A 105,450-nucleotide genomic window follows, 5' to 3' on the forward strand; every position below is an offset into this window, starting at 1 on the left:
CAAATCAATCAGATACAGGCGATGGTAACTCGGTTGATATACAAGTGGAACGAAACTTGTATACACAGAATGCTATGGAGTATCAGGCCAGCTTGCAATTTTTAAGCGGCAGATTCAAAGGTCTGAATAAAGCTCTCGGTAGTCAAGGATAAAATTTATGAGTTTATATAATGTTTTTGATATTGCTGGTTCGGGTATGAGCGCACAAAACGTTCGCTTAAATACTACAGCTAGTAATATTTCTAATGCTAATACCATTAGTTCATCTCAAGACAAAACGTACCGAGCGCGCCAACCTGTATTTGCGGCTGAGCTAACAAAAGCTTCAGCATCAGCAAGTAATCAACAGGGCTCCGCCGTTGGTGTTAAAGTTTTGGGCATTGTTGAAAGCGACGCACCATTACAAATTGAATATAACCCAAATCATCCAAGTGCGGATGAAAATGGCTATATCTATAAACCCAACGTTAATGTTGTAGAGGAGATGGCAAATATGATTTCTGCTTCTCGCTCTTACCAAACAAACGTGCAAGTTGCTGATGCAGCAAAGCAAATGCTAAGTAAAACACTGTTGCTAGGGCAGCGGTAACCGAGGGTAGGTTATGAATAACGATATTAGTACATCTTCATCCTATTTAGATTCTTTGCGCTGGCAAGAAAAGCAAGTAGCGACCAGCGATGGTGAAAGCGATGCGTTAACACAGGAAGATTTTTTCTCCTTATTAACACAGCAGCTATCGTTTCAAGATCCCAGTAACCCTGCGGATAACGACCAAATGATTGCGCAAATGACCAGCTTTACGATGGCGCAGGGTATTAGTGATTTGAATTCAAATTTTGATACCTTAGCGACTTCGATGACATCAAATTCAGCCCTGCAAGCTTCAACGCTTGTTGGTAAGCAGGCTTTATTAGAATCTAATACTTTAGATTTAAATGAATCAGGCGATGCGAAAGGCTCCATTGTTGCTGAAAATCCGGTTGATAGCTTAAAGTTGCGGATTACTGATGCATCAGGTCAGCTAGTGAGAACTATTGATATAGGATCCCAACCAGCAGGTGCAGTTCGTTTTACTTGGGACGGAAAAGATGAAACTGGGGAGCGCTTACCGGAAGGTGAGTACACTCTTGCTGCTGAGGGCAGCACTAACGGCGAATTTTCGAGTTTACCCATTGCTACATTTAAGAACATTGAAAGTGTAAATATCAATGGTTCAACTGGCATTATTGTTAACACCAAAGAAGGTGCGGTTAGATTAACCGACATTGCAGAAATCGCGTAACAAATTTTAATTATACTTCGCCTGTCAGCAGGCTAAATATTAACAGGTTAGAGGTGAATTATGAGCTTCAATATTGCATTAACCGGCCTAGCTGCCGCACAAAAAGATTTAGACGTAACTGCAAATAATATTGCAAACGTTAATACAACAGGTTTTAAAGAGTCACGCGCAGAGTTTGCTGATGTTTACGCATCATCAGTATTTAGCTCCGGTAAAACTAAAAATGGTGATGGTGTTCAAACTGCTATGGTTGCACAGCAGTTTCATCAAGGCTCACTGCAATTCACTAATAATTCGCTTGATTTAGCTATCACAGGTGAAGGTTACTTCGCGATGAGTGAAGACCTAGGTTCTCAAGACTTTTCTTATACTCGTGCAGGTGCATTCAAGTTAAATGAAGATAATTTTGTCGTAGATGCTAAAGGTAATTTTTTACAAGGCTTCCCTGTTGATGAAGCAACAGGTGCCACTACGTCCGTAAGTTTGAGTACTTCATCACCATTACAGATACCGGACTCGTCTGGTTCTCCTCGCGCAACAAGTAAAGTGTACTCATCATTTAATTTAGATTCACGAGAAACTCAGCCAACAGTTGGTACTTTCGATTCAAATACAAGTGCTTCTTATAATAGCTCTACATCAACTACAGTATATGACTCATTAGGTGAGCCACATGTTCTACAGCTGTTCTTTGTGAAGAAAGATCCAGTAGCCTCACCAAACGAATGGGACGTTTACTCAACTTTAGATGGGAAAAATTTTGGGACGGATGGAGTTGAAACAGTCGCAGGTTCACATTCTCCTATAGATTCTTTTGAGTTTACATCTGCAGGTTTACCTAATGTTACACCACCGGCTACAACTTTTGATGATATAGACTTATCGTCTGATGCGACTACAGGTTTGACTTCTCTTTTAACTAATGGTGCAAGTTTTCCTGATAAGGTGACAGTCAGTTGGCGTGATGAAGCGGGAACAAGTAATAAAGTACCTACTCAGTTTGCCGGTAACTTTGAAGTAAAAGCACTTGAGCAAGATGGCGCTACCGTTGGCCGTTTAGCTGGTATTGATATTGGTACAGATGGAAAAGTAGTTGCATCTTACAGTAATGGTGACTCAACATTTTTAGGTCAAGTTGCTATGGTACGATTTTCAAACTCACAAGGCTTACAGCAAGTTGGTGACACTGCGTGGAAAAAAAGTTTAACATCGGGTGATCCAATTGCAGGAGAGCCAGGGTCAGGTACTTTAGGTTCTATAAACTCATCAGCGCTTGAGCAATCAAATACAAACCTTACTAATGAACTTGTAGACTTAATTACTGCACAGCGTAATTACCAAGCAAACTCACGTGCGCTTGAAGTTAACTCAACTATTCAGCAAAGTATTTTGCAGATTCGATAAGCTAAACCCCATTAAATATATTAGGCTGCATTTTTGCAGCCTTTTTTATAAGTCCTCTTTGTAAGCCTTCCTAAATACCCCCCAATATTGCGTCAAATTTAATCTGGCATCTATTTTGCATTTGTAAGTTCAGAGATTTTTTATGTGAGTCGATACTATGGACAAAATGGTCTACATTGCGGCCTCTGGCGCTAAGCAAAGCCTACAGGGGCTTGCGCTTAAAGCCAATAATTTGGCGAATGCAAATACAACAGGTTTTAAAGCCGACTTTGCACAGGCGCGTTCTATGCAAGCGTTTGGCGAAGGTTTGCCTACACGTGTATTTGCAATGCAAGAGCGCCCAGGTTCTAACATGGTATCGGGTGGCATTGTTCAAACCGGGCGCGACTTAGATATCGCAATGAGCGATAACGCGTGGCTTGCCGTGCAAGATGCCTCAGGCAACGAAGCTTATACCAAAGTAGGTACGCTTAATATTACTGCGCAAGGCATGTTAGTAACGAGCGGTGGTCGTCAAGTAATTGGCGAAGGCGGCCCTGTTATTTTACCTGTCCCGGTCGAAAAAATAGGGTTTAGTCAAGATGGTGCTATTCAAGTTCGACCACAAGGCGCACCGGCTAACTTTTTAGAAGAAGTAGACACGCTTAGAGTGGTTGAAGCAAATAGCTCACAGCTCGAAAAAGGTAACGATGGTTTATTTAGGCCAAAAGCAAATGTAACAGTAGATACCTCTGCCAATGTAAAAGTTTTAAGTGGTTCGCTTGAAATGTCTAATGTGAACCCTGTTCACGAAATGGTCGACATGATAAGCCACCAGCGCCAATTTGAATTACAAGTGAAATTAATGAAAACAGCTGAAGAAATTGACGAGCGTCAAGATCAGCTGTTACGCATTGTTTAACTTTAAAGTGAGGACACGATTATGAATCCAGCATTGTGGATCAGTAAAACGGGGCTAGACGCCCAACAAACCGATATATCGGTTATTTCAAATAACTTAGCGAATGCGAGTACCGTAGGTTACAAAAAAAGTCGCGCTATATTTGAAGATTTACTTTATCAAAATATTAATCAGCCGGGCGGTCGTTCATCGCAAGATACCGAAATGCCATCGGGCCTAATGTTAGGTGCGGGTGCAAAAGTTGTAGCCAACCAAAAAGAGTTTACGCAAGGCAATATGCTAACCACCGAAAACTCACTAGATTGGATGATTTCTGGCGAAGGTTTTTTTGAAGTACTGCAACCAGATGGCAATATTGCTTACTCGCGCAACGGCCAGTTTACTACCGATGGCGATGGTCGAATTGTAACATCGGGCGCAGGTTACGTTATTCAGCCAGAAATGAATGTACCAGACGATGCGCAATCAATTACGGTTTCGCAAGACGGAGAGGTATCTGTACGTGTTGCAGGCCAAGCCGATAACGTAGTCATTGGTCAGCTGACTATTAGTGACTTTATTAATCCATCGGGCCTTGAGCCAATTGGTCAAAACCTTTATACCGAAACCGCTGTAAGTGGTGCGCCGGTACAAGGTAACCCGGGTGTTGAAGGATTAGGTAGCATTATTCAAGGTTCACTCGAAACATCAAACGTAAATGTAACTGAAGAGCTAGTAAATCTAATCGAAACTCAGCGTATTTACGAAATGAACTCAAAAGTAATTTCGGCCGTTGACGAAATGATGAGTTATATCAATCAGCAGCTTTAATAGAGTAGGGGGAATTATGCGTAATATTATTTTATTTGCAGCGGGCACATTATTTTTAAGTGGCTGTATGTCTACGCAAAATAGCGAAGTAGTACAGGACGATCCTTACTACGCACCTATGTACCCCGAGCCTATTTTAGAGCCGCTGGTAGCCACAGGTTCATTGTTTAATACTCATACATCAAACGACTTATATTCCGACAAAAAAGCGCTACGTACTGGCGATATAATTACGGTTAAATTGCAAGAGTCTACTCAAGCAACAAAAGCCGCTAAAACAGAAACAGACAAAGAAACCGACGCAAGCTTAGACCCAGTGATTGGCTTAGGTGGCCTACCTGTAAATATAGGTGGCGATAGTATTCAGTTTGGTATTGGTAGCGATTCGTCGTTTACGGGCGATTCAAAATCAAACCAGTCAAACAGCTTAGTGGGCGATATTTCGGTTAATGTAATGCGCGTTTTACCTAATGGCAACTTAGTTATACGCGGCGAAAAATGGCTAACGCTTAATACCGGCGAAGAGTTTATTCGTTTAGAAGGGCTAGTACGCCCTCAAGACGTAAGCGCCGATAATACGGTTGAATCAAACCGTATTGCTAATGCACGTATTCAATACTCAGGTAAAGGGCAAACGCAAGAAGCGCAAAGTCCTGGTTGGCTTACACGTTTCTTTAGCAGTTCGCTGTTTCCATTTTAGAGGGTTACAACATGAATAGCCTTAAAGCTTTATGTTTAGTTGTGTTATTAGGCTGGCAGTTTACTGCCAGTGCTGAGCGCATAAAAGATGTGTCTATGGTTGAGGGCGTGCGCTCTAACCAATTAGTGGGTTATGGCTTAGTGGTTGGTTTACCTGGCACTGGCGAGCAAAACTCATATACACAACAAAGTTTTAGAGGCATGTTGAACAGCTTTGGCATTACGCTACCTTCAACTCAAAGTCCTAAAATTAAAAATGTTGCCGCTGTTGCTGTGCATGCAGAATTACCCGCATTTAGAAAGCCTGGGCAAACAATAGATATTACGGTTTCGTCTATTGGTAGTGCAGGCAGTTTACGTGGCGGTACTTTACTACAAACTTTTTTAAAGGGTGTAGATGGCAATGTGTATGCAATAGCACAAGGTAGCTTAATTGTCGGTGGCTTAGGTGCACAAGGCCTTGATGGTAGTAAGGTTGTAATTAACACCCCTACAGTTGGTCGTATACCAAATGGCGCAACAGTTGAACGCACCGTAGAAAGCCCATTTATGCAAGGCGATTACATTACCTTCAACTTAAATCGCCCAGACTTTACAACGGCAAAACGCCTAGAAAAAACAATTAATGACCTAGTTGGCCCAAATAGCGCACAAGCAATTGATTCGGTCTCTATTCGTGTTATTGCACCACGCGATGCATCCCAGCGGGTATCGTACTTATCGACACTCGAAAACTTAGAATTTAAACCAGCTGACATGGCCGCTAAAATTATAGTTAACTCGCGCACCGGTACAATTGTTATTGGCAAAAACGTTAAGCTTCAGCCTGCGGCTATAACTCACGGTGGCTTAACCGTAACAATTGCAGAGCAACAAAACGTGTCGCAACCAAACCCGCTAGCAAACGGTGATACAGTTGTCACACAGCAAAGTATTATTGATGTAAACCAAGACGACTCGCGCGCCTTTGTATTTAATCCAGGTGTAAGCCTTGACGATTTAGTTCGCGCAATTAACGAAGTAGGCGCAGCGCCTGGTGACTTAATGGCTATTTTAGAAGCACTAAAAGAAGCCGGCGCAATTAACGGACAGTTAGTTGTTATATAAATAACCCAAGTCAATAAATAACGTATTACTTAAGCCCTATATTTTTGAAGCTAGGGCTTTTTATTTACAGCAACTTAAGTTTATTATTTTTATCTTCCTTGTTTTATCGGTAGTGGCTCAATTTTTGCATTTTTAACTGCATTATTCATTTTGTGTCAAAAAGCCGATGGAAACTAATCACCTCGATAAACAAAACTTTTTTGATTTAGGCAACTTAGATTCACTTCGTAAAGAAGCCTTAACGAGTGGCGATGCATCAACTGATGCCTCTAAAGCTGCGCTCAAAAAAGCGGCCGCACAATTTGAAGCCATTTTTACGCAAATGTTGCTCAAAGGAATGCGCAAAGCTAACGAAGCATTTGAAGACAAAGACAGTCCATTTAATTCAAGTGGCGTAAAGTTTTTTGAAGAAATGCACGATCAGCAACTTTCAACAGAGCTTTCATCAAATGGCTCGTTAGGCCTTGCCGATTTAATTGTTCAGCAGTTATCGCCTGAGTCTAAAAACTTTATGCCAGGCTCTGTGCTTAGAACAACCAACGATATTTTTAGCGATACGCAAGTCGGATCCGCTCTTCCTCATGAGCAAAAAAATAAGCAACCCGATCTTATCGTTAAGAGTACTAAAGCCGATATTGCTGAGCCTAAAGTCGATACTGCAGAATCTAAAACCGATAGCCCAACATTTAAAAATGCAGAAGAGTTTGTAAGTTCAGTGTGGGGACACGCTAAAACTGCAGCGCAAAAAATAGGTTTAAACCCAGCGGTAATGGTTGCTCAAGCGGCACTTGAAACCGGTTGGGGTAAACACATTATTAATAAAAGTGACGGTGGCAGCTCAAATAACTTATTTAATATTAAGTCAGATAAAAGCTGGGAAGGCGACAAAGCAAGCAAAGTAACGCTTGAGTTTGAGCAAGGCACACCCGTTAAAAAACAAGCCAGCTTTAGAGCCTACGATTCAATTAAAGATAGCGTGAACGACTTCGTTGATTTTTTAACGCAAAACCCACGCTACCAAGAAGCATTACAAAATACAGCAAAACCAAATGACTTTTTAGATTCATTACAAAAAGCAGGTTATGCAACCGATCCAAATTACGCCAGCAAAATAAAAAATGTGCTCAATAGCAGCCAGCTAAAAGACATTGCGGCAAACGTGATCCGCCAAGGAGTAGAGTAACATGTCGTTTAATTTATTAAACATTGCCAGTTCTGGGGTTAGAGCAAGCTCGGAGCTACTGCAAACGACAAGTAAAAATATCGCCAATGTTAATACAGAAGGCTACGTACGTGAGCGCACTGAGTTTACTACTATGGTTGATAACCAAGTGGGGCGAGGCGAAACATACCGATTACTAAACGAGTTTGCTCAGTCACAGCTAAATCGTGACACCTCTAATAAATCGTTTTTCGATCAGTTTATTACTGAGGCTAATCGAGTTGATACTATTTTTTCTGAAGAGTCGAACAACCTTTCGACTGGCATTAACTCTTTATTTAATAACGTGCAAGAAGCGCTTAATCAGCCGTCATCTACCGTTGCTCGCTCATTAGTAATGACCGACGCGCAAAGCTTAATTGATCAAATGGATAGGCTTTCGGGCATCGTGCTTGATCAAAAAAGTATAGTAAACGAGCAGCTCGAAATATTTTCAGATGAAGCAAACTCACTCATTCAAAGTATTAGCACGCTAAATCAAAATATTGCAGCAGTTAATGGCACTAATAACGCCGCAGATGCGAGCTCTACCTATAACGAACGTGATAAAGCGATACGCGACTTATCAGAGCTAATAGACATAGAAACGCTTGATGGTCCAAATGGCGAAAAGCTCGTTTTTATGGGCACAGGCGAAGCAGTTGTTATGCAAAATGGCGCATTTAACTTATTTTCGATGACGGGCGACCCCGATCCTAACTTTAAAGAATTCACGCTTGACGTTAATGGTGGCAAAGCAGTGCCGCTTGAAGTTGATGCAAGTAAACTCAAAGGCAAAATTGGCGGCTTACTTGCTTTTAGAGATGACATATTAGTCCCTGCGCAAAACCAAATTGGTCAAATGGGCTTAGCGATAGCTGACGCATTTAATGAGCAAAACAAATTGGGTATGGATGCAACAGGCCAGCTAGGGGGGAATATTTTTAATATACCTACCGTTGGCGCTTATGCTTATCAAGCGAATACTGGTGATGCTGGTATGACTGCAACGGTAGAGCCAGGTAAAGGCAGTGAACTTCCTGCCAGTGACTTTATTATTACTTATACCAGTGCGACATCGGTTTCTATTCAACCAGTAGATAATAAAGGCGAGCCGCTAGGTGATCCATCAGTTGCAGATATCCCAGCCGATGGGATCATAAATGCAGACGATATTCGAAATGCAGTCCCCTATCAAGCGGCAACGGCTACAACACCAGAAGTGCTTGCAACAGTAAAAGATTCCTTCGGACTACAATTGAATATAGGTATAGACCCAACCAAAAAAGGTAATACTGGCGATCAATTTCAAATTAAACTTAATTCTGACTCAGCTTCTAGCATCACGCTTGCAACAGGCCGCGGAGAAGACTTAGCACTCGCATCGCCTATTCGTACAGCAAATAGCTTAGATAATACTGGTACTGCTACTATTTCAGCGGGTACGGTCAATAGCGTCATTTCAGGTGGATTTACTCTAGAAACACCACTTACTACACCACCAATACCAGTAAATCCACCAGCACTTGCTAATGGTGATATTAAAATAGTTAAAGCTGCCGGTATTAATGATTATTTAATTAGCGATGGTAGCGGCACTAATGTAGCAGTCACTATAGCGCCCCCTGGTAATAATGTTTTATCTCAAGCAGGAACGCCGTATAGCGATTATGGTTTTGACTTTGATATAGAAGGTACTCCAGCAACAGGCGATACCTTTACACTTGAGCTTAATAAAGGCGGCTTTGACGATAACCGTAATGGTTTAAAATTAGCTGACTTACAAAATGGCGAATTAGTACGCTTAAACGTAGAAACAACAGTAACAGCCGACAACCATAAAACGTTCAACCAAGCTTATTCGGGGTTAGTGAGTGATATAGGTGTTGTAACTGGCCAAGCAATCACAAGTGGGGCTGCATTTGACGCTCTAGCACAGCAATCTGAGGCATGGTATGAATCACTATCTGGTGTAAACCTAGATGAAGAGGCTGCAAATTTACTGCGTTTTCAACAATCATACTCAGCATCAGCACAAGTTTTAGCTGCAGCTCAAGAAATTTTTGACACCTTATTAAATGCGGCGAGGTAATTATGCGTTTATCAAATAATTTAATGTACCAAAACAACATAAATAAAATACTCGACAACCAACAAGGTGTTGCAAATGCTCAAGAGCGAGTAACAACAGGTGAAAAGTATTTAACGACCTCAGAAGCGCCAGCTGCTATTTCGCAAGGAATGCTATATTCAAATAAAATACAAACAAACGAGCAATACACTAAAAATATTAACCAGCTAAGTGGACGCCTCGAAACAGAGGAAACTATATTGCAAAGTATAAATACCAATATTCAACAAGCGCAAGAACTCACTATTCAAGCTGGTAATGGTGCGTACACTAAAGACGATTTAAAATCGATTGCATCAGAACTTAGCGGCATTCAACAAACGCTAGCTAACTTAATGAATACCCGATCAGAAGACGGTAAATTTATATTTTCAGGATACCAAGACAGTACGCAGCCATATCAGTTTGATTCTGCAGCGGGTGAGTACACCTATAATGGCGACCAAGGCCAGCACCAAATAACTATAGCTGAAGGTGTATCGATTAAAGCGAGTGATAACGGTTTTGATACGTTTGAAAAAACTAACGCGCGATTAAATGTAGAATCTAACACGGCAAGTTTTTCAGGCTCTATTACAGCGGCAAGTGTATATGTTGACGGCCAAGCTGAGTTTGATAAATTTCATCAAGCAAATTACAACGCAGACCCAACAGCTTCAGCAACTGCAAATACATTTAGTGTATTAGTAAGCCCAGGTGCTACAGCAACAGATCCACAAACCTACGAAATATACCGAGACGGCGCAGCACTAATCCCTGCAGTAACAGGCGAAGTTACAGATGAGCCAATCGATTTTGCAGGTATGAAGATTGAATTTGAAGGTTCAGCACCTGGCCAGCTTGATTTTAGCCTTGAAAAGCCAGGCAAAGAAAATGTACTCAATACATTACAATCACTTATTACAGGTTTAAATGATGGCACACTTGAAGGTGATGATTTTCAAGAAGTGTTAGCCGATGGCTTGGTTCAATTACAAAATGCCAGTGAACAAGTAGTATTTACCCAAGCAAGTTTAGGTGGGCGTATGAACGCAGTTGATAGCGTTAGCGACTCTAACCTTGCGCAAGATATTCAAAACAAAAGTAACCTTTCTGATTTAGTAGAAGTAGACATGGCTGAAGCTATTAGCGAACTAACCAAACAAGAAACGGCACTGCAAGCATCGCAAGCAACTTTTGGCCGTTTAACTAACCTCTCGTTATTCGATTACTTATAAGCAAGTTATAAGCAGAAATACCTTGCCGCTTTACCTACTTTAAAGCGGCAAAAAATTGTCACTCCTTTCTAAATAACTTCACTCTTTATTTATAATTCAATAATTTATTTATTTTCATTTAAAAACAACAACTTAAAAATAAATCAAAGTTGGCACAGTAAATGCTTTTCTTATTGTAAGAAATTATCGAACAGTGGTTCCTGTTAAATCGTGTTGAACCACACTCTGTTTAAACCTAGGAGATGGTAAAATGGCATTAACAGTAAATACTAATGTGTCGTCACTAAACGCACAACGTAACCTAACAAGATCTGGCGAAGGCTTAGCTACTTCGATGGAGCGTTTATCATCAGGTATGCGTATCAATAGTGCGAAAGATGACGCAGCCGGCTTACAAATTTCAAACAGATTAACGTCGCAAATTAATGGCCTAGCCGTTGCTCAGCGTAATGCTAACGATGGTATTTCAATGGCGCAAACCGCAGAAGGCGCTATGCAAGAATCGACTAATATACTACAGCGTATGCGAGAGCTTGCCTTGCAGTCTGCTAATGGTTCAAATTCAAGTGAAGACCGTGATGCATTGCAAAAAGAAGTGTCAGCCTTACAAGAAGAATTAACTCGAATCTCCGACACTACATCGTTCGGTGGTCAGCAATTATTAGATGGGTCATACGGGACTAGAAGTTTCCAGGTCGGTGCAAATGCAAATGAAACTATTTCAATTAGCTTGAGTAATACAGCTGCAGAAAAAATAGGGATGTATCAAAGTACTGTTGGAATAGACACTCTTATTGGTGGCAATATTACCTTTACTACGGGCGATATTAATACAGATGTAGCTATTGAGCCTGGTGCAACCGCAGCTGAAAAAGCAGAGGCAATAAATGCACTCAGTAATGAGCATGGGATTACTGCATCATTGGTAGAAATAGAAGAGTATCCTACCACTCAAACTACAGCAATATTAGGACCTCCTAATGCAGATGGTGATATATCTTTTAGCTTAAACGGTAAACCGATTACAGCTGTGGGCGTAACTGTAAGTGATCAGTCGGCTCTTGAGACGGCTATAAATGCTCAAAGTAGTACAACAGGAATAACAGCAACCCATGATACTATCACAGGGGATCTTACGCTAAGCGGTACCGCTGGTGTGGATATTACTCTTACAGATTATGCTAACAGTGATGTAGCAACTGATAACACAGCTACTTTCACAAACTCCCAAGGTAATAACACTATACTGACAGAAGGTTTGATAGTGGATGTAACTTCTGAAGCGACTGTAGTGACTCCAGCAACTCAAACTAAAGCCATGCTTGGCCCTCCAAATTTAGGTGGTGATATATCTTTTAGTTTAAACGGTACACCAATTACAGCACTAGGCGTAACTACTAATGATCAGTCAGCTCTTGAGACAGCTATAAATGCTCAAAGTAGTACTACAGGAATCACAGCAACTCACGATAGTAGTACTGGTGAACTGACTTTAAGAGGTACCGCTGGTGTAGATATTACTCTTGCAAATTATGCTAACAGTGATGTAGCAACTGATAATTTCGCTACTTTTAAAGACTCTTCAGGAAATAACACTGAACTAAAAGAAGGTGTACTAGTTAATGCAGAGGCCGCAGCGGCTAATCCTGTGCTTATTACTTCATCAGAAGTATTGTTATCATCCTCTAAAACATTTTCTGTCTTAGATGCAAGCTCTGGAACAGCAGTATCGGCAGCTACTGAATTAAACAATGTAGGCGATATTGATCTGACTACAGAGCTGGGCTCACAAAGTGCAATATCTATAATTGATGGTGCACTTGCTCAAATTGATGAGCAGCGAGCTGGTTTAGGTGCGGTACAAAATCGTTTTGGTCATACAATTAATAACCTTGCTAATATTCAAGAAAACGTATCTGCGTCACGTAGTCGTATCCAAGATACAGACTTTGCGACCGAAACTGCACAAATGACTAAAAATCAAATATTACAACAAGCGGGCACCTCAATACTTTCGCAAGCAAACCAAATACCGCAAGCAGCCATTAGTTTATTAGGTGGTTAACTATTTAGTTTACTAGTCACTGTTTATGTAAACGCACTTCAACTTAAAGTGCGTTTTTTTTGTTTATTGAGATAATAAAAATTAATAAGTAACTACTTTTCATTTTAAAACAGTTAGTTATGCTTTATTGAACAAATAAACTAATTTATTTTTAAAATACTCCTAAAGATAATTTACCTCCTGCCGTTAACTTAATCAGTACGGAGCTGAGCATACATTTGTGACAGCTCTTGGTTAAATTAAAATAGCAACATTACGAAAGTAATCAGGAGTTTTATTATGATTTCAGTAAACACAAATGTATCTTCACTAAACGCGCAACGTAATCTATCGCAATCAGGTTCCGACTTAGCAACGTCAATGGAACGCCTATCATCAGGTATGCGTATCAATAGCGCAAAAGATGACGCGGCAGGTATGCAAATTTCAAACCGTTTAACATCGCAAATAACTGGTTTAGGTGTAGCTCAGCGTAATGCTAACGATGGTATTTCAATGGCGCAAACAGCTGAAGGTGCAATGCAAGAATCGACGAACATATTACAACGTATGCGTGAACTAGCTCTTCAATCAGCTAATGGATCTAATAGTTCTGATGATAGAGACTCTCTTCAAAAGGAAGTATCTGCATTACAAGAAGAGTTGACACGTATCTCAAAAACGACTTCTTTTGGTGGTCAACAACTGCTTGATGGCGATTTTGGTACGAGATCTTTTCAGGTAGGCTCAAATGCAAATGAAACAATAGATATTTCTTTGAGTGATATTGGAGCTGATGCTTTAGGGCAAAATGCACTCGGCGGGGATAAAACAGGTTCGGTGTTCGATAATACAGTAAAAGCAGGTACTTCATTTGCTGCAGGCGTTGTAACTACTGATATAACTTTATCTGGCTCAATAAAAACAGAAGATGTTAATATGACTGGGTTAGATGCTCTGGCTGCAGCGAAAAAAATTAATATTGCAGGTACAGGAATAAAAGCTGAAGCGAGTGTAACAGCAACACTATCTGCATTATCCTCTGCCGATGTTGGTACATTGACTGTAGGCGTTAAAGAATTTAATTTAGCTGATTATAAAGGTGATACGTCAGCATTAGCATCTGATCTTAGTAAATCAGGAATAAATGCATCATATGATAAAGATGCTGGAGAGATTACTATCACTGAAACCGGCGTTGCTGGTGTAAGGTTAGAGGGAGATACTGATAGTACAGCAAAGCTTGATGGCACACTCGGTGATGCAGGTGGTGCAGTTGTTAATTCGCAAATAATCTTAACCTCTAGTGATAATTTTAAAATATCAGGAGCTGCAGCAGCTGAGATTAGTAGTACAACTGATTCAAATATTGACTCTGTAAAAAATGTCAGCCTGAAAACGGCTGAAAGTTCACAGAGTGCAATTGCTGTAATTGACGCAGCTTTAGCAGATATTGATTCTCAACGAGCTGATTTAGGTGCGGTTCAAAACCGTTTTGGTCATACAATTAGTAACCTTGCTAACATTCAAGAAAACGTATCAGCATCTCGTAGCCGTATTCAAGATACCGACTTTGCAACAGAAACAGCACAAATGACTAAAAACCAAATATTGCAACAAGCGGGCACGTCTATTTTATCGCAAGCTAATCAGTTACCACAAGCAGCACTTAGCTTATTAGGTTAATAAGTTAAAGTAATAGCTTAATGGTTAGCTAGCTAGTACATAAAGTCAGTATTAGTTTTACAAAAAAGGAGGTGGCTTTAGCTACCTCCTTTTGTGGTTTAAGGGTATAAACTAAGCTATTGTTGATTTAATTAAGTTAGAAATAGGAATCTGTTATGAATACTATTAATTCCAATGCAGAAGTTACATTACCAACTCCGCTAGCGGGTGAAGATAAAGTGGTTGTTCAGGCGGCTAGTTCGCTAACGGAGCGTGCTATTGACGATGTAAAGCAAGCTGATACTCTAAATCAACAACGATTACAGCAAAATCAATACGAAAAAAATAATCAAGAAGTAACTGCTCAGCCACTAGAGCGTGAACAGTTAGAACAAATGGCGCAACAATTGCAGGACTTTATGGGCGAAATGAACCGAAGTTTGCAATTTAAAGTGGATGAAGATTCAGGTCGTGATGTAATTAAAGTACTCGATAAAGACAGTGGTGAAGTTATTAAGCAATACCCTTCTGAGGAAGTATTAAGTTTGGTTTCTAAATTGTCGGAGTCGGCAGGTATTTTGATTGATCAAACAGTTTAGTAAGTTATTCACATTGCTATTTTAAGTTAGTTTATTTTAAGTATTTAAGAGGTGAAGTATGGCTATTTCGTTTACTGGTTTAGGCTCAGGGTTAGCTGTATCAGACATTGTTGATGCACTAGTAAATGCTGAGCAAGCACCTGCTGAAGCTCGTTTAAATACTACTGAAGGCAAATTAACTACAGATATTTCAGCCGTTGGAGCACTCAAGTCGGCGCTCGAAAAAGTACAAACCTCAATGGAAGCATTGGGTGATAGTGATAATTATCAAAAGCGAACCGCATCAGGTAATGATGATTTTATATCAATTAGTTCAGATAAAGATGCGCAGCCTGGTAGTTATAATGTAAAAGTGGATGCCTTAGCACAAGCTCATAAGTTGTCATCCCCTGCGTTTGCAGCAGACGAGGCAATTGGCGCGGGTGTTATTACAATAGGCTCGGGCGACAATAGTTTCTCTACTGTTTTATCGGCTACAAATACCTTAGAAGATTTACGCGACCAAATTAATAACGGCCCTTTTACTGGCAGTGATAGTAATGATTCTGTTGTTGCAACTATAATAACCAGTGATACCGGTCAGCATTTAGTACTTACCAGTAAAGAAACCGGTGAAGACAACGCAATAACAATTACTGTACAAGACGATGACGGTACAAATACCGATACAGGTGGACTTTCTCGATTAGCTTACGATGTGTCTGACGCCGACCCACTAAACCATACTACAAACTTAACCGAAGTAAACGCGGCGCAAAATGCGCAAATAACAATTGATGGCACGTTAACTGTATCAAGCAATACTAATGAATTTACTAATGTGATTGATGGCGTGGATATTACCGCTAAAAAGTTGCATGCCACTGATGACGACTTAAGCGATATATCGGTTACCGAAAATAATAATAATATTAAAACAGGCTTAAATAGCTTTATTACAAGTTACAACGAACTCTTAGAGCTGAGCAATAATTTAGGTGCCTCCGGCGAAGGTGGTGCAGGCGTTATGGCTGGTGACTCGCTACTTCGTGGTGTTATGTCAAAGCTGCGTAGCGAAATAACAAATCCCGTTGATTTAGGTGATGGTAACTCATTATCGCTTTCGCAATTAGGTGTCGAAACAGACCGCTACGGTGTTTTAACCCTAAATACAGAAACACTAGATGAGCAAATAGACGCTAATGTAAATTTAGTGCAGCAGTTTTTTGTAGGTAATGACGATGATGGATTTGCACAATCGTTTGACGAAAAGCTGAGCTTTTACACCGACTCTGACGGTATTATCCAAAACCGCATAGACAGCAAAACAAACCAACTTGATGACATAGATGACCAGCGCTTGGACCTTGCCAGTAAAATGGAGTCACTATCATCTCGTTTATACGCTCAATATAACGCAATGGATTTATTAGTGGCAAGCCTGAATAACACCAGTACGTATGTTCAAGCTCAGCTGGAAAATATGCCTGGGGTTGTACGAGATAACTCTTAATATATAAATAGCATATAGTTTTAATAGCTAAACCAAAAAACATAAAAAAACCGTTATTTACAACGGTTTTTTTTATGTTTACTGCTTGAGGTGGATTTTAATTGGCTGCTTTATAAGCTTTAATTGCCTTGCCAGATTTTTTTTGTTTAATAATAGCTTTTGACGATTCGTTTTTAGCGCTATTTGCTTTTACTAAAATAGTATTTATACGAAGCTGAATTAATTCTAATTGCTCTGCGCTTGGGCCGTCGCTGCTTTCGCACCATTGCTTTAGTTTAGCATTTAAAGTGTCTAAAAAAGGCGGAGCTTCGTCTGCATTATTGTCATTTACTAACACTTCAATTTTACTAAGCAGTGCTTGTATTTGCTCTGCATGGCTTGTTAGTTGCTGCGAAGATGTTGGCGAGTTCATAATTTAAATTAAACCGCAGGGCTGCGTTGATCTAGCGGAATATTATTCCAACCTTCTTTAATTTCTTTAACAATACTTGATACTTCAGTAATTGCTTCAATATCGTTGTTTATGTTTGCTTGCGTTAAACGTCGTTGGCAGTAATCGTAAAGTGCCAATAAATTGTTAGAAATACTAGGGTCTTGCTCTACTTCTAAATTAAGTGCGTCTTGTAGGGCACCAAATAATAAAACACAGGCTGAAATGTTTTCACCTTTTTTAGCTATTTCTTTGCGCTCAATAAACCCTTTTGTTGCCGCTAAACGGCCGATAATATTACTGAATATAAGATTTATTTGTTCGTAAGGAGTCATTTCGGCAATACTACTAGCACGAACTTGACCGTATTTTTTTACTGAGATGTGAGCCATGGAAAATCCTAAAATTTAAAACAATAAAATTATGTGAAAGCTAATATAAAAAACTCTATATAAAACTGATATGAAAATTTAATAAAGCTTTTATACTTTTATAAGAACATAGCAATATTAATGCCAAGCATTTTAGCTTATCTATGTATCGGCATTTGTAACTTCAACTTAAATTTATAATTGAGTTTATTTACTAACAATAGCATTTTTATTCCTGAGTAAATTAATTTTTAGGGCTAAGTTATAGTTAAGTAATAGCTAGGTAATAGCTAAGCAATAACTAAGTTAAAACCATAACCCATACTTAATGATTAACTATTAAGTATGATTGACTTAACTAGTCCGTCTGTTTTTTGGCGTTTATGTCAAAAAACTGCCGCTATCGCTTGCATCCATTCTGAACTGGCTTACAATTTAACTAATTATACAAATTAGTGAAAGTACGGCTCGCTAAATATGATCTTGATTTTAGATAATAATAACAACCGCGCAATAGGATTAAATGCTTCACTTGGCTTTATTGGTGAAGCTGCTCAACTATTAAGCGAAGACTGCTTTGAACAAGAATGTAAAAAATATCAGCAGCAAGAATGCATGATTATTTTAGGAGCGTTGCAATCACTTGACCACGAAAGCTTAATTAAACGCTATCCAACTCTACCCTTTTTATTAATTGGCGAAACGCTAAAACCACTATTAAGTATCGCTAATGTAGTGGGGCTTATTTGCGAGCCATTTAATCACGAAGTGACAACTCAGTTACTCCACGATTGCCAGCAGTATCAGCGTATGCTGCCTAATGAGCATAAGCATACTAAACCACATAAAATTTTTGACGGACTTGTTGGTGAAACAGAGGCCGTAAAAGATGTTCGTTTTTTAATTGAACAAGTGGCAAAAACCGACGCTAATGTTTTAATTTTAGGCGAATCAGGCACAGGTAAAGAAGTGGTTGCCCGTAATGTTCACCTGCTTTCAAAGCGTATTAATGGACCGTTTGTACCTGTTAACTGTGGTGCTATTCCGGCAGAGCTGCTCGAAAGCGAACTATTTGGCCACGAAAAAGGCGCGTTTACGGGTGCTATATCGGCGCGTAAAGGGCGATTTGAACTAGCTCAAGGCGGTACACTATTTTTAGATGAAATAGGCGATATGCCACTGCAAATGCAAGTTAAGTTGCTGCGAGTATTGCAAGAACGCAGCTACGAGCGTGTTGGTGGTACAAAGGCTATTCAGGCTGATGTACGCGTTATTGCGGCCACGCATCGTAATCTTGAAACAATGATTGAAGAGGGCAGTTTTAGGGAAGATTTATATTATCGCTTAAATGTATTCCCTATCGAAAACCCATCGCTGAGTGAGCGAGCTGATGATATACCACTGCTTTTAAAAGAGTTAATGCGCCGTGTTAACGACCAGACTGGTTCTACCGCTAAGTTTACTGAGCGCGCAGTTGAGAGTTTAAAAGAACATGCTTGGCCTGGTAATATTCGTGAGCTTGCTAACTTAGTGGAACGTATGGTTATTATGTTTCCTGAGAAAGTGGTCGATATTCCCGATTTACCTAACAAATATCGTTACATTGAAGTTGAAGCCTACGAGCCTGAATACCCTGAAGAGTTAATGGAAAAAGACGCCTTTAACGACATATTTAGCACCGGTTTTAGTGATTACGAAAGTGAGCCTGACGCTGAGTTTAGCCAAACGGGTAGTGGGTTATTACCAGATGATGGTATTGAACTTAAAGACTATTTAGCCGAGCTCGAAATAAGCTTAATAACCCAAGCGTTAGAGCGCTATGATTACGTTGTAGCGCGTGCTGCAGAAATATTAGGTGTACGCAGAACAACACTCGTTGAGAAAATGAAAAAGTATAATCTTTCACGAGATTAGCAGTATGCAAATGGTGAAAGACTTTTCGCTATTTATTATTCATTTGTGAGCAATCACTTTACGGGCTTTGCCCATCACGCCTGCAAGCAGCGCGTTTACAAGATAAACGCAAACTTAAACTTTGGCGGTAGACGTAGAGCTTGCTCGCGTGAAAAGCGAAGCTTTTAATTATTTAAACACCCATCCCAAAAACTTCATTTTTGAACGCAAGCAAGCTTCGCGTCTTGTATCTCTCATTGATAAATGATTAGCTATCATTTATCACATCGAAGTCAGTGAGCTTGCCTTTGCGTCTAGTATTTAATACTGCTCCGTAGATAAAGCCCTGACTTTCTATTCTCAGAAACTGAATGGTATCCAAGCACACTTTTATTTAAGTAGATGCTGTATGTACAAGGGGAGTAAGTAGAGATGATGTTTATCGGCATTGATATTAGTAAAGAGAAGATTGATTTATCGTGGTTGAGAGACCAGCTTACAAATAAGATTAAAACAAAAGTATTTAAAAACAAGCGCCAAGACTTTTTAGCAATAGAAAAATGGCTTTTAAATACAACAAAAAGCGCTGCTAATGAGCTCGTTATCACACTCGAACCAACGGGTGTTTATCATGAGGCGCTGATGTATTTTTTACACGAGCAAGGCTTTAATATTATTCTAGCGAATCCCGGTAAAGCTAAAAAGTATGCAGACGCTTTAAACATAATTCATAAAACAGACAAGTCTGATGCAACGATGCTTGCCCATTACGGCTGTGCTAAGCACGCAGTCGTTAGTTATTGGCAACCTGATGCATTAGAGGTTAGAGAGCTTAAAGCTCTTATTCGTCGTTTAGATGCGCTTGAGAGTAACCGACAACGAGAAGCTAACCGATTAGAGGCAAGCGAATTCAGCAACGTTTCTGCGCGTGTTTGCCAATCAATAAAAGTGACTATCGCGTTTTTAGACGATGAAATTAAACAGCTTAAATCTGACATTGATAACCACATAGATAATGAACCTGATTTAAAAAGAAACAGGAAACTACTTGAGTCTATCCCTGGCATTGGACCCGTATTATCGAGAGAGCTGACGTATTTGTTTGCGGCTAAAAAATTTAATAAAGCCAAAGAAGCGGCGGCTTACTGTGGATTAATCCCAAGGCATAATGAATCGGGTAAATTAAAAGGGCGAACATCAATCAGTAAACTTGGGCCAGCCAGAATTCGATGCAAACTTTATATGGCGGCCATTGTTGCAGGGCAATGGAATAAAACAATAAAGAGACACAAGTTAACGTTAATAAATAATGGTAAAACACCGATGCAAGCTGTGTGTGCAAATATGCGAAAGCTCATTCATATATGTTTTGGTGTAATAAAAAACCAAGAAGCGTTTAAGCTCCAAGAAAGTTAAATACGACCTTGAAGCTTAAAATGAGAGATGGTATCTACAAGATAAACACAAACTTAAACCTCGGCGGTAGACGTAGGGCTTGCTCACGTGAAAAGCGCAGCTTTTAATCACTGCTTGTGACCAATCAATTTACGGGCTTTGCCCGTCACGCAAGCATGCTTCGCGTCTACAAGATAAACGCAAACTTAAACCTTGGCGGTAGACGCTGAGCTTGCTCGCGTGAAAAGCGTGAGCTTTTAATCACTGCTTGTGACCAATCACTTCATGGGCTTTGCCCATCACGCAAGCAAGCAGCGCGTCTACAAGATAAACACAAGCTTAAGCTTTGGCTGTAGGCGTAGAGCTTGCTCACGCGAAAAGCGCAGCTTTTAATCACTTACCTACCTATTTACCTGCTTACTCACCACTAAAAGCCTTAATAATTTCTTCTTTTCTAAAACAATCATTACTGTGATCATTAACCATTCCGCAGGCCTGCATATGGGCATAAACGGTGGTTGGTCCTAAAAACTTAAAACCCCGTTTTTTTAAATCTTTAGCAAATGCGGTTGATGCCTCTGTAATTGCAGGATAATCCTCAACGTTATTTAAATTACTTATCAGGGGCTTGTTACCCACAAACTGCCATTGGTAGTTACTAAAACTTCCAAATTCTTTTTGTATTTCTATAAAGCATTTAGCGTTGTTAACAGTTGCCGCAATTTTTAAGCGATTGCGCACAATACCCTCATCAAGCATTAATCTGTCAACGTCATCTTGTGTGAATTGTGCCACTTTATTTACATCAAAATTAGCAAATGCTTTTTTATAACCGCTGCGTTTTTTTAAAATTGTGTACCAGCTTAAGCCTGCTTGCGCGGATTCTAGAGTGATAAATTCAAACAGCTTTGTATCATCATAAAGAGGGACGCCCCATTCTTTATCATGGTAAATAACGTAGTCGGGTTTAGTGGTGTCGAGCCACGGGCAACGGCACTTTATTTGCTCACTCATTATTATTCCTTTTTGTGTGCGTCATTTTTATGTCGCTCAAATTATTGATGTAACTTAATGATAAGTATGTAAATAAATTTTGGTATAAATCGTGCATTTAGACATGTATCTACATCAATTCGAGATTTGATTATGGCCCTTGCTAGCGTGCTAAAACCACAGTTTTTTTCTGCAAATCAGTATAACCCATGTTTACTTCAAGAGGAGTACATTGGTGAATTAAGCGATCTGCGCAAGCAAGCAAGTTGGCTTTCGCATTTGGTTGATACCATGCCAGCAGGCGTGGTTGTACTTGATGGCAAAGGGTTGATTGCAAAAGCGAATCAAATAGCGATTGATATGCTTGGCGAGCCACTTGAAGGCGAACGCTGGTTTAACGTAATTCAGCGCTCTTTTAGGCCACATCAAGATGATGGTCATGAAGTGTCTTTAAAAGACGGGCGCTTAATAAAACTTGATATTACAGCTTTAGCACCAGAGCCTGGGCAACTTATTTTAATGACGGATTTAACCGAAACTCGCCGCTTACAAAAACGTGTTGCACATATGCAGCGTTTAAGCGCGCTGGGTAAAATGGTTGCGTCGTTAGCGCACCAAGTACGTACGCCGCTCTCAGCCGCTATGCTGTACGCTGCTAATTTAGGCTCAAAACGCTTACCTGAGGCATCACGCGATAACTTTCAAACAAAGTTAATGTCGCGCTTAAAAGATTTAGAAACTCAAGTAAACGACATGCTGTTATTTGCTAAAAGTGGCGATCAGCAAGTGGTTGAGCAAGTTTCAATGCAGCAGCTTTTAACAGAAGTTAAAGCGGGCGCTGATGCGATGGTCGCACTTAATGAAAGTGAGCTGGATGTAAGCTTACCAGAGCCAGATATACAAATAGTCGGTAATAAAACGGCATTGGCCAGTGCTATTCAAAATCTTGTGCACAATAGTATTCAAGTTATTGGCGGCGGTGCAAAAGTAAAAATTAGCGCACAAAGAGATTTAAAAGATTTAGATATGGTTCGCATTAGTGTGAGCGACAATGGGCCAGGTGTTGATTTAAGCCAAAGCGATAAAATTTTTGAACCATTTTTTACTACAAAAAGTCAGGGCACAGGTTTAGGGCTTGCTGTAGTGAGTTCGGTGGCTAGTGCGCACCAAGGCCGTGTTGATGTGACTAATAATACGCAGGGTGGTGCCTGCTTTAGCTTGTTACTGCCTATTAAGGCAACATCTAAATTAGAGGGGTCATTATGAGTAACACTATTTTAGTTGTCGAAGATGACGCTGGGCTTCGAGAGGCCTTAATAGATACCCTTGAAATGTCGGGTATTGCATGTGTTGCAGCCAGCAGTGCTGAGCAAGCAATGTTACTGCTTAAAAAAGATCAATTTTCGCTTGTAGTAAGCGACGTGCAAATGGGCGCAATGAGTGGGCTTGATTTACTACGCAGTATTAAATTAAACCACCCTGATTTACCTGTATTGATGATGACGGCGTATGCCACAATTGACGATGCGGTTGAGGCCATGCGCCTAGGTGCAATTGACTACATGGCAAAACCATTTGCACCTGAAGTGTTATTAAATATGGTGAGCCGTTATTTGCCTGAAAAAGCAAAAGAAACCGACGGCCCTATTGTTGCCGACCCAACCAGTATTCAATTATTAGAGCTTGCAAGTAAAGTAGCACGCTCTGATGCGAGTGTTATGGTACTTGGTCCAAGTGGTTCTGGTAAGGAAGTACTTGCTCGTTATATTCATGATAAGTCGAGCCGATGTAATGAGCCATTTGTGGCGATTAACTGTGCAGCCATACCTGAAAATATGCTCGAAGCCACGTTATTTGGTTATGAAAAAGGGGCTTTTACGGGCGCGATTCAAGCATGTCCGGGTAAGTTTGAGCAAGCACAAGGCGGCACCATTTTACTTGATGAAATTACTGAGATGGACTTAGGGCTACAAGCTAAGCTGTTACGCGTACTGCAAGAGCGTGAAGTAGAGCGTTTAGGGGGTCGTAAAACAATTCAGCTCGATGTACGTATTTTGGCAACCAGTAATCGTGATTTAAAAGAAGCGGTTGCTAAAAACCAGTTTAGAGAAGATTTATATTACAGGCTTAATGTTTTTCCACTAATGTGGCGACCATTGTGCCAACGCCCTGGCGATATTATTGTGTTGGCTAAGCATTTAATTGAGCGCCATATAATTAAAAGCAAAGAGCCCATGGCGTATTTAGATAAAGCTGCTGAGCAAAAGTTATTGGCTCACGCGTGGCCTGGTAATGTACGCGAGCTTGATAACGTTATACAGCGTGCACTTATACTGCGAAGTGGCGATACAATAAACGAGCATGCTATTTTTATCGAAAATTTAGCGCCTAGTAACTTTGTTATGGAGCCATCATTGGCACCGTCGCAAACAGTATCACCAATAGAATTAGCTCACGCAGATAAAGGTATTGAGAAAAGCACGTTAAGCTCTGCATATTACGATGAAAAATCACCTGTTGAGGTTGAACCTAAGCAAGGCTTACTAGCGGCAGATACCGGTAGTTATAAAGATGAGCTTAAAGACAAAGAGCATCGTATTATTTTAGAAACTCTTGCACGTTGCCAAGGTAAACGTAAAGACGTTGCCGAAACGTTGGGCATAAGCCCGCGAACTTTACGTTATAAACTAGCGCAAATGCGCGATTTAGGTATTTCACTCCCTGCATAACCTCCAACAAACCCTAAGTTTGCGCTGCGAACTTAGGGTTGTCAAAACTCTGACTCTCAAAATAACAAGTTAACTTACTGTATTTAAATGATTAATTATTTGGCATGCTTTGTGCTTTATTACTTGTAAGAGTTCACTGCGTGTCAGAGATAAATTATGAAAATTCAAAACAGTGCTGTATTTCAAGAAATGCAATCAATGGCTTTAGAAGCCGGCCGTAATAATCAAATTAATAAATTGCCGACTCAAGTTCAGCCTACTTCTACTTCCCAGTTTGGCGACATGTTAAGTGATGCGCTAAATACAGTGCACGGTTTGCAACAAGATGCGGGTCAAAAAGTAAAAGCGGTTGAAATGGGGGATCGAAGTGTATCGCTTGCTGAAGCGATGATTGCTTCTCAAAAATCGTCAGTTGCTTTTGAGGCTACAGTACAGGTTCGTAATAAACTTGTTGAAGCTTATAAAGAAATCATGAACATGCCTGTTTAATTAGGTAGTGGAGAATTATTGTGGCGCAATCTAACCAATCTACAGACCTAGCACTTGCTGGTGGCGGTATCGACCAAAGTGGTGGTGATGATCAACAAGAACAAAAATCAGGCTATTTAAGTGCTTTAAATGGCGTTGATGTATTGCGCCAAGTAACACTGGTTATAGCATTAGCTATTTGTTTAGCTATCGCGATTTTTATTATTATTTGGGCTCGTCAGCCAGATATGCGCCCATTGGGCAAAATGCAAACTGAAGAGCTGATTCAAACATTAGACTTTTTAGATGCGCAACAAATTGAATATCAACTAGATGGCAATGTTGTATCGGTTGACGAAAGTGAATACCAAAATATTAAATTGTTAATGACTCGCGAAGGGTTAGAGCAAGGTCCTGCGTCGGGTTCTGACATCATTATGCAAGATATGGGCTTTGGTGTAAGCCAACGCTTAGAGCGTGAACGCCTAAAACATGGCCGTGAACAACAATTAGCTCGCACCATTGAAGAGCTTAACAACATTACTCGCGCCAAAGTATTGTTAGCCATTCCTAAAGAAAACGTATTTGCCCGCAGAGAGAAAAAACCATCAGCGACTGTTGTATTAACACTTAAGCGTGGCCGCTCACTTGACCGTGAAGAAGTAGACTCTGTTGTTGATATGATTGCCTCGGCAGTACAGGGTTTAGAGCCTATGCGAGTTACGGTTACCGACCAAAACGGTCGACTATTAAATTCAGGTTCGCAGAGTTCATTAGCAGCACGTTCTCGTAAAGAATACGATTTAGAGCGTAAGCGCGAACAAGAGTACCTTGAAAAAATAGACAGTATTTTAATACCGGTTGTTGGGCTTGCAAACTACACGGCCCAAGTTGATTTGAGCATGGACTTTAGCTCAATTGAAGAAACTCAAAAACGCTATAATCCAGATCTACCAGCAGTAAGAAGTGAAACCACATTTGAAGAAAATAACATTGGTGGCCTAGCTGTTGGTATTCCTGGTGCGCTTACAAATCAGCCACCGCTAAATTCAAATATTCCTGAGGTTGCGGGGCAAGGTGGTGCAGGTAGTGCTACTTCTCCAACACGTAGCCACAAAGAAGCAACACGTAATTATGAACTCGATACAACCATTTCACATAAGCGCCAGCAAAGTGGTGTAATACGCAGAATAAGTGTATCGGTTGCTGTTGACTACGTCCCTAAAGTGGGAGAAAACGGCGAAACAACCATGACTCCACGTTCGGTAGAGGCATTGTCAAATATTCGTCGCTTACTACAAGGTGGTGTGGGTTTTGATATGCAACGTGGTGATGCACTTGAAGTCGTAACAGTGCCGTTTGTACGTGAAGAAACAAATTTAGCAATAGAAGTGCCACTGTGGGAACAAGACTGGTTTATGAAAATAGCCCGCCTTGTATTGGGAGCCTTAGTTATCATTGTATTGATAATGGCAGTAGTTAAACCAATGCTTAAACGCTTAATTTACCCAGACGATACACTAGAAGAATACGATGACGATGCATTAAGCTCGGGCGTAGATATTGGCGACAATACACTTGATATGCTAAATAAAGACTTTGATTCTGCTTCGGTTGGTTTCTCAAGTGATGGTACACTGCAATTACCGGATTTACATGGCGACGAAGATTTACTTAAAGCAATTCGTGCCCTTGTAGCTAACGAACCAGAACTATCATCACAAGTAGTGAAAGCGTGGTTAACAGAAGATGATTGATCAAGAACAAAAACAACTCCCACCAGCTTTTGATGTTGATAAGCTAGATGGAGTAGATAAAGCCGCTATATTACTTTTGAGTTTATCAGAAGAAGATGCCGCGCAAATCCTTAAACACTTAGAACCTAAACAGGTGCAAAAAGTGGGTATGGCGATGGCTGGATTACAGGATTTATCACAAGCTAAGATTAGCGCTGTACACAACTTGTTTATAGAACAAATTCAAAGCTTTAGTACTATTGGTTTTCAGTCGGAAGACTTTATTAAAAAAGCGCTTACCGCCGCTCTTGGTGAAGACAAGGCAGCCAGCCTTATTGACCAAATTGTGATGGGCTCAGGCGCTAAAGGTTTGGATTCATTAAAATGGATGGACTCAAAACAGGTAGCGAGCATTATTCGTAATGAGCACCCACAAATTCAAACCATTGTATTGTCGTATTTAGAGCCAGAGCAGTCGGCTGAGATTATTTCGCAATTCCCTGAAAAAGTGCGCTTAGATTTAACCATGCGTATTGCAAACCTTGAAGAAGTTCAGCCAGCTGCACTGCAAGAGCTAAACGAAATCATGGAAAAACAATTTGCCGGCCAAGCTGGCGCACAAGCTGCAAAAATGGGTGGTTTAAAAGCTGCCGCAGATATTTTAAACTACCTAGATACCAACGTAGAAGGGCAGTTAATGGACTCTATACGTGAGCACGACGAAGAGATGTCGCAGCAAATTCAAGACTTAATGTTTGTATTTGAAAACTTAATGGATGTTGAAGACCGTGGTATTCAAGCAATCCTACGAGAAGTACAACAAGACGTATTAATGAAAGCAATTAAGGGCACCGACGATGCCCTTAAAGATAAAATACTGGGCAATATGTCTAAGCGTGCAGCCGAAATGCTTGCTGATGATTTAGAAGCTATGGCACCTGTACGTATAAGCGAAGTAGAAGCGGCGCAAAAAGAGATTTTATCAACAGCGCGTCGTTTATCTGACTCAGGTGAAATTCAGCTGGGCGGCGGCGGTGGCGAGGAGTTCCTGTAAACCATGAGCAAACTCAAGGGACGCACACTTCGGGCTGATGAAGCAGATGAATTATTAAAAAACTGGGCTATTCCAGATGTAGCACCAGATGAGAGCAGTTTTGGTAATCGCTCTACAGCTTACGGCACACCGCTTAGTGAGCTTTATAAAAAAGAATTAGCCGAAGAAATGCCGGTTGATGAGCCGCAAGAACCAGAGCTTCCTGCACTTACCATGGTTGAGCTTGAACGCATTAGACAAGACGCATACGAAGAAGGCCTTAAGCAAGGTCATGAACAAGGCTACATAGACGGCTTTGAAAAAGGCGTTGGTGAAGGTAAAGAAGCTGGCTACAAAGAAGGATTAGAGCAAGGTAAAACACAAGGTCTTGATGATGTAAAACCATTAATTGAAGAGCAGCTAACGAGTTTAAAAGCTATTTTAGAAGGGTTAACTGCACCGCTAGATAAAGTGGACGAACAAGCCGAGAAGCAATTAGTACAACTTGCGAGCATGTTGGCGGAAGCTGTTATTTATCAAGAAGTAAAAACATCGCCTGATGTAATTTTACATACGTTAAAGCAAAGTATTGATTCACTTAATGCGGAACAAGAAAAAGTACGAATACATTTAAATCCCGAAGATTTAGAACTCATAAAAGAGAGCTACGGCGAACAAACCATTATTGATAATAACTGGCAATTAATGGCAGAACCGACACTTGAGCGCGGTGGCTGTGAAGTTAAAACAGCGCAATCGTCACTCGATATGACTCTTAAAACACGTGTCAAAGAAACGTTGGATAGTTTTTTGCATAATAGTGGTATCTAACTACTTTATTGGCGTGTTATGTCAACTCAACGTGCACCTTTAAGCGAACGCTTATCTCAGTATCAACAACATATTAAAACCCCAGCGCCTGCTGTGGCCGGTATTTTAACGCGTGTTGTTGGCCTTACGCTTGAGGCTAGAGGCTTACGTGCACCCGTTGGTAGCCAATGTAAAATAGAAACCATGAACGGCTTTGTAGATGCTGAAATAGTCGGCTTTAACGATCAAACTTTGTACTTAATGCCTAACGACCACATCTCTGGTGTATTACCTGGTGCGCGTGTTATTCCTCAAGTAAATAATTTAGGTTTACCTGTAGGGATGAGTTTATTAGGCCGCGTGGTGGATGGTTTAGGGCGACCGCTAGATGGCCTTGGTAAAATTAATGCTGAGCATCATTTAAAGTTTGCGCAAAATACTATAAACCCGCTTTCAAGAAGACCAATCACTAAGCCTATGGATGTAGGTGTGCGTGCTATTAACTCGGTTATCACAGTAGGGCAAGGCCAGCGTATGGGCTTGTTTGCAGGCTCTGGTGTGGGTAAATCAGTACTACTGGGTATGATGACCCGAGGTAGCGAAGCCGATGTCATTGTTGTTGGCTTAGTGGGGGAGCGTGGCCGCGAAGTAAAAGAATTTATTGAAGAAATACTCGGTGTAGAAGGGCGTAAACGTTCAGTTGTTGTCGCAGCGCCAGCTGATTCATCACCACTTATGCGTTTAAAAGGCTGTGAGAGCGCCGTAACTATTGCAGAGTATTTTAGAGATCAGGGTTTAAACGTATTATTGTTACTCGATTCGGTAACGCGTTACGCAATGGCGCAACGTGAAATTGCACTTGCTGTAGGCGAGCCGCCCGCTACAAAAGGTTACCCGCCTTCGGTATTTGCTAAATTACCTGCGCTGGTGGAGCGTGCTGGTAATGGCGGTGAAGGGCAAGGTTCTATTACCGCCTTTTTTACGGTGTTGAGTGAAGGCGATGATATGCAAGACCCTATTGCTGATGCAGCGCGAGCTATATTAGATGGCCACATTGTACTATCGCGTGATTTAGCTGACAGTGGACACTATCCCGCTATAGATATTGAAAAGTCGATTTCGCGTGTTATGCCTCAAGTTGTTTCTGAGCCGCATATGCAACAAGCCCGAGTGCTTAAACAAGTGTATTCAATGTATCAACAAAACAAAGACATGATTACCTTAGGCGCTTATCAAAAAGGGACCGATCAAATGCTCGACCAAGCTATAAACATGATGCCAAGAGTAAATGCATTTTTACAACAAGGTATGCGAGATGTCATTAGTTACGATGATGGTCTGCAAGGTCTTGCTCAGTTACTAGGACAAGCATAATGGCTAAAAACAAACTCGATTTATTGCTCAAAATTGAAAATGATAAAGAAGAAAATTTGCGCATGAGTTACTTACAAGCCAATCAAAACTTGCAAGCAAATCAACAAAAACTACAAGGTTTAAACAATTTTAGACTTGAATACTCTCAGCAGTTACACCTAAAAGGTAAGTCGGGTTTGTCCAGCGCCGGGTTTGGGCAGTACCATGCCTTTATAGCTAAAATTGAAGAAGCAATTCGTCAACAAGCAAGTACTGTAAATACCGCTAAACAAGTAGTTACTCAACGTAAAACGCTGTGGCTTAAGCAGCAAATTAAAGCTAAAGCAGTCGCTAAATTAATCGAAAATCAAAAACTCAAAGCAAATGCGTTAATGGCAAAAAATGAGCAAAAAATGTTAGATGAATTTTCTGCTAATCAGTTTTTTCAACGTCGTAAAGCTTTGTAATTCAGGCACGTTAATTGCTTTGTTACTTAGTGGAATTTAACTTTTGGCAGTATGCGGTGGCATATTGCCGTAATGGTATTAGGTGATTTATGGCGATGAATAACATTTCGTTTTTAGCTTCTTCTGAAAAAGACTCTTTGTTAGCTTTTAAAGACAATAGCTTAGCTAATAGCGAAGAAAATTTAGGCGAGGAGTTTTTAAGCCAACTAAACGAAGCGCATAACTCTATGGAGCCTTTGCTAAAAGGCAATAAAAATCCTAATGCCGAAAATTCGATTGCCATTCCTAAGCATAAACAAAAAGAAGAAAATGAAAATCTGAGTGCAAAGCGAGATGAAGACACAGCAGACGACGTTACTTTTGTATCTGTTGAGATGCTTGACCAGATTAATTCAGCACAAGCAATGAGCACTTCGATTAATAAGCCTTTTGAAGCAACTGAAAGTACAGAGTTAGATAATGCTGACTCTAAAACAGCGGACTTAAAGGGCTCAAAAATTGATAGCTCAAACTCACTACCTTTGAATTCGTTACCATTAAATGAAGGCAAGTATCATAAAAGTGGTGTTGCCGAAGCTATTGAACAGCCATTAAATAAAAAGCCTGATGACAGTATTGGCCCTATAGTTGATGATGCTGAATTAATTTCAATGGATATAAAAAATCAATTAGCTCAAGACAAACCCGTTGATAAAAACTCAAAAAATATAGTGTTGCCAACACCAGTGCCTACGCCAGTAACTCCTTCTTCAGCGACCTCTCTATTAGCTGAACCAGAAATGATACAAGTAAATTCACAGACATCTGAAAGTGAAAAAAGTGCTGCAATAGATACTTTAATGACTAAGGATACGAGCTTAATTAAAGCTAATAACGTTATTACTAGTTTAACGCCTGAGCAGCGCTCGCAACTTAATGCGCAAGTTAAAGTATTAGAAAATACTGATTCAACAAGTAACGCAACTAGTAGCACTTCAAATCTTAAGCAAATGCTTGCGCAATTTATTACTGATAATGAAAAAACGCAGAGCACGGTAACAAAACACTCTTTTAGCGCAGAAATCAATTCACTTAATACCACTGAAAAACAAAGCTTATTAACGCAATTAAACGCTTATATTAAAACAGAGCAGCCTAAGGGCGAGCAATTGGCAGTGCTTAAGCAAACAGTTAATGAATTAAAAGCTTCAATTGAAATAGGTTTGGCTGATACAGCAAAATCAGACTCAAAAATATTTGTAGCGCCAGTTACTCAGAGCGTTGTAAATGACTCGCAAAAAGTCAGCTCAAAAATATCGATAAGTGAAAATGCTGAACCAAGTAAGGTTGCTACAGCTTCTATAAAAGATGAAAACGCAGCAAAGTCATCTGAGCTGATGCAAAAAGATGGGCTGAAAAATATTACTGCAGAGCAAACACCGGCACGCGTAGCACAAGTATTTACGCAAATTACAGCCGCTCTAAATACTCAGCAACCGAGTTCATTAAGCCAATACGACTCATTGGGTTATGATCAGAGCTTACTTGATACCCAAATAATACAAACTCAACAATTACAAAGTACATCACAAGTAAAGCAGGTAAGTATTGACCCAGGTGTTATGCAGGCAATTAATATTGTTAAAAGTGATGCAGCTAAATTACTGCAAGATCGCGTTAGCTCAATGCTGAGCATTAATAATAAAGAAGCAGAAATTCGCCTTGATCCACCTGAAATGGGTAGCATGCAAATTCGTATTCGTAGCGATGCAGAACAAGCACACATAAACTTTGTAGTACAAAACCAACAAGCTAAAGAGGCACTTGAGCAATCAATGCCGCGTTTACGTGAAATGCTAGCGCAACAGGGGCTAGAGCTTGGTGAAAGCACTATTTCTTATGGGCAATCAGGTAGTGAAACCTCTGATCAAAGTGAGGGGGGAACTCAAGGTAATTTGGCTAATAATAAGTCGGTTAATGATGAAAATAACGAGCAAGCAAATAATACTGCACAAAGTTCTCGACAACAAACTTCATCATCAATAGATTACTATGCCTAAGTGCTGCTATTATAATAGTTAAAACAAGCAAGTACCTTTGCAATTAAAGGAATCATGATGGCTGAAGAAGCAAGTTTAGAAATTGAAGAAACCGGTAAAAGTAAAAAGAAACTAATAATAATTATAGTAGCGGTACTACTTATTATAGGTGGGGCTGCGGGTTACTTTTTTATGTCGGGTTCGGATACGCCAGTTGAAACCTTAGATGAAGAGACAGCAATGTCTACTGATGCTCCTTCTGCTGCAGCGGGTGATTCAGCAGAAATGGGCAGTGCTTTATATGTTGCTATGCCACGCCCATTTGTGTTTAACGTACCTGGCTCAAGCCGCGACAGAATTGTACAAATTAAAGTACAATTATTAGTACGTGGTGAAGTAAATGAAGAAACAGCCAAAAAACATATTCCACTGATAGAAGGGACGCTACTAAGCGTGTTTTCTACTACAACAGCTGATGAATTAAGTACAAGTAGTGGTAAAGAAACACTTCGTTTTTCTGCACTTGAAAAGGTACAAAAAGCCTTAATGGATGTTGAAGGCAGTAAAGTAATTGAGCGGGTATTGTTTACCGGCTTTGTAATGCAATAAGGGGCTAGCGTGAGCGATTTATTATCCCAAGAGGAAATTGATGCGCTATTGCATGGTGTTGATGACGTTGAAGAGGAAGATATACACGAAGGTGAAGATGGCGGAGGGAGTACGCTTCAGTACGATTTTTCTTCGCAAGATCGGATCGTACGTGGTCGTATGCCGACGCTGGAAATTGTTAATGAACGCTTTGCTCGCCATATGCGAATTAGCCTATTTAACATGATGCGCCGCACCGCAGAGGTGTCTATTAACGGCGTACAAATGATTAAATTTGGCGAGTATATTCATACTCTATTTGTTCCTACCAGTTTAAATATGGTGCGTTTTAGACCTTTAAAAGGCACTGGCCTGATTACCATGGAAGCACGGCTTGTGTTTATTTTGGTAGATAACTTTTTTGGTGGTGACGGGCGTTATCATGCAAAAATAGAAGGCCGAGAATTTACTCCTACAGAACGTCGAATTGTACAAATGCTCCTTAAAATAATCTTTGAAGATTACAAAGAAGCATGGGCACCGGTTATGGATGTATCGTTTGAATATCTCGATTCTGAAGTAAACCCAGCAATGGCTAACATTGTAAGCCCAACCGAGGTTGTGGTTATTAGCTCTTTTCATATTGAGCTTGATGGTGGCGGTGGCGATTTTCATATCGCTTTACCTTACTCAATGCTTGAGCCGATTCGAGAACTGTTAGATGCGGGTGTTCAATCTGATACTGAAGATACGGATTTACGTTGGAGCAAAGCACTTCGTGATGAAATAATGGATGTAGAGGTTGAAATATCAACTCAGTTACTTGAAGTTGATTTAACCTTAAAACAAATTATGGAACTCAAAGCCGGTGATATTATTCCGGTTGAAATGCCTGAGCATATAACCGTGTTTGTTGAAGAACTCCCTACATTTAGAGCTAAAATGGGTCGCTCTCGCGATAATGTTGCGCTGCAAATTAGTGAAAAAATTAAACGACCTGATTCAGTTAAATCTGAGCTGCATGTATTTACCAAAGGCGGCAAGAAAATTGACTCAGATGCAGAATTAGCAGAACTAGAAGATGATTTACACCTCTCTGACGGTGTAGACTTAGACTGGTAATTGATTAAAAGGTTAAAAGTATGAGCGATGATCAAGATACAATGGACGAATGGGCAGCAGCATTAGCAGAAGCCGAAGGTCCGGATGAAAGTGGCGAAGCACACGTTGCAGAGCTTGATGAGTTAAGCGATTCAAAACATGAAATGAGTGGCGATGAAAAGCGAAAACTCGACACTATTTTAGATATTCCCGTTACTATTTCAATGGAAGTAGGGCGCTCTAAAATTAATATTCGTAACTTATTGCAACTTAACCAAGGCTCAGTAGTTGAGCTTGATCGTGTTGCAGGTGAGCCACTTGATGTATTAGTTAACGGCACATTGATTGCGCATGGCGAAGTAGTTGTAGTAAACGATAAGTTTGGTATTCGCTTAACTGACGTAATAAGCCAAGTAGAGCGGATCAAAAAATTACGATGAGCTTATTAATTGCTTTAACGAGTTCCGTTTTTTCAAAAGCAGATGTGGCAACACCCACTGGAGATATACTCTCTATGGTGCTGTCGCTTGTTATGGTGCTAGTACTTATTATTGTGCTGGCATTTTTTGTTAAAAAGCTTAATCCAAATTTAGCTAACAGCGATGAATTTAAAGTAGTCAGAAGCCTACCTTTAGGCTCTCGCGAGCGTTTAATGGTTGTTGAAATAGATAATGCTCAGCATTTACTTGGTGTAACTCCTCACAGTATTAATTACTTACACAAGTTAGAAACCCCATTAAGTGAAAAAGAACTACCTGAACTCGCTAAACGATTTGGTAAACTTTTAAACCCGCAATCAAACCAAAATAAAAAGAATTAAACCTATGACAAAGTGGCTGCTTATTATTTTTGCCATGGTGTTTGTACCAAGTGTAAGTGCAGAAGGAATTGATGCGCTTACTATTACAACAAACGCTGATGGCACACAGGATTACTCAGTAACGTTACAAGTTTTAGCAATTATGACGGCGTTGAGTTTTATACCGGCTGCCATAATTATGATGACCTCCTTTACACGAATTATTGTTGTACTCGCCATTTTGCGCCAAGCAATAGGTTTGCAGCAAACACCGTCAAACCAAGTGTTATTAGGTATGTCGCTTTTTTTAAGTATTTTTATAATGTCGCCTATTTATCAGCAGGTAAACGAGCGAGCTATAGAACCCTACTTAAATGAACAGGTTACATCAGTAGAGGCTTTAGAGCTTGCTAAAGAACCAATGAAAGCGTTTATGCTTTCTCAAGTTCGTCTTAAAGATTTAGAAACGTTTGCTAAAATTGCAGGTTACGATCAACTCGACTCGCCACAAGATACGCCATTAATAGTATTGATCCCTGCATTTGTAACCAGTGAACTGCAAACCGCATTTATAATCGGATTTATGTTTTTTATCCCATTTTTAATCGTAGATTTAGTGGTCGCTTCGGTATTAATGGCGATGGGTATGATGATGCTTTCCCCCATGATAGTGTCCTTGCCGTTCAAAATAATGCTATTTGTACTTGTAGACGGTTGGAGCTTGGTAATGGGTACTTTAGCCAAAAGCTTTGGTTTAGGGACTTAGTATGCAAAGCATTAACATGATTCAACAATAGGAGTACAACATGGAACCGGAAATTTTTGTTGATATTCTTAGTGACGCACTATTTTTAGTTATTAAATTGGTGTCGGCAATTGTAGTACCAGGCTTAATTATTGGTTTAGTGGTTGCGGTGTTTCAGGCTGCAACGTCAATCAACGAACAAACATTGAGTTTTTTACCTCGTTTATTAATTACCATAAGTGCGCTTATTGTTGGTGGGCATTGGCTAACTCAAGAGCTAATGGACTTTTTTACTCGCCTAGTGTTACTCATTCCTGAAATTGCAGGTTAAATGTGGAGTATCCCTTTGCGGTAGTTATTCAATGGTTGAGCGACTTTTTGCTGCCCCTGGTACGTATTAGCTCAATGATTATGATTATGGCAGGTTTGGGTGCTAAAAATGTGCCTACGCGTATAAAAATGGGGTTGTCGGTTGTTGTAACCCTTGTTGTAGTGCCTGTTCTGCCGCCTGCAACCTTCACTAATTTGTTTTCGTTTGAGATGATTTTAGTCGTTATCCAACAAATGATGATTGGTGTTGCTATTGGTTTTGCATCAATACTTTTATTAAATACCTTTGTGTTGGCAGGGCAAATACTCGCTATGCAAACAGGCTTAGGTTTTGCTTCGGTTATTGACCCTTCTAATGGTGCAAGTGTGCCCGCAGTTGGCCAGTTTTTTCTTATTTTGGCCACCTTGCTATTTTTTGCTTTTAATGGTCATTTAATGATGATTCAAATGGTGGTGCATAGTTTTCAAGTATTACCGATTGATGGTACTTGGTGGTCTGTAGACCATTACTGGGACATAGTGACGTGGGGTGGCTGGATGTTTACTACAGCATTGGTACTCTCCCTTGCTCCGCTTACCGCTATGCTCGTGATTAATATGTCGTTTGGCATTATGACGCGTGCGGCACCGCAGTTGAATATTTTCTCTATTGGTTTTCCGTTTACCTTGGTGGCTGGGCTTATTATTATTTGGGCAACATTAGGTAACTTTGTTACTCAGTTTGAGTTTCAGTGGCTAAAAATGGTTGAGCTTATGTGTACTTTAGTTGGTTGCTCACCTTAGGAGAAAGGTATGTCTGAAGACTCAGGACAAGAAAAAACAGAAGAACCCACATCCAAAAAGCTTGAAGAATCTAAAAAGAAAGGCCAAATAGCGCGCTCAAAAGAGCTAGGTACTATGTTTGTACTTATTTTTTCGGCTATATCGCTTTTAATGTACGGACCCGAAATTGGCAAAGGTTTATACAACGTAATGGGCCGAACCCTTAGCTTAAATCGCAACGAAGCCTTTGATACTACTAAAATGTTTGCCGTATGGGGAGAAGTTGCAGACGCACTAATGTTTCCTATGGCTATGTTTGTATTAATTATAGTGTTAGCTGCATTTATCGGTAATACGTTGTTGGGTGGTTTTAACTTTAGCTGGGAAGCCGCCGCCCCTAAAGCAAGTAAAATGTCGCCAATGAAAGGCTTTAAGCGCATGTTTGGCCCGCAAGCGGCTATTGAGCTTATAAAATCACTTTTAAAGTTTGGCTTGGTTGCAAGTTTTGCTGTGTTTTTAATTAATACTTATTTTGATGAAATACTGCATTTAAGTTTAGAAAGTGCACCGGGTAATATTATTCATGCCTTAGAGATTTTAGGCTGGATGTTTTTAGGCCTTTCATGCACTTTAATTATTATTGCGGCTATTGATGCGCCATTTCAAAGTTATAACCATAACAAACAACTTAAAATGACCATGCAAGAGATTAAAGATGAGTATAAAAACTCTGAAGGTGATCCTCAAATAAAAGCGCGTATTAGGCAAACACAACGGCAAATGTCGCAAAACCGCATGATGCAAGACGTCCCAGACGCTGATGTTATTGTTACCAATCCAACTCATTACTCAGTGGCATTAAAATACGATACAGAGCGCGCAGGAGCGCCCATTGTAATTGCGAAAGGTATTGATGAAATGGCGATGCAAATTCGTAAAGTAGCAATAGGTAACGAAGTACCTATTTTAGAATCCCCCATGTTGACGCGAGCGCTTTATCATACAGCTGAAGTAGGAGAGCAAATACCTGATCAGCTATTTACCGCTGTAGCTCAAGTTTTAGCGTATGTATTTCAGCTTAAACGCTTTAATAAAGGGCGCGGAAAACGTCCAACTAAACTTAATAATAAGCTCCCAATCCCCGACGACTATAAGTATTAAACTGCTAACTTAGTAACTTGGAATAGTTATTGCTAATTCTACGTAGTGTCAATTTTTTGAAATTGTAGAATTATGAGTTTTAAAGCGGTATTACAACAACTTAACAGAGATAAAAAAGACTATGCCAAAGGGGTAGGTACTCCTTTGCTGGTGCTTGCTGCCTTAGGAATGGTGATTTTACCGTTACCGCCATTTTTACTCGATATTCTTTTCTCGTTTAATATTGCCCTCGCATTAGTGGTTTTACTCGTGACTGTTTACACGATGAAGCCGGTTGAGTTTGGTATATTCCCCTCTGTACTACTTATCGCTACGATTATGCGCTTAGCGCTTAACGTGGCCAGTACTCGTGTTGTACTACTTGAAGGTCACAATGGTGGTGACTCTGCAGGTAAAGTAATTGAAGCGTTTGGTTCAGTGGTTATTGGTGGTAACTACGCTGTTGGTTTGGTCGTATTTTTAATTCTGATCATTATTAACTTTGTGGTAATTACTAAAGGTGCTGGGCGTATTTCTGAGGTATCTGCACGTTTCACCCTTGATGCAATGCCGGGTAAGCAAATGGCCATTGACGCCGATTTAAACGCTGGTTTTATCAGTGCTGAGCAAGCGCGTGACCGCCGTGAGGAAGTAACACGCGAGGCCGATTTTTACGGTTCAATGGATGGTGCAAGTAAATTTGTAAAAGGCGACGCCATTGCAGGTATTGTCATATTAATCATCAATATTGTTGGTGGTTTATTTGTAGGGATGATTCAGCACAATATGGGCTTTGGCGATGCCATGGAAGTATATACATTACTTACCATTGGTGATGGCTTAGTTGCTCAACTTCCTTCTTTATTGCTTTCTATTGGTACTGCAATTGTTGTAACACGCCAAAATGAATCGCTCAATATGGGTGACCAATTCAAGAAACAACTTGGTAATGAAAAGTCATTATTTATTGCTTCAGGTATTTTGATCATCATGGGTATTGTGCCTGGCATGCCGCACTTTGCTTTTTTGAGTTTAGGTGCGTTACTAGGCTATTTAGCTTACTACACACAACAAAGTAAATTAAAAGCCGCTGCTGCAGAAGCTGAAGAGGCCGCCAATGGTGGAAGTGCAGCAACGGGTGTTGCAAATAAACAAGAACAAAAAGAACTTGGTTGGGATGACGTTCAACAGGTTGATGTAATTGGCTTAGAAGTAGGTTACAGATTAATTCCTTTAGTTGACCAATCACAAGGTGGTGAGTTACTTAATCGTATTAAAGGTGTACGTAAAAAGCTTTCCCAAGAACTTGGTTTTTTGGTGCCGCCTGTGCATATTCGCGATAATTTAGAGCTTGACCCTAATGCTTACAGAATAACGTTAATGGGTGTTTCAACCGGTGAGAGCGAGCTTAAACATGGCGACGAGCTAGCGATTAACCCAGGGCAAGTATTTGGTCCAATTAAAGGCGTTGACACTAAAGACCCTGCTTTTGGCCTTGATGCAGTATGGATAAAACCCGATCAAAAAGATGAAGCGCAATCACTCGGTTATACCGTAGTTGATTCTGCCACGGTAGTTGCAACCCATATTAGCCAGTTATTAACCAACAGTGCAGCGTTATTACTAGGACATGAAGAAGTCCAAAACTTGCTTGATATGCTTGCTAAAAGTCATCCTCGTTTAGTGGAAGGACTAGTACCCGATGTATTACCATTAACTGCAATTGTAAAAGTACTACAAAATTTATTGAATGAAGGGGTGGCTATTCGCGACATGCGCTCAATTGTTCAAACCCTTGTTGAATATGGCCCGCGTAGCCAAGACCCTGATGTATTAACGGCCGCAGTGCGTATTTCTCTGCGTAGATTAATTGTTCAAGATGCGGTGGGTATGTCATCAGAAATCCCTGTCATAACCTTGGCGCCTGAGTTGGAACAGATGTTGCATCAGTCATTACAAAATGCAGGCGATGAAGGTGCCGGTATTGAGCCAGGACTTGCAGAGCGACTTCAAGTGTCATTGACACAAGCGCATCAAAATCAAGAAATGGCCGGTGAACCTTCTATATTGCTAACGTCAGGAATGTTACGCACTGTGTTATCTCGTTTTGTTAAGTACACCATTCCAGGATTGAGAGTGATGTCTTATCAAGAGGTACCAGATGAAAGACAGATCAAGATTGTTAGCTCTGTAGGCCAACAATAAGATTTTAACAGGGGTTGAATCATGAAAATTAAACGTTTTTTTGCTAAAGATATGCGCACAGCACTTAAAGAAGTTAAAGATGAGTTAGGTGTTGATGCGGTTATTATGTCAAATAAGAAGCTGGCTAACGGTGTAGAAATTGTAGCGGCAGTTGATTATGACAAAGCAGCCCCTAAAGTAGCAGCGCAGCCACAGCGTACTGCTGAGCCTCGTGTTCAAGCGCCACAGCAAAGTATGCATAATTTTATAAAGCCAGAGCCTCAGCGTGCCAAACCTGAGCCTCAAGCAAAAGTGGCTGACAGCTTACAAGCATTATTAGAGCGTCAATCACCGCGTCCACGTTCTCCTGAACTAGCATCTATGTTTTCACAATCGGGTATTGATACTACCGATAACTATCAAGAACCTGCTGCGCAGCCGCGTACTAAAAATATGTTTGCACGTGATGATGTAGCCCAGGCACGTCCACAAACTCAAGCCGATAGCTTAGGTTTTGATGATTTAGACCGCGACTTTGATGATTTAGATAGCCCGGTAACTGCTCGCCCACAAAATAAAAATAATGAAAGCGAAGAAATGACAACAATGCGTGAAGAAATGAACGCAATTCGTCAATTATTAGAACATCAAGTATCGGGTTTAATGCAGCAAGATATGGCACGTCGCGACCCAACTCGTGCTTGTATGGTTGACCGTTTGGTCGGCATGGGTATTGATAAAGAAGTCGCGCAGCAAATGGCATGTTTTGTACCTGACGATGTATCTCGTCAACAAGGCTGGAAAGCATTGCTAACAATGGTTGAAGATCAAATGCAAACAACCAATAACGAAATACTTCGCCAAGGTGGTGTATATGCGTTAGTGGGTCCAACCGGTGTGGGCAAAACCACGACAGTTGCTAAGCTTGCAGCGTTAGGTGCACAAAAGTATGGCGCTGATAAAGTGGCCTTAATAACCACTGATACGTACAGAATTGGTGCTTATGAGCAGCTTGCAACTTACGGCCGTATTATTGGTTGTGGTGTTAAACAAGTTAAAGATGCTAATGAGTTAGCTGAAGTTTTATATCATTTACGAAATAAACGTCTAGTGTTAATTGATACGGCAGGTATGAGCCAACGAGATTTACGCTTAACTGAGCAGTTAAATACGTTAATGCGCAACCAACGTGTGGACATTCGCAACTACCTGGTACTCAGTGCCACAGCGCAAATGAATGTATTACAAGAAACTGTACGCCACTTTAAAAAAGTACAGTTAAGTGGTTGTATTTTCACCAAGTTAGATGAATCATTAAGTTTGGGTGAGATTATTAGTATTGCGATTCAAAATCGCCTTCCAATAGGGTATCTTACTAACGGACAACGAGTACCAGAAGATATTCGTGTTGCAAATGCTGAAAAACTAGTGAAAAAGGCTGAGCAATTATATTTAAAAAGAACAAAAGCACAACATTCAAGGCATCAAGCAGTGGCGCCAAGTACAGTAGGGATGTATGATTAACACAGTATTAGATCAAGCAAGCGGCCTGCGCAAAATGAGTCAAAACAATAACAACGGCGTTAAAGTTATCGCTGTAACCGGTGGTAAAGGTGGGGTGGGGAAAACAAATGTTTCTCTAAATACCGCTATTGCACTAGGGCAGCAAGGTAATAGAGTACTAGTACTGGATGCTGACCTAGGTTTAGCAAATTGTGATGTGATGCTTGGTTTACGTGTAGAGCGTAATTTATCACATGTTTTGTCTGGTGAATGTGAGCTTGACGAAATTTTAGTTGAAGGTCCTGCTGGTATTAAAATTGTACCCGCTACATCGGGTTCGCAAAGTATGGTTGAGTTATCACCATCGGAGCATGCTGGACTAATTCGTGCGTTTAGCGAATTGAATACCGAATTTGATATTTTAATTGTAGATACAGCCGCTGGTATTTCGGACATGGTGCTGAGCTTTTCGCGCGCAGCACAAGATGTAATGGTTGTGGTATGTGATGAGCCAACATCAATCACAGATGCTTACGCACTTATTAAAGTATTAAGCCGTGAGCATGGCGTTTATAAATTTAAAATTGTTGCCAATATGGTCCGCAGTATGCGTGAAGGCACTGAATTATTTGCAAAGCTATCTAAGGTTACCGATCGCTTTTTAGATGTATCAATGGAGCTAGTAGCAACGGTTCCTTATGACGAAAATATGCGTAAAGCAACGCGTCGTCAAAAAGTAATAGTTGAGCTCTTTCCAAATTCGCCAGCCGCTCTTGCGTTTAAAACGCTGGCAACAAAAGCAGTTAAATGGCCAATACCAAACCAACCATCTGGGCATTTAGAGTTTTTCATTGAGAAACTAGTAAACGGCTAATTATGACAATATTGGTGAATAGAGCTATGGGATATCAATCAACACAAAACTTAAATGTGATTGTTGAGAAGCATGCATCACTTGTCAAAAAAGTGGCATGTCATCTAATTGCTCGATTACCACCTAGCGTTCAGCTTGATGATTTAATTCAATCAGGAATGATAGGTTTAATAGAAGCTTCAAAAAACTTCGATGCAACTAAGGGCGCAAGCTTTGAAACCTTTGCAGGTATTCGTATTCGCGGTGCCATGCTTGATGAAATGCGCCGTGGTGACTGGGCTCCTCGCTCAGTACATCGTAAAAGCCGACAAGTTGCAGAAGCAATTACTGGGCTCGAAAGTAGGCTTAATCGCGAACCAACAGATACAGAAGTTGCTGAAAAACTTGAAATTTCACTCAATGAGTACCATCATATTTTAAATGATGTGAATGCGAGTAAAATACTAGGTATTGAAGACCTTGGTGTTGATGAGGATGTTATTACTCCCGTAGGCCAAGATTTAGCGCAAGATAAACCTTTTAATAATGTTAAAAATGATCGGTTTAATGAGTCTTTGCTAAGTGCAATTAAGTCATTACCAGAGCGTGATGCAATGGTGCTTTCTTTGTACTATAACGATGAAATGAATTTAAAAGAAATAGGACATATACTCGATGTAAGTGAATCGCGTGTAAGTCAGATACATGGTCAGGCGATGATTAAGCTTAAAGCTAAAATCAATGACTGGATAAATTAGTAGTAAGTAAACAAAGGTTAATACCTCACTGGGGGATGTTTTGGATAAAAACATGAAAATTCTTGTAGTTGATGATTTTTCAACGATGAGACGCATTATAAAAAACCTGTTACGTGATTTAGGTTTCACTAACGTTCAAGAAGCTGATGACGGGTCTACAGCTTTGCCTATGTTGCAAAATCAAGTGTTTGATTTTGTAGTTACTGATTGGAATATGCCTGGAATGCAAGGTATTGACCTTTTAAGAGCAATTCGTGCAGATGATAAGTTAAAACATATCCCTGTATTAATGGTAACGGCAGAAGCTAAAAAAGAACAAATAATAGCTGCAGCGCAAGCTGGCGTTAATGGTTATATTGTTAAGCCTTTTACGGCTGGAACATTAAAAACTAAGTTAGAAAAAGTATTTGAACGCTTAGGCTAATGATGGGGGAGAGGCTTATGCCAGCACTAGCTGCGCCTCAAATAACGTTAGAACAAGCTCGTCAGCTCGTTGTTTTTTTAGAAAATGATGAGCAAGATAAAGCAAATCAGTTGATTTTAGAGACTGCCTCGCAAGAGCAGTCTGAATTATTTGCTGAAGTTGGAAAGTTGACCCGTCAATTGCACGAAGCCCTCAAAAGTTTTGAGCTTGACACTCGCTTAACTAACATAACGACTGATGCTATTCCAGATGCTAAAAAGCGGCTTAATTATGTTATAGAAATGACAGAAAATGCGGCTAATAAAACAATGGATGCAGTGGAGGCTAGTCTTCCTATAGCCCAGCAATTAGCAGATGAAATATCTCATATCAAACCGACATGGGATCGTTTAATGAGCCGCGAGATCGAGCTTGGTGAGTTTAAACAACTTTGCCACAGTATCGATAAGTTTATGAATAACTCTCATCATAAAACAGATGAGCTTCAAAGCTTAATGACAAATGTACTAATGGCTCAAGACTATCAAGACTTAACAGGCCAAGTTATTCGCCGTGTTATAGAACTTGTTAGGGAAGTAGAAGAAAGCTTACTTCATCTTTTAACAGCGTTTGCTGAACAAGATGACAGTGACAGCACCGTGAATAAAGTAGAACAACAAAAAATAAAAGAACCAGTTGCCACACAAACTTTAGCAGGTCCTGAAGGCCCTATTATTGATAAAGAATCGCGTAACGATGTTGTATCTGATCAAGATGAAGTCGATGATCTTTTATCAAGTTTGGGCTTCTAAGAGGAGAGTAACTGCATGTTTGAAGTCGATGAAGATATTTTACAAGACTTTCTCGTAGAGGCAGGAGAAATCCTAGAGCTTTTATCTGAACAGTTGGTTGAACTGGAAAATAATCCAGAAGATACAGAGTTACTAAACGCTATATTTAGAGGCTTTCACACTGTAAAAGGTGGTGCAGGCTTTTTAGCTATGACAGAACTTGTTGATGCTTGTCATGGTGCTGAAAACGTATTTGATTTATTACGTCAAGGCGTGCGGACGGTCAATTCAGAGTTAATGGATGTTATTTTACAAGCGCTCGACACCATTAATGAAATGTTCGCGACTATCCAAAATAGGGATAAGCCAGAACCTGCAGATCCTGAATTACTTCATACCCTTCACATTTTAGGCCTACCTCCAACAGAAGATGAGCTTAACGGTGTATCTTCGAACAATGAAGTTGAACAACCTCAAAACGAAGTAGTTGATACGCCCATAGTTGATGACGAAGATCCGTTTGCATTTGATGAACTATTTAGCGGAACGCCTTCGGTTAGCGATGCTGAAATTGATGAAATAACTGAAGACGAATTTGAAAACTTACTGGATGAACTACACGGTAAAGGACAAGGTCCTGTAATTGAGAAGCCAGTAGCAAGCAGCAATGACTTTAATGGTGACATTACTGATGATGAATTTGATAGCTTATTAGATGAGTTACATGGAGTTGGCAGTTTTGGTGATGTTGCTAGTAAAGCACCTGTAGAACCAGCAAAACCAGCCTCAAGCCCGGTTAATTCATCAGATGATGAAATTAGTGATGACGAGTTTGAAGCACTTCTTGATGAACTTCATGGTAAAGGCACTGCACCTAAGTCAATAGAAAGCACGCCAGCTGTGAATCAGCCCAATATTCCTGCAACACCAGTTGCTAAAGCTAGTGAGCCTGTAAAAAAACCAGAGCCTGCGAAAGCACCTGTTTCTAAACCGGTAGAAAAGCCTGTTGTGAAAGCAGCACCCGCAGCGGCAAAAAAATCAGCGCCGCCAGCAGCAGAAACTACCGTTCGTGTAGATACAAAACGACTTGACCAAATTATGAATATGGTTGGTGAGTTAGTCCTTGTGCGAAACCGTTTGGTGAGTTTAGCAACTAACTCAGACAGTGAAGCAATGGGCAAGGCTATATCTAACTTAGATGTGGTTACTGCTGATATTCAAGGTGCAGTAATGCAAACCCGAATGCAGCCAATCAAGAAAGTATTTGGTCGATTCCCTCGAGTTGTTCGCGATTTAGCGCGCAGTTTAAACAAAGACATTGACTTAAAGCTTGTAGGTGAAGAAACCGATTTAGATAAAAACTTGGTGGAAGCACTTGCCGATCCGCTTGTGCATTTAGTTCGAAACTCAGTTGACCATGGTATTGAAATGCCCGCTGTTCGTGAGGCAGCAGGTAAGTCTAGAACAGGTAATGTTACTTTATCAGCGTCCCAAGAAGGCGATCATATTTTGCTAACCATTAAAGATGATGGCGCTGGTATGGATGCTGAAAAGCTGAAAAAAATAGCAATTAGTAAAGGCGTGCTCGATCATGACCAAGCGAGTCGACTTTCTGACACCGAAGCGTATAACTTGATTTTTGCACCCGGCTTTTCTACAAAAGAAGAGATATCTGATATTTCCGGTCGTGGTGTAGGAATGGACGTGGTGAAAACTAAAATCACCCAATTGAACGGTTCAGTAAGTATTCAATCTGAGTTAGGCGTAGGTACTATTTTAGAAATAAAAGTACCACTTACCTTGGCTATATTACCGACCTTAATGGTGATTGTTGGCTCACAAACATTTGCGTTACCACTTGCTGGTGTGAGTGAAATATTCAACTTAGATTTAACGAAAACAAATGTAGTTGATGGGCAATTAACAATTATTGTGCGTAAAAAGGCAATACCGTTATTTTACCTTGAGCACTGGTTAGTAAAAGGCTCAGATCGTTCTCAGCGAAAAGCAAAAGGCCACGTAGTCATTGTCCAAATTGGTACGCAGCAAATAGGTTTTGTTGTTGACTCGCTAATTGGTCAAGAAGAAGTTGTAATTAAACCACTTGATGCATTACTACAAGGCACGCCAGGTATGGCAGGTGCTACAATTACTTCGGATGGTGGCATTGCACTGATTTTAGACGTTCCAAACATGTTAAAACATTACGCAGGCTGATAATAAAGTAGGTATATATTTAATATATACCTACGCATAAATTTAATAAGAGAGCTAAATGGCCGTTAAAGTTTTAGTTGTTGATGATTCAAGCTTTTTTCGCCGCAGGGTAAGCGAAATTCTTGAGCAAGATAGCGACATACAAGTTATAGGCTTTGCTGTGAATGGCAGAGAGGCTGTTGAAAAAGCAGCTCAACTACGTCCTGATATGATTACTATGGATGTCGAAATGCCTGTGCTCGACGGTATTAGCGCAGTTAAAGAGATTATGGCGAGTAATCCAACGCCTATTTTGATGTTTTCATCACTTACGCGTGATGGCGCAACTGCAACATTTGATGCGCTAGATGCAGGAGCAATGGATTTTTTACCGAAAAAGTTTGAAGACATTGCACGCAATAACGAAGACGCAATAAAGCTTTTACAAAGTAAAGTGAAAGACATAGGGCGGAGACGTTTACCGCGAACATTTAGAGTTCCAACACCGCCTAAGTCAGTAATTCCAACTAAACCAACAACAAGTTCACTTTCGCAAAGAACAAGCACATTAACGCCTTCCATAAAACAGCCTGATAGAAGCTTTCAAAAAGTAACCCCTGCAACATCGTCAGGTTCAAATGTTGCCTCAATGCGAGCAAGTGGAAAGCAATACCAGCTTGTTGCTATTGGTACTTCTACAGGCGGGCCTGTTGCACTGCAAACTATACTGACTCAATTGCCAGCTAATTTTCCTCACCCGATTTTACTTATTCAGCATATGCCAGCTGCATTTACACCTGCATTCGCAGCGCGCTTAAATGGTCTGTGCCAAATAAAAGTTAAAGAAGCACAGCAAGGTGACCGCTTACAGTCTGGAACTGCTTATTTAGCGCCTGGTGGACAGCAAATGATGGTAGAAGGGCGTGGAGCAAATAGAACTCTGCGCGTATTTGAAGATCATAGCGAGAGAATAAGCTATAAACCGAGCGTAGATGTTACTTTTGCAAGCGCAGCCAAAACGTATCAAGGTGATGTACTAGCTATTGTTTTAACAGGAATGGGCGCTGATGGACGTGACGGTGCCAGAATGTTAAAACAAACGGGTGCTACTATTTGGGCGCAAGATGAGAAAAGCTGTGTTGTTTATGGAATGCCTCAAGCCATTGCTAATGCTGGGCTTTCGAGTGAAAGCTTAGCACTGAGTGATGTTGCGGCGCGCATAAAGAGAGAGGTGGGCTGTGGATAAACTCTCAGTATTTGGACTATTTGTAGCACTAGGCGCAATAAGTTTAGGGTATTCTTTAGAAGGCGGCGTTGTTTCTGCTTTATTTAATGGCCCTGCACTTATTATTGTATTAGGCGGCACGCTTGGCGCTGTTATGTTGCAAACATCAGCAAGTACCTTTAAAAAAATGTTAAATATGAGCTCGTGGGTTTTTGTTGCGCCACAATACGATATTGAAGACGCAATAGAGCAAGTTAAACGATGGTCTCATAAAGCGCGTCAAGAAGGTTATTTAGCGCTTGAAAATGAAGCGCTGGCTCACCCAGATGCGTATGCTGCAAAGGGTTTAAGCTTACTTGTAGATGGCTGCTCAGAGCAAAAGCTGCGTGACACACTAGAAATTGATTTACTGCTAGAACGCGATCGTTTACTTGAAGCTGCGCGTGTTTATGAAGCAATGGGAGGCTACAGTCCTACCATTGGGATTTTAGGCGCAGTGCTTGGTTTAATACAGGCAATGTCGTTTATTACTGACCCGCAAATGCTTGGTGCGGGCGTTGCAACGGCATTTATTGCGACCATTTATGGTGTTGGCTTAGCTAATTTATTGTTTTTACCTATGGCAAATAAGTTAAAGCAGCGTGTAGAGCAAAAAATGCTTTACCATGAAATGTTTGCTGAAGGGATTATCGCAATAAGCGTTGGCGAAAGCCCAGTAAATATAGAATTAAAGCTTGAAGCCTACCGCGTAGAGCGTCCTAATCTAGTGGGCGAATAATATGTTACGCCGACGACTTCGTCATTCTGCTCCTAAAAGCCAACATACAGAACGTTGGCTTGTATCGTATGCCGATTACATGACCATTATGTTTGCCTTTTTTGTAGTGCTGTATGCAATAGCGATTAACAAAGAAGAGCAATTTCAAATATTGTCAGACTCCCTCGAACATGTTTTTGATAAATCAGCCCGCCAGCACTCTGGTCAGGGTGAAGGCGTCAATGGTAATGGGATATTGACCGATAGAGTGACACCTGAACAAGAAGTTCTTTACGGCGAAAGTGTTTTAAAAGAAGAACAAGGCCCAGAGCTACTCGACGGTCAAAGTGATACAAGTAACATACAACAAAAATATCTAGGAAAGCCTCTCGACAGCTTACTAACTAAATTACAGTCAGCGCTTATTGATGAAATTCGCGATGGAGAAGCTAGTTTAGAGCTTAACCAAGATTGGCTGATTATAGAGCTAAGCTCAGGCATGCTATTTTCAAGTGGTAGCTCAGTGGCACATTCTAGGGCAAAGCAAGTCGTCAAAATTGTTAAAGATATTATTGCTCCAGTAGATAACTATGTAAGAGTTCGTGGCTATACTGATGATGAGAGTATTCGTAATGAAATATTTCGCTCAAATTGGGAGCTCTCTGTAGCTAGAGCCACGTCTATTTTGGTAGAACTTGAAGCATTAGGTATTAATTCTGCCAGAATGGCGATAGAAGGTTATGGCCAATACTCACCTTTTGCAAGTAACGACACAGAGCAAGGGCGAGCAGAGAATCGTAAAGTTGTTATCGCACTTTCTAAGTATGGGCTACCGCCAAAAAAAGATATTGAAAGTCATGAGCAATCTGATCAACCTTTAGTGGCCGAGCCTGAAATTGAATTACCTTCAGATGACGATACAATAAAAATAATTCGTTTGCCTCATGGTGGTATTCGCATAACAACGCGCAATGAACAGTAATTAGGATGTAATGTGAAGATTTGGACTGTCGCTAATCAAAAGGGGGGAGTTGGTAAAACAACGACCGCAGTGAGCCTTGCTGGTATTTTGGCCTTGCAAGGTAAGCGTGTGTTGCTTATAGATACAGACCCCCATGCATCACTCACTTATTACTTTGGCATTGACTCAGAAGATTTAGAAGTCAGTGTGTACGATATTTTTGCACGTGGAACAAGCATGCAAAGTGAAGAAATACTTCAAGCTTTATGCCCATCAACACTTGAAAATCTAGATATTTTACCCGCAACAATGGCGATAGCCACGCTTGACAGAAGTATGGGTAATAAAACAGGCATGGGGTTAATACTAAAAAAAGCGCTTGCAAAAATAAGCGAGCATTATGATTATGCCATTTTAGATTGCCCTCCGGTTTTAGGAGTGTTGATGGTGAATGCGCTTGCAGCAAGCGAGCGGATTTTAGTGCCAGTGCAAACGGAATTTTTAGCACTTAAAGGCCTTGATAGAATGATGCGTACCATGGAATTAATGCAAACCTCTCAAGCGAAAGATTATCAATATACTATAATTCCTACTATGTATGACAAACGAACTAAAGCATCGTTAGAAGCATATAAAACGCTGCAAAATACATACGGTGATAAAGTTTGGCCTGGTGTAATACCGGTGGATACCAAATTTAGAGATGCAAGCTTTGCACAAAAAGTGCCTGTAGAGTATTGTCCTCGCTCGCGTGGTGTATACGCATATAAAGCACTGCTAGAATATTTAATTGAACAAGGTTAATGAATGAGTAAGCAATTGTTTGCTAATGAAAAAGTAATGAAACAATACCTAGGGGCTTTGTTATGTGAAGACGAGCCTGTAGATGACCTTGAGCCAGTTGCAAAATTACTTGAGAAAATTCCAGACGATTCACAGCAAGAGCGCATTCATTTAAAACCTAAAGAACAAATTAAAGCGGCAGAAAAAATATTTGATAAAGATTTACTCAATGCTGAAATTGAGCCAATAGTTGAACCGATTTATGAGGCTGAAGAAGTTAATAAAGCCGCAGATGATGAAGTTACAAATCCTGTAACTACTACAATAGAAAAACCAGAGCCAGAGATTGTGGCCAATAGTCAATCTGACTATTTTGATGGTGAGTTTCAGGCATTATTTTTTGAAGTAGCAGGTTTAACTCTTGCAGTGCCATTAAAAGCACTCGGCGGTATTCATCAATTAGGTGAAGTAAATCATTTATTTGGTAAGCCAAAGTGGTTTAAGGGCGTTATGCTCAACAGAGAAGAGAAGCTTAATGTTGTTGATACTGCGCGTTGGGTAATGCCAGAAAAGTATGATGATAAATTAGAAGCGTCTTTAGATTATCAATATTTAATTACCTTAGGCGATAGCCAGTGGGGTTTATTGGCTGAAAAGTTGATAAATAACATTACATTGAGTAAAGAAGATGTAAAATGGCGTACAAATAAAAGTAAGCGCCCATGGCTTGCTGGTGTTATAAAAGAAAAAATGTGTGCTTTAATAGACGTAGATAATTTAAATATATTATTAGAGAAAGGCTTAGATAGCCGTCAGTAATAATGACCATTACGGGGTAATAGCATGAATCAAGATAAATTACTGTCAGCAAATAAAAACGCAGATAATAATGATGAAATTTTACAGTGGGTTACGTTTAAGCTAGAAGAAGAGACTTACGGCGTAAATGTAATGCAAGTTCAAGAAATACTGCGTTACACAGAAATAGCCCCTGTACCAGGTGCACCTTCTTATGTGATTGGTATTATTAACTTACGTGGTAACGTTGTAACGGTTATTGATACACGTTCACGTTTTGGTTTGCTACCTGCGGATGCAACTGACAACTCTCGTATCTTAATTATTGAAGCAGAAGAGCAAGTTATTGGTATTTTAGCTGATAGCGTATCTGAAGTGGTTTATTTACGCAGCTCTGAAATCGACAGTGCACCAAATGTTGGTACTGAAGAAAGTGCTAAGTTTATTCAAGGTGTTTGTAACCGCGATAACGAATTACTGATTTTGGTTGATTTAAATAAATTACTCAGTGATGACGAATGGGATGAGTTAAGCGATATATAAGCTTTACCAAATAAATTATGCTGTTACTTAGTATAGCTATATCAGCGTTAGCGGTAGGACTTATATCGCTTGCGCTAATAATTGCATTAAAAAATAAACAAGCGAATGAAATTAATGCTGTATCGCAGCAGCTTAAAGATAGTTCAGAACAAACTCATATTTTGCGCAGTGAAATATCAGAGCTTAGAACAGGGCTCTTAAGTATTGGTAAGCGCGTGCTTGAGGTTGAGCAACAAAATCAAGATTTAATGCAACAACAAGCAGCGCAGAAATACGATGACCCTGATGCTAAAATTTACTCTCGTGCTGTAAAAATGGTTGAATTAGGTGCGGACCTAGATGAAGTAATACGCGAATGTGAATTACCTAGAGCAGAAGCCGAATTACTATTTTCATTACATAAACAAAAAGGCGCTTAGCGCCTTTTTAGTTATAAGCGTATAAATAATCTCACGCTTTAATATTTAACTTACCTTGAAAATCCTGCCAACCTGGTGGAAATTGACCTCTTAATACATACGAAAACGCAATAAGCTCTGCAATGACATAATAAAGCTCTTTAGGGATTTCTTCCCCTAAGCTTAAATGCGACAACGTTTTAGCAAGCGCTGCATCTTCGTGGATCATAATTCCTTTTAATTTAGCTGCTGCTATTATTTCATCAGCTAATTCACCAAACCCTTTTACACTTACAGTGGGGGTGTTGCCAGCTTCGTATAAAAGCCCAATGGCTGATTTATTAATGGGTGTATCACTCATAACTAAACCTTAATATTAATGATTGCATGAGATTTATAAAATGCCTGATTACTTGCATCGCCTCGCTTTAAGTTAAGCTCTCCAACCTGTAAGCCATGCTTCGCTAGTTTAGATCTTAAATTATCTAAATGCGGGTGAGCAATAGCGCTTACTTCTTGGCTTGAGGCTAACAGCTGGCAATCAAGTGCTTTATCCATTAGCTCAGCGGTAATTTGTAGTTGCCCAATTTGTGCATAATCAAAGTTCAGTCTTACAAACCATACATTTTTATCATCTAATTTATCCGCGCTTGGCTTTTTATATTGCCCCAGCGTTATTTCTGTTTGGGCGGCATCTGGCGGCAATTTCATCGGTAATAAAAATTGTGCAAGTGGGTTTGTGTCTGGTTGTTGGTTCTGTGTTGAAACACTTACTTGGTTAAGTGTGTTTTTAACGTTTACAATTTCGCTGGCTAAAGCTTGCACTTGAGTTTGCTGAAGTTGCTCTAGTATTTTTGCCCCGCTGTTACCCGTTTTAAAGGTAGGTATGAGTACTTTTAAGAGTGCATCTAAACCAGTTTGGTTATTAAAGCTTATTGGTGTTACTGATTGGCTGATAATAGGGGCTGCTAAAATACTCACAGCAACTTGTTCAAGCCCTTTAGTAAAGCTACTTTGCAGCATATCGCCCGTTAATTGAGATGGTTGTAAGGTGGCTAATACTTCACGCTGTATAATTGCAGGGTTAACATTGTTGCTCGAAACCATACGATTAAATGCTTGGTTAATTAAGCGAGTTAAATCGGGCGTGTCTTTTGTCGCTTTATTTGTAATGTCAGTAATTTGACTACTTAAAAGTGGTTTGCTACCAGTCCCTATATTCATAGGGATTGGGGTATCAGGAAGTTTTAGTAATGTGCTTAGCAGTTTTGTTTCTATTGGTTGTAGCATTTGACTACGAGAGGCCATATTAGATAACGGTTCTGCTAATGGCAGCATATTTTTAATCGTTGGGTTTACTTTACTTTGATTAATATTACTTGATATCGGCGTTTTAGCTGATGTTATTATTGTATTTTGTGGTGACTGCCAAACACCAACACTTCCTTTCATAAGTTGAGTTAACTGCATAAGCGGCGGGAGTCTTGAAAAGTGCTCTGGTAAAATATTGCTTGTATTGCTTGTATTGCTTGTTAGCTGGGTACTTGTACCTTGGGTAATATTAACTCTATTTTTCGGTGATTCACTCAGTAGTATATCAAAAGGCACTTTTTGTAGAGCCGAGGGTGTTGATGGCGCTATTAATTCAGATTTATTCGCTGCTGCAAAGGGCTTACTTTCAAAGTATTTAACTGCATCATTAATTCGCGTTTTTAAATCACTAAAGCTATTTTGTAGCCATGATTTTATTGGGCTATCAGGTGAAAGCAGTGGGTTTGCTTTAATAGTGGACGCAGAAAAAGGTATTTCAGGGACACTGCTTTTTTGCGCTAAAAGTAACTCGTTAAACGGTTTAGAAAATGAGTTATTAAGTGTTACTTTTATATTATTAGTATCGGTTTTAATAAATAACTTATCAGCTTGATTTACTAAGTTTACTTTAATAGGGGTGCTGGGTAGTTCACTAACTTGTTGATTAGTAATAGGCGTTGTAAACGAACCTGACTTTTGAGGATGAGTTAAAATTGCTAGCTTAGGTGTTGCTTGTAGTTGCGCACTTGGTAATAAGGCCGCGAGTAAATTAGTAAGTTTAGTTTGGCTAAGTGGTTGCGTATGAATTGTATCTGCAAAGCGATTAATAACATTAAGCTGTGCGCCTTTGTTAGTAGTACTAACAACTACTTTTAAAGGCTGCTCGGTTAAAAGTAACTGCGCTACGTCTTTATTTATGGCAATACTGGCGTTAAGTTTATCAATTACTAATTTTGGGGTAGGGGACATAACCACTTGTACATCCATGGGTTGGCTTTGTACCTCAGTGCCTGTGCTTACATAGTTTAATAAACGCTGTAATTGTACTGGTTGATTTAAAGTAAGGGTTGTACTGCTTGGCGTGATGTTGAGCTGTTTGCCATCGGGACTGAGTTGTATGTTAGCACTGGCTATTTTTTGTAAATTTTGCGGTGCGCTAGTAGTGCCAAGTCTTAATGTTTGCCAATGCTTATCTATAAATACATCAAGCGTAATCGAGTCCTTCGAAAATTGAATGTTTTTAGCCGCAAGTACCTCATTAGGTAACTGTGGTAACTCATTGGTTTGGCTATTGGTCGATTGATTGATAACCAATGAATTAGATAATGTTATTTGCGTTGGCGTATTCATTATTTTAAATCAAGTTTTCTCTATTTTAAGTGAATCGATTTTAAAGCAATATTCGTATTACCCTATCATTATGGTAGACTAACGCCTAATTTTTGGCAGAGAGAATCTCATCTTGTTACACATTAAGTCCGTCACCTGCATCAAGCAAGATCGTTGTTTGTTTGCGGATCTTAATTTTAGCCTTAATAGCGGTCAAATCATGCAATTAGCGGGTCCTAATGGGGCTGGTAAAACATCGCTATTGCGTATTATCGCAGGTTTCTCTGTGCCTGATGAAGGGGCTGTTTTATTTCAAGAACAGCCTATATCTAAGTACTATGAAGAGTATGCCAGAGAACTGCTTTTTATAGGCCATAAAACAGGTGTAAACACCCAGCTCAGTGCAGTTGAAAATGTTCGCCACTGGTTACAAATTAATGGCTACATAAACGAGCCAGACTTATACCCTATTTTAGCGCAACTTGGCCTTGTTGGACTTGAAGATGTGCCTGTTAGAATGTTATCTGCGGGGCAACAACGACGTGTTGCTTTAGTAAGGCTTTGGTTAAGTGATGCAAAGCTATGGGTACTTGATGAGCCTTTTACTGCGCTTGATAAAAGCGGTGTTGCTTTTTTACAGCAACGATTTACCGAACACTTACAAAGTGGTGGCGCTATTTTATTAACGACCCACCAAGATTTAACGACCCATTTTAGTAACTTACAAACAGTTACATTGGAGTATCGCCACTAATGACTCGTCAACACTCTTATTGGTTGTTATTTAGTGCGGTATTTACCAAAGATGTAAAGCTTGCGTTTCGCCAGCGCGCCGAAATTGTAAATCCTATTTTGTTCTTCTTAATTGTAATTTCATTGTTTCCGTTAGCAATAGGGCCTGAGCCCGGTCTATTGGCGAGAATGGCGCCGGGGATTATTTGGGTCGCCGCATTACTTTCTACCATGCTGGGCTTAGATAAACTGTTTAGAGATGATTTTAACGATGGCTCGTTGGAGCAGTTAATTGCATCGTCTTACCCGTTATCTTTAACCGTACTAGCTAAAGTGGCTGCTCACTGGGTAGTAACAGGGTTACCGCTTGTATTGATGACGCCACTATTTGCATTGTTGTTAAACCTAGAAAGTACGGCGTTAACAGCAACCGTGTTAACATTATTATTAGGCACACCACTATTGAGCTTTATTGGCGCAATTGGCGCTGGGCTTACTGTGGGATTACAAAAAGGGGGTATTTTGATGAGTTTACTCGTACTGCCTTTGTATATTCCTGTTTTGATTTTTGCAACGTCGGCTATCGATACCAGCACCATGTCGCTGGATTATAGTGGGCAGCTTGCCATCCTTGGTGCTATGTTACTTATTGCTATTATTAGCGCACCAATTGCCATATCGTCAGCTTTAAAAGTGAGTGTAAGTTAATGTGGAAATGGTTACATCCCTATGCTAAAGCAGAGCGTGCATACCAGTTATGCAATACGTTACTGCCTTATTTTGCCGTAGTTACCGTAGTTAGTATGATTGTTGGATGGGTATGGGGGCTTGGTTTTGCACCTGCCGATTACCAACAAAAAGACAGCTACCGTATCATTTTTATTCATGTTCCTTCTGCTATTTTATCTATGGGTGCTTACTCCTCAATGGCAATTGCCGCCATTGTTGCACTTGTATGGCAACTGCGAAATGCTGAACTTGCCGTTATTGCAATTGCGCCTGTTGGTGCATGTATTACAGCTATTGCACTTATTACTGGCGCTGCGTGGGGTAAACCTATGTGGGGTGCTTGGTGGGTGTGGGATGCACGTTTAACATCTGAGCTTATTTTATTATTTTTATATCTTGGCGTACTTTCACTTTACCATGCGTTTGAAGATAAAAAGTCAGCAGGGCGTGCGGCTTCTATTTTAGCGATTGTGGGTGTAATTAACTTACCTATTATTCATTACTCAGTTGAGTGGTGGAATACGCTACACCAAGGCGCAAGCATTACAAAGCTAGACACCAAAGCAATTGACCCAAGTATGTTTTGGCCTCTTATGGTTAATATTTTAGCGTTTGCTGCTTTTGTAGGAACAGTAACTTTAATTCGTCTTAAAAATGAAATTTTGCAACGCGAAAAGCATCGACCGTGGGTGCGTTTGTTGTTAAATAAGGGGTAATTATGCAGTTTGACTCTTTTTCTGATTTTATTGCAATGGGAGGCTACGGGTTTTATGTATGGCTTTCTTTTGGTACATGCGCACTTATTTTACTCGGTATTTTAGTGAACTCTTTAAGAGATACTAAACGTATTATGGCTTCAGTAGAGCAACAAATAATACGTGAAGCGCGAATTAAAAAAGCTAAACAGGAACAAGTATCATGAATCCTAGACGTAAAAAGCGCCTATTGGTAATTATTGCCGTACTGTTTGGTATTGGTGGATCAATTGGTTTAGTGCTTTATGCACTCCAAGAAAACATAAATCTTTTTTATACGCCAAGCGAGCTTATCGATGGCAAAGGCCCTAATAAAGAAAAACCATTCATTGGGCAAAAGCTACGTATTGGTGGCATGGTTGTACCTGGCACGGTTGAACGTAATGAAGAGAGTTTGCAAGTAAGCTTTAAGCTAATTGATACAGGTCCATTAGTGACCGTACGCTATCAAGGTATATTGCCTGATTTATTTCGTGAGGGGCAAGGCATTGTAGCGCAGGGCGTATTAATCGAACCTAATGTAATAGAAGCGTTTGAAGTGCTTGCAAAGCATGACGAAGAATACATGCCAGCAGAAGTTGCTGAGGCAGTTAAAGGTATTAAGCACGAAAAACCAAAATATAACTTAGATAGTGGTAATTAGCTATGATCCCAGAAATTGGTTATTTTTCATTAACGCTTGCCATGGTGCTAAGCGTTTTACTGTGTATTTTTCCTCTTTGGGGCGCGCATACCGGTAATCTTCGATTAATGCGTGCAGCTCCCTCTTTAGCAATTGGGCAATTCGCTTTTGTTTTAATCTCTTTTGCAGCACTTATTTTCGCCAGTGTAACGGATGATTTTACCGTATCTTACGTGGCATATCATTCAAGTAGTACACTGCCTTGGTATTATAAAATCACCTCTACATGGGGCGGCCATGAAGGTGCTATTTTACTGTGGCTAGTAATGCAAGCTGGTTGGACTGCCGTTGTCGCTGCGCGTTCTAAATCATTACCTTGGGTGCTACGTGCTCGCGTATTGGGCGTACTTGGTTTTTTAGGTGTAGGTTTTATGATGTACACCTTACTACTTTCAAGCCCGTTTGAGCGCCTACTTCCTTATTTCCCGGTAGAAGGGCGTGATTTAAATCCGTTACTTCAAGATCCGGGCATGATTATTCACCCGCCATTACTTTACATGGGTTATGTAGGGCTATCGGTTGCTTTTTCTTTTGCTATTGCTGCGCTATTAACTGGCAAGCTTGATAACACATGGGCTAAATGGTCTCGCCCGTGGACAATGACTGCGTGGGGCTTTTTAACACTAGGTATTACAATTGGTAGCTGGTGGGCATACTCAGAACTTGGCTGGGGTGGCTGGTGGTTTTGGGATCCAGTCGAAAACGCATCATTAATGCCATGGCTTGTTACAACCGCATTACTGCACTCGTTAAGCGTAACCGAAAAACGCGGTGTATTTAAATCATGGACCGTATTACTTGCTATCGCAGCATTTTCATTAAGCTTGTTAGGCACCTTTATTGTGCGTTCAGGTATTATTGTATCGGTGCATGCTTTTGCTACAGACCCTGATCGTGGTTTATTTATACTCGCCTTTTTAGGCATAGTTGTAGGTGGTGGCTTAGCGTTATATGCACTGCGTGTATCGCAAGTACACAGCGAAGGCCGATACAAACTTGTATCACGCGAAGTGGCATTATGGCTCAATAATATATTTTTAGTGGTTGCTACATTAATTGTATTGCTGGGTACGTTATTACCTATGGTTCATAAAGAAATGGGCTTGGGCAGTATTTCTATTGGTGAACCGTTTTTTAATAAGATGTTTGCAATAATTTTAGTCCCGTTTGCTATTTTGATGGGAATAGGACCATTTTTACGCTGGAAGCAAAATAAATGGGCCTTTTTACAAAACAAAATATTAATGGGCGTATTAGCCAGTGTAGTGATTACCTGTGCTTGGTTGTTCTCAAGTTACGATTTAGTAAAACCACTTACGCTACTAGCCACCACGCTGGCAGTTTGGGTTGCGATATCAACAGTGATTGATATTTACACTAAAGCGGCTGTGCACGGTACCTTAAAAGAAGGCTTAAAACGTTTAGGTGTAAGCTACTGGGCAATGGTACTTGGACATATTGGTATTTCGTTTGTTATTGCAGGTGTAACACTTACATCTGCTTATTCAGTAGAGCGTGACGTATCGATGAAGCAAGGCGATACCGTTCAACTTAACGAATATGAATACCGTTTTGATGGTGTTAAAACGATTCGCGGACCAAACTACAGCGGCCATGCGGGTGTTGTATCTGTGCTTAAAAATAATGAGCTCGTAACACGCTTACACGCCGAAAAACGTAAGTACGACATTGGTATGCAGTTTATGACTGAAGCGGCAATAGACGCCGGTTTTACACGTGATTTATACTTAGCATTAGGTGAGCAGTTAAGCCAAGGTGCGTGGTCACTTAGAATTTATCATAAACCGTTTGTTCGTTGGATGTGGATTGGTGGTGTGCTTATTTCGCTTGCTGGATTTATGATTTTATTTGATAAACGCTATCGTACATCAGCTAAAACAGCGCGTAAGGCTGCATCGGAGAGTGTTTTATGAACCGTAAAATTTTAGCTATTGCGCCGCTTTTAGTGTTTGCTTTCGTATGTGTATTTTTATACCAAGGACTGTTTGCTAATCCTCGTGAAATTCAAACGGGACGATTAGGCCAAGAAATGCCATCATTTAATCTACCCGATTTAATGCAAGACAATAAGCCGTGGACTAACGAGTCGTTAAAAGGTGAGGTTTACTTACTAAATGTATGGGGCACTTGGTGCCCAACATGTTTAGTTGAGCTTGGCTACTTAACTAAGTTACGTGAGCAAGGCATTAAAATTATTGGGCTTTATTACGTACAAGGCTACGATGCTGACTTTGATGGCCCTTTTAATATGCAATCACTTCGCACAGAAGTGAGCGATATGCTGCAACGTGCTGGCGACCCATACCAATTTAACATTCTAGATTTACACCGTACTTTGTCATTGGACTTAGGTGTGTCGGGTGCCCCTGAAACATTTTTAGTCGATAAAAACGGCACTATTTTGTTGCATCACACGGGTGATATAAACCCGCGAGTATGGCGCGCTAAATTTGCGCCAATAATGCAGGAGCTTAAATAATGAAGTGGTTATTACTTACTCTTAGCCTTTTTGCAAGCATGGGTGCGTTTGCAGAGCAAGATCGCTATCAATTTGATAGTAATAAACAAGCAATATTGTTTGAAGAGCTGACTAAAGAGCTACGTTGCCCTAAATGTCAAAATCAAAACATTGCAGATTCAGATGCTGTTGTTGCCAAAGACCTGCGCGATAAAGTACTCGTGTTAGTTAAAGAAGGTAAGAGCAAAGACGAAGTGATTGATTACATGATCGACCGCTTTGGCTATTTTGTTCATTACGATCCACCGGTTACACCAGCGACTTTAGTACTGTGGGTATTACCTGTATTAATTGTCATAGTCGGCTTTGGTTTTATTGTTATTCGTCAGCGAAAAGCATCAGTAAAACAAACGTGGAGCAGCGACGACGAAATGCTGTTAGCTAAGCTAATTGAACAAAATAAACGTCAGGAGCAAAGTTAAATGATTTTAATGTGGGCGTGTTTTGTTTTACTCACACTGATTGCTCTTGGGTTTGTGATGTTACCTTTTTTAAAAAAAGAGCGTGTACAAACAATTACTCATAATGCCAATGCTGAGCTAATTAGCATATATGAGCAGCGTTTAGTTGATTTGCAAACTGATTTAGATAATCAACGTATTGATAGCGTAAATCATGCAGAATCAATCGTTGAATTAAAACGCCGTTTATTGAACGAGCTATCACCAGAAAAATCACTAAACAGCAAAGGTAATAATCGTATTTTTGCTTTAACGGGTGGCGCGTTTGTTCTGGCACTCACCGGTGTTTTTTATGGTCTAACGGGTAGCCAGCAACAAATATCAGCTTGGCATGATGCAATGGATAATTTAGCTGATTACGGCGAGCGCGCTGTAATGCAAACAGGCGAACCACTTAGCCAAAATGAGCTGCAGGCTTTTGCATTGGCGCTTCGTACTAAGCTTAGCCGCTCTGGCGATGACGAAGTTGCTTGGATGCTACTTGGTCGAGTTGCTATGTCACTGAACGAGTTTGATATGGCGCAGCAGTCATTTGATAAAGCATTGCGTATGAACCCTGATAATATGCAGGTACTTATTAGTTACAGCCAGGTTTTATTACTTGAAGGCAGTGAAGCTAATATGACCCGTGCGGCAGGTATGCTTTCAAAAGTACTAAAAGTTGAGCCTACAAATTTAGATGCTATTTCGTTACTCGCGCTGATAGCGTATGAGCGTAAAGATTGGCCGCAAGCCAAAGCCGCTTTTGAGGTTTTATTAGCGAGTATGGAAAAAAATGATTCTCGCTATAGCATGATCTCTGAGCGTATTAGTGATATAGAACAGAAAATGCAAAGTGAAGGCTCTGTTATACCTGCTACTATCAGTAACAGTAGCAGGATTGCTGTTACCGTAGATATTGCAAAAGAGCTTATTGATAAACAACCAAAAGACGGTATTTTGTTTATATTTGCAAAAGCAGCAACGGGTTCGCCAATGCCGCTAGCTGCTGTTAAACTCGCTAAATATTCATTTCCAATTACAGTAGAGTTGAGTGATAGTAGTGCGATGGTTACAGGGCTTAACTTATCTAGTGCAGAAAATATTATTATTTCGGCGCGTATTTCTATAGATGACTCGGTTATGCCAAGTTCTGGTGAGCTAGAAGGTCATTCAGAGTCGTTAAAGCGTGAAAGTGTAAGTGACTACCAACTTCAAATTGATACATTAATACCTTAAGGACGTTAGATGTTAAAACACAGTTTTACTTTTTTATGTTTATTGATACTAGCCGGGTGTGCTCAAGTACCACAAAGCAAAGTAGATGACAGAGATCCGCTGCAAAGTATTAATCGTCCGTTATACGACTTTAATATGGATGTACTGGATGCTTATTTATTGCGCCCAGTTGCTGTAGGTTATGTTGAAGTAACGCCTGTACCGGTAAGAAACGGTATTGTTAATTTTACAGGTAATATTACAGCACCTGTCGATATGATTAATGCGGGTTTGCAAGGTAAACCGGGTAATGCAAGTGTGAGCTTAGCGCGTTTTTTAGTTAACTCTACGGTTGGTATTTTTGGTATTTTTGATGTAGCCAGTTCACTTGGTCTTGAAATTGTAGATGAAGACTTTGGACAAACGTTAGGTGTATGGGGCGTGGGTGATGGTGCTTATTTAATGCTACCTGGCATGGGTCCTACAACAGCACGTAACCTGACCGGTGATGTAGTCGACAACTTTGTATTACCTGAAGTTGCGCTAACGACTCCACAAACTATTCTAGTGTTTGTTTTAAAAGCAGTTGAGGCGCGTGCATCATTAATCCCACAAGAAGGGCTATTAAATGATTCACTTGATCCGTACTTATTTGTAAAAGATATTTACTTCCAGCGTCAGATTTATGAGCTGTACGATGGCAACCCACCAATAAAAGAAGAGCCAGCTGATTTTGATGAAGACTTTTTAGAAAGTTTATAATTGAAAAGCCACTCATAAAAACGCCAGCTAAATGCTGGCGTTTTTATTTGCTGTTTATATATTTAACCTGAACTCTGGATAATAAATCTATCTCGAGCAGTTATTTTCAGCGCTAACTACGTTGAATTTACTTGCAATAGGCTAACTATTGACGCGTAAGTTCGCCTTGTTTTCACTGAAAATCTCTGGCTAGAGAAAAATAAATTTAAATATCATTATGATTTAATATATTAGTAAATATCTTAACCAGAGTTCAGGTAGTTTATTTTTCGTTCACTACTAACTGCATTTGTTCATTAACCCAAGCTAGCGCTTCATGATAAGCATCGGGAACTTTTTCACCTAGATTTAGCTCTTTCGTTAGCTCGTTTGCAGCTGACCAGTTTGCTTGTTCGTAGTATTTAACTAAGTTTAAATATTTTGCTAGCAAGCCTTCATCGTTTAATAGCGCTGCTTTTATATCATTAGAAAGTGGAAGCTTTTTCATTACGCTTTCCATACTCTCATCTAAAATAGCATCCATTAGCGACATCATACCGGTTAAAAATGCCATGCCGGTATCTTTAAACTGCCCATGGGATATAGCGAGCAATTCAGCAAATCGAGCGCGCGTAAGCGATAGCCTAATTAGCTCTACAGGTTTGTCTGCTGATACTTGTGCTGCAAACAGTAGTGACAATAGCTTTTTAATTTCATTGGCGCCAAGCACTATAAGAGCTTGCTTAATGGTACTTATTTCTGCGCGTCTTGCAAATGCGGCAGAATTTGAATACCTAAGTAATTTATAAGATAGGTTTACATCACGTTCAAACACATCAGTGATTTTCTTAAGATCCATATCAACACTTGATGTTTCGTAAAGTAATTCAGCTAATGCCATTTCTGAAGGTGGTAGAGCCTTACTTTGTACCATTTCAGGTTTTGAGAAGAAAAATCCTTGGAAATAATCAAACCCAAGCTCTAAAGCTTGTTGGTAAATTTCATAGGTTTCTACTTTTTCGGCAAGTAACTTAATATGTGAGTGCGGTTTTAAATCGTTTAGAACCGTTTTTATTGTATCTATATCGGATGCTAAAAAGTCTATTTTAATAATATCAATAAATGGGTAAAAATGACGCCATACAGGTTGATGAATATAGTCATCAAGAGCAATAGTGTAACCTTTATCTTTTAAATCTTTAACGATAGCTAATAAACGCTTACCAGGCTGGATAGTTTCAAGTATTTCTACAACTATAGTGTCTTTACCTAGTAGTGTAGGGTAACCCTTTGATAGTGTTTCTAGGGTGAAGTTTATATAGGCAGGTTTATTGTCAGTTAAATCTTCTAAACCAAAATTAAACTGGCTACCCTCTATAAGTCGTGTTGTTGCTTCGTCACCATCTATATCGGGAAATACGTTATCAACGCCATCACGAAATAAAAGCTCATAACCGATAAGTTTTTTATCTCTATCTAAAATCGGTTGACGTGCAGCGTAAAAATACATAAACAGTTCCGTAAGAGTGATGTAATTGGGTATTGTAATAATATATGGCAAAAGATTCAAAATAGCATTACGTATATTTGCATGATTAATAAATTATCATTATAAATTAAGGTGTTTCTTCTATTTAATTCATTATATTTTACCAATTCGCTTTAAAATCATTCAACATGAGTATTTTTGTATCAGCTGGAAGCAACAAGTTGGAGATTTTATTGTTAGGCATGATATAGTCAGCGAGAATGGTTTTTATCCTAATAGTGTCTTTATTATAATATTTTAAGAGTCAATATTCGGATCAAGAGCCTGTTATTAATAATTATGCGGAGGCTAATTTGGAAACAGGAATGATTATTTCACTAGCATTATATTTTGTTGTAATGTTAGGTATCGGACTATATGCATATAAGCAATCTACTGGCGATGTATCAGGTTACATGTTAGGTGGACGAAATCTATCACCAAGTGTTGCTGCACTATCTGCAGGTGCATCTGACATGAGTGGCTGGATTTTAATGGGCCTACCTGGTGCGATGTTTGTGACTGGTTTTAGTAGTACATGGATAGCAATCGGTTTGGTGATTGGTGCTTGGTTAAACTATCTGTTAGTAGCACCAAGATTGCGTGTGTACACTGAAAAAGCAAATGACTCTATAACAATCCCAGATTACTTCTCAAATCGCTTCAATGATAAGTCAAACTTATTACGAGTTGTATCAGCTGTTGTGATTATCGTCTTCTTTACTCTTTACACGTCATCTGGTGTTGTAGCCGGCGGAAAATTGTTTGAAAGCTCATTTGGTCTAAGTTATGAAGTAGGTTTATACATTACAACGGGTGTTGTAGTTTTATATACTTTGTTTGGTGGTTTTTTAGCGGTTAGCTTAACTGACTTTGTGCAAGGTTGTATTATGTTCATCGCACTGATTCTAGTGCCTACCGTAGCATACTCTTTACTAGAACAACCTCTAGAGTCAACTCTGCATAGCGTAAACCCAGATATGCTTAACTGGATTGGAGCAGGCTCTGCATTGGGTATTATTTCTGCAATGGCATGGGGTTTAGGTTATTTTGGTCAACCACATATCATCGTTCGTTTTATGTCGGTACGTAGTGTTAAGGATATGCCTAAAGCTCGCCGTATTGGTATGACATGGATGATTGTTGCTGCCCTTGGTGCTGTTGGTACTGGTATATTTGGTGCTGCTTATACTTATGAAAATAATATTGTAGTTGAAGATCCTGAAACGATTTTCCTAATTCTTTCTGAGTTATTGTTCCACCCACTTATTGCTGGCTTTTTACTAGCTGCAATTTTGGCTGCTATCATGAGTACTATCTCATCGCAATTGCTAGTAAGCTCAAGTTCATTGACTGAAGATTTATATAAAACATTTTTACGTAAAGATGCTAGCGACTTTGAATTAGTTACTGTTGGTCGAATTAGCGTTGCCGTAGTGGCTATGTTTGCTATTTACTTAGCTTACGACAGAGATAGCTCTATTTTAGACCTAGTAAGTAATGCATGGGCAGGCTTTGGTGCTGCTTTCGGTCCATTGGTGCTGTTCAGCCTTTACTGGAAACGTATGAATTTTGCCGGTGCGTTATCGGGTATGTTAGTAGGTGCGTTTACAGTGCTTGTTTGGGTTTATGGTCCGTTTACTATTAATGGTGAAAGCTTAAGTAGCTTTATGTACGAAATAGTACCTGGCTTTATTTTATCTAGTATCGCAATTGTTGTTGTTAGCTTAGCTACAAAAGAGCCAGAGCAAAACATTACCGCTTTATTTGATGAAGTAGAAAAAGAGCTTTAAATAGCAATTACTACTCATTTTTGAATGAGTAGTAATTAATACCAATCCGCAATAATACTTAATCATTTTGCGGGGCTAATGTGTCGCTACTGGCGTTAAAAAATTATCATTTAGAACAACTAAATATCGAATTTTTTGCCTAGCTATCAACACGTTTTTTTACCCTCAAAATAGATCACTTAATTAAGTGAATTGGTATAATAAAAAAGGGAGCAACTTAGTTGCTCCCTTTTTTATTTAGTTTGTCCCGTCCGAGGAAAGGGCAATCTACGAATTAACTTGCTTTTTTATCGTTGCTATCTTCAATTGATGCAACATTATCTGACTTTTTACTTTTTGTTGGCGCTTTGGCAACAACGGGATCTTTGCCGCCCTTTAATATAGTCATAAAGTCATCTTTGCTTTTCGCTATTTCTAAAGCAAGTGATTCAATTTGTTGCTCACTAAGCGGTACGTCTACCTTTTCTAGCATTAGCTCAAGTGATTCTGCTATATCGAGCATCTTGTCATAAGCATCAGCTTCTTTTTTGGTAGTAAACGTCATACGCTCGACTCCGTTTCGTTCTACAACATATTTAACAACAACAGCCATGATTTCTCCTGCAAAATTGCTTGGCACCGTGGTTTGTAAAAACCATTAGATTACTGTTTTTATGTACAGTAATGGTTTGTAAGTAAATTTGCAAGCGTGAAGTATTAATTTTTAGGTGTCTTAAATTTGACAAAAAACGGTAACTTTACTTTAGTTAAGCAATCACTTGTTGTACCAGCTGCATTTTCAGGATTTCGGATCATAGTGATAATGCGCTTAGGTACACTTTAAGTGATGAACTTTACAGTTCCTTATTTATTGATTTCCTGAGCAATACTCAAAATTAAGAAAAGAAGAATAAGGGCAAGTTTAATGAAAACGTTAAAAAATTTACTCATCATAAGCTTATTATGCTTACTACCTGCAACTACCGTATATGCACAACTATCGGAAGTAACCAAGCAAATGCCTCAAGTTGAGACAATTAGTATAAATAATGCTGATGCAGATATGCTTGCTAAGCTACCGGGTATAGGTAAGAAAAAAGCGCAGGCAATTGTGGATTATCGTGAAGAAAACGGTGAATTTAAAAGCGTCAGTGATTTATCGCAAGTTAAAGGAATTGGTAAAAAACTATTAGCTAAATTAGAGGGGAAAATTTCACTTTAAAGCTATTAAGTAATAATCAGGGCGCTATGCGCCCTGATTAAATTGTTTTAATGCATCGCTTAAGTGCTTTTTAGCAAAGTTAATTTCAATAGGTGTTGTTAATAGCGGATAGCAAAGCCCACCAAGTATCAAAAACGGGATTAATATCCAACCTTTAAATACCGTGAATATTAAAAATAGTGGACTTAGTAATATTAATTTAATAATACGTAGTAACACTTTATCAGTTGGCGATAACATACTTAACGAAAGTGCTATTACGTCCTGGCGCTTGCGCACTTTTAAGTGTTTAAGATCATCTAATTGGCTTGAAAAAAAGGTAAACATATTAAATCGATTTTTTTGTTATTAAGCGGCTAATCACTAAAGCAAACAAAGTGATTGAGAATAGCGCAAATATAATTTCCATCCAAGCAGGCATGCTCAAACCAATAAACTGCCAATCTATATTTCCACAATCCCCGGTCGCCTGAAAAAAGCTAGGTATCCATTCGTGTAACGGCATAAACGATGGGAAGTTTGGTTCAAACTCACAGCTAAATGCAAAAGGGTCTGTGGTGGTTTGCATATCAATATGCTCGCGAGCTATAAGGTATCCCCAAACACTCGATACACCCCAAATTACATACGCTAATATACGAACTGCTTTGCTCTGTGGTTTAGTCGAACCTACAATGCCTGCACCTAATAAACCCAGTACAGCGGTACGTTGATATATGCACATTATGCAAGGCGCCAATCCCATTTGGTATTGAAAGAAAAGGGCGGTCACTTCAAGTAAAAAAACGATAGCTGTAAATAAAAGCCACGGGGTACGTTGGGTGGGTAATTGCGCAAGCCAGTTCATAAAAATTCCGCGTTTAAATAAGATGTTAGATTATGACCTAGGATAATGTATGCGGCAACAAAAAGGAAAAAAAAGCTACCGAAGTCGCTTTTTATAAGATGAAATTATTGATCACTCAATCCAGCCTCAGTAGAGGCTACATGATGCTCTATTATTTTCCCATCGATACATAAGCTCAGTTATATCGCTTACTTATACCATATTGGAGCTGGCTAAATAATTCTTTAAAGTTGCAGTTAGAACGCTATGTTGCATAGGTGTTCCTTTTTAATGTACTTATGTGTTTTAAGTTGATTCAGCTAGGTATGGTGTAAATAAAAAATACCAATAATTACAATGTACCTACAATGAATATTGCTCTGTAAATTTATACATTGTAGCTATATTAGAGAAACCTAAATTTTATTATTTATTAATCTTTAATTTCTACTCATTTGCTTATTAATATACCTGACTTTACTTGTTAGTTATGCTTCGTCTGGTACAATCAGTCAGTTATTCGTGTAAAACGATGAGTGTTGATTAATTCGAGTGGGAACTGGATGAGAATTTTTAAAGCGAAAAGCCCAGCAGGATTTGCTGAAGAATATATAGTTGAATCTATTTGGAACGGCGATTTCCCTCCAGGTTCAATTCTACCTGCCGAGCGAGAACTTTCAGAGTTAATTGGTGTAACAAGAACGACCTTGAGAGAAGTATTACAGCGTTTAGCACGTGATGGCTGGTTAACAATTCAGCATGGTAAACCAACGAAAGTAAATAACTTTTGGGAAACGTCTGGCTTAAATATTCTTGAAACACTAGCGCGCTTAGATGAAGACAAGATGCCAGAGCTGACAGATCAGCTTTTATCTGCACGTACTAATATTAGTGCTATTTATACACGTGCTGCAATTAAGTTGAATCCTGAACGTGTAATTGAAATTTTATCACAAAGTCATGAGCTAGAAGACACTGCGCAGGCATTTGCTGACTACGATTATAAAGTTCATCACGAATTAGCCGTTGCGGGTAATAACCGTATTTATGTATTAATACTCAACGGTTTTAGAGGTTTTTATTCAAAGATTGGTTGTCATTACTTCTCTGATGCTGGAACTCGTGAACTTGCTCGTCAGTTTTATAAAGATTTAACAATCTTGGCAGAAAATAAAGAGCACGATGGTGCTATTTCGATGATGCGTAAATACGGTCATCAGACAGGTGAGATTTGGCAAAAAATCCGAGGCGATATGCCCTCAGATATAATGGATTAAATCTAAACGAGAAACCTGCATTTGCAGGTTTTTTTGTACCTGTAAAAATTAATACCATATTATATGAATTTTTAAACAATTTAATGTATTAACCCTTCTTCAGTAACGTCAAAGCCCTATCTAATTACAACGTAATTTACACATCAAAATAGACTTATTATTCAAGCAGATTAATGCAAGTTGCAAGTGTTCGTTATTTTCGATTGCTCACATCGTTAAATGCGATTGTTCTTTTGCAGTGAATAACTTTAGAATGCCAATTAATTATATGTGTTCGCTATTGGTTTTTAATTTTTAGCGCCCATATAAGTACCAGCATTGCGAAAGCAATTGAAAACAAACTCAAAATATTTGGAGAATAAAATGGGTGTATTAGTAGGCCGCCAGGCACCAGACTTTACCGCTGCAGCAGTTCTTGGTAATGGTGAAATTGTAGATAGCTATAACCTTCATGAAACAATTAAAGGTAAAAAAGCAGTTATCTTCTTTTACCCGCTAGATTTCACGTTTGTATGTCCTTCTGAACTTATTGCATTTGATAAGCGTTTTGAAGAGTTTCAAAAGCGTGGCGTAGAAGTAATTGGTGTTTCTATCGATTCACAATTCTCACATAACGCATGGCGTAACACGGCTGTTGCAGACGGCGGTATTGGTAAAGTTCAATACGCACTAGTTGCAGACGTTAAACACGAAATTTGTAAAGCGTATGACGTTGAGCATCCAGAAGCGGGTGTTGCATTTCGTGGTTCATTCTTAATCGACGAAGAAGGTAACGTACGTCACCAAGTAGTGAATGACTTACCATTAGGTCGTAACATCGACGAAATGCTTCGCATGGTTGACGCACTAGCGTTCCACACTGAGCACGGTGAAGTATGTCCTGCTGGTTGGACTGAAGGTAAAAAAGGTATGGACGCAAGCCCTGAAGGCGTTGCTAAGTTCTTATCTGAAAACGAAGGCGATCTATAATTTAGCCCTTAGTTTTAAATAAAAAAACCGCCAATTGGCGGTTTTTTTGTGTCTTTTATTTAGAAAGAAAAGCTTACTTTAGTGTACAAGTAGCGGCCACGAGGATTATGCACAGCTGATGCATAACCGTATAAATCGCCATCGCCATCGCCAATTGCAAATGGTGGCTCTTCATCAAATAAGTTATTAACACCTAAAGATATTTTAGCTGACTCAGTAATACGGTACGACGTTTGTAAATCAACAAGCGTTTGCGAGTCAATCATACGTGAAGTATTGCTATCAAAGTCTAAATTGCCATCAAAGTCGATATCAGGCGTATCTTCAAATTCACCTACATAACTGATATTTACATTGGTGTTAAACTCACCAATTTCCCAGTTGGTTGAGAAAATAAAGCGATGCTCTGGGTAGCCATATTCACCCGTGTAATCACGACCATCTTTTTCAAACTTATCTTGATATGCCCACTCTAAATTAAATTTAAGTAAACCTAAGTCATCAAGAGAGTGGTTATAGTTTGCTGAAACATCAACACCAGATACTTCCTGCGATGATAAATTTTTGAATGTGCTGTATATTTTTTGTATTGTGCCTAAGCTTGCACCGCCTGTAGGGGCTAAACGAACACATACGGTACTATTTTGGTTACCACATTCTGCAGCATAAATAGGACCAAATTCTTCTTCATCGATTTTGTTATCTTGAGTAATACTCCATACATCAACACTTAAACCAAACTCAGCTGTAGGTGCCCAGATAACGCCCACGTTCCATGATTCTGACTCTTCTGCTTGTAAATCAGGGTTACCAGAGAACTCAATGTTGTAATCAAGTGCTTGGCAATCTAATCCTGTTTGTTCACAGCGCTGCGTATCAACAAAAAATTGGCTTTTTTGTGATGGACCTAAGCCTATTTGCGCTAACGAAGGCGCTCTAAAGCCTTGCGCCCAAGAACCACGAACAGTTATTTCGTCAGTTGGTGCCCAGCGCAGAGCTACTTTTGGATTTGTTGTTGTACCAAAGTCACTGTAATCATCGTAACGACCGGCTAGTTGTAACTCAAGATTTTCAGCTAGCGGAATCGAAAATTCAACATAAGCAGCGTACTGTTCACGATCAGCAGAAGCCGATACTGATTCAGTACCAAATATTAAACCACGTTGAAATTGGTCATCCGGAATATCATTTACATCTTCTTCACGGTACTCAATACCGGCAGCCATCATTACAGCTTCGCCACCAAAACTAAACGCTTCACCTGTAATGTTAGCGTCAAAAGAGGTCATATGAGACTCACCGCGACGCACTAAGCTGGTTGTGATTCGATCAATTACAGCTGGGTCGTTGTAGGTGCCGCCAAATGGATTATAGTTCCCCGCATCAATTTCTTGTTGTAAGAAATCAGTACGCACCCAACCTTGTGTTCTATCACCCGTTTGTAGTGATTTACTACGTCCTTTTTGTACTGCAGTTTCCCAGCTCCAATCGTTTATTTCGCCTTTTAAGCCAGCAACTAAACGTAAAGTATCAGATTCAATATCCCATTGGCGAGCGCCAGCATCTACTGTACGGTAACGACCAATTTGAATGTCTTCACCAAAAGGGTTGTTTGGGTGACTAGCAGGGACTGTTAAACCAGCATCTTCATCAAGGGGAGTCGGTGCACCAGAAGCTACAGAGCTATTATGTTGAACAGACATCTCTAAAAAGCCAGTAATACCGTTATCAAAGCGGTATTCAAACTGTGAAATAGCGCCTACACGCTCAGAGGCTGGGGCAATATAACCATATGGGCCGTAATCAAATAAACAGCTACCACTTGAAGTTGCATTTTCAGCAGGACAGGCAGGGTCGATTGTTTTAACGCCATCCACATAAAAGTAGCCTGGGAAACCACGAGATGAACGGAAATCTTCACCACCATAAGGTGCTTGGTTTGCAGTGCCAAGGCTGCCCATTTCATCAGAAGAAAGAGATGTGTTTTTAAAGTAATCGATAATAACAGATGCACTACTTTTTTCGCTTGTAGTACCCCAAACTAGGCTTGCTGTTGTTTCTTCATAATTTGGACCATCTGTACCGCCATAGCCTAAATTAATTTCAACACCATCAATATCTTTCTTTAAGATAACGTTAACTACACCCGCTACTGCATCTGAGCCATAGATAGCTGAAGCGCCATCTTTTAGTATGTCGATACGCTCAATAGCAGAAACAGGAATACTGTTAATATCTACAAATGAATTGGTAATACCTTCAGCAAAGGCACTAATTGATACACGGCGACCATTAATTAGTACAAGTGTTGCATCGGCTCCTAAGCCACGTAAGCTTACTGCAGCTGAACCGTTAGCGGTTGAATCTTGGTTGTTACCACGAGTAGAGAAAGTACCGCTGCCAGCAACAGGCATTCTTTCAAGAAGTTGTTGTAGGTTATCGTAACCCATGTTTTCGATTTCAGCTCTACCGATTGATTGTACCGGAGAAGGCCCTTCAATATCAGTTCGCTTAATACGAGAACCAGTAACCTGAATTCGCTCTACTTTTTTAGCTTCTTCTGCTGCGTAGGCTGTCGTTGTAAAACCTGCTGATAATGCGAGTGTTGCGCCCACAATAATGTATGGTGTAAATGCAGTTGATTGCTTCATCCTTAAGTCCTTGTTGATATATTGTAAAATTATTTGCTTAACAAGCGCGGGTATTAATATCATGTAACTTAAGTGTTAGCAATTAGCTTAATTTTTGATTTAAGTATTAGTTTTAATGCTTTTTTGTGGGTTTTATGACCTTATTTGTACTTTGTTTTCTAGGTAAAACTAAGCGTGAATAGGGCATAGGGTTAATAATTGTTATATAGCTAGATGAAGCCATGTGTGGAATAGCTAATGATTAAAATAATTTGTAATAATATATTTCTATAAATTAAAAATTTATGTCTGTTTTTCTGCTTTTAATTTACTCAATTATGTAATACCAATTCGCAATAATACTTAATCAATTTGAGGAGTTAAAGTTGATGCTAAAGGCATTGAAATTTTCTGATTTACGACTGCATAGATACAGGAGGTGGGGTAATGCAGGAGCAATTGCTGAGAATGGCTAAGTAATACCAACCTGCATAAATCTTTGATCAATTTAACGAATTAAATTGCACTATAACGTCGTTAAAAATTTTTTATTTAGAACAACTAGATACAAAAATTTTTGCCTAGTTCTAGCGTAATTTTCTTAACGTTAAATAGACCCCATATATAAGCAGATTGGTATAACAAGTTTTGTCTTGTTATCGACACCATTTTCTTATNAACAAGTTTTGTCTTGTTATCGACACCATTTTCTTATCTCATAATAGATTACTTAATTAAGCGAATTGGTATTATTTGAGCTTTTATATAGGTGAAATTAAAAACGCCTAATAAATTAGGCGTTTTTAATTATGCTTTATGCTTCATTAAGCGTTCTTTTTCACGCGACCAGTCTTTATCTTTACCGTCTTCGCGTTTGTCGTGTAATTTCTTACCTTTTGCTAAATGAAACTCAAGTTTTACCCAGCAGTTTTTCCAGTACATCGCTGTGGCTATTAAAGAATAGCCATCGCGCTCTGTAGCACCGAATAAACGGTCAAGTTCGCGTCTGCTTAATAGCAATTTACGATAACGTAGCGGATCGCAAATTACATGGGTCGATGCACTAATAAGTGGCTGAATTTGACTGCCAAGTAAAAATGCTTCGCCATTTTTAAGATGAATATAAGTTTCTGTGATATTTACTTTACCAGCTCGGATACTTTTAACTTCCCAGCCTTGTAGTTCAACACCCGCTTCAAACTTATCGTGTAAAAAATACTCATGTCGCGCTTTTTTGTTTAGCGCGATGGTATTACTTGTCGATTTTGATGAATTTTTCTTAGCCATAGTGCCCTATAATATACGTAATGTGAGATGTTTTACATCGATTTTTTTAATAATGCTTTTAAAAGTTAAGCTTTAATTTAAGCAGTATGAAAATTTGGGGAAACGCGCAAAGCTTGCTAAAATTCGCCCACACAGTTGGGAGTGAGTATGCCACAAATAGAAAAAAGTGCGCTGGTTATGTACAGCACTAAAGAGATGTTTGATCTAGTTAATGATGTAGAAGCTTATTCACAGTTTTTACCAAATTGCTCAGACTCAAAAATTGTTTCACAGCACAATAATAACATGACCGCGAGTTTAGAAATATCTAAGGCGGGTATAAAAAAGTGGTTTACCACCGAAAACACCTTTGTTGATGAACAAACCGTGTTACTGCGCCTTGTTGATGGTCCATTTAAGATGTTAAAAGGGCGCTGGCACTTTCAAGCGCTTGATACTAAAGCGTGTAAAGTACAGTTAGAGTTAGAGTTTGAATTTTCGAGTAAATTAGTAGAGCTCGCTTTTGGTAAGATTTTTAATGATGTAGCCAAAAATATGGTGAGTGCATTTACTCAGCGTGCAAAGCAGGTTTATGGAGCGCGGGTATGATTAATGTTGAGGTAGTATTTGCATTACCGACCACGGCCACGTGTTTATCAATTGAAGTGCCACAAGGGACTACAGTAGAGCAAGCTGTTATTCAGTCTGGCATTATTGAAAAATGCCCTGAAATAGATGCTACATCGCTAACGTTAGGTGTCTGGAATCGAACTGTAAAAGCTAACTATGAGCTAAAAGATGGTGACCGTATAGAAATATACCGCCCATTAATTGCAGACCCTAAAGATGCGCGCAGAAAGCGTGCTGAAAAAGCAAAAGATGAAGGTCGGGCAAATAAAATAACAGGTGGACGTCCAATAGAGCGGTAATTATTTATACCAATCTGTTTATATATGGGGTCTATTTAACGTTAAGAAAATTACGCTAGAACTAGGCAAATTTTTTTGTATCTAGTTGTTCTAAATAAAAAATTTTTAACAACGTTATAGTGCAATTTAATTCGTTAAATTGATCAAAGATTTATGCAGGTTGGTATTACTTATAAATACTAAAAAGGTGAGCATTGCTCACCTTTTTATTGGCATTAAGTAGCGTATTATTGCTCTAAAGGCGTATTAAAGTTTTCAGGTTGGTCATAATCACCTGAGATTGAAACTAACTTTTCATTTTCAAAGTTAATTACTAACTCTTTATTTTGTTCGTTTTTACGGCCTTTATTGAAGCTGTAAATATAACGCCAAGTGTTATTATCAAAGGCATCCTCGGCAATAGGTCTACCTAATACATAAATAACTTGCTCTCGAGTCATATTTACACGAAGTTTTTCAACATCAGATTGCTCTAAAAAGTTGCCTTGTGGGATGTTAATTCGGTATACCCAGCTAGAGCAACCAGCTGCTGAACTAAGTGTTAAAGCAACGATAAGCCAAAGAGAAAAAGTTTTTAACGACTGCATTGTTAGTTGTGATCCTTATTTTTTATAATCTGCATGATACCGATTAGTCACTGAAGGTAAAACCCTTTTAAGCAATTGTTTTGTGTTAAGGGCGTTAAGGTAATGATTTGACCACTAATAATGAAAAAAGTTTACAACACATCGAAACGAATATTTTAAAAACTGAGTCCATTTGGTTTTTATATATAGTTGAAACGCGATTAGGTCATTGGTACACCGGGATCACGACTAATGTTGAAAAACGTTTTGCAACTCATCAAGCCGGGAAAGGGGCTAAAAACCTTAAAGGTAAAGGACCGCTTTTACTTATCCATCAACAACAAGTGGGCAATAAAAGTGAAGCGAGTAAGCTTGAATATCAATTAAAAAAGCTCACTAGAGCCAAAAAGGAAGCGTACGTTTTAGCGTTTAATAGCGGCGATAGTGAAAACGCTTAGCTTGTTCAAATTAAGAATATTAGCTATGAGCAAAAACTATCTTCGAAGATAGTTTTTGCTCATAGCAGGCGTGTAATGTTATAGCTACTTAGCGGTGTTTTTCAAAGGTAGCTACAAGTGCATCAAGTGTTTGTGCGCTGTTTGCTAAGTCTCGAATAGCTTGCTCTGTATTGATTTGTTCGCTCATTGCTTTATCGCTAATTTCGCTAATCTGCTCAATATTACGACTTACATCGGCAACCACATTACTTTGCTGCTCAGTTGCAGTCGCTATGAGCGTAGCCATATCATTTATCTCATTGGCTGTTTCGGTTATCGTATCGAGTAATTCTACTGAGTTTTGCATAGCACCAACGCTTTGCTGTGCTTTATCTTTCGATTGACCAATATCGTTAACTACATCGTCAGATATTCTTGTAAGCTCTTCAATCATAGATTGGATTTCGGTAGTTGATTGCGATGTGCGGTTTGCCAGTGCACGTACTTCATCAGCAACAACAGCAAAGCCTCGTCCATGTTCCCCTGCGCGAGCAGATTCAATAGCCGCATTTAAAGCAAGTAGATTAGTTTGATCCGATATACCTCTAATTGAGTCAACAATACTTGCAATATCAACTGTCTTTTTAGAAAGCAAAGTTACTTGCTCTGTAATGCCATCAATATCGCTGGCAAGGGCTGAGATAGTTGCTTGGCTTTGTAATACCTGCTTGTGGCTCTGAATTGTATTTTCGCGGCTGCTATCGGTTAACTTAGCTGTATTTGCAGCACTTTGCGCTATTTCTTGCACTGTCGCGCCCATTTCATTTATGGCGGCTGCGACAGAGATTGTTTGCTCTTTTTGGTGATCTATTGCTTGAGAATTTCGTTTGGCTTGTTCAAATACATGATCAGAGCTTTGACGTATATCGTGGCTTTCGCTTGCAACCTGAGTAATGGCTACTTCTATTTTATTAATAAACTGATTAAAGCCATTACTTAGGTTGTTAAGCTCTGGTTGGCTTGACTCTGGTAAGCGATACGCTAAGTTTGCATCGCCAGAGCCTAATCGTGAAAATAGCTCAGCCATTTTAGAAAGTGGAGATGAAAGTGAGCGTGCAAGTAAGTAACTAATCAAGCTAGCAACTAATGCTGTAATTATCGTAAAGGTAAAAATTTGCCATTGTAAGGTATTTACACTTGCGAAGACTTCACTTTTTGGCACTTGAGCTACAACATATAAATCGGTATTTTTAATTGGCGTAGCAGCGATAAGAGTAGGTTCGCCATTTAAGCTGATTTCTTCTAGCGCAAAGCCATTACTATTAAATAGTTGGCTGTGGATATTTGTAGTATATAAATCATCAATATTTGCTTTAGCTACTTTACTTGCATCTTTATGAAGCTGAATCAATCCACTTTTATCTGCAATGAATACAAAGCCTGTTTGCTCAATTTTAAATTGCTGTAATAGCTTTTGCATATCAGTGATGCTTTTTGCAAGACCTGCTAAACCAGTACCATTAGCCTGCTGATGATTTATAAACATTTTTACATCATTGGCTGATTCTTGATAAATACTTATAGAGTAAGGTTGTTTTGATTGCTTAAAAGCAAAAAACCAGCCATCGGCTGCATCGTTTTTTAACACACGCAAAAAACCATGCTGATTCCAATACTGTGCAGTGTCTCTATTTGCCCAAGATGCTGTGGCTAAATCGTATTGCTGGGCAACGCGATTTAATTCTTTTAATAGTAAGGTATCATCTTGGTTGTTTGATTGAGCCCATTGTAAAATAAATTCATTCGATGATAGTTGCTGAGCAGCACCGAGTAACTCGTTGATTTCACCGCCTATGTGATTGCTGATTGTTTGCAGTTTACTAGGTAGCTCTGACTCAATCATACGTTGCTCAATTATATCTTCTGAGCTGTATAAAGAGGTCAAGCCAATAAGCGCGGCTACACATATAGCAATAGCACTGCCTAAAGCTGTGATTTTTTGAGTAATAGAAAGGTTTTGTATCGTCATGATATTAATTAATTTTACAACTGAGTAGAGGACTATATTAGCACATTATTTATTTTGATCTAAATATTGCCTATAAAGAGATGGATAGAAGATAGCGTTGGATGGTTAAAGTTTTATGAATGAGTATAAAAAAGCCCACATGTAAAACATATGGGCTTGGTTTCTAACAAGCGAAACATTTATTGTTTAGGGTTAAACAATCTTTTTCATTGCTGACATGTAGCCACGTAATTTAGCACCTACTTTTTCAACTGGGTGTTCGCGCAGTGCAGCGTTAATTTGAATTAATGTTTGGTTATCAACTTGGTTACTGTGCTCGCCAAGGCCTTTACCAATAATGTCTGTATCAACGTTTTTCATAAAATCAGCAAGTAATGGTAAACATGCATGGTTATATAAGTAACAGCCGTATTCTGCAGTATCAGAAATAGTACGGTTCATTTCGAAAAGCTTTTTACGCGCAATAGTATTAGCGATTAATGGCGTTTCGTGTAATGACTCGTAGTAAGCTGATTCTTCGATAATGCCGGCTGCTGTCATAGTTTCAAATGCAAGTTCAACACCTGCTTTAACCATTGCTACCATTAAAATACCGTTATCAAAAAATTCTTGTTCTGAGATTTCTACATCGCCAGCAGGGGTTTTTTCAAAGTTGGTTTCTGCTGTTTCTGCGCGCCATTTAAGTAAGTTGACGTCATCATTATTCCAGTCTTCCATCATGGTGCGTGAGAAGGTGCCGTCGATAATGTCATCCTGATGCTTATTATAAAGCGGGCGCATAATTAATTTAAGTTCTTCACTTAGTTCAAACGCTTTTACTTTTGCAGGGTTTGAAAGGCGGTCAAGCATGTTAGTAACACCACCGTACTTAAGTGCTTCGGTAATTACTTCCCAGCCGTATTGAATTAGTTTTGATGCATAACCAGCATCAACGCCTTTTTCTACCATTTTATCAAAACATAAAATAGAGCCTGTTTGTAACATGCCACATAAAATGGTTTGCTCGCCCATTAAATCAGACTTAACTTCAGCAATAAATGATGATTTAAGTACACCTGCGCGATGTCCGCCTGTTCCAGCTGCATAGGCTTTTGCTTGTGCTAAACCAAGACCTTGAGGATCATTTTCTGGGTGAACCGCGATCAGAGTTGGCACACCAAAACCGCGTTTGTATTCTTCACGTACTTCAGAACCAGGACACTTAGGCGCAACCATGATTACAGTAATGTCTTCACGTACTTGCATGCCTTCTTCAACAATATTAAAGCCATGAGAATAAGCAAGAGTAGAGTCTTTTTTCATAAGTGGCATAATTGCACTTACTACAGCGGTATGTTGCTTATCTGGTGTTAGGTTTAATACTACGTCAGCTGTAGGAATTAATTCTTCGTATGTGCCTACTGTAAAACCATTTTCAGATGCATTTAAAAATGATTGGCGACGCTCAGAAATAGCTGATGCGCGTAATGTATAAGAAACATCTAAACCAGAATCACGTAAATTTAAGCCTTGGTTTAAACCTTGTGCGCCACAACCTACAATAACCAGCTTTTTACCTTTAAGAGCATCAACGCCATCAGCAAATTCGCCTGCGTCCATAAATTCACATTGCGCTAATTGCGCTAATTGTTCGCGTAAAGGTAAGGTATTGAAATAATTCGCCATTGTTAGTGTCCTATAGAGTCATGTTTGTTAGATGCGCAATGTTTATTGCGCTTACAAACACCATATGTAAAATCGTTGCTTGCGTAAAATGATATATTTGAATTAAAGTGTTTCATAATATGAAATGCAGGATTAGGTATGGATCATAAACATTTAAACTACTTTTTAGCGTTGGCTAAAACACTTCACTTTGGGCGTGCAAGTGAGCTTTGCCATATAAGTGCACCAACTTTAAGCCGCAATATAAAGCATTTAGAGGAGGAAGTAGGTGTCGCATTATTTATACGCGATAACCGCAGTGTTAAATTAACGCGAGAAGGTGAGTCGTTTATTGATTACGCGACAGCGACGCTTGCTAATTGGCAGCGCTTTAAAGCGAATGTAAAAGATCCACAGCAACATATTTACGGAAAAGTAAGTATTTATTGCTCGGTTACTGCATCCTATAGTTTTTTACATCAAATATTAGAGCAACTTCGTGCGCAGCATCAGTATATAGAAATAACATTAAATACAGGAGATCCTGCACTTGCTATAAACCGCGTGCTAGATGGACACGAATTAATGGCTATTGCAGCTAAGCCAAGTAAATTACCAGCGCAAATTGCTTTTGTTGATATTGGTCACTCTCCGCTTTTATTAATTGGCCCAAAAATTCAATGCCCGATCACACAAAAGCTAACACAAAATGGTGATGATATTAATTGGTCTGATTTGGAATTTATTGTGCCAGAGCAAGGCTTTTCTCGCCAAAGATTAGAACACTGGTGGCGTAAAAATAATATTCACGGAAAGATTTACGCCCAAGTTGCTGGGCACGAAGCAATGGTCTCTATGGTGAGCTTAGGATTAGGTGTCGCAATGGTCCCTAAAATAGTGCTAGATAACAGCCCACTGCAAGATAAAGTACAAATACTAACACCAAAAATGCAAGCGCCTGATGGGTTTGATATTGGTTTGGCAGTATTAAGGAAAGAGTTAAATGACCCTGCAATCAGTGCGTTGTGGAATATTGCGCAAACTTTAGAGGCAAAAGCGATTTAATATGCACAGAGAATAAGCAAGTTAGTTAAATAGTATGAATATAGGTTGCGTATAAGTTTACTATTACTTAACATTGAGCGCTAATAATAAAAACAATGACGCTTGAGAGTTTATTTATGAACCACGCAGTATCACTTGCTCATTCTGCCCAATGCCTAAAAAAGGCGATTCCTTTGATGGTAAAGTACCGTATGCCGGTAACCCCCATCAACTATGCAATTTGGTACTGTTACATTCAAGGAAGCAACCCTTCACTAAATACTGAATTAGATCATGTTATTGCTGAGCAACAAACATGCTCACAAGACAAAGCAAAAGAGATTTTTGACAAATATTTAACGCAAGACGATCTCGCTTTTTTTCAAGAAATAACTGAAAAATTTCACACAACTATGGAACAAGTTCAGCAGGATATAAGTACAACGCTTGATCACTCTAAAAGTTTTACAACAAGCTTAGTCGACTCACAAAACGAGTTAAATATGCTTGTTGATGTAAGCTCTTACAATGAAATACTGGGATGCGTTGAACGTTTGACTGACGATTCTATTGCAATGCAAGATTATGCTCGAGAATTTCAAACTAAGTTAGCCGTTGCTTACAATGAGATAAAAGACTTAAAAGAAGCACTGAATATTTCAAAAGAAGCTGCCGATACCGACACACTTACTGGTTTTTATAACCGAGGTAAGTTTGATCTAGATATTGTAAATTTTTGTTTTGAATACTCAGAGCAAGCGCAAGAAGACTCTCTTGCTGTTCTTATTATGTTTGATATTGATCACTTTAAGCGCTTTAACGATGACTTTGGTCATCAAAAGGGTGATGAAGTACTTAGATTAGTTGCTAAAAAAGTGAGAGAAAATACAACTGAAGCTGCAAATGTATATAGATATGGCGGCGAAGAGTTTTGCATAACAGCCTATTTTGACACTATCAACGATATAATAGCGTTTGCAGATTGTATTCGTTTAGCAATAGCAAAATTGGCGATTCGTAAAAAGCATGATGTAACTGCAAAACGTGCTATTTCAGCAAGTTTTGGTTTAGCAATTTTACGCCCGTTTACTAATAGCTCGGTTTTAGTTGAACGTGCAGATAGAGCATTATACATTGCCAAAACACATGGACGAAACCGTATAGAAATAGCACCTGATATTTAACAAGTATCAGATGCTTAATTGCTCTGCATTAAAGCCGCCTAATTTAGAGTAACAATATCAACATCGTTAACCTAGTTGGCTGTAAAGGTAATAAAGTAGGTTTGTAACGTGTTAGCACCTTGTAGCCTCTATTTAGATAATGGCCTTTCGTCGTTGTGTCTCATTTTAAAAGTATCTTAAAGTACAGTTTCAGAAAGATAAATAACCCGCGGAAACATAAAGATTAACATTTTTGTATACAAATTGTGAATAATTGTAACTAGCTAGAGCTAGTTTAAAAAGACCTTGCTAGTATGGGGAACTCACTTATTTTATTACTTTGATGTACGTTGATGCGCTATTCTCTCTCATTATTAACTGCTCTATGTTTTAGCACTTTGTTTGCTTGCTTTTCGCTGCATGCAACGCAAGCTAGTGAACATACTGACGATTATACAGAGCAAGATATAGCAACCGATCGCCTACATTTGAGTTTAAGTGTAGGGGCTGGAGTTATAACTAACCCTTTGCACGGTGGAGATAATATTCCGCTAGTACTTATTCCTCAAGTTGCGTTTTATGCAGAGCAATGGTTTTTTGATAACGGCCGTCTTGGCTATTCATTTATACAATCCCCAAAACATCACCTTAACCTAGTTAGTGAACTTAACTCTGAGTCTCGCTTCTTTATAGATTGGCATCCTAAAAATGTATTTACACTACAAAGTAGTGCACTCAACAATCAGTTTATTATGCAAGATGAAGCCTCGTCCTCTCGCTATGTTGGTATTGATGATTTACATAAACGCCACATTGCACTCGATGCGGGTATTGCTTATCACTATGTAAATGAAGGCCATATTTTTTCGGTTCAGGCTCTGCATGACGTAACCGATGTTTATCGAGGTACCCGCGCAGCATTGCAGTGGCAGTATCATACTGTGCTTGGAAAGCTCAAAATAAAGCCAACACTTGGAATAAACTATAAATCTGCGGAACTAAATAGCTATTTTTATGGACTTAAAGAGGGCGAAACTCAATTTGGTAAAATAGACGTTGGTAGTAGTTGGCAACCTTATGCTAAAATCGATGCCCGTTGGCCACTGAGTAAGGCTGACTCTCTTCGTTTTCATGTAGCATATTATGACTATTCGGCTATGGATGGCAGTCCGCTCTTTGAACGTACTTATTCAATGACTGCTTTTATAGGATTCGACCGTACTTTTTAATATGAAGTATTCAATATTAGTTGTGTTTATGGCCACTTTTTTTAGTGGCTTTAGTATGGCACAAACCCCTGTTTTTAGCGTTTCTCCAAAAGTCTGCGTTGTCTCTGAACAGCAGGGTTTTTGCGATCTTGATTTACAATTTAAATGGCAATTAAACGCCTACAGTGATGTCTGTTTGTATCAGCAAGAGCAACGGCTTCAATGCTGGGAGCAACAACTTTCTGGGCAATTTAATTATAAAGCGCGTGTTCAGGTGGAGACCATATACTCCTTAATCAATCCTCATACGGGTGTGTTAATAGCAAAAACACAGGTTGAAGTACAAAGCGCCCATGCTAAAAAAAATAGGCGTAGGCTTCGCTCTCCGTGGAGCTTTTTTTAATTTAGGAGCAACTAATGCCAAAAATTTTACTTGTTGAAGATGATCTCGGTTTACAACAACTAACAAAAGATTACCTTGAACATAATGGCCTTGAAGTCGCAGTGTTAGAGCGTGGTGACGAAGTATTTAATTACCTAGAAAATAATTCACCCGATTTAATGATTTTAGACGTTATGCTGCCAGGTAAAGATGGCTTTAGCGTTTGCCGCCAAGTGAGAGACAAATTTACTCTGCCAATTTTAATGTTAACTGCTAAAGGTGAAGACTTTGACCAAGTACTTGGTTTAGAACTTGGCGCTGATGACTACGTAATAAAACCAGCAGAGCCACGTGTATTATTAGCGCGAATTAATGCATTACTTCGTCGTGGGCAACCAATCGTAAAATCAAATGAAGAACTTCAGTTTGGTGATTTAGTTATTGATAAAACAAGCCGCATTGTAAAGCTAAGTGATTCAGAGATTGTATTAACATCACACGAGTTTGAGCTACTATGGTTATTAGCATCAAATGCGGGCGAAGTACTAAGTAGAGAACATGTGCACCAACATATGATTGGCCGTCAATACGATGGACTTGATAGAACTGTTGATGTACGCGTTTCAAGAATTCGAAAAAAATTAGGCGATAACAGTGATAAGCCGTATCGTATAAAAACTGTATGGGGACAAGGGTATTTATTTGTTTCTGATGCGTGGGATCTTTAGAACTATTTAAGGTTAGTCGGCTTTAATGGGAAAACTGTTTACCAGCTTATACTTATACATCATCGTTTCTTTGTTTGTAGTAAGTGGTGTTATAGAGCAGTTGTGGCCTTATGAAGAGTCGCAACAGCAAGTTCTCTTAGACGATGAGTTTGGGCAATCACTCTGGTTGCTCTCACAAACCCCCAATGGTCTTAAAAAGCTAAAACATAACTTTGAAAGTAAAGTGATTGATAGACGCGATTTAATACTTCCTCAAAAACAACAATCGCAGCTCAACCAAAACCACTACTTATACTTATACGATAAGCAACAACGCATTGTTTGGTATGTAGATATTGGTAATGACTCATTACTTCAAGTAGGACCGGTCGGTGTATTAACACCGCAATCATCTTCTGTTTGGCCCTATTTATTACTCCTTGTTATTGTTGGTATTCCTGTTGGGCTGTGGAGCTTTTTATTGTGGCGAGATTTTGCAAAGCTTCGTAAAGCATGTGAAGCGGTAGAGGGTTTACAAGATTTTCAGTTAAATGATTCCTCTAAGTCTTTCTTTTTACCCATCACCGATACATTAAAGGTAATGCAGCAACGTATTGAGTTTTTACTTAGTGCGCAGCAAGAACTTACTTCATCGGTATCGCATGAATTTAGAACGCCACTAGCACGTTTAAAGTTTGCAATTGTCATGCTACAAGAACAAATACTTGATGAAAAAGGCGAAAAATACCTAGTAAATATGCAAACGGATATTAGTGAGCTTGAATCACTTGTCTCTGAAATGCTGGAGTATGCGCGATTAGACTCTCAACAACCTAGTTTACAGCCAATAAACTGTGACTTAGCTGGGCTGGTAAAAACCACTGTTGAAAAGCTAAATTTTGAAGCGCGAACAACGCTCTCTACACATCTTCCAGATCATTTAATCTATTATTGCGATAGCCATTTTATGGCGCGAGTATTTCAAAATTTAATTGGGAATGCGCTCAAGTATACACATCAACAGGTTAAAATTTCCCTGAAACAAGAGGCAAATCACATTGTATTGATTGTTGAAGATGATGGTGAAGGGGTTGACCCGGCTGAGCGAGAAAATGTATTTAAACCTTTTACTCGGCTTGATAAAAGCAGGGGCAAAGGTACCGGTGGTTTTGGTTTGGGTCTCGCTATAGTTGCTAAAATTGTGTCGTGGCATCAGGGGGAGTGCACAGTTGAAAGCTCAAGTTTAGGCGGAGCAAAATTTATTGTGTGTTTACCTCTCAAACTAAAGACATAAAAAAAGCGCCAAGAGGCGCGTTTTTTGTGGTTAAAAACCAAAATCAACAAGTAGCAATATAATAGACCGCGTACCTTCAAAAAAGTTCTCAATTATTTTATCTTTTATCCAGTAATGGCATCAGCATTTGCTCAAGGCCATTTAGTTTTACTTCGTACATTATCGCAAGTTGGCTACCTAGCTTTGAATCTGGAAACCCTTGCTTGTTAAACCACACCAAATAAGGTTCTGGTAGCAGCAATAACGGGCGTCCTGCATATTTTCCAAACGGCATTGTGGTATTTATCGCTATTTTTAATTGTTTTGGATCCATAAAAATTACTTGGGTATTTAAAGTTTGGGTAAGTGTAAGGGATTTTAGAGATATAAAATAGGCTGTGACGGGCAAGAAACAGCCTATTTTGCGAGGGAGTAGGCCCTCTAATTTAATGATTTTATGTTGATTATTATAAACCTAGTTGAATGTCAATTAGCTGGGATCTAATTAAGTTATTATTAGAACATGGATTCTATTTAACCAACATCGCTAGTCTACCTGTTTTTTATTACTATGGAGAATTGGCTTGTAAAGGAATGTAAATAGAATTGCTTTTTATTTAAAAACTAATAACAAAGCCTTATTAATGTAAAGCTTTGTTATTGATCAATATTACAAAAAAGAGGTTATTTGTTAAATAGCTTTTGTTTAACGTGCTCTGCAAAACCACTACCAGCTTCTAGGTAAAAGTTATAAGTAGAGTGAACGCCCATTTCTTCAAGTTCCTTTTGTTGATCAGGGTAGTTTGCAATAGCTGTTACTTGACCTTGATAGCCTGAGGCTTGTAGTTGCTCTAGTGCAAAAATATTTTGCATATGCTTTGGCATTGCTAGCATAACCATTTCTACCTGTGAATGATTTACTCGTTGCCAAAAGTCAGGGTCGGTTGCATCAGCAATTAATACGTTGCGCCCTCTGTTAACGTGTTTGTCCACCACCTCAGGTTTTATATCTATACCTGCAACAACATTTGGGTGAGTCGCGTTTATTGTTTCGTAAGCACCTGTGCCAATACGGCCCATACCAAAAATGACTATTTTAGTATCGTTAAGGTTAACGGGTAGCTCCTCAGCTAAACGTGTTTTACTTTCGAATTTTAATAGCCAGTGCTCTATTTTTACGTATAACTCGTTTGAACGCTTATTAAGTGGCGAAGCAATTACAAAGGTAATAGAAACGGCAATTGCCATTACAGCGAGCCACTCAGAGGTGATCATGCCAGTAGTTGCAGCCACTGCACATACAATTAATCCAAACTCACTGTAGTTAGATAAACTAAAAGCGGTAAGTAATGACGTACGCGCACGTAGTTTAAATACGTTAGTGAACACATAATAAAGCGCTATTTTAATTGGTAACACTAAAATAAGTATAATGGCAACAATCAAGGAATTAGTAGTTAGCTCTGCACTTAAACCAATACTTAAGAAAAAGCCGACTAGTAATATGTCTTTTAAATTAAGCAGAGACTTTGATAACTCGCCTGCTTTTTTATGGGGAGCAAACATCATTCCAATTATAAGTGCGCCTAAGTCGCCTTTTAGCCCTGCAAATTCAAAAGCATGATAACCAGCGACGAGAGCAAAGAAAAAACCAAATAATGGCAATAGTTCACCATGTTTAGAGCGATTTAACACGCCATACATAACAGGTCGTAATAAAGGCAAAGCAATAATTAATGCAATTGCCCATACATTTGGGACTTTACCGGTACTAATGGCTAAAAAGATAACGGCAAAGATATCTTGCATTACTAATATACCAATGGCTATTTTGCCGTGTAGGCTTGCCATTTCCCCGCGTTCTTCAAGTACTTTCACTGCAAATACAGTGCTCGAAAAACTAAGCGCAAACCCAACTAATAAAGCACTTTGCCAACTTAAATCAACAAACAGTGGAATAGCGAAAACGCCAAGCAGCAACATAAAACCACTGAATAACGCACTGCTAAAAATGATATGTAATGTAGCAGGCGCCCATACTTGGGGTTTAATTAAGCTGTTAACTTTAAGTTTTAAGCCAATACTAAAAAGAAGAAGGGTAACGCCAAGAGCTGCAATTGTGTCGAGCAATTCTGTGCTTTTATAACCCGATAAATTTAAAGCAAAACCAGCTAATAAAAAGCCAATAAGAGGAGGTAGTTTTAATTGATAAACAGCAAAACCACAAACAAACGCGGCGGCAAAATAGATTAGTTCCATAATTCTTAATATCACTTCATTTGGGATTGCAGTGTAACGAAAAAATTATACCATTGAAAATAAAAATAGACCTAAAAATGAACGCGTCTAATCAGTTACTTGCCCAGTTACGTATAAAAAGTGCACATTAAACACGTATTTAATCGTAAATAGTATGTAAATAACATTTTTTCACTGACAACCGCTTTTAAATATGGTTAAGATGCGATAACGAAGAAGTTTAAGCCGGAGCAAATAATAGAGCCGCTCAGCTTAAGGAGAATATATGTTTAAAAAGATTTTAGCGTCGGTAGGTATTGGTGCTGCAAAAGTAGACACTATTTTAGAAACTGAGCGCCTGCAGCCAGGTCAGCTTTTTAACGCACAAATAGTCATTACCGCAGGTGATGTTAGCCAAGAGATTGCGGGCTTAGATTTATTACTAATGACCCGCGTTAAAGTGGCGGGTGATGATGGCGATTATTTTACTAACCATGTGATTGACCAATGGCGAATTACTGATATTGGTACAATTGAGCCTGGCGAAGTTAAAAATATTCCTTTTGAAGCACGTCTTCATTCTGAAACACCTATTACAGAAATTAATGCAGGGTACAATCAATCTCATGTATGGCTAGAAACAGGCTTAGACATAGACTTAGCACTCGACCCAACAGATAAAGACCATTTACACATTTACCCTAATGAAGCCGTTAAAACATGTATGCAGGCAATGGATAAACTAGGTTTTAGTTTGATGAAAGCGGATGTAGAAAAAGGTCATTTACGCGCTTCTACTTTTCAGTCGTTATCTGGTTGTTATCAAGAACTCGAATATAAGCCAAATAGTCGCAGCTTATTTGGTATTCAAGAGATTGAATTATCATTTATACCAGAGGCACATAAAACACATGTGCTTATAGAGCTAGACAGAGCCTTTAGAAGCGACGGTTATGTAGATTTAACCATAGAGCATGACCATGTAAATTTATCGCAGTTGTGCGACCAGCTAGAGCGCTTATTTACTTAATATAAACTAACAAATGAATAATTTTATTAAACCCGGCCTAGGCTGGGTTTATTGTTTATAGGATTTAATAATATGCAATTTGAATGTGAGCAATTTGACTCTCTCGACTCCCGGACTCTTTTTACTATTATGCGTGGGCGGGTTGATGTGTTTGTTGTAGAACAGGCGTGTCCTTACCCTGAACTTGATGATGTAGATATTGCGTTAAATACAAGGCATTTATATACATTGGATAATGGGCAACTGCAAACTTATGCGCGTTGTTATGACAAAAGCGAGCAATACAGCGCAATAGGTCGCGTGCTAGTGAGTGAAGGAGCGCGTGGTAATGGGTATGCTACTTTACTTATTACTGAAGCTATAGACTGCTGTAAAGCGCACTGGCCTGAGCGAGATATTTATATAGGCGCTCAAACTTATTTGCTTGATTTTTACCGCTCTTTTGGTTTTGAGGATTATAAAAGTGAATATTTAGAAGACGGTATCCCTCATCAGGATATGATTTTAAAACTTACTAAATAATACCAACCTGAATAAATCTTTGATCAATTTAACGAATTAAATTGCACTATAACGTCGTTAAAAATTTTTTATTTAGAACAACTAAATACAAAAATTTTTGCCTAGTTCTAGCGTAATTTTCTTAATGTTAAATAGACCCCGTATATAAGCAGATTGGTATAAATCCAATTTAAGAGTTATAAAAAAAACCACTAATGTGGGCTATTTTAATTTAATACTATTTTAAGGTTAAGGTATTATTTAGCTTAATAGTGAGTGTAAAAACACCATACCAATAGCAAGTGGACACACAAACTTAGTGTACCAAGGCCATACTTTCCAAAACAAGGTGTTATGGACCTCAGGATTACCTTCTTTAATTGCTTTAAGTAATGAGCCTCTGTACCAAATCCAGCCTACAAATATACAGCACATCAGGCCAAGTAAAGGCTGAGCTACTTTTGTAGTTAAAGTAATCACTAAACCAAATAAGCTCCCAAGGTTACATACAATTGTAATACTCACAACCGCAATGATTGCGCCGATTAGCCATGTAGCTTGAATGCGCTTCATTGCAAAGCGTTCCACAGTGTATGAAACAGGCGCTTCTAGCATTGAGATAGATGATGTTAAAGCGGCGATACTCATTAACGCAAAAAATGAAAAGCCCACAAATAAACCTACGTCGCCCATACCATCAAATAAAGCAGGGAGTACTTGAAACACTAATGTGTCTTCAGAGAGTAGTTTACCCGTTGTGGCAGAGAAAATTTCAACGCCTTGAGCTTGTGCTACATACATGGCCGGAATAATCAGTAAACCCGCTACAAAAGCTATAAATACATCAATAAGGGTTACATAAGCACCTAAAGAAACAAGGTTTTCTTTTTTGCTAATGTACGAGCCGTAAATAATCATTACGCTAGTACCAAGCGATAACGAGAAGAAGGCTTGACCGAGTGCACTAACTAATAACTGTGCATCAAAAATAGATGAAAAATCAGGAACCAAATACGCTTTTAAACCTTCCATTGCGCCATCTTGTGTCATTACGTAGGCAATGAGCGCAAATAAAATACCGAGAAGAGCGGGCATTAATCGTTTAGACCATTTTTCAATCCCGTTTTCTACGCCTCTACTGATAATAGCGACAGTTAGTACGATGAAGACGAGAGTGAATATAATGTTTCGAGTAAGTGATTGCTCGCTTAGCCATGTCGATGCTGTGTCGGCGCCGACTAAGGTGGCTATGGGCTCAGCTGTAGCACTAAGCATCCAACCTGCAACAATGGCGTAAAAGCTGAGTATAAAGCCAGCACATAAAATACCGCCAAAACCGACAATAAAGGCAAAATGTTTTTGCCATGGCTTATTAGATATTTTTTGAAGCGATGAAACCGCATTTGCTTGGCCATGACGGCCAATCATCAGCTCAGCCATTAAAGCGGGGTAGGCTAAAAAGAACGCAAGCACTAAATATGCGACTAAAAATGCAGCACCGCCATTACTGGCTGTTTGTGTAGGGAATCCCCAAATATTGCCCAAACCAACGGCAGAACCCGCGGCGGCCATAATAAAACCAAAGCGAGAGCTGAACTCGCCTCTAACTGCGCTCATATTATTGTACTTCTCTATTGTGTGACGGCGCTGACAATCTACTGGAAATGTAAATAAATAAAAAGTGCTTATTTGCTGATACTGCACAATTTAATAAGTAGAGTGTATGTAATACCTATCAGTTTTAATTATTGTTATCGAGACGTTTAAAATAACGAGTTGATTTTGTTTAATAATTGTTAATTACAGTCTGTAAAAATTGCTTTACGGGTTGTGGTGCTGAGCAATAATAAGGGTAAAGCACGCCCCGCCTAATTGATTACTTTTAGTTACTTTAACACTGCCGTGATGCCAGTCAGCTACTTTAGCTACAATAGCTAAACCAAGTCCATAACTTTTATCGGCTCTGTTACGATGATCTTCTTCTCTAAAAAATGGGCTAAATACGTTACTAAAGTTTTCTCGAGCGATACCAGGGCCGTCATCTTCTACCGTTATTATAAGCTGTTGCTCGTGTAACTTTGCACTGAGGTAAATATGTTGGTTTGCAAAATCACATGCGTTAGTTAATAAGTTAGTAATTGCACGCGCAAGCCAGTGAAGATCTGCATTTATTATTTCATCAGTGCTATTGAGTTGTACGCTAAGCATTTGCATTTCAAGCTTAGGGGCAAGCTGTATCAAAATATCTTCTAAATAGAGTTTAATATTTGTTGAAGAATAAGTGAGCTTGTTGGCGTTTTGCTCAAGTGTGGCAAATGCTAAATAACTACTAAGCATAGATTCCATATGATCTAAATCATTTTCCATACGCATTAAATACTGTTTTATTTTTTGCTCATTGTGACTATCTAATGCGGCATCTAGACCAAAACGTAGACACGCAATAGGGGTGCGTATGTCATGAGATAAGCTTGAGGCCATCAGTTTGTTTTCGGCAACAAGTTTCTCGATTTGGCTAGCCATGCGGTTAAAGGTAAGCTCTACATCTTTTATATAGGTAAAGTGCGATACTTTTATTCGGGCTTGAACATTACCTGAGGCAAACTTTTTAGCGGCTTCGTTTAACACAGTTAATCGTTTTGCTAAGGGTGCAATAATAAACCCCATAAAGACACATAAGCCTGCGTAAAATAGCAGGGTAAGTACAATGTCATTATGCTGCTCGATATCAACTATTTTGTCTAAACGCATTGATAAATGAAAAGGGTTTAAAACGGCGCTGCTATAAAGCATATAAAAGCCCTGTTGATCTTCTAAAATCAGTCCACCCGGTGTATGCATTTGTAATAATAAAGATGGTGGTAAAGCAAGTGATTCATTTGGCTTGTAATCAATTAAAATATCAAACTCTAGCGCCAGTTGTTTTACGTAATCGCTGCGCTCAGATGTGGGTATATTAGCTAACTGCTTGCTAAAACCCGTGATCATTTTACTTTGTTGACTAAATTCATCTTGTGGAGTGTGCGCCTGCTGACTAAAGGCATCAATAAGCCAGCCTAATACCACAATAGATAAAAGCGCACTGCCAAGAAGCGATATATAAAACTTTTTCATTTATAGATTCATCACTTTATTACCACGCAGTAGAAACAAGTAAATATCCACGACCCCAAATAGTTTTAATCTTTTCTGGATTTTGTGGGTCATCATTAAATTTTTTGCGTAGTGCAGAAATAAGTACATCAACACTTCTATCAAGTCCGTCGTATTCTCTACCTTTGGTTGCTTTAAATACAGCATCACGAGAGACCACTTGGCCCGCATTGCTCGCAAGATAATGAAGCAGTAAATACTCAGCGCTTGATATATTTATGTCTTGCTCGTTAAGTTTTACATTACGAGACTCGGTATCAATACTAAGCGTACCAACTTGAATAACACTTTCGTTAACGTGTGGGGTATTAGATTCATTATTTTGACGCAGAGCCGCTTTTATACGCGCTAGTAATGCACGAGGGCGCACAGGTTTCATTATGTAGTCGCTTGCACCTACTTCTAAACCAATGACTTCATCCATTTCTTCATCGCGAGCAGTAAGCATTATGATAGGCGAATTATAAAAACTACGAAGCTCTCTACATACGCTTATACCATCTTGTCCCGGGAGCATAATATCAAGGAGCACAATATTTGGGTTTAACGTTTTTACCTGGCTAACAACTTCGTCACCTCGATGACAAACATGCGTTGTATAGCCTTGCTCTGTTAAATATTCAGCAACCCATTGAGCAAGAGATACATCGTCTTCAACAAGTAAAATAGTGCCGTAGTTATCCATAAAATATCCTTAATGCGATTGGTATTAAAATAGTCGCCAGCGGCGCTTTTTTTGCCTGTTTTGATATACCCATTGAAGCTTTACTTCGGCAATACTTATTATTTTAGACGTATTGCTATCAAATAGTTCAAACGAAATGCTTTGCTGTGAGTCAAAAGCATAATTAAAAGTACCACTTTGTTGTTTAAGCCAACATTGCATTATGTACTTTGAGGTGGCGTCACGTAGGCAGTAATTACCAATAGTTGGTTGCTCCCATGTAAGCGTAACATCGGCATAGCAATTTCGCCCTTCGCGCAGTGCAACGCAGGTGTCGGGTAGTGCGATGAGTGCCTCAGGATGCTCCTGCGCTTTAACAGTAAAGGTACTGGGGAAGATCAGTAATACACAGATCCATCTAAAATACATAACGTAGGCCTACCTTGGCTTTATGTTGATATCCCTGGGAAATAATTGGGCTGTCGTCAATTTCTTTTGAAAACCATGTTGTAAGCCAGCCGGATAAAAACACCCAATCTTGGCTTATTGGGTACTCAGCATGGAACTCAAAAATAATACTAGTACTGGCATTGCTGCTATAAATCGGGCGAAGGCTGGTGGCTTCATCGCTATCAATACCAAAGTAATAATTGGTAAAGTCAGCAGAGTAGGCGCTTAAACCAACACCTGATCTAAACTCCCAGTTTCGCCATGGCAAAATATGACTAAAAAAGCTGTTTATAACCCAGCCATTGTGCGCGCCAGATACATCATGAAGGTATTCAAAAGAGAACTGTGAGTTTTCAAATCGGCGAGAGAGCCTAAGGCCAACATCAAAGTCGTAATTACGTTTTTTTATACCTTGGAGTTCTTTTATAACACCATGGTTATAAAATCCGAGGCCTTTTTCGTCAAATCCAGCTTGAGTATTTGTGCCTAATATATCTAGGCCCCAATCAAATTTATCTATAAGACTGTAGCCTATTACAAGGCCGCCACTGAGTTGATTGTGATCGAAATCAAGGTAAAATTTATCGTAGGAAACAGCAAGGCTTAAGTCGAGCTCAACGCCTTTATCGTAAGACTCAATACCAACAAGGTAAGAATCTTCAATATAAAAACCAGCGCCTGCACTCCAGTCCCACGCAAAACCTTGAGTTGGCTCTAACGTATTGTCTGCATAATAGCGGTTACTTGCCATACTCGATGTGCTAAAAATGCAGCAAAAAAGCAGTGTTATGCTCAGTAAAGTATGGTTAAGCAAAGCGTTTCTCATCCCTAAGGGCCTAATTATTATTTGTTATTAAGCGTAGTATATTGTTAATTCGTTCCTTTAATCTGTAAAAAAATGTAGTAAGTATAAGCGCAAGCTGGCTAAAACCTACTGAACTTTAATTTTATCGATTAATATACTGCTTAGGTAAAACTGCATCATAGGTGTTAATGCGCTTACTTCTGTTCTGTTACATGGACCGCTAAGTTTGGTAAGGCTAGATAGTTTTGACAATGTTTTGTACTGAGGAATTTGAATATCTTTTCCAAGTCTTTCAATACGAGCTTCATCAGTGTTTTGCTGATGAACAAAAGCGACAACCTCAAGCTCATTTGTTATTTTTTGCTCTTCAGTGAAATTGTAAATTAGTGGTTCACGATGAAAACTTGCACTGTCGATAGAAGATTTAGCAAACCAAACAACATCACCCGACGCTTTGTGTGTAAGACGCATACTAACTTGTGCAAATATTGCAGCGCACTGTTGTGTTGGATATTGCTGTGCAATATTTGAATATAAGGTAAAAGGGTTCTCTGGTTGTTTTATTGCGTACTTGGTATCGTCTATGAAAGTTAAGTCAAGTTGTTGAATAGTAAGTGTATAGTCGCTGTTGTTTTTAGTTGTTACTTTTAGCTGTTTGTCGTTAAGAGCTTGGCTAATTTGCGATAGAAGTTTATCGGTTACGCTTGCCTTACCGGTAATAATTTTTACTGTTTGGTTTCTAACTACTTTATGTGCAGGAAGTTGAACCGATTTAACTTTTGGAGATGAGTGCTCTGTGGTGTACTCAAGTTGATAGGTCTGACTTTTTAATGTTGGCTTTAATGGCATGGCCAGTGGTTCGGCCGGTTGCTTTGTAATAGCACAACCAGTTGATAATAAAATAAAAAGTGACACAACTAAAAAACGCATAAGTACTAAACACTCGCTTAAAACCAAATAATCGTCGTATTGTACGTTAGTACAAGCAAAACTTCATGATATTATCTGCGCAGATGTAGTTAAAAAGATAAAATTTATAAAAATGAAGTATCTCAACTCTTTATTGTATTGCCTATCTGCTTTGTGTTTGTTGTTTAGCTCTGTGAGTTTTGCAGCAAAAGCAGATCCTGATTGGGATGCATTTGTAAAAAAGTACGGCCGTTACGCACAAAAAAAATTAAAAAGTAAAGGTATACCCGGTGCAGCGCTTTCGATTGTAAATATAAGCAACTCTGATTACATCCACACTATGGGTGTTACTAAAACACGCAATGGGCAAAAAGTTAATAAGCATACTCGGTTTAGACTCGCATCTGTTTCTAAAACATTTGCAGGTTCGTTATCAGCTAAATTAGCCAGTGATGGTTTACTTGAATTAGACAAAGCTGTTAGCGAATACATAACTGATTTTAAAGGGACTGTTTATCAAGATGATTTAAAGGTGTTTCATCTTTTAAGCCATTCAAGCGGGTTAGTGCCTAATGCATACGATAATTTAATTGAGTCTCGTATGGATTACCCCGGAATTGTCGAAAAGTTAATTAGCGTTAAACCAATTTGCAAACCCGGCGAATGTTATGGCTATCAAAACGTAATGTTTAGCCTTATAGGTGATGTAATATTACAAAGCACCGATAAAAGTTACGGACAGTGGTTACGAGAAGCTATTTTTGAGCCTTTAAAAATGGGTGATGCCAGCTTAGGCTTTGAATCAATGACGAATGACAAAAATTACGCGCTACCGCACGTGCGTGGTAAAAAACGTTGGTATAGCGCTAAGCTTAAAAAAAATTACTATAAAGTGAGCCCAGCAGCCGGTGTAAATGCGAGCGCAAGTGATATGGCTATTTGGTTAAAAGCGCAGTTAGGGCAATATCCTGATGTTTTGTCATTAGATACATTGGCAAAACAAACACGCCCATACACTCACACAAAAAAAGAAATGTATCGCAGGGTGTGGAAAAAACACCTTAATGAAGCCTATTACGGTTTAGGTTGGCGTGTTTATAACTATGCCGATGAAACGCTTTATTATCATAGTGGTTGGGTTCAGGGATATAGAAGTGATGTGGTTGTATTTCCTCACTTGAATATTGGTTTTAGCTTAATAGTTAATGCTGAAACCGGCGTAATCAATGAGCTAACGACTGAATTTATCGACAGGCTATTAGAATACAAACGAGGTAAAAAAATATGAAAAATAAAATAATATTAGCAATCACTTTTTTAGTCATGTCATTTAATTGTAGTTTGGCATTTGCAGCACCTGATGAGATATATTTATTTCGTCATAGCGAAAAGTTAACGGGTAAAAATCCAGCGCTCTCAGAGGAAGGGAAGGCACGTGCAAATAATTTAGTTACGTTGTTTAAATCGCATCAAAATATACATCTTTTCAGCAGCAACTATAATCGTACGCTACAGACAGCAGCCCCTTTGCAGAAACATTTTAATACAAATATAAATATTTATGATGCAGGTGAGCTAAATAATTTAAAAAATGAGTTACTAAAACTAGAGGGCGTAGTTGTTGTTATTGGGCACAGTAATACAACACCAGAACTAGCCGAACTACTCTCGAATGAAAAAATGCCAACTATGAGTGAAGCACAATTTGACCAGTACTTTATATTGAATAAAAAGCCCAGTAGTAATGGCAGTGACTATGATGTAATCCATCATAAAATGAGTTTTTAATTTAAAAGCGTTAAATAATAAAAAACCAGCATTAAGCTGGTTTTTAGTTTAAACGTACTAAATCCTTTAAATAGGATTAATTAGTTACGTGGTAAGTGTATTTTTTTCTCAACGCTTTGACGATAAAGCACAATAGTGTGACCTATCGTTTGTAGCTTAGTCGCACCAGTTTCACGTACGATTGCTTCAAAAATAAGTGCTTTTGTTTCACGATCGTCAGTTGGAACTTTAACTTTGATTAATTCGTGAATTTCTAATGCACTTTGAATTTCGACTACTACGCCCTCGGTTAGACCGTTAGAACCTAGTAAAACTACAGGCTTAAGGCTATGTGCCTGACCTTTTAAAAACTGCTTTTGTTTGTTTGATAATGTCATGTTTATACAAATTTTGCTGAATATGGCTTGAATTAAGGGTATTCTAACGCCATCTAGAGAATATTACTAATTAGTTGCGTGTTAATTTATGACAAATAAAAAACAGTCAGCCAGTTCACAGCGATGGCTGAAAGAACATTTTGATGATAAATATGTTCAAGAAGCGCAAAAAAAAGGCTGGCGTTCCCGAGCGGTTTTTAAATTAGATGAAGTACAAAACAGAGATAAAGTACTTCGCCCTGGCATGACCGTTGTTGATTTAGGGGCGGCTCCAGGAAGTTGGTCTCAATACTTGGCTGAAAAAGTAGGCGACAAAGGTCAAGTAATTGCGTGTGATATATTACCAATGGATTCACTTGCGGGCGTTGACTTCTTACAAGGTGACTTTCGTGAGGAGGCTGTGTTAAATGCGTTGTTAAAACGTATTGATGGTAAAAATGTTGATGTGGTACTCTCTGACATGGCACCAAATATGAGTGGCAATAACTCAGTAGATCAAGCAGGTAGCATGTATTTGGTAGAACTTGCGCTAGATATGTGTGCTCAAGTACTAAAGAAAAATGGCGCATTTATTGTTAAAGTTTTCCAAGGAGAAGGCTTTGATCAATACTTGCAAGATGTACGTAATAGTTTTAAAGCAGTGAAAATACGCAAACCTGATGCCTCACGTGCCCGTTCTCGGGAAGTATATATAGTAGCGACTGGATACAAACTGTAGTACAGTTGCTTGGCGTTTAGTTGAATTTAAATTAATTGGATACAAGAGGTTAACCCCTTGAGCGATATGGCGAAAAATTTAATACTATGGCTGGTGATTGCAGTTGTGCTGATGTCAGTCTTTCAGAGCTTTAATGGCGGCGAGCAAGTTGATCGTCAAACAAGTTACACTCAATTTGTGAAAGATGTCCGCAGTGGCTCTTTGCAAGAAGTTATTATCGACCGTGGTACAGGAAATATTACTGGTACTAAGAGCAGTGGTGAGCGTTTTCAAACAACGATGCCAATGTACGATGAAGACTTAATTAATGATTTACTTAAAAATGATGTAAATGTGAAGGGTGTACAACCTGAAGAACAATCATTCTTGGCAAGTATATTTATTTCTTGGTTCCCGATGATACTGCTTATAGGTGTATGGATATTCTTCATGCGTCAAATGCAAGGCGGCGGCGGTAAAGGCGCTATGTCATTTGGTAAGAGTAAAGCTCGCTTAATGAGCGAAGACCAAATTAAAACAACGTTTGCTGATGTTGCAGGCTGTGATGAAGCGAAAGAAGACGTTACCGAATTGGTCGACTTTTTACGTGACCCATCGAAATTTCAAAAGCTTGGCGGAAGTATTCCTAAAGGCGTATTGATGGTTGGTCCTCCAGGTACCGGTAAAACGTTGCTTGCAAAGGCTGTTGCTGGTGAAGCAAAAGTACCATTTTTTACAATTTCTGGTTCAGATTTTGTTGAAATGTTTGTGGGTGTTGGTGCGTCACGTGTACGTGACATGTTTGAACAAGCTAAAAAAGCGGCGCCTTGTATTATCTTTATAGATGAGATTGACGCTGTTGGTCGTAAACGTGGTGCTGGTATGGGCGGCGGTAACGACGAGCGTGAGCAAACACTTAACCAAATGCTAGTAGAGATGGATGGTTTTGGTGGTAACGAAGGTATAATCGTTATTGCAGCAACTAACCGTCCTGATGTATTAGACCCTGCGTTACTTCGTCCGGGTCGTTTTGACCGTCAAGTTGAAGTGGGTTTACCTGATATTCGTGGTCGTGAGCAAATACTTAAAGTACACATGCGTAAAGTGCCATTAGGCGATAACGTAGAAGCGGCTCTTATAGCACGTGGTACTCCAGGTTTCTCGGGTGCTGATTTAGCAAACTTAGTAAACGAAGCTGCACTTTATGCTGCACGCGGTAATAAACGTGTTGTCAGTATGGCTGAATTTGACGCTGCTAAAGATAAGATCATGATGGGTGCAGAGCGCAAGACCATGGTGATGAGCGAGCAAGAAAAGGCAATGACTGCGTACCATGAAGCAGGCCATGCAATTGTTGGTCGTATGGTGCCAGAACATGATCCAGTTTATAAAGTATCTATTATTCCACGTGGCCGTGCGCTAGGTGTAACAATGTACTTACCAGAACAAGACCGTGTTAGCCATTCAAAAGAGCTTTTAGAATCAATGATTTCTAGCCTTTATGGTGGTCGTATTGCTGAAGCACTTATTTACGGTGCTGATAAAGTAACAACGGGTGCAAGTAACGATATTGAACGAGCTACAGACATAGCGCGTAAAATGGTTACGCATTGGGGTTTAAGTGAAAAATTAGGTCCGTTACTTTACGCTGAAGATCAGAACGAAATGTACATGGGTGGCGGCGGTAGTCGTTCATCTAGCATGTCAGACGACACAGCTAAAATAATCGATGCAGAAGTACGTTTATTTTCAGACCGTAACTATCAACGAGCAGAAGAAATATTAAAAGAAAATATTGATATTCTTCACTCAATGAAAGATGCGCTAATGAAATACGAAACTATTGATGCTAAGCAAATTGATGATTTAATGGCACGCCAACCAGTGCGTGAGCCGCGTGATGCACATGACCGTCATGAAGCAAAACCGGTAAAAGCGGAAGAACCTCAAGAGCCGGTAGTTGATGAAAGTCAAAATACTGATGATTCATCGAAAAAAGATGAAACAAACCTTGATGACAAAGCTGAATAATCGTTAAAATAGTTAATGAAAGCCCCGAACTTCGGGGCTTTTTTGTATCAACTATTTAGAAATAATTATAAAGGTTGGCAATGACTAACACATTAAAGCTTCCGAGAGGGCGTACACTTAATCTTGAAAAGCCCGTTATTATGGGAATATTAAATGTAACGCCGGATTCATTTTCTGATGGTGGGCAGTTTTTAGATCCCCAAATAGCGTTAAAGCGCGCAGTGCAATTATTAGATGACGGTGCGACAATTTTAGATATAGGGGGGGAGTCAACCCGTCCAGGCGCGCCAGATGTTAGTTTAGAAGATGAACTTGCTCGCGTGATCCCTGCAATTAAAGCGATACGTCAGCACAGTGACTGCGTTATATCAATTGATACCAGTAAAGCACCGGTAATGGAACAAGCAATACTCGCAGGAGCTGATATAGTAAATGATGTTAGAGCTTTGCAAGAACTAGATGCTTTAGAAACGGTTGCGCAATATGAAGATGTAGCAATTTGTTTAATGCATATGCAAGGGCAGCCCCGCAGCATGCAATCGGCACCTCATTACGATAATTTGTTTGCAGATATAAATATGTTTTTTAGTGAACGCATTAAAGCGTGTGAAACAGCGGGGATTAAGTTTGATCGACTTATTCTAGACCCCGGTTTTGGATTTGGAAAAACGCTTAGCCATAATTATCAAATATTGGCTAAGTTTGATGATTTTAATAAATTAGGTTTGCCATTATTGGCCGGATTATCTCGTAAATCGATGATAGGTAATTTATTAAACAGAGATACAGATGAACGGTTAGCGGGCAGCTTAGCGGGTGCGTTAATCGCAGCGCAAAATGGCGCAAAAATTATTCGTGTACATGACGTAAAAGAAACCGCAGATGTACTTGGTGTATATCAAGCCTGCGAACAAGGAATTGCATAATGAAAGAAAGAAAATATTTTGGCACCGATGGCGTGCGTGGACTTGTAGGCGCAGCGCCTATTAACCCTGAGTTTGCAATGAAGTTAGGTTGGGCAGCAGGGCGAGTATTATCACAAAGTGGCACTAAAAAAGTAATTATTGGTAAAGATACACGTATTTCGGGATATATGCTTGAAACCGCACTTGAGGCTGGTTTAATTGCCGCTGGTATTGATGTTGTGTTATTGGGTCCTATGCCTACACCGGCCGTTGCTTATTTAGCGCAAACATTTCGTGCTGAGGCAGGTATTGTAATTAGTGCCTCACATAATCCGTATTACGATAACGGTATTAAGTTTTTCAATGGTCAAGGCTTAAAGCTCGATGATGCAGTAGAGCTTGAAATTGAAGCGATGCTTGATGAGCAAATGACATGTGTTGCCTCAGATAAATTAGGTAAAGCATCGCGTTTAGTCAGTGCAGATGGCCGGTATATAGAGTTTTGTAAAAGCCAGTTCCCACAGGGCCTATCTTTAGAAGGTCTTAAAATTGTTGTCGATTGCGCAAATGGGGCTACTTATCATATTGCACCTTCTGTTATGCGTGAGCTTGGCGCAGAAGTAATAACACATGCATGCGAGCCTAATGGCGTTAATATCAACCATGAATGTGGCGCTACTCACGTAGATACTCTTAAACGTAAAGTGCTTGAACTCAAAGCCGACGTAGGTATTGCATACGATGGTGATGGTGACCGCGTGATGATGGTTGATCATAATGGCCGTGTTTTTGATGGTGATGATCTGGTTTATATTATTGCTTGCCAAGCAGCCCAAGATGATAATTTGGGTGGTGGTGTAGTTGGCACTGTTATGTCTAACATGGGCCTTGAAAATGCTTTAAAAGCAAAAGGTATCGAGTTTGCTCGCAGTAAAGTGGGCGATCGCTATGTTATGGAGTTGCTACAGCAAAAAGGCTGGAAAATTGGCGGCGAAAGCTCAGGCCATGTACTGAATCTAGATTTAATTAGCACGGGTGATGGCATTATATCAAGCTTGCAAGTACTGGCTGCTATGGTTGCACAAAATCGCACATTGCAAGACTTAGGCGCTGGTTTTACCAAGTATCCAATGAAAATGATAAACGTGCGTTATACTGCTGGAACTGACCCGACAAAAGCACCTGAAGTGCTTTCAGCTGTTGCAGAAGTTGAGCTTGCTTTAGGCGATAAAGGGCGTGTTTTACTGCGTAAGTCAGGCACTGAACCTGTGGTTCGTGTTATGGTTGAAGCCGAGCAAGAAAAGATTGTAATAGACAGCGCTCAAAAAATTGCAGCTGTTGTAGAATCTATGAGCAAACAAACTGATTAATAACAATAACCTCTTGTAACTTTGGGCGAGAAAAGTTAATATCTCGCCCGCTTTCTAATGTGGAGTGGATAATGGCAATACGCAAGGCGATGGTCGCAGGCAACTGGAAAATGAATGGCTCTTTAGAGTTAGTTAAACAAATGTCTGACGCTATTAACGATGTAAAATCACAAGAGATGGACATTGTTTTATTTCCTCCATTCCCACTTGTACCAGCAATGGTAGCTAGCGGTGTTTCTGCAGGAGCTCAAACTGTTTCTGAAAATACACCTGGCGCATTTACTGGTGAAGTTGATGCGCAGCTTATAAAAGATTTAGGTGCAACTTACGTACTCGTTGGTCATTCTGAACGCCGCAGTATTTATAACGAAAGTAATGCAACAGTCGCTGAAAAGTTTGCTAGAGCACAGCAAGTAGGTTTAACGCCAATTTTATGTGTAGGCGAGAGTGAAAGTGAGCAAGAAAACGGTCAAACCGAACAAGTAGTTGCTGCACAGATTGATGCAGTAATAGAGAAATTAGGTGTAGCAGCACTGAAAGATTCTGTGATAGCATACGAGCCCGTTTGGGCCATAGGCACAGGTAAGACTGCATCGCCAGAGCAGGCACAAACTGTTCATAAATTTATCCGTGACAAAGTTGCTTCACTTGATAGCAATTTAGCACAAGGGCTTACCATCTTATACGGTGGTAGCGTTAATGAAAAAAATAGCGAATTATTATTTGCACAAACAGATATAGATGGCGGCTTAATTGGCGGCGCAAGTCTAAAAGCAGAATCTTTTACTGCAATCTGTAACAGTGCAAAAGGGACTGTATAAGATGTACGAAATTTTATTAGTAGTTTATTTAGTTGTAGCTTTGGCTCTAGTTGGAATGGTTTTAATTCAACAGGGTAAAGGCGCAGATATGGGTTCTTCATTTGGCGCTGGTGCATCAGGCACAGTTTTTGGTTCGTCAGGTGCAGGTAACTTTATGACAAAAACAACCACAAGCTTAGCTACGGTATTTTTTGTTTTAAGCATTGTGTTAGGTAACTTAACGGCTGGTCAAATTAAAAAGACTGACGAATGGGAAAACCTAGAGCAAGCTCCAGCAGTAGAAACGGTAGTTCCTGTTGAAGAAGATGTTCCAGTAACATCTACGAAAGGGCAAAGCTCTGACGTGCCGAACTAATTTAGCGTAAAGCTATCGTTAAACGATTTATCTTCCTCAAATAAATCACATGTTTAACATTTAAGCGAAAGCTTAAAAATGCGGATGTGGTGGAATTGGTAGACACGCCACCTTGAGGGGGTGGTGCTTTAGGGCATGGGGGTTCAAGTCCCCCCATCCGCACCAAATTGTGAAAACCAGTAACAGAGATGTTACTGGTTTTTTTGTGCTTGAAATACATTTCGAGTGTTTTTTGAACATCATTTGCTTGTTGTGAAATAATTCTTCTATTTATTAGAAAAAACTAGAAATATTACAAATTTAGCTCACACTTATAGATATCAAGCCGATAACAAATATAGACAATAAAATAAGGTAGCACAGTATGGCTTCAGGCTTCTCTTTTCAAAACCTAAGCATAACAAAAAAAATACATGCAATAACATGCATTGCGGTAGTGGCCTTTATAGTGATCGTATTGATAAACTATCTGGCTATGAATGATAACAAGGTTTCTCTCGATGAAATGAGTAGTTCATCGTATAAAGTAGTAAAAATAACGTCGGAGAACGTAGGGCTCTTAGAAAAGCTTGACGAGCTTTATACTCAAGCTGTTACGTTTGGTGAGCAAGACCTTATTATTAAAGCGGATGAGGTCTATAAAACGATCGAATCTAATATTACTTTAATAACGCAACTGAACAGCTCCTACATTAGCAACGATATTATAAATGAGTTGTCGGATTACGAAAAAATATCTTCAAATATTGCTACGGGTATGATTAACGGTACTGCTGATTATAGTAAAATTCAACAACAGGCACAGCTTAAAACAAATTTGTATAACTCTGTTTTAGAAAGCTTTAAAGGAGCCCAACAAAAAGCCGATAATCGTTTTTTTGAACTTGTTGCCAATACTAAAACACGTTCTGATGAAGCATTAACTTTAATGTTAGCGGTTTCCATTGTTTCATTAATTTTACTTTTATTTATGGCTATTTGGATTGCTAAAAATATAGGTTCATCTGCTAGTGATGCAGCTAATAATTTGAGTTTATTAGCAAGTGGTAATGGCTCTTTAAGTACACAATTGTCTGTTAATTCAGAAGATGAAATAGGCCAAGTTTCTATTAACTTTAACGCGTTCATCTCTTTACTGAGAGAAACTGTACTTGAAGTTATTGCGGTGTGTGAACCTTTAATGGAAAACTCAACACGACTAGTTCAAGGTATGGAACAAGCAGAACGTGCTACAACAAAGCAAACCACTGATGCTGAAATTGTTAAACAATCTATGGAAGAAATGAAACAAAGCGTTGGCGATATTTCAGAATCTGCAGCTAATGCTTCTCATGCTGCTGAAACGGCCGAAAAAGAAGTAGAGCAAAGTCGTGCACAAGTACAAATGTCAGTTACTGCTTCTCGGACGCTCAGTGATGAAATTAATCGAGCAGCAAGCACTATCAATAAACTTGCAGACGATACAAAAAATGTATCACAGATTTTGAATGTAATTACGTCTATTGCAGATCAAACAAATTTACTGGCTCTTAATGCTGCTATTGAAGCTGCACGTGCAGGTGAGCACGGAAGAGGTTTTGCCGTAGTTGCTGATGAGGTACGTGAACTCGCTTCTCGTACAGCACATTCCACTAATGAAATACGTGAACTATTGGGATCATTAACTACTGCCGCAAATGAGTCTGTAGCCGCGATGACTTCAGCACGAGATATGGCAACAGATAACGCTACTGCCGCAGAGAAAACAGGTATTTCAATAGAGAAAATTGCAGAGCAAATGTTAGAAATTAATGGCATGAATTCGCAGATAGCAGCAGCGACTGAGGAGCAAACATCCGTAGCTGCTATGGTAGTAGATAATGTTTCAAATATGCATGTATCGTTCGAAGATACTATGGACTCTTTACTAGCTGTACGTGATGTAGCTAAAAATCTACACTATTTATCAGATAACCTATTAGATGCAACAGCTAAGTTTAGAATTGAGTAGGGCTTAGTAAGTATATAAAAAACCACCCAAGGGTTAACACCGATCAGTTAAGGTATTTTTGATCGGTTGACCGATCTTTTGGTTGCTTCACAATACCCTTATCATCTTTTGATTATGAGGGTATTTTTATGCTTAGTCATTGGTTACTTGA

Annotated in this window: 105 protein-coding genes and 1 tRNA gene (1 of these 106 cut by a window edge); 83 read left to right on the plus strand and 23 right to left on the minus strand. The window is 39.3% G+C overall.

Annotated elements, in window-relative coordinates; all coding sequences use genetic code 11:
• The 15 genes from flgB to fliD all read left to right on the plus strand — a co-directional run.
• On the plus strand, window positions 1–152 hold the end of the coding sequence (gene flgB / locus I6F49_RS06025) for a flagellar basal body rod protein FlgB (RefSeq protein ID WP_024606231.1). The gene continues 256 nt to the left of window position 1, outside the view; the window shows 152 of its 408 coding nt (coding positions 257–408); its start codon lies beyond the left edge, outside the window; its stop codon occupies window positions 150–152.
• 5 nt (window positions 153–157) lie between these two features.
• Window positions 158–589, plus strand: coding sequence for a flagellar basal body rod protein FlgC (flgC, locus tag I6F49_RS06030; RefSeq protein WP_010553247.1), 432 nt, complete (start codon window positions 158–160; stop codon window positions 587–589).
• 13 nt (window positions 590–602) lie between these two features.
• Window positions 603–1,283, plus strand: coding sequence for a flagellar hook assembly protein FlgD (locus I6F49_RS06035; protein ID WP_197179227.1), 681 nt, complete (start codon window positions 603–605; stop codon window positions 1,281–1,283).
• Between the two features lie 60 nt (window positions 1,284–1,343).
• Window positions 1,344–2,687: a flagellar hook protein FlgE gene (gene flgE, locus I6F49_RS06040; protein WP_197179228.1), complete on the plus strand. Its 1,344-nt coding sequence runs from the start codon at window positions 1,344–1,346 to the stop codon at window positions 2,685–2,687.
• Window positions 2,688–2,844: 157 nt separating this feature from the next.
• A complete protein-coding gene (locus I6F49_RS06045) occupies window positions 2,845–3,588 on the plus strand; it encodes a flagellar basal body rod protein FlgF (RefSeq protein WP_010553250.1) in 744 nt (247 codons plus the stop codon).
• A 21-nt stretch (window positions 3,589–3,609) separates the two neighbouring features.
• Window positions 3,610–4,398 carry a flagellar basal-body rod protein FlgG gene (gene flgG, locus I6F49_RS06050; RefSeq protein ID WP_002959420.1) on the plus strand — a complete coding sequence of 263 codons (789 nt, stop codon included), beginning with the start codon at window positions 3,610–3,612 and terminating at the stop codon, window positions 4,396–4,398.
• A gap of 16 nt (window positions 4,399–4,414) precedes the next feature.
• Window positions 4,415–5,098: a flagellar basal body L-ring protein FlgH gene (gene flgH, locus I6F49_RS06055; protein WP_002959418.1), complete on the plus strand. Its 684-nt coding sequence runs from the start codon at window positions 4,415–4,417 to the stop codon at window positions 5,096–5,098.
• Window positions 5,099–5,109: 11 nt separating this feature from the next.
• Window positions 5,110–6,204 (plus strand): flagellar basal body P-ring protein FlgI, encoded by a 1,095-nt coding sequence (locus tag I6F49_RS06060; RefSeq protein ID WP_024592771.1) that lies wholly within the window; start codon window positions 5,110–5,112, stop codon window positions 6,202–6,204.
• A gap of 166 nt (window positions 6,205–6,370) precedes the next feature.
• Window positions 6,371–7,387, plus strand: a complete 1,017-nt coding sequence (gene flgJ / locus I6F49_RS06065; RefSeq protein ID WP_197179229.1) for a flagellar assembly peptidoglycan hydrolase FlgJ — start codon at window positions 6,371–6,373, stop codon at window positions 7,385–7,387.
• Window position 7,388: 1 nt separating this feature from the next.
• Window positions 7,389–9,497 carry a flagellar hook-associated protein FlgK gene (gene flgK / locus I6F49_RS06070; RefSeq protein ID WP_197179230.1) on the plus strand — a complete coding sequence of 703 codons (2,109 nt, stop codon included), beginning with the start codon at window positions 7,389–7,391 and terminating at the stop codon, window positions 9,495–9,497.
• Between the two features lie 2 nt (window positions 9,498–9,499).
• Window positions 9,500–10,753: a flagellar hook-associated protein FlgL gene (flgL, locus tag I6F49_RS06075; protein ID WP_197179231.1), complete on the plus strand. Its 1,254-nt coding sequence runs from the start codon at window positions 9,500–9,502 to the stop codon at window positions 10,751–10,753.
• A gap of 250 nt (window positions 10,754–11,003) precedes the next feature.
• Complete coding sequence (locus tag I6F49_RS20470) at window positions 11,004–12,818, plus strand: flagellin N-terminal helical domain-containing protein (RefSeq protein WP_269435349.1); 1,815 nt, start codon at window positions 11,004–11,006, stop codon at window positions 12,816–12,818.
• A gap of 276 nt (window positions 12,819–13,094) precedes the next feature.
• Window positions 13,095–14,483, plus strand: a complete 1,389-nt coding sequence (locus tag I6F49_RS06090) for a flagellin (protein ID WP_197179318.1) — start codon at window positions 13,095–13,097, stop codon at window positions 14,481–14,483.
• Between the two features lie 155 nt (window positions 14,484–14,638).
• Window positions 14,639–15,061 carry a flagellar protein FlaG gene (locus I6F49_RS06095; protein ID WP_197179232.1) on the plus strand — a complete coding sequence of 141 codons (423 nt, stop codon included), beginning with the start codon at window positions 14,639–14,641 and terminating at the stop codon, window positions 15,059–15,061.
• A gap of 58 nt (window positions 15,062–15,119) precedes the next feature.
• Window positions 15,120–16,553: a flagellar filament capping protein FliD gene (fliD, locus tag I6F49_RS06100; protein ID WP_197179236.1), complete on the plus strand. Its 1,434-nt coding sequence runs from the start codon at window positions 15,120–15,122 to the stop codon at window positions 16,551–16,553.
• Between the two features lie 97 nt (window positions 16,554–16,650).
• On the opposite strand, the gene I6F49_RS06105 is transcribed toward fliD, so the two are convergent.
• Together I6F49_RS06105 and fliS are read right to left on the minus strand one after the other, a co-directional pair.
• Window positions 16,651–16,965 (minus strand): hypothetical protein, encoded by a 315-nt coding sequence (locus tag I6F49_RS06105; protein ID WP_197179238.1) that lies wholly within the window; start codon window positions 16,963–16,965, stop codon window positions 16,651–16,653.
• Between the two features lie 8 nt (window positions 16,966–16,973).
• Entirely contained in the window at window positions 16,974–17,375 is a 402-nt protein-coding gene (fliS, locus tag I6F49_RS06110) for a flagellar export chaperone FliS (protein WP_197179240.1), read from the minus strand.
• A 456-nt stretch (window positions 17,376–17,831) separates the two neighbouring features.
• Here fliS and I6F49_RS06115 point away from each other — a divergent pair, with 456 nt between their 5' ends.
• Together I6F49_RS06115 and I6F49_RS06120 are read left to right on the plus strand one after the other, a co-directional pair.
• On the plus strand, window positions 17,832–19,268 hold the full coding sequence (locus I6F49_RS06115; RefSeq protein ID WP_007581875.1) for a sigma-54 dependent transcriptional regulator: 1,437 nt from the start codon (window positions 17,832–17,834) through the stop codon (window positions 19,266–19,268).
• Window positions 19,269–19,679: 411 nt separating this feature from the next.
• Window positions 19,680–20,663 (plus strand): IS110 family transposase, encoded by a 984-nt coding sequence (locus I6F49_RS06120; protein ID WP_165742254.1) that lies wholly within the window; start codon window positions 19,680–19,682, stop codon window positions 20,661–20,663.
• Between the two features lie 396 nt (window positions 20,664–21,059).
• On the opposite strand, the gene I6F49_RS06125 is transcribed toward I6F49_RS06120, so the two are convergent.
• Complete coding sequence (locus I6F49_RS06125; protein ID WP_197179242.1) at window positions 21,060–21,656, minus strand: DNA-3-methyladenine glycosylase I; 597 nt, start codon at window positions 21,654–21,656, stop codon at window positions 21,060–21,062.
• Window positions 21,657–21,788: 132 nt separating this feature from the next.
• Here I6F49_RS06125 and I6F49_RS06130 point away from each other — a divergent pair, with 132 nt between their 5' ends.
• From I6F49_RS06130 to I6F49_RS06280, 31 genes are all read left to right on the plus strand, one after another.
• Window positions 21,789–22,901, plus strand: a complete 1,113-nt coding sequence (locus I6F49_RS06130; RefSeq protein WP_007581877.1) for a sensor histidine kinase — start codon at window positions 21,789–21,791, stop codon at window positions 22,899–22,901.
• Complete coding sequence (locus I6F49_RS06135; protein WP_197179243.1) at window positions 22,898–24,364, plus strand: sigma-54-dependent transcriptional regulator; 1,467 nt, start codon at window positions 22,898–22,900, stop codon at window positions 24,362–24,364. Before I6F49_RS06130 ends, I6F49_RS06135 begins: the two co-directional genes overlap by 4 nt.
• A 156-nt stretch (window positions 24,365–24,520) precedes the next feature.
• Window positions 24,521–24,853, plus strand: a complete 333-nt coding sequence (gene fliE, locus I6F49_RS06140) for a flagellar hook-basal body complex protein FliE (protein WP_008168784.1) — start codon at window positions 24,521–24,523, stop codon at window positions 24,851–24,853.
• A gap of 20 nt (window positions 24,854–24,873) precedes the next feature.
• Entirely contained in the window at window positions 24,874–26,589 is a 1,716-nt protein-coding gene (gene fliF / locus I6F49_RS06145) for a flagellar basal-body MS-ring/collar protein FliF (protein ID WP_197179244.1), read from the plus strand.
• A complete protein-coding gene (gene fliG / locus I6F49_RS06150; RefSeq protein ID WP_197179245.1) occupies window positions 26,582–27,622 on the plus strand; it encodes a flagellar motor switch protein FliG in 1,041 nt (346 codons plus the stop codon). Before fliF ends, fliG begins: the two co-directional genes overlap by 8 nt.
• Window positions 27,623–27,625: 3 nt before the next feature.
• Complete coding sequence (gene fliH, locus I6F49_RS06155; protein WP_197179246.1) at window positions 27,626–28,432, plus strand: flagellar assembly protein FliH; 807 nt, start codon at window positions 27,626–27,628, stop codon at window positions 28,430–28,432.
• Between the two features lie 18 nt (window positions 28,433–28,450).
• Window positions 28,451–29,785, plus strand: coding sequence for a flagellar protein export ATPase FliI (fliI, locus tag I6F49_RS06160; RefSeq protein WP_002959338.1), 1,335 nt, complete (start codon window positions 28,451–28,453; stop codon window positions 29,783–29,785).
• Entirely contained in the window at window positions 29,785–30,231 is a 447-nt protein-coding gene (gene fliJ / locus I6F49_RS06165; protein WP_002959337.1) for a flagellar export protein FliJ, read from the plus strand. The genes fliI and fliJ overlap by 1 nt, the downstream gene beginning before the upstream one ends.
• Before the next feature lie 89 nt (window positions 30,232–30,320).
• Window positions 30,321–32,270 (plus strand): flagellar hook-length control protein FliK, encoded by a 1,950-nt coding sequence (locus I6F49_RS06170; RefSeq protein ID WP_331461444.1) that lies wholly within the window; start codon window positions 30,321–30,323, stop codon window positions 32,268–32,270.
• 57 nt (window positions 32,271–32,327) lie between these two features.
• Entirely contained in the window at window positions 32,328–32,858 is a 531-nt protein-coding gene (gene fliL, locus I6F49_RS06175) for a flagellar basal body-associated protein FliL (protein WP_197179322.1), read from the plus strand.
• A 9-nt stretch (window positions 32,859–32,867) separates the two neighbouring features.
• Window positions 32,868–33,959, plus strand: a complete 1,092-nt coding sequence (gene fliM, locus I6F49_RS06180) for a flagellar motor switch protein FliM (RefSeq protein WP_166420990.1) — start codon at window positions 32,868–32,870, stop codon at window positions 33,957–33,959.
• A gap of 20 nt (window positions 33,960–33,979) precedes the next feature.
• On the plus strand, window positions 33,980–34,378 hold the full coding sequence (gene fliN / locus I6F49_RS06185) for a flagellar motor switch protein FliN (protein ID WP_166420991.1): 399 nt from the start codon (window positions 33,980–33,982) through the stop codon (window positions 34,376–34,378).
• A complete protein-coding gene (gene fliO, locus I6F49_RS06190) occupies window positions 34,375–34,758 on the plus strand; it encodes a flagellar biosynthetic protein FliO (protein WP_010553903.1) in 384 nt (127 codons plus the stop codon). The genes fliN and fliO overlap by 4 nt, the downstream gene beginning before the upstream one ends.
• 4 nt (window positions 34,759–34,762) lie before the next feature.
• The gene (gene fliP / locus I6F49_RS06195; RefSeq protein WP_166420992.1) at window positions 34,763–35,503 is read left to right on the plus strand and encodes a flagellar type III secretion system pore protein FliP; all 741 of its coding nucleotides are present in this window, start codon (window positions 34,763–34,765) and stop codon (window positions 35,501–35,503) included.
• Window positions 35,504–35,543: 40 nt separating this feature from the next.
• A complete protein-coding gene (fliQ, locus tag I6F49_RS06200; protein WP_002959325.1) occupies window positions 35,544–35,813 on the plus strand; it encodes a flagellar biosynthesis protein FliQ in 270 nt (89 codons plus the stop codon).
• Window positions 35,814–35,815: 2 nt separating this feature from the next.
• Window positions 35,816–36,595: a flagellar biosynthetic protein FliR gene (gene fliR / locus I6F49_RS06205; RefSeq protein ID WP_166420993.1), complete on the plus strand. Its 780-nt coding sequence runs from the start codon at window positions 35,816–35,818 to the stop codon at window positions 36,593–36,595.
• Window positions 36,596–36,604: 9 nt separating this feature from the next.
• A complete protein-coding gene (gene flhB, locus I6F49_RS06210; protein ID WP_166420994.1) occupies window positions 36,605–37,735 on the plus strand; it encodes a flagellar biosynthesis protein FlhB in 1,131 nt (376 codons plus the stop codon).
• Window positions 37,736–37,807: 72 nt separating this feature from the next.
• Window positions 37,808–39,919: a flagellar biosynthesis protein FlhA gene (gene flhA, locus I6F49_RS06215; RefSeq protein ID WP_166420995.1), complete on the plus strand. Its 2,112-nt coding sequence runs from the start codon at window positions 37,808–37,810 to the stop codon at window positions 39,917–39,919.
• Window positions 39,920–39,940: 21 nt separating this feature from the next.
• Window positions 39,941–41,422 carry a flagellar biosynthesis protein FlhF gene (flhF, locus tag I6F49_RS06220; RefSeq protein WP_197179247.1) on the plus strand — a complete coding sequence of 494 codons (1,482 nt, stop codon included), beginning with the start codon at window positions 39,941–39,943 and terminating at the stop codon, window positions 41,420–41,422.
• Window positions 41,415–42,275, plus strand: coding sequence for a MinD/ParA family ATP-binding protein (locus tag I6F49_RS06225; protein WP_002959312.1), 861 nt, complete (start codon window positions 41,415–41,417; stop codon window positions 42,273–42,275). Before flhF ends, I6F49_RS06225 begins: the two co-directional genes overlap by 8 nt.
• Before the next feature lie 26 nt (window positions 42,276–42,301).
• Window positions 42,302–43,012: an RNA polymerase sigma factor FliA gene (locus I6F49_RS06230; RefSeq protein ID WP_197179248.1), complete on the plus strand. Its 711-nt coding sequence runs from the start codon at window positions 42,302–42,304 to the stop codon at window positions 43,010–43,012.
• Between the two features lie 40 nt (window positions 43,013–43,052).
• Window positions 43,053–43,436, plus strand: coding sequence for a chemotaxis response regulator CheY (cheY, locus tag I6F49_RS06235; RefSeq protein ID WP_008132609.1), 384 nt, complete (start codon window positions 43,053–43,055; stop codon window positions 43,434–43,436).
• A 17-nt stretch (window positions 43,437–43,453) separates the two neighbouring features.
• Complete coding sequence (locus I6F49_RS06240; protein ID WP_166420997.1) at window positions 43,454–44,227, plus strand: protein phosphatase CheZ; 774 nt, start codon at window positions 43,454–43,456, stop codon at window positions 44,225–44,227.
• A gap of 15 nt (window positions 44,228–44,242) precedes the next feature.
• A complete protein-coding gene (locus tag I6F49_RS06245; RefSeq protein WP_197179249.1) occupies window positions 44,243–46,423 on the plus strand; it encodes a chemotaxis protein CheA in 2,181 nt (726 codons plus the stop codon).
• A 58-nt stretch (window positions 46,424–46,481) separates the two neighbouring features.
• Complete coding sequence (locus I6F49_RS06250) at window positions 46,482–47,648, plus strand: protein-glutamate methylesterase/protein-glutamine glutaminase (RefSeq protein ID WP_197179251.1); 1,167 nt, start codon at window positions 46,482–46,484, stop codon at window positions 47,646–47,648.
• A complete protein-coding gene (locus I6F49_RS06255; protein ID WP_197179253.1) occupies window positions 47,641–48,405 on the plus strand; it encodes a flagellar motor protein in 765 nt (254 codons plus the stop codon). The genes I6F49_RS06250 and I6F49_RS06255 overlap by 8 nt, the downstream gene beginning before the upstream one ends.
• Window position 48,406: 1 nt before the next feature.
• The gene (locus I6F49_RS06260) at window positions 48,407–49,366 is read left to right on the plus strand and encodes a flagellar motor protein MotB (protein WP_197179255.1); all 960 of its coding nucleotides are present in this window, start codon (window positions 48,407–48,409) and stop codon (window positions 49,364–49,366) included.
• Between the two features lie 12 nt (window positions 49,367–49,378).
• Window positions 49,379–50,149 carry a ParA family protein gene (locus tag I6F49_RS06265; protein ID WP_197179257.1) on the plus strand — a complete coding sequence of 257 codons (771 nt, stop codon included), beginning with the start codon at window positions 49,379–49,381 and terminating at the stop codon, window positions 50,147–50,149.
• Between the two features lie 3 nt (window positions 50,150–50,152).
• Entirely contained in the window at window positions 50,153–50,947 is a 795-nt protein-coding gene (locus I6F49_RS06270) for a chemotaxis protein CheW (protein ID WP_197179259.1), read from the plus strand.
• Window positions 50,948–50,971: 24 nt separating this feature from the next.
• On the plus strand, window positions 50,972–51,469 hold the full coding sequence (locus I6F49_RS06275; RefSeq protein WP_166421004.1) for a chemotaxis protein CheW: 498 nt from the start codon (window positions 50,972–50,974) through the stop codon (window positions 51,467–51,469).
• Between the two features lie 17 nt (window positions 51,470–51,486).
• Entirely contained in the window at window positions 51,487–51,888 is a 402-nt protein-coding gene (locus tag I6F49_RS06280) for a DUF2802 domain-containing protein (RefSeq protein WP_149591772.1), read from the plus strand.
• 31 nt (window positions 51,889–51,919) lie between these two features.
• Here I6F49_RS06280 and I6F49_RS06285 read toward each other — a convergent pair whose 3' ends face one another.
• Window positions 51,920–52,228, minus strand: a complete 309-nt coding sequence (locus I6F49_RS06285; RefSeq protein ID WP_024589934.1) for an EscU/YscU/HrcU family type III secretion system export apparatus switch protein — start codon at window positions 52,226–52,228, stop codon at window positions 51,920–51,922.
• A gap of 2 nt (window positions 52,229–52,230) precedes the next feature.
• Complete coding sequence (gene fliK / locus I6F49_RS06290; RefSeq protein ID WP_197179261.1) at window positions 52,231–54,528, minus strand: flagellar hook-length control protein FliK; 2,298 nt, start codon at window positions 54,526–54,528, stop codon at window positions 52,231–52,233.
• Window positions 54,529–54,640: 112 nt separating this feature from the next.
• Between fliK and ccmA the strand changes: the two genes are divergently transcribed.
• From ccmA to I6F49_RS06340, 10 genes are read left to right on the plus strand one after another with little or no spacing between them, the layout of a single operon-like run.
• Window positions 54,641–55,261, plus strand: coding sequence for a cytochrome c biogenesis heme-transporting ATPase CcmA (gene ccmA, locus I6F49_RS06295; protein ID WP_197179263.1), 621 nt, complete (start codon window positions 54,641–54,643; stop codon window positions 55,259–55,261).
• Window positions 55,261–55,947: a heme exporter protein CcmB gene (gene ccmB / locus I6F49_RS06300; protein ID WP_002959286.1), complete on the plus strand. Its 687-nt coding sequence runs from the start codon at window positions 55,261–55,263 to the stop codon at window positions 55,945–55,947. Before ccmA ends, ccmB begins: the two co-directional genes overlap by 1 nt.
• Window positions 55,947–56,684, plus strand: coding sequence for a heme ABC transporter permease (locus tag I6F49_RS06305; protein ID WP_024610533.1), 738 nt, complete (start codon window positions 55,947–55,949; stop codon window positions 56,682–56,684). Before ccmB ends, I6F49_RS06305 begins: the two co-directional genes overlap by 1 nt.
• 2 nt (window positions 56,685–56,686) lie before the next feature.
• A complete protein-coding gene (gene ccmD / locus I6F49_RS06310) occupies window positions 56,687–56,890 on the plus strand; it encodes a heme exporter protein CcmD (protein ID WP_149614289.1) in 204 nt (67 codons plus the stop codon).
• Window positions 56,887–57,366 carry a cytochrome c maturation protein CcmE gene (gene ccmE, locus I6F49_RS06315; RefSeq protein ID WP_166421009.1) on the plus strand — a complete coding sequence of 160 codons (480 nt, stop codon included), beginning with the start codon at window positions 56,887–56,889 and terminating at the stop codon, window positions 57,364–57,366. The genes ccmD and ccmE overlap by 4 nt, the downstream gene beginning before the upstream one ends.
• A gap of 2 nt (window positions 57,367–57,368) precedes the next feature.
• Window positions 57,369–59,339: a heme lyase CcmF/NrfE family subunit gene (locus I6F49_RS06320; protein ID WP_197179265.1), complete on the plus strand. Its 1,971-nt coding sequence runs from the start codon at window positions 57,369–57,371 to the stop codon at window positions 59,337–59,339.
• A complete protein-coding gene (locus I6F49_RS06325; protein WP_197179267.1) occupies window positions 59,336–59,905 on the plus strand; it encodes a redoxin family protein in 570 nt (189 codons plus the stop codon). The genes I6F49_RS06320 and I6F49_RS06325 overlap by 4 nt, the downstream gene beginning before the upstream one ends.
• On the plus strand, window positions 59,905–60,366 hold the full coding sequence (locus tag I6F49_RS06330) for a cytochrome c-type biogenesis protein (protein ID WP_166421012.1): 462 nt from the start codon (window positions 59,905–59,907) through the stop codon (window positions 60,364–60,366). The genes I6F49_RS06325 and I6F49_RS06330 overlap by 1 nt, the downstream gene beginning before the upstream one ends.
• The gene (gene ccmI / locus I6F49_RS06335; protein ID WP_197179278.1) at window positions 60,367–61,623 is read left to right on the plus strand and encodes a c-type cytochrome biogenesis protein CcmI; all 1,257 of its coding nucleotides are present in this window, start codon (window positions 60,367–60,369) and stop codon (window positions 61,621–61,623) included.
• Between the two features lie 9 nt (window positions 61,624–61,632).
• The gene (locus tag I6F49_RS06340) at window positions 61,633–62,364 is read left to right on the plus strand and encodes an MlaA family lipoprotein (protein ID WP_007585858.1); all 732 of its coding nucleotides are present in this window, start codon (window positions 61,633–61,635) and stop codon (window positions 62,362–62,364) included.
• Between the two features lie 262 nt (window positions 62,365–62,626).
• Here the strand turns inward: I6F49_RS06340 and I6F49_RS06345 are convergent, their stop codons facing one another.
• Window positions 62,627–63,853, minus strand: coding sequence for an EAL and HDOD domain-containing protein (locus I6F49_RS06345; protein WP_007584100.1), 1,227 nt, complete (start codon window positions 63,851–63,853; stop codon window positions 62,627–62,629).
• 332 nt (window positions 63,854–64,185) lie between these two features.
• Here I6F49_RS06345 and putP point away from each other — a divergent pair, with 332 nt between their 5' ends.
• Window positions 64,186–65,664 carry a sodium/proline symporter PutP gene (gene putP, locus I6F49_RS06350; protein WP_165728709.1) on the plus strand — a complete coding sequence of 493 codons (1,479 nt, stop codon included), beginning with the start codon at window positions 64,186–64,188 and terminating at the stop codon, window positions 65,662–65,664.
• A 274-nt stretch (window positions 65,665–65,938) separates the two neighbouring features.
• Here putP and I6F49_RS06355 read toward each other — a convergent pair whose 3' ends face one another.
• On the minus strand, window positions 65,939–66,256 hold the full coding sequence (locus I6F49_RS06355) for a YebG family protein (RefSeq protein WP_165742291.1): 318 nt from the start codon (window positions 66,254–66,256) through the stop codon (window positions 65,939–65,941).
• A gap of 312 nt (window positions 66,257–66,568) precedes the next feature.
• Here I6F49_RS06355 and I6F49_RS06360 point away from each other — a divergent pair, with 312 nt between their 5' ends.
• Entirely contained in the window at window positions 66,569–66,865 is a 297-nt protein-coding gene (locus tag I6F49_RS06360; protein WP_165728711.1) for a ComEA family DNA-binding protein, read from the plus strand.
• Between the two features lie 24 nt (window positions 66,866–66,889).
• Here I6F49_RS06360 and I6F49_RS06365 read toward each other — a convergent pair whose 3' ends face one another.
• Together I6F49_RS06365 and dsbB are read right to left on the minus strand one after the other, a co-directional pair.
• Window positions 66,890–67,192 (minus strand): DUF6170 family protein, encoded by a 303-nt coding sequence (locus tag I6F49_RS06365; protein ID WP_165728712.1) that lies wholly within the window; start codon window positions 67,190–67,192, stop codon window positions 66,890–66,892.
• 1 nt (window position 67,193) lies between these two features.
• A complete protein-coding gene (dsbB, locus tag I6F49_RS06370; RefSeq protein WP_165728713.1) occupies window positions 67,194–67,712 on the minus strand; it encodes a disulfide bond formation protein DsbB in 519 nt (172 codons plus the stop codon).
• A gap of 542 nt (window positions 67,713–68,254) precedes the next feature.
• On the opposite strand from dsbB, the gene fadR reads away from it, so the two are divergent.
• Together fadR and I6F49_RS06380 are read left to right on the plus strand one after the other, a co-directional pair.
• Window positions 68,255–68,968, plus strand: coding sequence for a fatty acid metabolism transcriptional regulator FadR (gene fadR / locus I6F49_RS06375; protein ID WP_004335692.1), 714 nt, complete (start codon window positions 68,255–68,257; stop codon window positions 68,966–68,968).
• A 363-nt stretch (window positions 68,969–69,331) separates the two neighbouring features.
• Complete coding sequence (locus tag I6F49_RS06380) at window positions 69,332–69,937, plus strand: peroxiredoxin (RefSeq protein WP_166421016.1); 606 nt, start codon at window positions 69,332–69,334, stop codon at window positions 69,935–69,937.
• Between the two features lie 59 nt (window positions 69,938–69,996).
• On the opposite strand, the gene I6F49_RS06385 is transcribed toward I6F49_RS06380, so the two are convergent.
• Window positions 69,997–72,588 carry a TonB-dependent receptor gene (locus tag I6F49_RS06385; RefSeq protein ID WP_197179279.1) on the minus strand — a complete coding sequence of 864 codons (2,592 nt, stop codon included), beginning with the start codon at window positions 72,586–72,588 and terminating at the stop codon, window positions 69,997–69,999.
• A 786-nt stretch (window positions 72,589–73,374) separates the two neighbouring features.
• Window positions 73,375–73,854 (minus strand): SsrA-binding protein SmpB, encoded by a 480-nt coding sequence (gene smpB / locus I6F49_RS06390; protein ID WP_007584119.1) that lies wholly within the window; start codon window positions 73,852–73,854, stop codon window positions 73,375–73,377.
• Window positions 73,855–74,001: 147 nt separating this feature from the next.
• Here smpB and I6F49_RS06395 point away from each other — a divergent pair, with 147 nt between their 5' ends.
• The gene (locus I6F49_RS06395) at window positions 74,002–74,442 is read left to right on the plus strand and encodes a type II toxin-antitoxin system RatA family toxin (RefSeq protein WP_166421252.1); all 441 of its coding nucleotides are present in this window, start codon (window positions 74,002–74,004) and stop codon (window positions 74,440–74,442) included.
• Complete coding sequence (locus tag I6F49_RS06400) at window positions 74,439–74,762, plus strand: RnfH family protein (RefSeq protein WP_010553881.1); 324 nt, start codon at window positions 74,439–74,441, stop codon at window positions 74,760–74,762. Before I6F49_RS06395 ends, I6F49_RS06400 begins: the two co-directional genes overlap by 4 nt.
• Before the next feature lie 227 nt (window positions 74,763–74,989).
• Here I6F49_RS06400 and I6F49_RS06405 read toward each other — a convergent pair whose 3' ends face one another.
• Window positions 74,990–75,349, minus strand: a complete 360-nt coding sequence (locus I6F49_RS06405; protein WP_010553880.1) for an outer membrane protein assembly factor BamE — start codon at window positions 75,347–75,349, stop codon at window positions 74,990–74,992.
• Between the two features lie 107 nt (window positions 75,350–75,456).
• On the opposite strand from I6F49_RS06405, the gene I6F49_RS06410 reads away from it, so the two are divergent.
• Entirely contained in the window at window positions 75,457–75,786 is a 330-nt protein-coding gene (locus tag I6F49_RS06410; protein WP_166421251.1) for a GIY-YIG nuclease family protein, read from the plus strand.
• Between the two features lie 88 nt (window positions 75,787–75,874).
• Here the strand turns inward: I6F49_RS06410 and I6F49_RS06415 are convergent, their stop codons facing one another.
• Together I6F49_RS06415 and ilvC are read right to left on the minus strand one after the other, a co-directional pair.
• Window positions 75,875–77,794: a methyl-accepting chemotaxis protein gene (locus I6F49_RS06415; RefSeq protein ID WP_166421250.1), complete on the minus strand. Its 1,920-nt coding sequence runs from the start codon at window positions 77,792–77,794 to the stop codon at window positions 75,875–75,877.
• A 192-nt stretch (window positions 77,795–77,986) separates the two neighbouring features.
• Window positions 77,987–79,459 carry a ketol-acid reductoisomerase gene (ilvC, locus tag I6F49_RS06420; protein WP_024589917.1) on the minus strand — a complete coding sequence of 491 codons (1,473 nt, stop codon included), beginning with the start codon at window positions 79,457–79,459 and terminating at the stop codon, window positions 77,987–77,989.
• 138 nt (window positions 79,460–79,597) lie between these two features.
• Between ilvC and ilvY the strand changes: the two genes are divergently transcribed.
• The 6 genes from ilvY (at window position 79,598) to I6F49_RS06450 (ending at window position 85,236) form a co-directional block, all read left to right on the plus strand.
• Window positions 79,598–80,503, plus strand: coding sequence for an HTH-type transcriptional activator IlvY (gene ilvY, locus I6F49_RS06425; protein WP_166421248.1), 906 nt, complete (start codon window positions 79,598–79,600; stop codon window positions 80,501–80,503).
• Between the two features lie 116 nt (window positions 80,504–80,619).
• Window positions 80,620–81,666 carry a GGDEF domain-containing protein gene (locus I6F49_RS06430; RefSeq protein ID WP_197179281.1) on the plus strand — a complete coding sequence of 349 codons (1,047 nt, stop codon included), beginning with the start codon at window positions 80,620–80,622 and terminating at the stop codon, window positions 81,664–81,666.
• Window positions 81,667–82,061: 395 nt separating this feature from the next.
• Window positions 82,062–82,874 carry a MipA/OmpV family protein gene (locus I6F49_RS06435; protein WP_197179324.1) on the plus strand — a complete coding sequence of 271 codons (813 nt, stop codon included), beginning with the start codon at window positions 82,062–82,064 and terminating at the stop codon, window positions 82,872–82,874.
• 1 nt (window position 82,875) lies between these two features.
• On the plus strand, window positions 82,876–83,256 hold the full coding sequence (locus I6F49_RS06440; RefSeq protein WP_197179283.1) for a DUF3019 domain-containing protein: 381 nt from the start codon (window positions 82,876–82,878) through the stop codon (window positions 83,254–83,256).
• A gap of 14 nt (window positions 83,257–83,270) precedes the next feature.
• Window positions 83,271–83,963: a response regulator gene (locus I6F49_RS06445; RefSeq protein ID WP_166421247.1), complete on the plus strand. Its 693-nt coding sequence runs from the start codon at window positions 83,271–83,273 to the stop codon at window positions 83,961–83,963.
• A gap of 25 nt (window positions 83,964–83,988) precedes the next feature.
• Window positions 83,989–85,236, plus strand: coding sequence for an ATP-binding protein (locus I6F49_RS06450; protein ID WP_197179285.1), 1,248 nt, complete (start codon window positions 83,989–83,991; stop codon window positions 85,234–85,236).
• 97 nt (window positions 85,237–85,333) lie between these two features.
• Here the strand turns inward: I6F49_RS06450 and I6F49_RS06455 are convergent, their stop codons facing one another.
• A complete protein-coding gene (locus tag I6F49_RS06455) occupies window positions 85,334–85,549 on the minus strand; it encodes a DUF3820 family protein (protein ID WP_166421245.1) in 216 nt (71 codons plus the stop codon).
• Between the two features lie 350 nt (window positions 85,550–85,899).
• Window positions 85,900–87,474, minus strand: a complete 1,575-nt coding sequence (locus I6F49_RS06460) for a cation:proton antiporter family protein (protein WP_197179287.1) — start codon at window positions 87,472–87,474, stop codon at window positions 85,900–85,902.
• 265 nt (window positions 87,475–87,739) lie between these two features.
• Between I6F49_RS06460 and I6F49_RS06465 the strand changes: the two genes are divergently transcribed.
• Window positions 87,740–88,483, plus strand: a complete 744-nt coding sequence (locus I6F49_RS06465) for a sporulation protein (RefSeq protein WP_166421243.1) — start codon at window positions 87,740–87,742, stop codon at window positions 88,481–88,483.
• A gap of 72 nt (window positions 88,484–88,555) precedes the next feature.
• Window positions 88,556–89,005 (plus strand): GNAT family N-acetyltransferase, encoded by a 450-nt coding sequence (locus I6F49_RS06470; protein ID WP_197179289.1) that lies wholly within the window; start codon window positions 88,556–88,558, stop codon window positions 89,003–89,005.
• A 240-nt stretch (window positions 89,006–89,245) separates the two neighbouring features.
• Here I6F49_RS06470 and I6F49_RS06475 read toward each other — a convergent pair whose 3' ends face one another.
• The 6 genes from I6F49_RS06475 to I6F49_RS06500 all read right to left on the minus strand — a co-directional run bounded on the left by I6F49_RS06475 (window position 89,246) and on the right by I6F49_RS06500 (window position 94,986).
• Window positions 89,246–90,601, minus strand: a complete 1,356-nt coding sequence (locus I6F49_RS06475) for a sodium-dependent transporter (RefSeq protein WP_166421241.1) — start codon at window positions 90,599–90,601, stop codon at window positions 89,246–89,248.
• A gap of 204 nt (window positions 90,602–90,805) precedes the next feature.
• A complete protein-coding gene (locus I6F49_RS06480) occupies window positions 90,806–92,098 on the minus strand; it encodes a sensor histidine kinase (RefSeq protein WP_166421240.1) in 1,293 nt (430 codons plus the stop codon).
• Between the two features lie 19 nt (window positions 92,099–92,117).
• Window positions 92,118–92,822 (minus strand): response regulator transcription factor, encoded by a 705-nt coding sequence (locus I6F49_RS06485; RefSeq protein ID WP_197179291.1) that lies wholly within the window; start codon window positions 92,820–92,822, stop codon window positions 92,118–92,120.
• Between the two features lie 24 nt (window positions 92,823–92,846).
• Entirely contained in the window at window positions 92,847–93,230 is a 384-nt protein-coding gene (locus tag I6F49_RS06490) for a DUF3019 domain-containing protein (RefSeq protein WP_197179293.1), read from the minus strand.
• The gene (locus I6F49_RS06495; protein WP_010553867.1) at window positions 93,220–94,002 is read right to left on the minus strand and encodes a MipA/OmpV family protein; all 783 of its coding nucleotides are present in this window, start codon (window positions 94,000–94,002) and stop codon (window positions 93,220–93,222) included. The genes I6F49_RS06490 and I6F49_RS06495 overlap by 11 nt, the downstream gene beginning before the upstream one ends.
• A 180-nt stretch (window positions 94,003–94,182) precedes the next feature.
• Window positions 94,183–94,986 carry a hypothetical protein gene (locus tag I6F49_RS06500; RefSeq protein ID WP_197179303.1) on the minus strand — a complete coding sequence of 268 codons (804 nt, stop codon included), beginning with the start codon at window positions 94,984–94,986 and terminating at the stop codon, window positions 94,183–94,185.
• 112 nt (window positions 94,987–95,098) lie between these two features.
• Here I6F49_RS06500 and I6F49_RS06505 point away from each other — a divergent pair, with 112 nt between their 5' ends.
• Window positions 95,099–96,253, plus strand: coding sequence for a serine hydrolase domain-containing protein (locus I6F49_RS06505; protein WP_197179305.1), 1,155 nt, complete (start codon window positions 95,099–95,101; stop codon window positions 96,251–96,253).
• Window positions 96,250–96,753, plus strand: coding sequence for a SixA phosphatase family protein (locus tag I6F49_RS06510; protein ID WP_197179307.1), 504 nt, complete (start codon window positions 96,250–96,252; stop codon window positions 96,751–96,753). Before I6F49_RS06505 ends, I6F49_RS06510 begins: the two co-directional genes overlap by 4 nt.
• Before the next feature lie 80 nt (window positions 96,754–96,833).
• Here I6F49_RS06510 and yhbY read toward each other — a convergent pair whose 3' ends face one another.
• Window positions 96,834–97,130, minus strand: coding sequence for a ribosome assembly RNA-binding protein YhbY (gene yhbY / locus I6F49_RS06515; RefSeq protein WP_002963153.1), 297 nt, complete (start codon window positions 97,128–97,130; stop codon window positions 96,834–96,836).
• 88 nt (window positions 97,131–97,218) lie between these two features.
• Here yhbY and rlmE point away from each other — a divergent pair, with 88 nt between their 5' ends.
• The 8 genes from rlmE (at window position 97,219) to I6F49_RS06555 (ending at window position 105,299) form a co-directional block, all read left to right on the plus strand.
• Window positions 97,219–97,848, plus strand: coding sequence for a 23S rRNA (uridine(2552)-2'-O)-methyltransferase RlmE (gene rlmE / locus I6F49_RS06520; protein WP_197179309.1), 630 nt, complete (start codon window positions 97,219–97,221; stop codon window positions 97,846–97,848).
• 66 nt (window positions 97,849–97,914) lie between these two features.
• The gene (gene ftsH, locus I6F49_RS06525; RefSeq protein ID WP_033012255.1) at window positions 97,915–99,858 is read left to right on the plus strand and encodes an ATP-dependent zinc metalloprotease FtsH; all 1,944 of its coding nucleotides are present in this window, start codon (window positions 97,915–97,917) and stop codon (window positions 99,856–99,858) included.
• Between the two features lie 80 nt (window positions 99,859–99,938).
• Window positions 99,939–100,784 carry a dihydropteroate synthase gene (gene folP / locus I6F49_RS06530; protein ID WP_197179311.1) on the plus strand — a complete coding sequence of 282 codons (846 nt, stop codon included), beginning with the start codon at window positions 99,939–99,941 and terminating at the stop codon, window positions 100,782–100,784.
• The gene (glmM, locus tag I6F49_RS06535; protein ID WP_007586638.1) at window positions 100,784–102,133 is read left to right on the plus strand and encodes a phosphoglucosamine mutase; all 1,350 of its coding nucleotides are present in this window, start codon (window positions 100,784–100,786) and stop codon (window positions 102,131–102,133) included. Before folP ends, glmM begins: the two co-directional genes overlap by 1 nt.
• A 71-nt stretch (window positions 102,134–102,204) precedes the next feature.
• Entirely contained in the window at window positions 102,205–102,954 is a 750-nt protein-coding gene (tpiA, locus tag I6F49_RS06540) for a triose-phosphate isomerase (RefSeq protein ID WP_197179313.1), read from the plus strand.
• 1 nt (window position 102,955) lies between these two features.
• A complete protein-coding gene (secG, locus tag I6F49_RS06545; protein ID WP_149591809.1) occupies window positions 102,956–103,309 on the plus strand; it encodes a preprotein translocase subunit SecG in 354 nt (117 codons plus the stop codon).
• An 80-nt stretch (window positions 103,310–103,389) separates the two neighbouring features.
• Window positions 103,390–103,474 (plus strand) — tRNA-Leu (locus I6F49_RS06550).
• 199 nt (window positions 103,475–103,673) lie between these two features.
• Window positions 103,674–105,299, plus strand: a complete 1,626-nt coding sequence (locus I6F49_RS06555) for a methyl-accepting chemotaxis protein (protein ID WP_197179314.1) — start codon at window positions 103,674–103,676, stop codon at window positions 105,297–105,299.
• Window positions 105,300–105,450 lie beyond the last annotated feature (151 nt).

Origin of the sequence: Pseudoalteromonas sp. SWN166, from assembly GCF_015864485.1 — a bacterium.
In the GTDB taxonomy this organism is placed as follows: domain Bacteria; phylum Pseudomonadota; class Gammaproteobacteria; order Enterobacterales; family Alteromonadaceae; genus Pseudoalteromonas.

Coding starts and splice junctions, on each gene's coding strand:
- flgJ (WP_197179229.1), top strand. CDS start 6,371: ATGGAAACTAATCACCTCGATAAACAAAACTTTTTTGATTTAGGCAAC.
- flgC (WP_010553247.1), top strand. CDS start 158: ATGAGTTTATATAATGTTTTTGATATTGCTGGTTCGGGTATGAGCGCA.
- I6F49_RS06345 (WP_007584100.1), bottom strand. CDS start 63,853: ATGTATTTTTACGCTGCACGTCAACCGATTTTAGATAGAGATAAAAAA.
- fliG (WP_197179245.1), top strand. CDS start 26,582: ATGATTGATCAAGAACAAAAACAACTCCCACCAGCTTTTGATGTTGAT.
- I6F49_RS06470 (WP_197179289.1), top strand. CDS start 88,556: ATGCAATTTGAATGTGAGCAATTTGACTCTCTCGACTCCCGGACTCTT.
- fliO (WP_010553903.1), top strand. CDS start 34,375: ATGAGCTTATTAATTGCTTTAACGAGTTCCGTTTTTTCAAAAGCAGAT.
- I6F49_RS06225 (WP_002959312.1), top strand. CDS start 41,415: ATGATTAACACAGTATTAGATCAAGCAAGCGGCCTGCGCAAAATGAGT.
- I6F49_RS06385 (WP_197179279.1), bottom strand. CDS start 72,588: ATGAAGCAATCAACTGCATTTACACCATACATTATTGTGGGCGCAACA.
- I6F49_RS06130 (WP_007581877.1), top strand. CDS start 21,789: ATGGCCCTTGCTAGCGTGCTAAAACCACAGTTTTTTTCTGCAAATCAG.
- I6F49_RS06555 (WP_197179314.1), top strand. CDS start 103,674: ATGGCTTCAGGCTTCTCTTTTCAAAACCTAAGCATAACAAAAAAAATA.
- I6F49_RS06285 (WP_024589934.1), bottom strand. CDS start 52,228: ATGAGTGATACACCCATTAATAAATCAGCCATTGGGCTTTTATACGAA.
- flgH (WP_002959418.1), top strand. CDS start 4,415: ATGCGTAATATTATTTTATTTGCAGCGGGCACATTATTTTTAAGTGGC.
- fliJ (WP_002959337.1), top strand. CDS start 29,785: ATGGCTAAAAACAAACTCGATTTATTGCTCAAAATTGAAAATGATAAA.
- I6F49_RS06480 (WP_166421240.1), bottom strand. CDS start 92,098: ATGAAAAAGTTTTATATATCGCTTCTTGGCAGTGCGCTTTTATCTATT.
- flgL (WP_197179231.1), top strand. CDS start 9,500: ATGCGTTTATCAAATAATTTAATGTACCAAAACAACATAAATAAAATA.
- I6F49_RS06395 (WP_166421252.1), top strand. CDS start 74,002: ATGCCACAAATAGAAAAAAGTGCGCTGGTTATGTACAGCACTAAAGAG.
- I6F49_RS06095 (WP_197179232.1), top strand. CDS start 14,639: ATGAATACTATTAATTCCAATGCAGAAGTTACATTACCAACTCCGCTA.
- I6F49_RS06135 (WP_197179243.1), top strand. CDS start 22,898: ATGAGTAACACTATTTTAGTTGTCGAAGATGACGCTGGGCTTCGAGAG.
- I6F49_RS06430 (WP_197179281.1), top strand. CDS start 80,620: ATGAACCACGCAGTATCACTTGCTCATTCTGCCCAATGCCTAAAAAAG.
- I6F49_RS06330 (WP_166421012.1), top strand. CDS start 59,905: ATGAAGTGGTTATTACTTACTCTTAGCCTTTTTGCAAGCATGGGTGCG.
- flhA (WP_166420995.1), top strand. CDS start 37,808: ATGAGTTTTAAAGCGGTATTACAACAACTTAACAGAGATAAAAAAGAC.
- I6F49_RS06505 (WP_197179305.1), top strand. CDS start 95,099: ATGAAGTATCTCAACTCTTTATTGTATTGCCTATCTGCTTTGTGTTTG.
- glmM (WP_007586638.1), top strand. CDS start 100,784: ATGAAAGAAAGAAAATATTTTGGCACCGATGGCGTGCGTGGACTTGTA.
- I6F49_RS06490 (WP_197179293.1), bottom strand. CDS start 93,230: ATGTATTTTAGATGGATCTGTGTATTACTGATCTTCCCCAGTACCTTT.
- I6F49_RS06120 (WP_165742254.1), top strand. CDS start 19,680: ATGATGTTTATCGGCATTGATATTAGTAAAGAGAAGATTGATTTATCG.
- flgE (WP_197179228.1), top strand. CDS start 1,344: ATGAGCTTCAATATTGCATTAACCGGCCTAGCTGCCGCACAAAAAGAT.
- folP (WP_197179311.1), top strand. CDS start 99,939: ATGACTAACACATTAAAGCTTCCGAGAGGGCGTACACTTAATCTTGAA.
- I6F49_RS06105 (WP_197179238.1), bottom strand. CDS start 16,965: ATGAACTCGCCAACATCTTCGCAGCAACTAACAAGCCATGCAGAGCAA.
- I6F49_RS06125 (WP_197179242.1), bottom strand. CDS start 21,656: ATGAGTGAGCAAATAAAGTGCCGTTGCCCGTGGCTCGACACCACTAAA.
- fliS (WP_197179240.1), bottom strand. CDS start 17,375: ATGGCTCACATCTCAGTAAAAAAATACGGTCAAGTTCGTGCTAGTAGT.
- fliL (WP_197179322.1), top strand. CDS start 32,328: ATGGCTGAAGAAGCAAGTTTAGAAATTGAAGAAACCGGTAAAAGTAAA.
- I6F49_RS06115 (WP_007581875.1), top strand. CDS start 17,832: ATGATCTTGATTTTAGATAATAATAACAACCGCGCAATAGGATTAAAT.
- fliD (WP_197179236.1), top strand. CDS start 15,120: ATGGCTATTTCGTTTACTGGTTTAGGCTCAGGGTTAGCTGTATCAGAC.
- yhbY (WP_002963153.1), bottom strand. CDS start 97,130: ATGACATTATCAAACAAACAAAAGCAGTTTTTAAAAGGTCAGGCACAT.
- fliN (WP_166420991.1), top strand. CDS start 33,980: ATGAGCGATGATCAAGATACAATGGACGAATGGGCAGCAGCATTAGCA.
- I6F49_RS06465 (WP_166421243.1), top strand. CDS start 87,740: ATGTTTAAAAAGATTTTAGCGTCGGTAGGTATTGGTGCTGCAAAAGTA.
- ccmE (WP_166421009.1), top strand. CDS start 56,887: ATGAATCCTAGACGTAAAAAGCGCCTATTGGTAATTATTGCCGTACTG.
- I6F49_RS06230 (WP_197179248.1), top strand. CDS start 42,302: ATGGGATATCAATCAACACAAAACTTAAATGTGATTGTTGAGAAGCAT.
- fadR (WP_004335692.1), top strand. CDS start 68,255: ATGAGAATTTTTAAAGCGAAAAGCCCAGCAGGATTTGCTGAAGAATAT.
- I6F49_RS06355 (WP_165742291.1), bottom strand. CDS start 66,256: ATGGCTGTTGTTGTTAAATATGTTGTAGAACGAAACGGAGTCGAGCGT.
- ilvC (WP_024589917.1), bottom strand. CDS start 79,459: ATGGCGAATTATTTCAATACCTTACCTTTACGCGAACAATTAGCGCAA.
- I6F49_RS20470 (WP_269435349.1), top strand. CDS start 11,004: ATGGCATTAACAGTAAATACTAATGTGTCGTCACTAAACGCACAACGT.
- I6F49_RS06475 (WP_166421241.1), bottom strand. CDS start 90,601: ATGAGCGCAGTTAGAGGCGAGTTCAGCTCTCGCTTTGGTTTTATTATG.
- ccmI (WP_197179278.1), top strand. CDS start 60,367: ATGATTTTAATGTGGGCGTGTTTTGTTTTACTCACACTGATTGCTCTT.
- dsbB (WP_165728713.1), bottom strand. CDS start 67,712: ATGAACTGGCTTGCGCAATTACCCACCCAACGTACCCCGTGGCTTTTA.
- I6F49_RS06400 (WP_010553881.1), top strand. CDS start 74,439: ATGATTAATGTTGAGGTAGTATTTGCATTACCGACCACGGCCACGTGT.
- I6F49_RS06360 (WP_165728711.1), top strand. CDS start 66,569: ATGAAAACGTTAAAAAATTTACTCATCATAAGCTTATTATGCTTACTA.
- I6F49_RS06415 (WP_166421250.1), bottom strand. CDS start 77,794: ATGACGATACAAAACCTTTCTATTACTCAAAAAATCACAGCTTTAGGC.
- I6F49_RS06460 (WP_197179287.1), bottom strand. CDS start 87,474: ATGGAACTAATCTATTTTGCCGCCGCGTTTGTTTGTGGTTTTGCTGTT.
- I6F49_RS06305 (WP_024610533.1), top strand. CDS start 55,947: ATGTGGAAATGGTTACATCCCTATGCTAAAGCAGAGCGTGCATACCAG.
- flhB (WP_166420994.1), top strand. CDS start 36,605: ATGTCTGAAGACTCAGGACAAGAAAAAACAGAAGAACCCACATCCAAA.
- I6F49_RS06450 (WP_197179285.1), top strand. CDS start 83,989: ATGGGAAAACTGTTTACCAGCTTATACTTATACATCATCGTTTCTTTG.
- ccmB (WP_002959286.1), top strand. CDS start 55,261: ATGACTCGTCAACACTCTTATTGGTTGTTATTTAGTGCGGTATTTACC.
- ccmD (WP_149614289.1), top strand. CDS start 56,687: ATGCAGTTTGACTCTTTTTCTGATTTTATTGCAATGGGAGGCTACGGG.
- I6F49_RS06325 (WP_197179267.1), top strand. CDS start 59,336: ATGAACCGTAAAATTTTAGCTATTGCGCCGCTTTTAGTGTTTGCTTTC.
- I6F49_RS06170 (WP_331461444.1), top strand. CDS start 30,321: ATGGCGATGAATAACATTTCGTTTTTAGCTTCTTCTGAAAAAGACTCT.
- I6F49_RS06260 (WP_197179255.1), top strand. CDS start 48,407: ATGTTACGCCGACGACTTCGTCATTCTGCTCCTAAAAGCCAACATACA.
- I6F49_RS06240 (WP_166420997.1), top strand. CDS start 43,454: ATGCCAGCACTAGCTGCGCCTCAAATAACGTTAGAACAAGCTCGTCAG.
- fliH (WP_197179246.1), top strand. CDS start 27,626: ATGAGCAAACTCAAGGGACGCACACTTCGGGCTGATGAAGCAGATGAA.
- I6F49_RS06485 (WP_197179291.1), bottom strand. CDS start 92,822: ATGGATAACTACGGCACTATTTTACTTGTTGAAGACGATGTATCTCTT.
- flhF (WP_197179247.1), top strand. CDS start 39,941: ATGAAAATTAAACGTTTTTTTGCTAAAGATATGCGCACAGCACTTAAA.
- flgK (WP_197179230.1), top strand. CDS start 7,389: ATGTCGTTTAATTTATTAAACATTGCCAGTTCTGGGGTTAGAGCAAGC.
- I6F49_RS06280 (WP_149591772.1), top strand. CDS start 51,487: ATGCTGTTACTTAGTATAGCTATATCAGCGTTAGCGGTAGGACTTATA.
- fliK (WP_197179261.1), bottom strand. CDS start 54,528: ATGAATACGCCAACGCAAATAACATTATCTAATTCATTGGTTATCAAT.
- I6F49_RS06445 (WP_166421247.1), top strand. CDS start 83,271: ATGCCAAAAATTTTACTTGTTGAAGATGATCTCGGTTTACAACAACTA.
- I6F49_RS06250 (WP_197179251.1), top strand. CDS start 46,482: ATGGCCGTTAAAGTTTTAGTTGTTGATGATTCAAGCTTTTTTCGCCGC.
- I6F49_RS06245 (WP_197179249.1), top strand. CDS start 44,243: ATGTTTGAAGTCGATGAAGATATTTTACAAGACTTTCTCGTAGAGGCA.
- I6F49_RS06275 (WP_166421004.1), top strand. CDS start 50,972: ATGAATCAAGATAAATTACTGTCAGCAAATAAAAACGCAGATAATAAT.
- I6F49_RS06380 (WP_166421016.1), top strand. CDS start 69,332: ATGGGTGTATTAGTAGGCCGCCAGGCACCAGACTTTACCGCTGCAGCA.
- fliQ (WP_002959325.1), top strand. CDS start 35,544: ATGGAACCGGAAATTTTTGTTGATATTCTTAGTGACGCACTATTTTTA.
- I6F49_RS06500 (WP_197179303.1), bottom strand. CDS start 94,986: ATGCGTTTTTTAGTTGTGTCACTTTTTATTTTATTATCAACTGGTTGT.
- I6F49_RS06405 (WP_010553880.1), bottom strand. CDS start 75,349: ATGCAGTCGTTAAAAACTTTTTCTCTTTGGCTTATCGTTGCTTTAACA.
- I6F49_RS06440 (WP_197179283.1), top strand. CDS start 82,876: ATGAAGTATTCAATATTAGTTGTGTTTATGGCCACTTTTTTTAGTGGC.
- flgG (WP_002959420.1), top strand. CDS start 3,610: ATGAATCCAGCATTGTGGATCAGTAAAACGGGGCTAGACGCCCAACAA.
- rlmE (WP_197179309.1), top strand. CDS start 97,219: ATGACAAATAAAAAACAGTCAGCCAGTTCACAGCGATGGCTGAAAGAA.
- ftsH (WP_033012255.1), top strand. CDS start 97,915: ATGGCGAAAAATTTAATACTATGGCTGGTGATTGCAGTTGTGCTGATG.
- smpB (WP_007584119.1), bottom strand. CDS start 73,854: ATGGCTAAGAAAAATTCATCAAAATCGACAAGTAATACCATCGCGCTA.
- I6F49_RS06510 (WP_197179307.1), top strand. CDS start 96,250: ATGAAAAATAAAATAATATTAGCAATCACTTTTTTAGTCATGTCATTT.
- ilvY (WP_166421248.1), top strand. CDS start 79,598: ATGGATCATAAACATTTAAACTACTTTTTAGCGTTGGCTAAAACACTT.
- I6F49_RS06320 (WP_197179265.1), top strand. CDS start 57,369: ATGATCCCAGAAATTGGTTATTTTTCATTAACGCTTGCCATGGTGCTA.
- I6F49_RS06455 (WP_166421245.1), bottom strand. CDS start 85,549: ATGGATCCAAAACAATTAAAAATAGCGATAAATACCACAATGCCGTTT.
- fliI (WP_002959338.1), top strand. CDS start 28,451: ATGTCAACTCAACGTGCACCTTTAAGCGAACGCTTATCTCAGTATCAA.
- I6F49_RS06270 (WP_197179259.1), top strand. CDS start 50,153: ATGAGTAAGCAATTGTTTGCTAATGAAAAAGTAATGAAACAATACCTA.
- fliE (WP_008168784.1), top strand. CDS start 24,521: ATGAAAATTCAAAACAGTGCTGTATTTCAAGAAATGCAATCAATGGCT.
- tpiA (WP_197179313.1), top strand. CDS start 102,205: ATGGCAATACGCAAGGCGATGGTCGCAGGCAACTGGAAAATGAATGGC.
- I6F49_RS06365 (WP_165728712.1), bottom strand. CDS start 67,192: ATGTTTACCTTTTTTTCAAGCCAATTAGATGATCTTAAACACTTAAAA.
- I6F49_RS06035 (WP_197179227.1), top strand. CDS start 603: ATGAATAACGATATTAGTACATCTTCATCCTATTTAGATTCTTTGCGC.
- secG (WP_149591809.1), top strand. CDS start 102,956: ATGTACGAAATTTTATTAGTAGTTTATTTAGTTGTAGCTTTGGCTCTA.
- I6F49_RS06340 (WP_007585858.1), top strand. CDS start 61,633: ATGTTAAAACACAGTTTTACTTTTTTATGTTTATTGATACTAGCCGGG.
- fliP (WP_166420992.1), top strand. CDS start 34,763: ATGACAAAGTGGCTGCTTATTATTTTTGCCATGGTGTTTGTACCAAGT.
- I6F49_RS06495 (WP_010553867.1), bottom strand. CDS start 94,002: ATGGCAAGTAACCGCTATTATGCAGACAATACGTTAGAGCCAACTCAA.
- I6F49_RS06060 (WP_024592771.1), top strand. CDS start 5,110: ATGAATAGCCTTAAAGCTTTATGTTTAGTTGTGTTATTAGGCTGGCAG.
- I6F49_RS06045 (WP_010553250.1), top strand. CDS start 2,845: ATGGACAAAATGGTCTACATTGCGGCCTCTGGCGCTAAGCAAAGCCTA.